Origin of the sequence: Actinoplanes sp. CA-030573, assembly GCF_050951115.1 — a bacterium.
Lineage (GTDB): Bacteria > Actinomycetota > Actinomycetes > Mycobacteriales > Micromonosporaceae > Actinoplanes.
In genome coordinates this window covers 7,489,589-7,601,915 of sequence record NZ_CP192038.1, presented here as the reverse complement: position 1 = coordinate 7,601,915, position 112,327 = coordinate 7,489,589, and the positions used below count along the sequence as shown (strand labels likewise).

Here is a 112,327-nt window from a genome sequence, read left to right as displayed (position 1 = left end):
TCTCGAAGTCCACCCCGGCGAAGGTCTCGCCGACGTCGAACGCCTCGCCGTGCCGGTTGTAGTTGCGGTGGTCGTTGGCCGGGAAGGTGGTGTGCTCGTCGTAGCGCCCGGAGAGCAGGCCACTGGCCAGCGGCACCCGCGCGATGATCCCCACGCCGGCGGCGGCCGCGGCCGGCAGCACCTGCTCGAGCGGCTTGAGCCGGAAGGCGTTGAGGATGATCTGGACGCTCGCGGTGCCCGGGCGGGCGATGGCGGCCAGCGCCTCGTCGACCTTCTCGACACTCACCCCGTACGCCTTGATGCGCTTCTCCTGCACCAGGGTGTCGAGCGCGTCGTAGACCTCGCCCGAGGAGAAGACCGGCGTCGGCGGGCAGTGCAGCTGCACCAGGTCGAGCGTCTCCACGCCGAGGTTGGCGCGGGAGCGGTCGGTCCACGCCCGGAAGTTGTCGAGCGTGTAGTTCTCCACCAGCTGCGGCACCCGGCGCCCCATCTTGGTAGCGACCGTGAGCTGCGGCTTGTCTTTTATGAACGAGCCGATGATCTGCTCGCTGCGACCGTCGCCGTAGACGTCGGCGGTGTCGATGAAGGTGCCCCCGGCGTCGACCGCCGCCTGCAGGGTCGCGTGCGCGTCGGCCTCACTCACGTCACCCCAGTCGGCGCCCAGCTGCCAGGCGCCCAGGCCGATCACGCCGACGGTGCGGCCCATCCTCGAGAAGCTGCGATTTTCCACGATTCGACCCTACCGGTTTCTCTGCTATCTTCTTGCAAGACGTACGTACGGTTTGGAGGCTGCGCATGTGGGATCCAGGTGTGTACCGGCGTTTCGGGGCCGAGCGCTCCCGGCCCTTCTTCGATCTGACCGGCCGCATCGGCGCCGTCCGCCCCCGGGCGGTGGCCGACCTCGGCTGCGGGCCCGGCGAGCTGACCCTGACCCTGGCCGAGCGCTGGCCGCAGGCGCGGGTGACCGGCGTCGACTCGTCGCCCGAGATGATCGACAAGGCGGTCGCGCACGGCGGGCCGGCCTGGTTCCAGCTCGGCGACGTCCGCGACTGGAAACCGGGGCCCGACGTCGACGTCCTGGTCACCAACGCCACGCTGCAGTGGGTGGACGGCCACCGCGAGCTGCTCGCGCGCTGGGCGGCCGAGCTTCCGGCCGGGGCCTGGCTGGCGATGCAGGTGCCCGGCAACTTCGACGCGCCCTCGCACCGGCTGCTGCGGTCGGTGGCCGGCGAGTACGGGGTGGCGCACGCGACCCGGGAGGCGCCGGTGGACGACCCGGCGGGGTACGCCGGCCTGCTGATGGGCGCCGGGGCGACGGTCGACGCCTGGGAGACGACCTATCTGCACCTGCTGCCGGCCGACGGCGACGTGCACCCGGTGCTCCGCTGGATGGAGGGCACGGCGTTGCGGCCCGTCAAGGCCGCCCTGGACCAGAATGCGTGGGAGTCGTTCCGCGCCGACCTGGGGCGGGAGCTGACCGCCGCCTATCCCGCGGCACACGGGCACGTCGCGTTCCCGTTCCGCCGCGTCTTCGTGGTGGCGCGGACCGCCGAGTAGAGGGGACTTCCGTGAGCGACCTGACCTCGTTCATCGCCGAGCTGCCGAAGGCCGAGCTGCACGTCCACCACGTGGGCTCGGCGTCGCCGCGGATCGTCGCCGAGCTCGCCGCCCGGCACGAGGGCCGGTCGCCGGTCCCGGCCGACCCGGCCGCGCTCGCCGACTACTTCGCGTTCCGCGACTTCGCGCATTTCATCGAGGTCTACCTGACCGTCGTCGACCTGATCCGCGACGACGAGGACGTCCGCACGCTCACCTACGAGGTGGCCCGCGAGCTGGCCCGCCAGCGGGTGCGTTACGCCGAGCTGACGATCACGCCGTACTCGAGCGTGAAGCGCGGCATCCCGGCCAAGGCGTTCTGCGAGGCGATCGAGGACGCTCGGCGCGGCGCCGCCGCCGATTTCGGCATCGAGCTGCGCTGGTGCTTCGACATCCCGGGCGAGGCCGGCCTGCCGGCGGCCGAGGAGACGCTGCGGGTGGCGCTCGGGGAGCAGCCCGACGGGCTGATCAGTTTCGGCCTCGGCGGACCCGAGATAGGCGTTCCCCGGCCGCAGTTCAAACCGTATTTCGACCAGGCGCGGGCGGCCGGGCTGCACAGTGTTCCGCACGCCGGCGAGACCACCGGGCCGGAGACCGTCTGGTCGGCCATTCGCGATCTCGGCGCCGAGCGCATCGGGCACGGCATCAGCGCGGCGCACGATCCGGAACTGATGGCCTATCTGGCCGGGAACGGCATTCCGCTGGAGATTTCGCCGACCTCCAATTTGCGTACGCGCGCGGTCGCCACCCTCGACGAGCATCCGCTACCGGCGCTGGTCGCCGCCGGCGTGCCGATCAGCATCAACTCCGACGACCCGCCGATGTTCGGCACGTCTCTCGTCCAGGAGTACGCGGTGGCCGCGCGACTGCTCGGCCTCGACGCGCACGGCGTGGCCGGCCTGGCCCGGGGCGCGGTGACGCAGAGCTTCCTGTCCCCGGCCGGGAAGGAAGCCCTGCTCGCCGAGATCGACGCCTACACCTCAGCACGGGCGTGAGCCGGCCGCGCCTGGGCGTCCGCGCGCGTCGGACGACCGCGCGGACGCGTTCGCGCGGTGCGCGCCGGCCGCGCGGGGCCGCTCAGAAGCGCGCGTAGAGCGGCTCCTGCCAGACCGCGAGCACCACGATGATGCCGATGGTCAGGATCGCGATCCAGCGGATCAGGCGCCGCTTGTTGAAGCGGGCCGGGCCCTCCTCGGGCTCGGCCAGGGGTTTTGCCAGCGTCTCGGGCATTGTGCCTCCCGCTCAGTCGGGTACCGCCGTCCAGCTCTGGTGGCGCTGACCGTTGCCGTTCTGGAGCACCAGCACGCGGTGTGCGCCGAAGCGTTGCTCGCCTACGCCGGCGACCAGGTCGCCGACCGTGGTGCGCAGGGTGAATCCGTAATCCGAGGCCTGCAACTGCCAGCGGGCCCCGTCGTCGGTGCCGCAGTCGCCCTGCACCAGGGGCGTGCCCGCGACCGGGTTGCCGCCGAGCGGCGCCACGCACTTGCCGGTGGCCCGCGAGACCAGCGAGTAGCTCTTGCCGTCCCCGGCCGGGACGAGCTGCCACTGCTGCTGGGCGTTGCCGTCGGTCTCGGCCAGGGTCAGCGGCGTGCCGTTCGCGGTCCGCGCCGCGTACAGGTCGGCGGCGCCGCCGGTCAGTGCGTTGGTCAGGGTGAACCAGGTGTTCTGCGCCGGCCGGGCGGCAGGCGCGGTCTCGGCGGTGGCCTTCGCCGCGTACGTCTTGCCGGACTTGATGGTCACGACGTACTTCCCGTCGGGACGCAGGCCGATCAGCCGGGCCCGGGTCGCCTTCGTGGTGGCGATCGGGGAGTTGCCGACCCACACCTCGTAGGTCGCCGTGGAGGAGGCGGCGCTCCAGCTGAGCCGGACCGAGCTGCTGGTGGCGTCGCGGATCTCGAGCACGGCCTGCACCGGCTGGGCCGCCACCGATTGGGTCACGATCGGCTGCACCTTGCCCTGCACCGGCTCCGCGGAGACCGGCGCCGAGGTCGGTGGCTGCGCGGGCGTGGCCGTGGCCTCGGGGCTCGGCGGAGCGTCGCCGCCACCGTCGGCGGCGCCGGGGTCGTACGACACGTCGGCGCTCGGCTCGCCGGCCGGGCCGGCCGGGCCGGTGGGACCGCCGGTCGTCGGCGCCGCGGTCGCCGGGGTGGCCGGCGGCGTGGCCGGGCCGGCCGGGGCCTCGGGCGCTGGTCCGGCGTCCGGTATGTCGTCGCCGCCGTCGCTGCGCAGCAGGAACTCGCTGGTCGCGATGTTCCAGTTGCGGGCGAGGTAGCTGCCCGGGCGGGGGTTGGTGCTGAAATAGTCGTCGTGGCCGCAGTCGAGACGGTTCTCGTGCTTCTTCGGGCAGACGTTGCGCAGCGGCTTGCCGGAGCGGTCCTCGCCACAGAGCAGGTCGTACTCGTCGAGACAGCCCCCGGCGCCGCTCGCGTTCGGCGAGCCGATCAGCACGGCGCCCAGCGTCTGGGTCAGCTCGCGGGCGGCCATCACCGAGCTCCAGCAGCCGGCGTCGACCCGGCCGTACGACGGGCCGCCGTTGTTGCGGTTGCCCAGCCCGGCCCGGCGGTCGGCGATGTAGGTCGCGATGCCGCAGTAGACGTTCGCGTCGGCGAACATCATGTACTTACGGTCGGTGCGGTTGTAGCCGAGCGCCTGCAGCGCCCGGACGCTCTTGGCGAACGAGCTCAGCGCCTCGGGCGGCAGCTGCACCTCGGCCACGTCGACCCGGCACTGGGGGGTGGTGACGAACCGGACGTGCCGCGAGCCGCCGGTCTCGCCGGCGCTCTGGTCGAAGATCTGGTCGGCCCCGGCCGTCCAGGTGCGGATCGAGCCGAGGAAGTCGGTGTAGCGCGACGGGCTGCCGAACTCGTGCAGGTAGAGCACCTGCACCCGCTTGCCGCTGCGTCCGTCGGACTCGCAGGCCACGCCCTGGTTGCCCATCACGAAGTCGGCCTCGCCCGGCGCCGCGTCGGGCACCAGCGCCGGCGCGTCCGCGGTCAGCGCGCTGCCGCCCTCGTCGCGGGCGATCTCGGCGTCGCCGGGCACGGTCGCCGACTCCTGGGTCGGCTGCACCGGCTCGGGCGCCTTGGAGGTGACCGGGGCGACGTCACGGCGCACCGAGAGGCCGGGCGGGGCCGGGTCGGGGCCGTGCGTGCAGGTCTGATCGTCCAACTGGTACGTACCGGCGCAGATCGCATCGGCCTTGGCCGCCGCGAGTCCCTCGTAGACCAGGCCCTGCCCCGGGTTGTCCTTGGGCAGCGCGGTCAGCTCGAGCCGCTGGGAGTCGCCGCCGGAGACCTCCTCGACCACGCTCGGGCCGACGACCCCGCCCACGCCGAGCACCGCGAGCCCGAGCCCGACCGGCAGCAGCCGATGGCTCCAGGGGCGACGTGTCCACGACCGATCGCCGCGCGGCATCTCCACCCGGCGATGCGCGCGCGGGGCGATCACCGGCCGGCGGTGGGTGGACAAATCCTCTCCTTGCCTGGCGGGGGCGCGGTGGGAGGTGACCGGGGGACGGCCATCTCGCGCGGGGGGAACAATTCCACTCCGGCCGAGCCGGGGAAACCTCTTTAATGCAGATCTAAGCAACTGCTGCACCGCCCGGCGTCCCGCTCACTCGGGCCGCCCCGGGCGGCTCGTGCGCTCCCGCGCGAGGCGGCCGACCAGCCCGAACCGGCTGGCCTGCTTGGGCGCGGCCTCGGCGTCGGCGAGCAGCATGACGACGCTGGCGCCGCCCATCGCGGCCCGGTCGAGGCTCACCGAGCCGCCCGCCGCCCGCGCCGCGCGACGGGCGATGTCGAGACCCAGGCCGGTCGAGCCCTGGTTGCTCTGGCCACGCTGCATCGCCTTCTCCGGATCGGGGATCCCGGGACCCGCGTCGTCGACACGGACGGCCACCCAGCCGTCACGCCGGGAGAGGCCGACCTCGAAGGCGGTGCCCTGGGGTGTGTAGCGGAAGACATTACCCAAAACGGCGTCGAGCGCGGCAGCCAGCTCGGCGCGGGCCACCGGAACGGGGATGCGGAGATGGGCGCCGATCACCCGGTACTGCCGGTTCTGGTCGCCGGCCAGCGCCGACCAGAACATCATCCGTTCGCGTACGACCTCGCTGGCGTCGCACAACCCGTCCTCCGGCGCCTCCGCGACCTGTGCCGCGACGGCCTGGCGAGTGGTGTTGATCAGCTGGTTGACCTCGCCCTCCAGCGTCACGATCGCCTGCCGGATGCGCCGGATGCCGCGCCGCCGGTCCAGCTCGGCCTGGTCGAACATGCCGACCTGGGTGTCGTCCGGATCGAGGGCCTCGGCGTCCAGCCGCAGCGCGGTCAGCGGGGTGCGCAGCCGGTGCGACAGGTCGGCGACCAGCTCGCGCTCGTCGGTGCGGGAGCTGACCAGGCGGTCGGCCATCCGGTTGAACGCGTAGCCGGCCTCGGCCAGCTCGCGCGGCCCGGACGGCTCGATGCGCACGTCGAGGTCGCCGCCGCCGACGGCCATCGCCGCGTCGACCAGGTTGCGGGCCGAGCTGACCGCGCCGCGGGCGAGCCGGTCGACCACGAAGACCGAGCCGCCGACCAGGCCGAGCGCGATGCCGAGCAGCAGCAGCCAGTCGCGGGTGGTGTCGCCGCCGAGATCGGCGGCCGGCACGAACACCTCGACCACCGATGTCTTGCCGCCGACGGTGACCGGCTCCAGGCGTACGAGACCGTCGGGAACCGAGACCTCGCGGATCTCGCCGCTCGACGCCGTTCTGCGCACCTCGGCCGCGTCCACATGCCCGGGCACCGTGCCGCCCGCCGGATGCACCACCGTCCGGCCGCCCGCCGCCGAGACCGCCGCGGCCAGGCCCTTCTTGTCGGCGCCGGCCGCGATCGCGCCCGCGATGGTGGCACTGCGCCGCTCGGCCACCGCGATGACCTGCTCCCGGTGGTCGGAGCGCAGCTTCCAGCCGAGCGGGACGAGGAACGCGAGGGCGGCGATGGCGGTCGTGGCGGCGGTGATGACGGCCAGCCGGGACCTCAGTCCGGCGCCACCAACCGGAATCCGACCCCCCGCACGGTGCGCAGGTAGCGAGGCTTCGCCGCGGACTCGCCCAGTTTCCGGCGGAGCCAGTACAGATGGACGTCGATCGTCTGGTCCTCGCCGACCGATGGCTGTCGCCATACCTCCTCCAACAGCTCACGACGGGAGACCACCCGGCCCGGGCGGGCGGCCAGGTACGCCAGCAGATCGAACTCTTTACGGGTGAGGGCCAGCGACTGGTCGCCCAGGCTGGCGCTGCGCTCGCCGACGTCGACCCGCAGCTCGCCGACCTCGTGCACGGCGGGCTGGGCGGTGCGGCTGGCGCGGCCCACCCGGCGCAGCACGGTGGCGATGCGCGCGTCGAGATGGGCGCCGGTGAACGGCTTGACCATGTAGTCGTCGGCGCCGGCCCGCAGCAGCCGGACGACCGTCTGCTCGTCGTCGCGCGCGGTGGCGATGATGATCGGGACGTCGGTGATGCCACGCAGCATGCGCAACGCGTCCGAACCGTCCAGATCGGGCAGTCCCAGGTCGAGAACCACGAGGTCGGGGGTCTCGGCCGCGACCCGGCGCAACGCGTCCAGGGCGGTGCCGACCGCGTGCACGGCGTGCCCCCGGTCGGTCAGCGATCGGAGCATGGCGCCACGCACGACGTGATCGTCCTCGACGAGCAACACCGTGGCCATGCAGAGACCGTACAGCCGTGGGCAAGCGGCGCCTAACCCGTGATTGAGGGACACTCTTCGATCACGCGCAGTGATGGAATACCATCCGATGTGCCGATGTCATTCACGCTTTTCCCCGGTACGCGACTGGCCCTGGCCCTGGAGAGCCTGGCCGGTCTGAGCGTCGGTGACGCCCTGGGCGCCCAGGGTCTCGCCGGCCCGGTCGAGTTCCATGAGCTGCCGCCCGGCCCCTGGGAGTGGACCGACGACACCGAGGAGGCGTGCTGTCTGGTCGCCGTCCTGGCCGAGGGCGACCTGGACCGGGACGCGTTCGCCGAGCTGCTCGGCCGGCATCACGATCCGTATCGGGGGTACGGCCCCGGCGCGGTCACCATGCTGCGGGCGATCCGCGAGGGCCTGCCGTGGCCGATCGCGGCGGCGTCGGCCTTCGACGGGCAGGGCTCGGCCGGCAACGGCGCGGCCATGCGGGCGGCCCCGCTCGGCGCCTGGCACGCCGACTCGCTCGCGCACGCGGCGATCCAGGGCGCCCGGGCGGCCGAGGTGACGCACGCGCACGCCGACGGCATCGCGGGCGGGGTCGCGGTCGCGGTGGCGGCGGCGCTGGCGGCGGCCGGCCGGCTCGACGGGCACCGGCCCGGCCTGCTGCGGGCGGTGGCCGCGCACACGCCGGACGGGGCCGTCCGCGACGGGTTGCTGTCGGCGGTGCGCCTCCGGCGGCCGGACGAGGCGGCGTACGCGCTGGGCCGGGGCGAGCGGGCGCTGGCGCGCGACACGGTGCCGTTCGCGGTCTGGGTCGCCGACCACTTCCTCGACGACTATCCGGCGGCGATCCAGGCGTGCGTGGCGGCCGGCGGCGACGTGGACACCACCTGCGCGATCGCGGGCGGCATCGTGGCCGCGCACACCGGGCTCGACGGCATCCCGCCCGCCTGGCTGTCGGCCCGCGAGGCGCTACCTCCCTGGCTCGCCGCCGCGTTGGCATAGGCTCGGGGCGTGGGTTTCGAGACGGGGGAGCCGGACGGGCTGGAGCGCATCTGGACGCCGTACCGGATGGCCTACATCTCCGGCGAGGACGCGCCGCCGGAGGGCTACGCCGAGCCGTCGGGCTGCCCGTTCTGCCGGCAGCCGGCCGCACCCGACGAAGAAAGCCTGGTCGTGGCGCGGGGCGAGCTGGTCTACGCGGTGCTCAACCTCTACCCGTACAACCCGGGTCATCTCTTGATCTGCCCTTATCGGCACGTCGCCGACTACACCGACCTGACCGCCGACGAGACGGTCGAGCTGGGCGAGCTCACCCGGCAGGCGATGCGCGTGGTGCGGTCGGTCTCCCGCCCGCACGGCTTCAACCTGGGCATGAACCAGGGCGCCATCGCCGGCGCCGGCATCGCCGCCCACCTGCATCAGCACGTGGTGCCGCGGTGGGGCGGCGACGCGAACTTCATCTCGGTGATCGGCCGCACCAAGGTGCTGCCGCAGGTGCTCACCGACACCCGGGTCATGCTGGCGAAGGCGTGGCCAGCGCCCGGATCCCGGTGACGATCTCCTCCGGGGTGGGCGCGGTGGCCGGGTCGGTCAGCCACTGGGTCAGCACCCCGGAGAGCAGCGCCATCTGCATCGAGCCGACGGTGCGGACCGTGCGCTCGTCGAGCTGACCCTCCGGCCGGCCGGTGACCAGGGCGGCCATGCCGCGGCGGCCCTGCTCGACGCCCCCCGCGAGCTGCTCGCGCAGCTGGGCGTTGTGCTCGGCCTGGATCAGCACCTCGACGCTGGCGAGCCAGAGCGGCCGGTGCTCGGTGATCGAGCCGATCACCCGCCGCCAGAAGCCGACCATCGGGTCCTCACCGTCGGCCGGCTCGCCCGTCAGGGCGGCGCCGACCGCGTCGCCCCACTCCTGGATGGCGCTGAGCATGGCCGCGGTCATCAGCGCCTCGGTCGAGCCGTAGTGGTAGCCGATCGAGCCGAGGTTGGTCCCGGAGAGGAACACGATGTCTCGTGCCGTGGTGCGCGCGTAGCCCTTGTCGAGAAGCGCCTTCTTGGCCCCGACCAGCAGATCTTCCTTGTGGCCCACAGACGCGATCCTAACCTCTATACAAACGTATAATACGTTTGTATAGTAGCCCCATGAGCTCCTCACGAGTACTGATCTCGGGCGCCGGCGTCGCCGGCCCCGCCCTGGCGCTGGGCCTGCGCCGCCGCGGCTTCGACGTCACCGTCGTGGAGAAGGCGCCGGCCCCGCGCGCCGGTGGCTACAAGGTCGATGTGCGCGGCGCCGGCACCGAGGCACTCAAGCGTCTCGGCGTCTACGACCGAGCCGCCGCGCTCGACGTCGGGATGAAGCGGATCACCTACGTGCGGCGCGACGGCCGGCCGCTGGCCCAGCTCCCGGCCGACCTGCTGATGGGCCGGCGGGGCGACGACATCGAGGTCATGCGGGGGGATCTCGGCGTCCTGCTCCACTCCGAGAGTGCGGCCGGCGTGGGGTACGTGTTCGGCGACTCGATCACCGGCCTGGCCTCCGACGACGACGGCGTCGACGTCACCTTCGAGCGCGGCGCACCCCGCCGGTTCGACTACGTGGTCGGCGCCGACGGCCTGCACTCGGTGACCCGGAAGCTGATCTTCGGCGACGTGGCCCCGCACCATCTGGGCGCCTACATCTCGATCTTCTCGGCGCCCAACCACCTGGGCATCGACCACGAGGAGCTGATGTACTTCCGTCCCGGCCGGCTGGTCTTCGCCTACGCGATGGGCCCGGGCGAGCCGGCCAAGGTCGGGCTCACCTTCGCCTCGCCGCCGGTCGGCTACGACCGCCGCGACCCGGCCGCGCAGAAGGCGCTGGTGAAGGAGGCGTTCGCGGGCCTGGGCTGGGAGACCGACCGGTTCCTGGCCGCGCTCGACGGCGCCGGCGACTTCTACTTCGACTCGCTGAGCCAGATCGAGCTGCCGCGCTGGTCGTCGGGCCGGGTGGTGCTGCTCGGCGACGCCGCCCACTGCCCGGCGCCGTCCTCGGGTCAGGGCACCAGCCTGGCGCTGGTGGGTGCGCACGTGCTGGCCGAGCAGCTGGGCCGGCCCGGTGGCCTCGAGGAGTACGAGCGGGTGCTCCGGCCGTACGTCGCGAAGAACATGGCCTTCGGCCGCAAGATGGCCAAGGACATGGTGCCGGGCGGCCGCCTCGCGATCGCCTTCCGCAGCTACGGCATGCGGACCCTCAAATACCACCCGCGCAAGGAGCAGGTGATCGAGAAGGTCCTCGCGCCGATGCACGAGGCGGCCAACGCCATCACTCTCTGAGCGCTACTTGGCGGCGTGCTCCTTGCGGACGGCCTCGGCGAGGTGCGCCGGCATCGGCTCGTGACGGATGTAGGTGCGGGTGAAGGTGCCCGCGCCGGAGGACAACGCGCGCAGTTCCACCGCGTACCGGATGAGCTCGGTCGCGGGCACCTCGGCCCGCACGACGCTGTGCACGCCGTCCGCCTCGGACTCGGACCCGAGCGGGCGGCCGCGGCGGCCGGAGAGATCGCTCATCACGGCGCCGACATACATCTCCGGCACCCGTACGGCGATCTCGTCGATCGGCTCGAGCAGGGTGAGCTGGCCGGCGGCCGCCGCCTCGCGCAGGGCCAGCGAGCCGGCGGTCTGGAAGGCGGCGTCGGAGGAGTCGACGCTGTGCGCCTTGCCGTCGTAGAGCGTCACCCGCAGGTCGACCACCGGGTAGCCGGCGACCAGGCCGCGCTCGAGCTGGGCGCGGACGCCCTTCTCGACCGAGGGGATGTAGTTGTGCGGGACCGCGCCGCCCACGACCTTGTCGACGAACTCGAAGCCGGAGCCGCGGGGGAGGGGCTCGACGGTGATGTCGCAGACCGCGTACTGCCCGTGACCGCCGGACTGCTTGACGTGCCGCCCGTGCCCCTTGGCCGCACACCCGAAGGTCTCCCGCAGCGGCACCTTGACCGGCTCGGTGTCGAGCTCGACCCCGCCCGAGCGGAGCCGGTCGAGCACCACGTCGGCGTGCGACTCGCCCATGGTCCAGAGCACCAGCTGGTGGGTCTCGACGTTGCGCTCCAGGCGCAGGGTCGGGTCGCCGGCGACCAGCCGGGCCAGGTTCTTGGCCAGCGCGTCCTCGTCCGAGCGGGTCTTGGCGACCACCGCGATCGGCAGCAGCGGCTCCGGCATGCTCCACGGCGTCATCAGCATCGGGTCGTCCTTGGCCGACAGCGTGTCGCCGGTCTCGGCGCTGCCCGACTTGGTGATCGCGCAGATGTCGCCGGCCACGCAGTAGGGCACCTCGCGCAGCTGGGCGCCGAGCGGGGAGTAGATGTGCGCGACCCGCTCGTCGGCGTCGTGGTCGGGGTGGCCCCGCTCGGCCAGGCCGTGGCCGGAGACGTGCAGCGTCTGCTCGGGGCGCAGGGTGCCGGAGAAGACCCGGACCAGCGAGACCCGGCCGACGTGCCGGTCGATCGTGGTCTTGACCACCTCGGCCACCAGCGGGCCGGCCGGGTCGCAGGTCAGCGGGGCCCGCGGCGAGCCGTCCACCCCGGTGACCACCGGCAGGTCGTGCTCGAGCGGCGACGGCGCGCCGCTGACCAGGCCGTCGAGCAGGGCGTCGAGCCCGACCCCGGTGGCCGAGCAGACCGGGATGACCGGGTAGAAGTTGCCCTTGGCGACCGCCTTCTCGAGGTCGGCCACGAGCGTGTCGCTGGTGACCTCCTCGCCGCCCAGGTAGCGGTCCATCAGGGTCTCGTCCTCGCTCTCCGCGATGATCCCCTCGATGAGCGTGTTGCGGTCGTCGGCGATCGGGTTGAGGTGCTCGGGCTCGGCCGCGCCCTCCTTGGGCGGGTAGCCCTCGGAGTAGTCGAGCACGCGCAGGGTGACCAGGCCGATCAGGCCGGCCACGGACTGGCCGTCGTCACCCAGCATCGGCTGGTAGATCGGCATGACGTTCTCGCCGAACGCCTCCTGGCAGGCCTCGAGGGTGCCGTCGTAGTCCGCGCGCGGGTGGTCGAGCCGGGTGATCACCACCGCCCGGGGCATGCCGACGGCGGCGCACTCCTCCCACAGGGCGGTGGTCGCGTCGTCCACGCCGTCGACCGCCGACACCACGAAGACGGCCGCGTCCGCGGCCCGCAGGCCGGCGCGGAGCTCGCCCACGAAGTCGGCGTAGCCGGGGGTGTCGAGCAAGTTGATCTTCACGTCCTGGTGGATGACCGGGGCGCAGGCCAGCGACACCGAACGCTGCTGGCGCACGGCCGCCGGATCGTGGTCGGAGACCGTGGTGCCGTCGGTCACCGTGCCCGCCCGCGGGATCGTGCCGGTCGCGGCGAGCAGGGCCTCGACCAGAGTGGTCTTGCCCGAACCGGAGTGGCCCACCAGCACCACGTTGCGTACTCTGCCGGGCTCGGTCACCACCGGCGCCGCCGCGCCGTTGAGCCCCTTCTCCGAGGTCTTCTGCGCCATGGCGGCCGCTCCTGTCTTTCGAGACTGTTACGACGCTGTTTATGAATCCCACACCCGCTGCTGTGGCGCTCGCAACCCTTGGTAGTCGGCAAACGTCGCAGAGATGACGATACGGCCACTGCGGGGCGGCCATGTGCTCAGTCTCGTGCCGCGCCGATAAGGTGAGACGGCCATGGCAAAGATCGTCCAAGTTTCCGCCCGTGCCGTCGTGTCGCACGGCGTCAACCCGACCGCGCGTTTCCTGCTGCGGCTCGGGGTCTCACCCAACGCCGTGACCATCGCCGGCACCGTCGGCGTGCTCGGCGGCGCCTACCTCGGCGCGATCGGCGAGCTCTTCTGGGGCACGTTGGTGGTCACCGCCTGCGCGCTCACCGACGTGCTCGACGGCACGATGGCCCGGATGCGCGGCGGGTCCGGCAAGTTCGGCGCGCTGCTGGACTCGTCGATGGACCGCATCGCCGACGGCGCGGTCTTCGGCGCGGTCGTCTACTACATGGCGACCGAGGGCAATCCGTACGGCGGGACGGTCGCCGCGCTGATCAGCCTGACCGCCGGGCAGGTCGTCTCGTACGTCAAGGCGCGCGCCCAGAGCCTCGGCCTGGACGCCGACGTCGGCATCGCCGAGCGCCTCGAGCGCCTGCTGATCCTCGGTGTGGGCGGCCTGCTGGGCGCGGCCGGCCTCGACTGGGGCCTGCCGGCGGCGCTGTGGGTGCTGGCCCTGCTCTCCATCGTCACGGTCTTCCAGCGCCTGATCCACGCGGGCCGCACCGAGCCGAAGCCCACCACCGAGCCGAAGCCCACCACCGAGTTGAAGCCCAGCACGGAGCCGGCCGCCCCGTCGGAGACTCCGTGAAGGACCGGCTGACCGAGATCGGGTTCGCCGCCGGGTGGCGGCTCGTCCGCACGTTGCCACTGCCCGCCGCGAGGGCGTTGTTCAACGCGGCGGCTGATCGCGCGTACCGGAAGAACGGTCCGGGAACCCAGCGCCTGCGGCGGAATCTCACCCAGGTCCTGGGCCGCGAGGCCCCCGATCAGCTCGTCCGCGACGGGCTGCGCTCCTATGCGCGCTACTGGCTCGAGGCGTTCCGGCTGCCCTCGGGGACGCGGCAGCAGTTTCTCGACGGCTTCGGGATCTCGCCCGAGCACTACGACTACCTGAAGACGGCCATGTCCGAGGGGACCGGCGTGGTGCTGGCGCTGCCGCACCTGGCCAACTGGGACGCGGCGGCGGCCTGGGTCGCCTCCAACGACTGGCCCATGGTCACGGTGGCCGAGCGGCTCAAGCCCGAGGGCGTCTACCGGCAGTTCCTGGCGTATCGCGAGAAGCTCGGCATGCAGGTCATCCCGCTGACCGGCGGCGAGCGTCCCCCGCTGGACCTGCTGGCCGAGCGGCTCCAGCAGGGGTGGATGGTGTGCCTGCTGGGCGACCGCGACCTCTCCCGCGGCGGCGTCGAGGTCGAGTTCTTCGGCGGCCGCACGCGGATGCCGGCCGGCCCGGCGATCCTGGCCATCCGCACCGGCGCGCCGCTCTACGCCGCGGACCTTTCGTTCACCCCGACGCAGACGTACGCGGTGCTGCGCCCGATCACGCCACCGGTGGACGGCCCGCTCGACGTACGGGTGAAGGCCACCACGCAGATGCTGGCCGACGCCTTTGCGGCCGGCATCGCCGAGCACCCCCAGGACTGGCACATGCTCCAGAAACTGTGGCTCTGAGGGGAGCATCGTGCGCATCGGGATCGTCTCGCCCTACTCGTTCGACGTGCCCGGTGGCGTGCAGAACCACATCATGGATCTCTCCGAGGCCCTGATCGGGCTCGGGCACGAGGTCAGCGTGCTGGCACCGGCCGACGAGGACGCGGATCTGCCGCCGTACGTGGTGCCGGCCGGCCGGGCGCTGCCGCTGCCCTACAACGGGTCGGTGGCGCGGATCGCGTTCGGGCCGGTGTCGACGGCGCGGGTGCGGCGCTGGCTGCATCGCGGGAACTTCGACGTGCTGCACGTCCACGAGCCGATGACGCTCTCGCTCTCGATGCTGGCCGTGCTGTCGGCGCGGGGCCCGGTGGTGGCGACCTTCCACACGGCCATGACCCGGTCGCGGGCGCTGGCGGCGGCGCAGGGCCTGCTCCAGCTCGTCTACGAGAAGATCACCGCGCGGATCGCGGTCAGCGAGCTGGCCCGGAAGGTGCAGGTCGAGCACCTGGGCGGCGGTGCGGTCGAGATCCCCAACGGGGTGGCGGTGGCCAAGTTCGCCTCCGCGTCGCCGTTGCCGGGGTGGCCGGGTTCCGGCGGGGCGCTGGGATTTCTCGGGCGGTTCACCGAGCCGCGGAAGGGCTTCGACATCCTCCGGACCGCTTTCGTGGCCCTCGCCCGGTCGCGGCCGGGGTTGCGGCTGCTGGTCGCCGGGCCCGGCTCGCCGGGCGATCTCGACATTCCGGATTTTCTGGCCGAGAGGGTGATTTTTCTCGGTTTGGTGTCCGAAGCGGACAAGGCTCGCATGCTGCGCAGCGTCGACATATATGTCGCGCCGAACACCGGCGGGGAGAGCTTCGGCATGATCCTCACCGAGGCGATGGCGGCCGGTACGGCGATCGCGGCCAGTGATCTGGACGCGTTCCGGCGGGTGCTCGACGGCGGCAAGGCCGGGGCGCTGTTCCCGACCGGGTCGGCCGCCGAGCTCGCGGTGCTGCTCGGGGCGCTGCTCGACGACCCGGCCCGGCGTGCGGCGCTGTCCGCGGCGGCCCGCAGCGCGGTCGCGGCCTTCGACTGGCCGAGCGTCGCGCAGCGTGTGCTCGAGGTCTACGCGGCGGCGATCGAGGCGACCGACGGCCGGGTCATCGACGAAGAGTGGTCAGAGCCACGGCCGGGGGCGTGACTCCGGAGCGCCGGAGGGCACTACGATGCCCGGCATGTGGTGGGTGCTGGGGGTGGTGGCGCTTGTCGCGTTGCTCTCCGCCTACCTCGGCTGGACGGCGCATCGCGTCGAGCGGGTGCACGTGCGCGCCCAGTCGGCCGAGCGAGCCCTCGACGCGCATCTGCTGCGCCGGGCCGCGGCCGCCGCGGTCGTGGCCGAGCAGCAGGAGAACACGGAGCTCTACGCGGCGGCGCGGCTCGCGCTGGACGCCGATCCCGACGAGCGCGAGTCGGCCGAGAACGACCTGACCCGGCAGCTGCGGGCCGCCCCGTTGCGCGGCGCCGACCCCGACGCGCGGCAGCTCATCGCCACGTCGCGGCGGGTGGTGCTGGCCCGGCAGGTGCACACCGACCAGGTGCGCGACGCCTTGATCGCACGGCACCGGCTCGTCGTACGGGCGCTGGGAATGGCTCGCCGTTATCCCCAGCCGCAGTATTTCGACATCGAGGACCCCGGTCTTCCCGATCCTTCGATCGGGGTGCCGCAGCCGGCATCGCCGCCCACGGCACCGCTCGAAGCCGTCTGACCCGTTCGGCCTTCCGCCCGTCCGCCCTACCAGCCGCGCTCGGCCAGGCGGTGCGGGACCGGGACGTCGTCGACGTTGATGCCGACCATCGCCTCGCCCAGGCCCCGGGAGACCTTCGCGATGACGTCCGGGTCGTCGTGGAAGGTGGTCGCCTTCACGATCGCGGCCGCGCGCTGGGCCGGGTTGCCGGACTTGAAGATGCCGGAGCCGACGAACACGCCCTCGGCGCCGAGCTGCATCATCATGGCGGCGTCGGCCGGGGTCGCGATGCCGCCCGCGGTGAACAGCACCACGGGGAGCTTGCCGGCCTCGGCGACCTCCTTGACCAGGTCGTACGGCGCCTGCAGCTCCTTGGCCGCGACGAACAGCTCGTCCTCGGGCAGGGTCTGGAGGCGGCGGATCTCCTGGCGGATCTTGCGCATGTGGGTCGTCGCGTTCGAGACGTCGCCGGTGCCGGCCTCGCCCTTCGACCGGATCATCGCGGCGCCCTCGGTGATGCGGCGCAGCGCCTCGCCCAGGTTGGTCGCGCCGCACACGAACGGCACGGTGAACTGCCACTTGTCGATGTGGTTGGCGTAGTCGGCCGGGGTCAGCACCTCGGACTCGTCGACGTAGTCGACGCCGAGCGACTGCAGCACCTGGGCCTCGACGAAGTGCCCGATGCGGGCCTTGGCCATCACCGGGATCGAGACCGCGTTGATGATGCCGTCGATCATGTCAGGGTCGGACATGCGCGAGACGCCACCCTGGGCGCGGATGTCGGCGGGCACCCGCTCCAGCGCCATCACGGCCACGGCGCCGGCGTCCTCGGCGATCTTCGCCTGCTCCGGCGTGACCACATCCATGATCACGCCGCCCTTGAGCATCTCCGCCATACCGCGCTTGACTCGCGCGGTCCCGACGGCGGGCTGGTTCTCAGACATGGTGAATCGGCTCCTCAAGCAGGGTTTTCGGTACGTGAATCGTACGCACGGAGACCCCCTCGGCCGATGGCCAATCGACCCCCCGGTGGCCTTCTCGCCGGTCTTTCTCTCGCACTTGAGGCTTTTCCGGTGGCGAACCGAATGGCAACCGGCCTGTACCCGATTCGCACTCTTGGGCGCGCGGGCCGGGCCGAACGGAGAGGCATGACCGACACGATGATTGTTGAGCTGGGCCTGCAGGCGATGACCATCGCCGCCAAGATGTCCGCCCCGGTGCTGCTCACCGCCCTGGTGGTGGGCTTCGCGATCTCCCTGTTCCAGTCGGTCACCCAGATCCAGGAGGCGACGCTGGCGTTCGTCCCGAAGGCAGCCGCCTGCGGCGCGGCGCTGCTCTTCTCGGGGAACTGGATGCTGCACGAGATGGTCACGTATACGACGCAGCTGTTCGAGCGGATTCCGCAGCTGATCGGCAGCTGAAGGGGAGTTGTCGCTCGACGAGGCCGGCCCGGGTTGGGCCGGCCTTTCGTGTTTGTGGCCGGTTGTCGCCTGTTATCGGGCAGTTGGCGCCTGTAGTCGCGGTTGTCGCCCGTTATCGCGCCTGTACCGGCTGTCCGCCTGTTACCGTCCCCACCCCTGTAGTGGGTGGGGCGAGATTACGGGCCGGGTGTGACATTTTTGCCCGCGCCGTCCACAGCGCCGTAGGTGCGCTGTCTGCTGCCTGCCCCGCGACTGGGGCCTCGACGGTGTCGGCGCGTGTCGTGAGTCGCTCCGTTGGTCCGGCCGCCGTCGGCCCGCGTCCGTCCCGCGGTCGGCCCGCGTCCGTCCCGCGGTCGGCCCGCGTCCGTCCCGCCGTCGGCCGGCGTTCCGCCCGCTGGCCGCTGCTGTTCGGCTCGCCGGCCGTTGCCGTTCGGGCCGACTGCTGTCGCTTCCTGCAGGCGCTGCGGCTTGTTGCGTCCTCTTCCCGATCTTGATGACTTCCGGCGCTGGGTGCGGCAACTGATCAGGCTCGCGCGGGCGCTAACTCACCAGGCTGGCGCGGGCCCTGTCTGACCGGAAGGGAGCGGCGCTGGATGGGCGAAATCCGGGCAGGCTGATGAGTTGCTGCCCAACGGGCGTTGGAAGTCATCAAGATCGCGTATCGAGCTGTGGGGTGATGGGCGGTGGCCGCTAGGCGCCGGCAGCTCACATGAGCCGGTGGGCGGCGGGCGGTGGCCGCCGGGCGGTGAGCGGTGGGCGGTGGGCGTGGCCAGTGCGCGGTGAGCCGATGGGCGTGGCCGCTGGGCGGTGGGCGGTGGCGTGGCCGGTGAGCGGTGAGCCGGTGGGCGGTGGGCGTGGCCGCTGGGCGGTGAGCCGGTGGCCGGTGGGTGGTGAGCCGGTGGGCGGTGAGCCGGTGGGTGGTGGCGTGGCCGGTGGGCGGTGAGCCGGTGGCCGGTGGGCGCTGGGTGGTGGGCGGTGAGCCGGCGCGTGATGGGAGCCGAGCGGGTCCGCCCAGAACCGGCCGAGCCGTCGGTGAGCTCGGCGGGATAGCCGGGCGCCGGCGGCGGGAGATGGCCGGCGCGGCAGGTCAGAAGGCTGCCAGATCCTGCTGCGTGAACGGCTTCGGCTCGACCAGGGTGAGCCAATTGCCGGTGTTGTCGCGGATCACCGCCTCGGTGCCGTACGGGCGGTCGGCCGGCTCCTGGATGACGGTGATGCCGGCGGCGGCCAAGGTGGCGGACGTCTTGCGGCAGTCGTCGACGCGCAGGCCCAGGCCGCCCATCTGGCCGGCCTCCAGCTGGCCGCGCACGAACGCGGCCGCCTCGGGGGCGAGCGGCGGCCCCGGGACCATCAGCGTCACCTCGAGTTCGGGCTGGTTCGGGTGGGCGATCGTCACCCAGCGGAACTCGCCCATGGTGGCGTCGACCCGGGGCTCGAAGCCGAGGTGGCGCACGTAGAAGTCGCGGGTGGCGGTCTGGTCCAGGCAGTAGACGGTGACCAGGGAGATGTTCTGAATCATGCCTCGACGCTAGGCCCGGCGGCGGGGCCCGCGCTTCTCCCGGATTGCCGGATCACCCCGTACATGAAGAGATGGCACCCGGGGATGTGCGGGGTGTCGTGGGCGTAACGGCGTTGATAGTCGCTCGGGGAGACGCCGACCAGGGCGCGGAACCGGGACGAGAACGACCCCAGGGACGAGAAGCCGACCAGGACGCAGACCTCGGTGACGGTCAGGTTCGCGTACCGGAGAAGGTCTTGTGCCTTGGCGATCCGCCGGTGGGAGAGGTAGTGGATCGGGGTCACGCCGTAGGCCGCGCGGAACTGGCGGATCAGGTGGAAGCGCGACATTCCGCTCAGCGTCGCCAGCGTCTGGAGGGTGAGCGGCTCGCCGTAACGAAGGTCGAGGTGGTCCCGCACCCGGCGGATCGCGAACACCCGGCCAGCCTAAGCTGGGAAACGTGAACATCGGAGTGCTGGCCCTGCAGGGTGACGTCCGGGAACATCTCGCCGCGCTGGCCGAGAGCGACGTGCTGGCGCGGCCGGTCCGGCGGCCCGAGGAGCTCGCCGAGGTCGAGGCGCTGGTGATCCCGGGCGGCGAGTCGACGGCGATCAGTAACCTGGCGGTGAGCTTCGGGCTGCTCGACCCGATCCGGAAGCGGATCGCGGACGGCATGCCGGTCTACGGGTCCTGCGCCGGCATGATCATGCTGGCCACCACCGTGCTCGACGGGCGGCCGGACCAGGAGTCGTTCCACGGCATCGAGATGACCGTGCGGCGCAACGCGTTCGGGCGGCAGGTCGACTCGTTCGAGGGCGACGTGGCGATCGAGGACATCGCGGGCGGGGATTTTCACGCCGTCTTCATCCGGGCGCCATGGGTGGAAGAGGTCGGCGACGACGTACGGGTGTTGGGCCGCGTCACCGACGGTCCGGCCGCCGGTAGGATTGTCGCCGTTCGGCAGGGGAACCTGCTCGCCACGGCTTTCCACCCGGAGCTGACCGGCGACCTTCGCGTCCACCGGTACTTCGTCGAGATGGTCCGCCAGGCCGCCTGAGACACGGAGGTTTTTGCATGTCCGGCCACTCCAAGTGGGCGACGACCAAGCACAAGAAGGCCGTCATCGACGCCAAGCGCGGCAAGATGTTCGCCAAGCTCATCAAGAACATCGAGGTCGCGGCCCGTACGGGCGGCGGGGATCCGGCCGGTAACCCGACGCTCTACGACGCCATTCAGAAGGCGAAGAAGAGCTCGGTCCCCAACGACAACATCGATCGCGCGGTCAAGCGCGGCTCCGGTCTCGAGGCCGGCGGCGCCGACTGGCAGACGATCATGTATGAGGGGTACGGCCCGAACGGTGTGGCGATCCTGATCGAGTGCCTCACCGACAACCGCAACCGGGCCGCCACCGAGGTCCGCACGGCGCTGACCCGCAACGGCGGCACGTTCGCCGACGCCGGCAGCGTCTCCTACCTGTTCAACCGCAAGGGCGTGGTCATCGTCCCGAAGGGCGGCCTCAGCGAGGACGACCTGATGCTGGCGGTGCTCGACGCCGGGGCCGAGGAGATCAACGACCTCGGCGACTCGTTCGAGGTGGTCTCGGAGCCGACCGATCTGATTCCGGTACGGACGGCGCTCGTCGACGCCGGGATCGAGTACGACTCGGCCGAGTCCTCGCTGGTCCCCACGATGACCGTGCCGGTCGACGAGGACGCGGCCCGCAAGGTGTTCAAGCTGATCGACGCGCTCGAGGACTGCGACGACGTGCAGAACATCTTCGCGAACTTCGACGTGAGCGACGAGGTCATGGCGGCCATCGACGCCTGATCGTGAGCCGGAGGGCGGGGCTGGTGCGGTTGTGCACCAGCCCCGTTCGCGTGTCTGGGGGCGATACTTGCCTCGGCGCCGCCAAGAAGATGTCAGCATGAGACCAGTTGACCAGTGACACCTGGTCTTACGACCAGTAGGGTGAGGGGGTGTTGATGATGTCAGGCTTCAATCTGCCGCCGGTCGGAGAGCTCGATGTGGAAGACCTGCTCGCCCTGCCCAAGGGTTACCGCTACGAACTGCACGAGGGAAACCTCGTCGTCATGACGCCGGCGACCTTCTGGCACCGAGAGATCGCGCGCCGGATCCACTACATGCTGCGCGCGGCGGGGCACAACGTCTTCCAGGACCCCGGAGTGCTGGGTGATCGGCCACGTGACTGCCGCCTGCCCGACGTGGGCGTCATGGCCGTGGAACTGCCGCCGCATAAGTGGTCGTATTCGAACCTGCCCGGATCGGCATACTCGCTCGTCGTCGAGGTGGTGTCGGAGAACTCGCTGAACGGCGAATACAACGACAAGATGGAGTGGTACGCCCGGCAGGGCATCCCGGAGTACTGGATCGCCGACCAGACGCCCGACCGCTCCGACGACGACGCGCTCGTGATCATCCACCGGCTGGAGTCGCTCGGCGACAAACCCGTCTACGGTTGCGAGCGCAGCCTGCTCCTGTCCGAGCTCGAGGCGGAGTACAAAGCGAAGAGCTGATTAACGCAATGGCGGCGATCGATCGGCTGGGGAACGCCGCTACTGGCTGCCGACCGAGAGCCAGGACATGTATTGGATCATTCCGCCGACCACGAGAATGCTGGTGGCCACCCAGCGGCCCAGGCGGTGCCACTCCTGTTTGCGGTAGGCCTGCACCCACGCGATGCCGGCGTCGGCCAGGGCGACGACCCCCGAGCGTACGGTGCCGGGAAGGACGTCGGCCTTGCGCAACGCCAGCGTCGGAGCCGGACCACGCAGCGGCACGTACGGGCTGGTCCGCATCACCCTGATGTCGACCTCGTAGATCTGGTCCTCGCGCCAGTCCTTGGTGCGGCTGGCCAGGCGGCGCTTCATGTACTCGGTGGCCGCGTCCTTGTGCGCGAGCCGGCCCCACCAGCGCAGGCGGCGCCAATGGCCGGCGACGTCGGCCAGCACGTCCATGTAGATGTGCCCGGCCTCGCGGTCGCCGCCCACCAGACGGTCCGTCTCGCGACGCAGGGCCGTCAGGTGGCCGGCGACGAAGGCGAGGAACTCCGGTGGCGGTTCGTCACTCATCGGCGGTACGAGGTACATAGCGCCCTCCCGCACCCATCGTCGAGGCGTGTCGGTGCCGGGCGCAAGACCGCCGCGTATTAGGGTGTCGAACACACGTACGTGAGGCAGGGGAGGTCCATGGTGCGCGTGCTGGGCGTCGACCCCGGGCTCACCCGGTGCGGTGTCGGCGTCGTGGAGGGCGTGCCGGGCCGGCCGTGCAAGCTGATCGGCTACTACGTGGTCTATACCGATCCCGACGACGACATCGCGCTGCGCCTGCTCCGGCTCGACACCGAGCTGGCCGGCCTGGTCGCCGAGCACAAGCCGCAGAGCGTGGCGGTCGAGCGGGTGTTCTCCCAGCACAACGTGCGTACGGTGATGGGCACCGCGCAGGCCAGCGGGGTCGCCGTGCTGGCCGGCGCGCGGGCCGGGCTGCCGGTGCAGACGTACACGCCGAGCGAGGTCAAGGCGGCCGTGACCGGCTCCGGCACCGCGGGCAAGACCCAGGTGACGAGCATGGTCACCCGGCTGCTCGGGCTGGACGCGCCGCCCCGGCCGGCCGACGCCGCCGACGCGCTCGCCCTCGCCATCTGCCACATCTGGCGCGGGGGCACGCGCGCCCGCATGGAGGCCGCCGCGCTGGCCGCGAAGAGACGCGGGAGCGGGCGCGCTCGCATGGAAGCTGCCGCGCAGGCGGCGAGGAGAGGAGCCGGCCGATGATCGCCAGCGTGCGGGGCGTGGTCGCCGCCGTCCACCCGGACAGCGCCGTCATCGAGGTCGGCGGCGTCGGCCTGCAGGTGCAGTGCGCGCCGGGCACGCTGGCCGGCCTCAAGGCCGGCGTCGAGGCGCGGCTGGCGACCAGCATGGTGGTCCGGGAGGACTCGCTGACCCTGTACGGCTTCGCGGACGACGACGAGAAGCAGCTGTTCGAGCTGCTGCAGACCGCCAGCGGGGTCGGCCCCCGGCTCGCGCAGGCGGTCCTCGCGGTGCACACGCCCGACACCGTGCGCCGGGCGATCGCCGGCGCCGATCTGGCGACGCTGACCCGGGTACCGGGCATCGGCAAGAAGGGCGCCGAGAAGATGGTCGTGGAGCTGCGCGACCGGATCGGCCCGATGCCGCTGAGCGACGGCGCGCCGGCCGGCATGCTGCGCGGCGACTGGCAGGAGCAGGTGCGACAGGGCGTGCTCGCGCTCGGCTGGACGGTCGCCCAGGCCGACCAGGCGGTGGCCGCCCTGGCCGAGTCGATCGACGGCGAGACGCCGCCCGTCCCGGTGCTGCTGCGGCAGGCGATCCGGCTGCTGGGCAAGACCCGATGACGGAGGAATTGGTGTCCGCCGAGGCGGGCGACGACGACCTCGACGCCGAGGCCAGCGTCCGTCCCCGCCGGCTGGCCGACTTCATCGCTCAGCACCGGGTGCGCGACCAGCTCGAGCTGCTGCTCAAGGGCGCGATGGGCCGGGGCACGCCGCCCGACCACATCCTGCTCTCCGGCCCGCCCGGCCTCGGCAAGACGACGCTGGCCAACATCGTGGCGGCCGAGCTCGGCACCGGCATCCGCACCACCAGCGGCCCGGTGATCGAGCGCTCCGGCGACCTGGCCGCGATCCTGACCAGCCTCGGGCCCGGCGACGTGCTGTTCATCGACGAGATCCACCGCATCGCGAAGCCGGCCGAGGAGCTGCTCTACAGCGCGATGGAGGACTTCCGGGTCGACGTGGTGGTGGGCAAGGGCCCGGGCGCGACCGCGATCCCGCTCGACGTCGAGCCGTTCACGCTGGTCGGCGCCACCACCCGGGCCGGGCTGCTCTCCGGCCCGATGCGTGACCGGTTCGGGTTCGTGGCGCACCTCGACTTCTACTCACCGGCCGATCTGGACGCGCTGCTGCACCGGTCGGCGCGCATCCTGGGGGTGCCGATCACCGACGAGGGCGCGGCCGAGATCGCCGGTCGCTCGCGCGGCACGCCACGCATCGCCAACCGCCTGCTGCGCCGGGTGCGCGACTATGCCGAGGTGCGGGCGGACGGTGTGGTCACCGAGGAGACCGCGCGCGAGGCCCTCAAGGTGTACGACGTGGACGCGCTCGGCCTCGACCGGCTGGACCGGGCGGTGCTGCGGGCGCTCATCGACTCCTTCCGCGGTGGCCCGGTCGGCCTCTCGACGCTGGCCGTCGCCGTGGGCGAGCAGTCCGACACGGTCGAGGAGGTCTGCGAGCCTTTTCTGGTACGCGCGGGGCTGCTCGCCCGCACACCGAGGGGCCGGGTGGCGACCGAGGCCGGATGGTTGCACCTGGGCAAGACACCGCCCTCGGGGGTGGTTCAGGGTGATCTGTTCGCCCGAGACGCGTGAAATCCGCTCGTAATGTGAACGTGATGTGTGCCGCATTCGGACTTCCCAGGTTGACCGATTAGACTCGCGCGCGGTTCAACCTGGATGTGTTTATCGCTCCGCCGCCCCGCGCATGCTCGCGGTGCCGGGGCCTACGGAAGGCTTTCTCGTGTATCTGTCAGCGGCCGCCTCGGGAGCAGGAAACAGCTTCACCACCATCCTGTTCTTGCTCCTGCTCTTCGGCGTCGTCTATTTCCTGATGATCCGGCCGCAGCAGAAGCGGCGCCGCGAGGCGCAGGAGTTGCAGAACCAGCTGGGCCCCGGCGACGAGATCGTCACGATCGGCGGCCTGCACGGCGTGATCGTCTCGATCGACGCCGACGTGGTTACCCTGGAAATCGCGCCGGGCGTCGTGGTGACGTTCGCGCGGCAGGCCATCGCGCGGGTCGCGCAGCGGGCGGAGTCCGAGCCGGTCGAGGAGCCGGTCGCGGAGACCGTCATCGAGGAGCCGGTCGCGGAGACCACCGTCGACGACCCCACGGTCGCCGACACCAAGAAGAAGGACTGACCTCATTCTTTCCGGACCGGCCCGCGGCGCAGTGTGCCGTCGGGCCGGTTCGTCCGGCCGGACTCCGGCCATCGACATCCGTACGGGTGCCGCCAGGGGGGCGGCCGTAGCAAACAGGGAGACCGAACGCCGTGGCACGACCACCACAGGGACAGATGCATCCCGGACGCCAACTCGGCGTGCTCGGCCTGGTCTTCGTCGTCCTGTATCTGCTGGTCTTCTTCGCCGGTGGGGCGAAGGGCAGCTTCACCGACCGTCTGCACCCCAAGCTGGGCCTCGACCTGGTCGGTGGCACGCAGGCCACCTACATCGCCTCGGTGCAGGGCGGCCAGGTGCCGACCAAGGAGAGCATGGAGCAGGCGCGGAGCATCATCGAGAACCGCGTCAACGCCCTCGGCGTCTCCGAGGCCGAGGTGGTCATCCAGGGCGACCGCAACATCGTGGTGTCGCTCGCCGGTAAGGCCGATGACCAGCTGAAGGACCTGTCCGAGGCGGCGCAGATGCGCTTCCGGCTGGTGATCGGCGCGACCGGCGACGTGGCCTCGACGGCCCTGAACCCGCCGACCGCCAAGCCGTCGGCGAGCGCCTCCGGGTCGGCCAAGCCCTCGGCCGCCGCCTCCGCCACGACCGGCGCGAGCGCGCCCGCCGCCAACCCGAGCGCCGCCACCGGTGGCCAGGGCGGCGGCGAGGTCATGAAGGCGCCGAGCCCGAGCGCCACCCCGACGCCGACCCCGACCACGACCGCCGCCGCGCCCGCACCGGGCCAGCAGCAGCAGGTCACGGTGGCCGAGGTGGAGAAGAAGATCGGCCCGGCCGCCTGGGCCGCGGCCCAGAAGCTGACCGCGCCGGTCGACCTGAGCTCCGACCCGAAGGCCGGCCTCGCGTACGCGACCTTCAGCAAGCTCACCCCGGCCGAGGTCAACGTGCTGACCCCGCAGATGCAGTTCAACGTGCCGACGATCAGCTGCGACCAGCTGAACGCCCGGCCGGCCGGCGCGATCGACGACGTGAACAAGCAGGCCACCGTCTGCTACCAGGGCGGCAAGATCCTGATGGACAAGGCCCCCGTCGTCGGTGACGACATCTCCAAGGCGAGCCCGCAGCTCGACCAGCAGAACGGCCAGTGGGTCGTCTCGCTGGACTTCAAGAGCGAGGGCTCGACGAAGTGGGCGAACCTGACCCGCCAGGCGTTCAACGCGACCTCGAGCGACCCCTGCTACACCGCGGCCACCGCGATGTACGGCAGCATCGAGCACTGTGCCGTCGCCGTGGTCCTCGACAAGAAGGTGATCTCGGCGCCGCAGATCCAGGGCGTGCTCACCGGCACCTCGCAGATCACCGGCCAGTTCACCGCGGTCACCGCCAAGGAGCTCGCCGATCAGCTGAACTTCGGCGCGCTGCCGGTGACCTTCGAGGCGGGGCCGGCCCAGACCGTCTCGGCGACGCTCGGCGTCCAGCAGCTGCGCGCCGGTCTGCTCGCGGCCGCGATCGGCATGTTCCTGGTGGCGGTGTACGCGTTCTTCTACTACCGGCTGCTCGGCTCGGTCATCTTCCTGAGCCTCATCCTCTCGGGTCTGCTCACCTTCGGCGCGCTGGTCTTCCTCGGCCGTACGGTCGGATTCACCCTGACCCTGGCCGGTATAGCCGGTTTCATCGTTTCTCTCGGTGTGGCCGCGGACTCGTTCGTCATCTACTTCGAACGTCTGAAGGACGAGATCCACGAGGGCCGGAGTCCACGAAGCGCGGTGCCACGCGCCTGGGCCCGGGCCCGCCGCACGATCATCTCGGCGAACACGATCACGATCATGGCCGCCGTGGTGCTCTACATCGTCTCGGTCGGCGCGGTTCAGGGCTTCGCGTTCGCGCTGGGTCTGTCCACCGTGCTCGACCTGGTCGTGGTGTTCCTCTTCCGGCATCCGATCATGACGATGTTCGCGAACACCAAGGCGTTCCTGTCGCCGCGGGTGAGTGGCCTCGGCCGCGTCCTGCGTCGCGCCCCGACCGACGTCAAGGAGGCCTGAGATGGCCCGTACCGGTCTCGCCACTCGCCTGTACCAGGGCGAGGCGAACATCAACATCGTCGGCCGGCGGAAGCAGTGGTTCATCGTCGCCGGCGTCCTGGTCCTGATCGCCATCGCCAGCTTCGCGATCCGCGGCTTCTCGCTCGGCATCGAGTTCGCCGGCGGCACGTCGTTCAGCGTGCCGGCGACGACCACCAGCGGGGCGTCGCTCACCCAGACCGAGGTGTCCGACGCGGTCCAGAAGGCGATCGAGGAGGCCCACCCGGGCGCCGAGGTCGTCTCCGCGCAGAAGCTCGGCGGCCGGGCCGGCCAGAAGGAGACCTTCACCGTCCGCGCCACCGCGATGAGCCCGGCCGAGTCGGGGCAGGCCAAGAACGCGCTCGTCGCCGACCTCGGGGTCAACCCGAACGACGTCAGCGACGACCAGGTCTCGGCGGCCTGGGGCGGGCAGGTGACCCGGCAGGCGATCATCGGTCTGGTCATCTTCCTGATCCTGGTGATGGCCTACCTGATCATCCGGTTCGAATGGCGGATGGCGGCGGCCGCGGTCTCCTCGCTGCTGCTCGACCTGATCCTGACCGCGGGCGTGTACTCGCTGGTCGGCTTCGAGGTCACGCCGTCGACGGTGATCGGCTTCCTGACGATCCTGGGTTATTCGCTGTACGACGTGGTGGTCGTCTTCGACAAGGTCCAGGAGAACACCCGCGGCATCACGGCGGGCAGCACCCGGACGTACGCCGAGGCGACGAACCTGGCCGTCAACCAGACCATCATGCGGTCGATCAACACCGGCCTCGTGGCGCTGCTGCCGGTCGGCGGCCTGCTCTTCATCGGCGCCGGCCTGCTCGGCGCGGGCACGCTGAAGGACCTCGGCCTGGTGCTCTTCGTCGGCATGGGCTTCGGCGTCATCTCCTCGATCATGTTCGCGGCGCCGGTGCTCACCGCGCTCAAGGACCGGGAGCCGAAGATCAAGGCGCACACCGCCCGGGTCCTCGCCCGCCGGGCCGCGGCCCGCTCCGGCGACGTCGCGCCGCGCGCCGAGCGGCAGCGCTCGGCCAACGCGACCGAGTCCGACGAGGCGCCGGCGATGGCCGCCAGCGCGCCGCGCCCGGGCAGCCGCCCGACGGCCAAGCGCAACACCAACCGTGGCGGCCGCCCCGGCGGCGCCGGCAACCGCCCGCAGGGTGGCGGCAAGCGGCGGAGCTAGCTGGCTCCGCTTCACTCCGCGGGCAATCGCCTCCTCGACGGGGCGATTGCGGGGGAGTTGGACTGACAACCAGTGCGTCTCCGAACTGCCAATGGCCCGTCTCCGTGCTCGGGGGCGGGCCATTAGGCTGTCGGCCGTGACTGATGAGACGACTCCCCGTGGTGACAGCGGTCCCGAGCTGGCCGCCGTGGTCGCCGGGGGCACGGTCGACGTGCCCGACTTTCCCCAGGAGGGGATCGTCTTCAAGGACCTGATGCCGCTGTTCGCCGACGGCGCGGCGTTCCGACGGGTGGTCGACGGCATCGTCGCGTACTACGGCGCCGACGGCTTCGATGTGGTGGCCGGGGTTGAGGCGCGCGGGTTCGTGGTGGCGGCCGCGGTCGCCTACGCGACCGGCGCCGGGGTGGTTCCGGTGCGCAAGGCGGGCAAGCTGCCGCGGCAGACGATCTCGGCGTCCTACCATCTGGAGTACGGCGAGGCCACCCTCGAGGTGCACGAGGACGCCTTCATCGCGGGCCAGCGCGTGCTCGTGGTCGACGACGTGCTCGCCACCGGCGGGACGGCCGGCGCCGCCCTCGATCTGGTCGAGCGGGCCGGTGGCACGGTCGCGGGGTTCACCGTGCTCATGGAGCTGGCCTTCCTCAAGGGGCGCGAGCGCCTGTCACCTCGTACGGTGCATGCGCTCTTGACCGTTTGATGGGTTTTCGCCGGGGTTACCCGCGCTCTTTCGGAGGTTCGGCCGGGGCAACCGGGAAGAGTGTGCGGGTAGGATGGCGTTCCTAACCAGGTGACCAACCAGGCGATGGGTGTGAGGAGGCCGGTGTCCAGCGACGTCGCCCCTTCGACGGAGGGCACGGTGCAGCCGACCGAGAACACACGGACCGGTGCGGAGGCTGTTGCGCCGCCGGTCGAGGAGGCACGCGTTCCGGACGGTGAGGCGGCCAAGCCGGCTCCCACGAAGCCGGCGCCCGCCACCCAGAAGTCCGCCATCCCGAATTCCGCCACCCAGGCTTCCGCAGCCCAGAACTCTGGGGCTCAGGCTCCCACGGCCCGGACCTCCGCGGCCCGGACCTCCGCGGCCCGGACCTCCGCGGCCCAGCCTGCGGCGACGCCGGCTACCGCGACGCCGGCCACTGCGACGCCGTCTACCGCGACGCCGGCCACCGCGACGCCGGCACCTGATCCCGAGGCGACCCAGCCGATGCCGCCGCCCGGCGACGAGCCGAGCACCGGCTTCGGCCTGGCCAGCGCGCCCACCGGCCGCCGGGTCCGGGCGCGGCTCGCCCGGTTCAACGCGCCGTGGCAGAGCACCCAGGTCAGCGAGGTTCTCGAGCCGCTGATCGCGACCCACCGGGCCAGCCACCCCAAGGCCGACGGCCGGCAGCTGCAGCGCGCCTTCGACGTGGCCGCCCGCTGGCACTCCGGTCAGTACCGCAAGTCCGGCGACCCCTACATCACGCATCCGCTGGCCGTGGCGACGATCCTGGCCAACCTCGGCATGGACACGACCACCCTGGTGGCGGCCCTGCTGCACGACACGATCGAGGACACCGACTACTCGCTCGAGCAGATGCGCAGCGACTTCGGCGGCGAGGTCGCGCTGCTGGTCGACGGCGTGACCAAGCTCGACCGGGTGAAGCTCGGCGACGCGGCCAAGGCCGAGACCATCCGCAAGATGGTGGTGGCCATGGCCAAGGACCCTCGAGTCCTGGTCATCAAGCTCGCCGACCGGCTGCACAACATGCGTACGCTCACCTTCCTGCCGCGGGCCAAGCAGGAGCAGAAGGCCAAGGAGACGCTCGAGATCCTCGCGCCGCTGGCGCACCGCCTCGGTATGAACACGATCAAGTGGGAGCTCGAGGACCTCGCGTTCGGCACGCTGTTCCCGAAGCGGTTCGAGGAGATCAACCGGCTGATCGGCGAGCACCAGCCGCAGCGGGAGGCGCTGCTGCGCCAGGTTACCAACCGGGTCTCACTCGACCTGAAGTCGGCGAAGATCAAGGCCGAGACCACCGGGCGGCCGAAGCACCTGTACTCGATCTACCAGAAGATGATCGTGCGGGGTCGCGACTTCAACGACATCTACGACCTGGTCGGCGTGCGCATCCTGGTCGACACGGTCCGCGACTGCTACGCCGCGCTGGGCGTCATCCACGCGAACTGGCAGCCGGTGCCGGGCCGGTTCAAGGACTACATCGCGATGCCGAAGTTCAACATGTACCAGTCGTTGCACACGACGGTCATCGGCCCGACCGGCAAGCCGGTCGAGATGCAGATCCGCACGTTCGCCATGCATCGTACGGCCGAGTTCGGCATCGCCGCGCACTGGAAGTACAAGGAGCAGAAGGGCGCGACGATTGTCGGCCCGCCGGCGCACATCGACGAGATGACCTGGCTGCGGCAGCTGCTCGACTGGCAGCGCGAGGCCAGCGACCCGTCGGAGTTCCTGGACGCGTTGCGCTTCGACCTGTCCAGCCAGGAGGTCTACGTCTTCACGCCCAAGGGCGACGTGATCCCGCTGCCCACCGGTTCGACCCCGGTCGATTTCGCGTACGCCGTGCACACCCAGGTGGGGCACAAGTGCATCGGCGCGCGGGTCAACGGCAAGCTCGTCCCGCTCGAGTCGACGCTCTCCAACGGCGACGTGATCGAGATCTTCACGTCGAAGTCGGCGTCCGCGGGCCCGACCCAGGATTGGCTCGGCTTCGTCAAGAGCCCCCGCGCGCGTACGAAGATCAGGCAGTTCTTCAATAAGGAGCGGCGCGAGGAAGCGATCGAGGTCGGCAAGGAGGCGATCGTCAAGGCGATGCGCAAGCAGGGCCTGCCCCTGCAGCGCATGCTGACCAGCGAGAACCTCACGACCATCGCCCGCGACCTGCACCTGGCCGACGTGGCCTCGCTCTACGCCGCGGTCGGGGAGAACACGGTCTCGGCCCAATCGGTCGTGCAGAAGCTGGTGGCCGGCTTCGGCGGCGAGGAGGGCGCGGTCGAGGACATCGCCGAGACCGCCGTCGCGACCCGCCCGCCGCGCAACCGGTCGACCGCGCAGGACCCGGGCGTGGTGGTCAAGGGGGTCAGCGACGTCTGGGTGAAGCTGGCCCGCTGCTGCACCCCGGTGCCGGGTGACGCGGTGTTCGGCTTCGTGACCCGCTCCGGTGGCGTGTCGGTGCACCGCGAGGACTGCGCGAACGCCGAGGACCTGCGCGACCAGAGCGAGCGCGTGGTCGAGGTGAGCTGGAAGCCGACGAGCGCGTCGACGTTCCTGGTGGCGATCCAGGTCGAGGCGCTCGACCGGCACAAGCTGCTGGCCGACGTCACGCGGGTGCTGTCCGAGGAGCGAGTCAACATCCTCTCGGCGACCGTGACCACGACCCGCGACCGGGTGGCGGTCAGCCGGTTCACGTTCGAGATGGCCGACCCGAAGCACCTCGGCCACCTGGTGGCCGCGGTCCGCAAGGTCGACGGTGTTTTTGACGCTTACCGGGTCACTTCGGGCGCCTGATCGCCCGCTCCGGGTCGCGCGCCGCTCGTCCCGTTACCGCTCGGCGCCGCATGCCCAATCTCCGCGCGGCGCAGCTCGCCCATCACCGCTCGGCGCGCATGCCTCATCACCGCTCCGAGCGATGATGATTTGTCGTGCGGGGAGCGGCCAACTTCATCAAGATCGCGGGGGAGCGGGGCGGCGGGCGGCGCGGCGGGCGGGCGGACACGAGCGCGGCGGGCGCGGCTGGCAGGCGGCGGACGCGGGCGCGGCGGGCAGGCGGGCGCCACGGGCAGGCGGTCGGTCCGGCGGCGGGGCGCGCCGGGTAAAGCGGAAGCGCCGCGGCCCGGGCAGGGTCGCGGCGCTTCGACGTGCGGAAACTCTACGAGGCTGCCATGGTCAAAGACTTGATGTCGAGCTCGGTCTTGGGGTGACCGTCGCCCTTCTGGTTGGCGTTGTCGGTGCCGCCCTTGGCCACCTTCTTGACGATGTCCAGGCCCGACGTGATCGTGCCGAGGATGGTGTACTCGGCGGGCAGCGCCGCCGCCGGGATGTCCTCGTACGGGATGAAGAACTGGCTGCTCGTGGTGCCCGGGTTCGAGGTCTTCGCCATCGCGATCGTGCCCGCCGGGTATGTCGGGTCCTTGCCGGCCGGCAGGTTCTCCTCGGCGTACATGAAGTTCGGGCCGCCGGTGCCGTCGGTCTGGCGATAGCCCTTGCCGGTGGCGGTCGGGTCGCCGCACTGCAGCACCTTGATGCCCTCGGTGGTGAGCCGGTGGCACTTGGTGTTGTTCCAGAAGTTCTTGCTCGCCAGGTATTCGAACGCCGAGGCGGTGCACGGCGCCTTCGACTTGTCGACGTCGGCGGTGATCTTGCCGAGGTTCGTGTCGATCGTCAGCGTGTCCTTGCCGGTGTTCTTCGCGTACTGCTCGGGGGTGCCGCCGGTGTCCTTCACGTTGGCGCCCGAGGACTTGTCCTGCGGCGTCCAGGTGCAGGCCACGGTGCCGGCCGGGGCGGCGCTCGCGGTCGAGGAGGACTTCTTGTCGTCCTTGTTCAGGGCGGTGACGATCCAGACGGCGGCGCCGGCGATGACCACGACCGCGATCGCCGACCCGATGATCGCCTGCCGCTGACGGCGCTTACGAGCGGCTGCCGCGCGCTCGGCCATCTCCTTCTCGAGCCGGGCTCGCGCCGCCGCGCGCTGCCGGTCCTTGATCGACGACACGGTGTTCCTCCTGCTGGTTCTCGGCCTGGGGGATTAAGACTGTGCGCTCGCGGAGGGCGCGGCCGCCTGCCCGACGGTGAGGGTCTTGATCGTGATCTTGGTCTTGGGCTTGACCTTGTCGCCGGCCGCGTCCGCCACGACCGGGATCTTGCCGATCTTCTCGACCGTGGCCAGGCCGCCGGTCACGGCGCCGACGATCGAGAACTCGGGGGTCACCGGCGCGTAGTCCTTGAAGAAGATCAGGAACTGGCTGCCGTTCGTGCCCGGCGGGTTGCCGATCAGGGCGACCGTGCCCTTGGGGTAGAGCGGCGTGGTGGCCTTCCCGGCGCCGGCGCTGGGCGACGGGTCGGGAGCGGCCGGCGTGTTCTCGCTGTAGACGCTGTACGTCGGGCCGCCGAGCCCGGTGCCGCTCGGGTCACCGCACCGGATCGCCCCGTACGTCGTGATCTCGTGGCACGTGGTGTTGTCGTAGAAGTTCTTGCTCGCCAGGTACCGCAGGTCTTCCGCACCGCAGGGCGAGCTCACCCGGTCGAGATCGACGACGATCGGGTCACCCTGGTCGGTGGTGACGGTCATCGTCGACGTGCCGTCGGTGGGAATGCCCTTGGTGGGCGGCGTGCCGACGTCCTTGAGGTTGGTGTTGGTCGTCGCGCTCTGCGGCGTCCACGCGCAGACGTCCTGGTCGGCCGCTTCGGTCTTGGGGTCGGAGTCGAACGCCCCGCCGATCCACGCGATGCCGGCGACGATCAGAAGAACCGCGACGCCCGCGCCGACACCGGCGTAGATCCGCCGCCTCCGCCGCTCCCTGGCCGCCCGCCGCGCCATCTGCCGATCGAGCTTCGCCCGCGCCAGCTTGCGCTGCCGGTCCCTGCTGGATGCCACCGAACGCTGCCCTTCCTCCATGTGTCGTGTCACACGCCCGCAAGAGTGTACGGGTACCCGCTGAGAAAGTGGTGTGCGCCCGCCCGGATAGGCTCGTTACGATTCGCACCTGATTGCTCTGAGAGAGGACCGCAGTGCTCGTCACCGGTTTCCCGGCCGAGGCCTTCGGCACCAATTGCTATGTGGTGGCCGCCGGCCCGGGTGAGCAATGCCTGATCATCGATCCCGGTGTCGGCATTCTCGACCGGCTCGACGAGGTGCTGGCCGAGCACCGGCTGCACCCGGCCGCGGTTCTTCTCACCCACGGGCACATCGACCACAGCTTCTCGGTGGCGCCGGTCTGCGGGGCCAAAGGCATCACCGCGTACGTGCACCCGGCCGACCGGGAGATGCTGGCCGACCCGGCCAAGGGCCTCGGCGCCGATCTGTCCGCCCTGTTCGGCGGCCGCTTGCCGTACTCGGAGCCGGAGGACGTCGCCGAGCTCACCGACGGCGCGACATTGACGCTCGCCGGTGTCGAGGTGACCGTCGACCACGCGCCCGGCCATACCGGCGGGTCGGTGCTGTTCCGCCTGCCGGGAGAAGAGTCGCCGGTCTGCCTTTCCGGCGACGTGCTCTTCGCGGGGTCCATCGGGCGCACCGACCTGCCGGGCGGCAGCACCGAGACGATGATGGCCAGCCTGCGGGAGAAGATCCTGCCGCTGGCCGACGAGACCGTCGTCCTGCCCGGCCACGGACCGGCCACCACCATCGGCCGCGAGCGCGCGACGAACCCGTACCTGCGGGAGTTGATCGCAGCGCCCGGCCGTGGGCTCTGACGATATTTATAGGAGACTTTGAGAATGCCGATTTCCGGCTTCCCCGAATGGCTGCCCGCGCAGCGCATGATCGAGCAGCGCGTCCTCGACCGGATCCGGTCCACCTTCGAGCTCTACGGGTTCGCCCCGCTCGAGACCCGGTCGGTCGAGCCGCTGGAGACCCTCCTGTCCAAGGGCGAGACCTCCAAGGAGGTCTACCTGCTGCACCGCCTCCAGGCTTCCGAGGACACCGCGTCCGACGACCAGCTCGGCCTGCACTTCGACCTGACCGTGCCGTTCGCGCGGTTCGTCGTGGAGAACGCCGGCAAGCTGGTCTTCCCGTTCCGGCGCTACCAGATCCAGAAGGTGTGGCGCGGCGAGCGCCCGCAGGAGGGTCGCTACCGCGAGTTCCTCCAGGCCGACATCGACGTGGTCAACCGGGACAACCTGCCGTTCCACCACGACACCGAGATGCCGCTGGTGATCGGCGACGCGCTGGGCGGCCTGCCGATCCCGGCCGCGCGCATCCAGGTCAACAACCGGAAGGTGTGCGAGGGCTTCTACCGGGGGCTCGGCCTCACCGATACCGACCAGGTACTCCGTACCGTCGACAAGTTGGACAAGATCGGCCCGGCGCGCGTCGCCGAGCTGTTGACGCAGACCGCCGGCGCCTCCGAGGCTCAGGCGGCGGCGTGCCTCGACCTCGCCGCCATCTCGGCCGAGGACGGCTCCTTCGTGGACGCGGTGCGCAAGCTCGGGGTGAGCGACCCGCTGCTCGACGAGGGCCTCGAGGAGCTGGTGCGGGTGGTGGAGACCGCCCGCGAGCACGCGCCCGGCCTGGTGGTGGCCGAGCTGAAGATCGCTCGCGGCCTCGACTACTACACCGGCACGGTCTACGAGACCCAGCTGCGCGGGTACGAGCGGTTCGGCTCGATCTGCTCCGGCGGCCGGTACGACAACCTGGCGTCCGCGGGCAAGGACCGGTTCCCGGGCGTGGGCATCTCGATCGGCGTCTCCCGGATGCTCGGCGTGCTCTTCGGCCAGCAGGCGCTGACCGTCTCCCGCTCGGTGCCGACCTGCGTGCTGGTGGCGCTGCCGAACGAGGAGCAGCGGGTGGCCTGCGACCGTACCGCCGCGGCCCTGCGCCGCCGGGGCATTCCCACCGAGGTGGCGCCGACGGCGGCGAAGTTCGGCAAGCAGATCCAGTACGCGGACCGGCGCGGCATCCCGTACGTCTGGTTCCCGGGAGAGCCCGACACGGTGAAGGACATCCGCTCCGGCGACCAGGTCGAGGCCGACGCCGCGTCGTGGTCGCCCCCGGCCGACGATCTGCACCCGGTCGTCTCCGGCACCTGACTCACCCGCCGCGGGCCGGGAATCGGCTGTGAATTCCCGGCCCGGGTGGCGGAAACCGGCGGGTAAGAGGTTACGGTTGCGTAGGTTACGCAACCGTAGGGAGTGATCGTGGACCAGACCGCGCTGCTGATCGAGCTGGAACCGGTGGTGGCCACCAACCTCGACCGGCACCTGTCGCTGGCCAAGGAGTGGTTCCCGCACGAGTACGTGCCGTGGAGCGAGGGGCGCACCTTCGACGGTCTGCTCAACGGCGAGGCGTGGCGGGAGGAGGACTCGGCGATCCCCGACGTCGCCCGTACGGCCCTGATCGTGAACCTGCTGACCGAGGACAACCTGCCCTCGTACCACCACGAGATCGCCACGCTGTTCGGCCGGGACGGCGCGTGGGGCACCTGGGTGCACCGCTGGACGGCCGAGGAGGGCCGGCACGGCATCGCGCTGCGCGACTACCTGACCGTCACCCGGGCCGTCGACCCGACCGCGCTCGAGCGGGCCCGGATGGCGCACATGCAATCCGGCTACTCGAACGCGCACCCGGAGGAGATGCTGCACTCGATCGCCTACGTGGCGTTCCAGGAGCTGGCCACCCGCATCTCGCACCGCAACACCGGCAAGGCGACCGGCGACCCGATCGCCGAGCAGCTGCTGGCCCGGGTCGCCGCCGACGAGAACCTGCACATGGTCTTCTACCGCAACCTGCTGGCCGCCGCGTTCGACCTGGACGCCGACAACGCGATGCGGGCGGTGGCCGATGTGGTCGCGGCGTTCGAGATGCCGGGCGCCAACATCGAGGGCTTCGGGCGCAAGGCGCTGTCGATCGCGCTGGCCGGCATCTACGACCTGCGGCAGCACCGCGACGAGGTCCTGCTGCCGGTGCTGCGTCAGTGGAACGTCTTCGGGCGTACGGGCCTGAGCCCCGAGGGGGAGAAGGCGCGCGACGAGCTCGCCGCCCACATGGCCGAGCTGGAGAACCAGGCGACCCGGTTCGAGGAGAAGCGCGAGGCGCGGCGGCTGCGGCTGGAAGCCCGCTCCTAAGCGGGGATCTCGAAGAGCAGGCAGCTGCTGGTGGCGTGCGCGAGCAGGCGGCCCTGCCCGTCGGTGAGGCTCGCCTCGGCCAGCGCGGTGCGGCGGCCGCGCTGCAGCACCCGGCCGGTGCACGCGATCCGGCCGGTCGCGGTGGTGACCGGGCGCAGGAACTTCACCGTCAGGTCGAGGCTGGTGTAGCCGACGCCGACCGGCAGCGTGCTGTGCACCGAGCAGGCCGCCGCCGTGTCCAGCAGCGTCGAGATGACGCCGCCGTGCATGGAGCCGAGCGGGTTGTAGTGGAACTCCTGCGGGTCGAGGCGGACGGTGACGCTGCCCTCCTCGACCTCGAACGAGGCCACGTCGATCAGGTGCATGATCGGCGGCGCCGGCAGCTCGCCCCGGGCCATCGCCTGCAGCACGTCGAGCCCGCTGCGGCGGCCGATCAGGCTCGCGTGCACCGCGGGATCGGTCCAGCCGAAGGTGCGGGTGCGCTCCTGCTGAGTCTGCGTCATGGACGCAGCGTCCCGCCGGCTTGCTGCGTCTGTCAAGCAGACCTAGCCTGGCTGTCATGAGTGCCACACCGGTCGCCGACGCGCTGAGCTGGTCGATCGACGGGTGCACGATCGGCCGGGCCATGGCGGTGCTGGGCGAGAAGTGGACCGTCGTGGTGCTGCGCGAGGTCTTCAACGGCATCCGCCGCTTCGACGACATGCGGGTGCGCACCGGCGTGCCGCGGCAGGTGCTGGCCAACCGGCTCGCGACCTTGGTGGAGCACGGCATCCTGCGGCGGGAGCCCTATCAGGAGCCCGGTTCCCGCGTACGCCACGAGTACCGCCTGACCAGCAAGGGGCTCGACGTCTACCCCGTCCTGATCACGCTGCTCGAGTGGGGGAACCGCTACCTGGCCGATCCCGGCGGGCCGCCCCTGGAGTTCGCCCACCGCGACTGCGGGGCCGAGGTGCACGCCGAGATCCACTGCGCCGCCGGTCACCGGCTCCGCGACCCGCGCGAGGTCGTGCCCCGCCCGGGCCCGGGCGCCCGCCGGCGGGAGCGTGGCGCGCCCGGGTGAGCAGAGCCGCAGCACCGGCCGCCGGGGGCGTGGCGCGCCCGGGTGAGCAGAGCCGGAGCACTCGCCGCCGTTAGATTGCGTGCCGTGACTACGGCCGAGACCTCGCCCTGGGCGCCGCTGCGCCGGCCCGTCTTCCGGATGCTCTGGGTGGCGGTGCTGGCCGGCAACGTCGGCACCTGGATGCAGACGGTCGGCGCGCAATGGCTGGTGGTCGGCGAGCCGCGGGCGGCCACCTGGGTGAGCCTGGTCCAGTTCGCCACCATGATCCCGGTGCTGCTGCTGGCGCTGCCGTCGGGTGCGCTCGCCGACACGTTCGACCGGCGCCGCCTGCTGCTGGCCGTGCAGCTCGCCCTCTTCGGGGTCGGGGCGGTGCTGACCGTCCTCACCGCGCTCGGCCTGATGCCGCCCCCGCTGCTGCTGGTCTTCACGTTCCTGCTCGGCGCCGGCCAGGCCCTCACGCTGCCGACCTGGCAGGCGGTGATCCCCGAGGTGGTCCCCCGCGAGGAGCTGCCGTCGGCGTCATCGCTGGGCGCGGTCAACACCAACCTGGCCCGCTCGGCCGGCCCGGCGGTGGCCGGCCTGCTGGTCGCGCACATCGGGTCGGCCGCCGTCTTCGGCCTGAACGCGCTGTCGTACGCCGTCTTCGCCGTTGCTCTTCTTCTCTGGCGGCGCAAGCCGCAGACCCCGGCCTCGCATCCCGAGCATCTGGGTTCGGCGCTGCGGGCCGGTGGGCGGTACGTCCGCTACTCGCCGACCGTGCGCCGGCTGCTCGGCCGGGTGATCCTCTTCGTCCTGCCCGGCTCGGTGATCTGGGGCCTGCTGCCGGTGGTCGCGCATCAGGAGCTCGGGATGGGCGCGAGCGGCTACGGCATCCTGCTGGCCGCGCTCGGCGTCGGGGCGATCGCGGGCGCGTTGATCATGCCGCGGATCCGGGAGACGGTCGGGCCCAACCGGCTCATCGTCGCGGCCGGCGCGCTCTACGGTCTCGCTCTGATCGTGGTCGCGCTCGTCCCGGACGTGTACGCGGTGACGGCCGTCCTCCTCGTCGCCGGGCTCGCGTGGATGACGCTCGTCTCGCGGATGAACGCGAGCCTCCAGCTGTTCCTGCCCAACTGGGTGCGCGCCCGCGGCTTCGCGATCTACCAGGTCGTGTTCGCGGGCGGTCAGGCGTTCGGTGCCCTGCTCTGGGGCCAGGTGGCCGGCCTCGCCGGTCTCCGGGTCGCCTACCTGGCCGCGGCCGGGCTGATGCTGGCCGGCACGGTGACCGTGCTCTGGTGGCCGGTACGCGAGCAGGACGGCACCGGCCGCGGCCCGGCGGTCTACTGGGCCGAGCCGCATCTGATGCTCGAGCCGCACCTGGACGAAGGCCCGGTGCTGGTGACCGCGGTGTACCGGGTGGACGACGCGAATGTGGACGCGTTCCGGGAGGCGATGGAACGGCTGCGCGGCTCGCGGCTGCGGACCGGCGCGACCCGGTGGGGCCTGTTCCGCGACGGCGAGGACCCGGCCCGCTTCGTGGAGGTCTATCAGGTGCCGACCTGGGCCGAGCACCTGCGCCAGCACGAGGGCCGGCTGACCGAGCAGGACCAGCGCGCCGAGCAGAAGGCCACGGCGCTGGCCCGGGGGCCGGCCGAGGTGACCCACCTGCTGCCCGCGGACTACGCCCATTAGCCGGATGTTTCGGATTTGTTCCGATTAACCTGAGACGGTGTCGAGTCGCCGGCTTTTGATCATCGGCGGCGCGGCCGGACCGGGCCTGCTCGGCCGCTTCGTCTCGCTGGCCGGCGGCGCGGCAGCCCGCATCGTCGTGATCGCCACCGCAAGCTCCGCGCCCGCCGAGGCCGAGGCCGCCCACCGTGAGGCGTTCCTGTCGCTGGGCGCCGGCGAGGTGCGCGCGCTGCGGCTGTCGACCCGGGCCGAGGCCAACCGGCCGCAGCCGCTGCTGGACGAGGCGACCGGCGTGTTCTTCACCGGCGGCGACCAGGAGCGGATCTCCTCGATCATCGGCGGGACCGTCACCGACACGGCGATACAGCGACACCACCTGATCGCCGGCACCAGCGCGGGGGCGGCCGCCATGTCGGGCACGATGATCGTCGAGGGCGACGCGCCCGGCGTGACCCGGGCCAGCGTGCGCACCGGCCCCGGCCTCGAGCTGCTGCCCGGGGTGCTGATCGACCAGCACTTCGCCGAGCGTGGCCGGCTCAACCGCCTGCTGAGCGCCGTCGCCATGGCCCCGCACGAGCTCGGCCTCGGCATCGACGAGGACACCGCGATCCTCACCGACGGCGACCGCTTCGAGGTGCTCGGCGCGGGCGCGGTCACCGTGGTCGACGCCGGGAGCGCCACCGACATCCGGGTTCCGGCCCGGGGCCCGATCACGCTGGCCGGCGCGTGCATCCACGTGCTGCCGGCCGGCCACATCTTCCATCTCACGGGACGCCGGCCGGTCGTCGACGCACCCACGGTCGAACGGGGAGTCGCATGAAGATCGAGAGTCTGCGCCGTCTGCGCGGTCCCAACGTTTACCTGTCCCGGCCCGCGATCGTCGCGGTGATCCGGCTCGAGGACCTGGCCGGCCGCGAGACGTCGGACGTCACCGGCTTCGCCGAGCGGCTGCTGCGGGCGCTGCCCGGCCTGACCGAGCACCACTGCGCGGCCGGCGCGCCCGGCGGCTTCGTGAGCCGGCTGCGCGGCGGCACCTACTTCGGCCACGTCACCGAGCACGTCTGCATCGAGCTGTCCCAGCTCATCGGCCGCGACGTCAGCTTCGGCCGCACCGTCTCCACCCACGAGCCCGGCCGCTACCAGCTGATCGTCGAGTGCCCGGTCGACGAGCCGGCCGAGTCGCGGGTGCCGGGCGACCTGCTGGCCGCGGCTGTCGAGCTGGTCACCGAGATCGTTGCCGGGCGGTCGTACTCGAGCGTCGCGCTCGCCGCCGCCGGCGCCGGCGTGGCCGAGATGCAGCACGGATTGGCCGGCCGGCTCGCCGATCTGGCCGCGCTGGCCGAGCGGGAGGCGACCGGGCCCAGCACCCGGGCGATCGTCGCCGCCGCCCGCCGCCGCGGCATCCCGATCGAGCGGTGCGCCGACCTCAGCCTGGTCCGCCTCGGCTGGGGCAACCGGCGCCGGCTGGCCTGGGCGGCGATGAGCGACCGGACCAGCGGCGTCGGCATCGACATCGCCGGGGACAAGGAGATCTGCCGGCGGCTGCTCGGCGAGGCCGGCATTCCGGTCCCGGCCGGCGGCGTCGCGCGTACGGCGCCGGAAGCCGCACGCCTCTTCGCCCACCTCGGCGGACCGCTGGTCGTCAAGCCCCGGCAGGGCCGGCAGGGTGACCGGGTCACGCTCGGCGTGACCACCGGAACCGCGATGGCGTACGCGTTCACGGCCGCCGGCGAGGACGTCGTGATCGAGCGGCAACTGGCCGGCCGGGACTACCGCGTCCTGGTGGTGGCGGGTGAGGTGGTGGCGGCGGCCGAGCGGATCGCGGCCCACGTCGTCGGCGACGGCCGCAGCACGGTCGCCGAGCTGGTCGACCGGGAGAACACCGACCCGCGCCGCGGCGCCGGCCACTCCCGCGTGCTGACCCGGATCACCGTGGACGACGCCTCGATGCGGGTCCTCGAGCGGCAGGGTGCCGGGCTCGGCACGGTCCCGCCGCCCGGGCGCGAGGTCTGGCTGCGCGAGACGACCAACCTCTCCACCGGCGGCACCAGCCACGACGTCACCGACCGGGTGCATCCCGACGTCGCCCGGCTCTGCCTGCGGGTGGCCGCGCTGGTCGGCCTGGACATCGCCGGGATCGACCTGCGCCTGCCCGACATCGCCGACCCGCTGACGCCGGTGGTCTCCGGCCGCGAGGTGACCGGCGGCGTGATCGAGGTGAACGCGGTGCCGGGCCTGCGCATGCACCTCGCGCCGGTGCGTGGCCGCGCGCACGACGTGGGCGACGCGATCGTGCGGGCGATGTTCCCGGCCGGCTCCGACGGGCGGATCCCGACGGCGGCGGTGACCGGCACCAACGGCAAGACGACGGTGGCCCGGCTGACCGCGCACCTGCTGGCCGACACCGGCATGCGGATCGGCCTGACCACCACCGACGGCGTGAGCGTCGACGGCCGCATGGTCTACCGGGCGGACGCGACCGGGCCGCTGTCGGCGCAGATGGTGCTGGGCGATCCGACCGTGCAGGCGGCCGTGCTCGAGACGGCGCGGGGCGGCCTGCTGCGGCGGGGTCTCGGCTACGACTGGTCGGACGTCGGGGTGATCACCAACATCACGGCCGATCATCTCGGCCAGGACGGCCTCGACACCATCGAGGACCTTGCGCATGTGAAGGCGCTGGTGGCCGAGCGCGTACGGGATGGTGGCACGCTCGTGCTGAACGCCGACGACCCCTGGGTCCGATCGCTGGCCGACCGGCCTCGGGTGCGCGCCGACCGTAAACGGCTGGTGTGGTTCGGGCTCGACCCGGAGCAGCCGGTGGTGGTCGAGCACCTGGCCCGGGGCGCCACCGCCTACCTGCTGCAGGACGGCTGGCTGGTGCAGGCCACCGGTGCTCGCCGGACGCCGCTGCTGCGGGTGGCCGACCTGCCCGGGGCGTACGGGGGAGCGGCCACCCACGCGGCGGCCAACGCGCTGGCGGCGGTGGCGGCCGCCCGTGCGCTCGGGGCCGGCCAGGAGTCGGTCGCGCGCCGGCTCGCCGACTTCGACCCGGCGGTGGCGAACCCGGGCCGGGCGACGCTGCTGCGGGTGGGCGACGTCGCGGTCTTCGTCGACTACGCGCACAACCCGGCCGCGCTGGCCGCCACCCTGCGGACGCTGCAGCGGATCTGGGGGACCGAGCGCTGCGTGGCCGCCGTGACGCTGCCCGGGGACCGGCGGGACGACCTGCTGACGGCCTGTGCCCAGGTGGTGGCGGACGGGGTGGCCCGGGCCGTGCTCTACGACGACGAGGACTCGCGGGGCCGGCCGTCCGGGGAGGTGTCGGCACTCGTCGAGCGGGAGATGCGGGCCCGGCGGCCGAAGCTGCTGGCGCTGCGGGCCGACGGCTACCGGGAGGCGATCACCGAGGCGCTCGGGCTGGCCCGGCCCGGCGACGTGGTGCTGGTGATCTACGAGCAGCTGGCGCCGGTGCTCGCCCTGCTGGCCGAGCTGGGTGCGGTGCGCGGCGGGGACCTGCCGGTGCCGGCCTCGACCGGCCTGCCCACCCGGCCCGCGCCGGGGGCGGCGGCGTCACCCGGGCGCGACCTCGTCCGGGGTGTTCTGCTGGGATGATGCTCGTTCGTCCGACTTTTCGCGGTGCGACACGCCGCGTACCCGGGCCCGTACGCGGAATTGGCTGATCAGTGGAGGGGATCACCCGATCAGATGGGTTTGCACAGCTCAACCCTTCAACTTTTGCCATGGGGTGAGTAATTAAAGATCATCAGTGAGTGACGGGTTTCGTCTCGTTCCGTGACGGCTTGGCGACAATCGGTGCAGCGGTCTTGAGCAGAGACGCAGCACGCACCGCTACCGACCATTCCAACCTGTACGAAAAATCGGTATTTAGTCGGGCGAAGCGGTGCGGGCAAGTGTCCATGATCCGACTTTCGGCTCGTTGCCGAGATCCCCGACGGCTGGCATATGCCGGGAAACGGTCCGTAACGACGCGCAGGTAGAGCCCGGTGTCGACCGCTCGTGATATGGGCCCTGCTGGGCTAACATCCTCGCCGTCGATGGGGAAAGTTCGGCCCGAAGCTGGGCCGGTCCGACCCCAAAGCGTCGAGTGGCATGGCGGTGCGACTCGGCGTTACTTCGGAGCGCGCATGTGGGGGCACATGAGCACGACGGACCTGCCCGGATCGAGCCTGCTGGCCGGTAGATACCGGCTGGTGGAACGGCTCGGCGCCGGCGGGATGTCAGTGGTGTGGCGAGGATTCGACGAAGTCCTCGGGCGTCAGGTCGCGGTGAAAGTGCTGCCGCCGTCGACCAGCGCCGATCCGGCCTTCCGGCGCCGGCTGCGGGCTGAGGCCCAGGCCGCCGCCCGGCTCAGCCACCCGCACATCACGAATGTGTACGACTACGGCGAGGCGACCACCGTCGACGGTGAGCCGGTGCCGTACGTCGTGATGGAGCTGATCGACGGCGAGTCGCTCGCCGCCGTACTCGCCCGGACCCGCCGGCTGCCCTGGCAGCACGCGGTACGGATCACCGCCGAGGTCGCCGCGGCGCTCGCGGCCGCGCACTCGCGCGGCATCGTGCACCGCGATGTCACCCCGGCCAACGTCATGCTGACCCCGACCGGGGCCAAGGTCGTCGACTTCGGCATCTCGGCTTTGATCGGGGAGAACGACATAGACCCGGACGGCAGCCTGCTCGGCACGCCGGCCTATCTCGCGCCGGAGCGGCTCGAGGGCGGCCAGGTGAGCCCGGCGACCGACGTCTATGCGGTGGGCCTGCTGGTCTACCGCACGCTGATCGGTCAGCTGCCGTGGGACGTGGGCACCACGACCGCGTTGCTGCGCGCGCATCAGTACACCGAGCCCGATCCGCTGCCGCCGGTCGACGGCCTTCCGCCGGCGGTCGCCGCGCTGGTCGGCCGCTGCCTGGAGAAGCGGCCGTCCGACCGGCCGTCCAGCGCCGAGCTCGCGCACGTGCTGGCCGCGATCGCGGCCGGGGCGCCCGCGGTGGCGCGGGGTTACGTGCCGGAGTGGGCCGACAGCGGCGAGGACACGACGATCCTGCCCGCCCAGAGGTCGTATCCGGACGTGATCCGGCACGACCCTTATCCGCCGTCCGGCGGCCCGGGTTTGGCGGCCGCAGCGGGTCTGGGGGCGGCCGGCGCAATGGCGGCCGGCGCGATGGGTGCCGGCGCGATGGGTGCCGCGGGCGCGGGTGCGATGGGTGCCGGTCCGGCGGGCGCGGGCTTCATGGGTGCCGGCGCCGCCGGTGCCCCGGGTCCCGGTGGGATGGCGGCCGGCGCGGGCGCGATGGGTGCCGGCGCGGGTGCGATGGGCGCTGCGGCTGCCGGTGCAGCGGGCGCGATGGGCGCCGGTGCTGCGGGCGCGATGGGTGCCGGTGCGGGTGCGATGGGCGCCGGGGCTCCCGGCGCGCCGGGCGCCGGGGACGCGCCGGAGCGCAACAGCCGGTTCGCGGCCCTGCGCTCGGGGCCGGTCGACGCGGCCGCCGGTGGTCCGGCGCTGCGCCGGGCCTACGACGGTGAGCAGCCGGCGGAGTCGGCGGCGAAGCCGGACGAGACGACCTCCGCGGCCGCCAAGGGCCGCAACAACGCGAGCCACAACCACACTCGGCGCGTGATGATCGTGGCCGGCGCCGTGGTGCTGCTCGGCCTCGGCACCTACGGCTGGAGCCTGACCCAGGGCGCGGCCGGCAGCCCGCGGGCGACGCCGCAGCCCAGCGTGATCCCGGCGACCGGCAAGTGCGTGGTCAGCTACGCCGTCTGGTCGGACGCGAACGGGCAGTTCAAGGCCCAGGTCACGCTGGCCAACCGGGCCGATGCGCCGGTCACCGACTGGAAGCTGTGGTTCCTCATGCCCGGCGACCAGGTCATCTCGGGCAAGGGCAAGGTCGACCTCGCGCAGGACGGCCAGCAGGTGACCGTGCGCTCGAGCGAGCCGCTCAACCCGCAGAAGACGCTGACCCTGCCGATCAGCGGGCGCTACCAGGCCAACAACAGCGCGCCGCTGGCCTTCATGCTCAACAACCGCACCTGCGAGACCTTCGTGTCGTCGAAGCCGGGCGAGCCGTCCAAGCAGGTGGTGAACCTGTCGAACGGCGAGCGGCGCCTGGTGACGCCCGGATCGTCGTCGACGACCCCGGTGCCGGGCATCTCGATCGACCCGGGCGGCATCGTGCACATCACGCCGACCACCGCGCCGACGGCGCCCGGGGCCGGCGGCTCGACGATCGGCGGTGGCGGCCGGACCACCACTCCCACCGGCGTCGTGACGACCACGACCAGCCCCGGCCCGACCTCGACCGGCTCGGACGGCGTCGTGGTGCCGGTGCCGAGCGACCAGACGAGCACCACGTCGAGTCCGCCGACCACGCCCCCGACCACCGCGCCGACCGAGGTCACCACCCCGCCGAGCCCGTCGCTCGAGGGCTGTGACGTGGCCGACCCGACCTGCACCACCGACCCCGGCACCGGCACCGGCAGCGGGGACACCGGCGGCGGCGGCGCGCCTCCGCCGCCAGTCTGATCATTTACGCCCTCGATCGGCCGTCCGGCGGGAAACCCCGCTCCGGGCGGCCGATCGCCGCGTTAGGGTGAAAGCGATGTGAGCAGGCACTTTCTGGAGCTATCCGTCGATGAGACCACGGCACACGGCGTGGCTGCCACCGCCCGCTCCCGACGCGGGAAAGAATCGCTCCAGGGGGGCCGTCGAGTCGTACATCGGGGAGTTTCGACAATGATCAGCATCGTGAAGGACCTGGCGGCGGAGGCACTGTTCGTCTCGAGCCTGCAGCCGTCCGAGTGCCCGACCCGGCGAGCGGTCGAGCAGGCCGTCACCGCCATGATCCTGCTGCACGGCAGTGAGGGCTGTGCGGCCGAAGTGGCCACCGAGTTCGGCGACCACCCGGAAAGCGCCGTCCGGCGCATGAACTGGGTGCACGACGAGCTCACCGGCGTGGTGCCGGCCACGGCCGTCGCCAGCGCGCGTACCTGAGCTTTTCTCGCAAAAAGCACCTCAAAAGCAACCGAGTTCGGCCGCCGCTGCACCTGACGGCGGCAAAAGTTCTCCTCGTCAGCCGGTTTTCACCAACCGGTCGTATGAGCGAGGAGGACCACGTGACGACCACGACCGAACTCCCCGCCACCATCGGCACGACCCACGACGCGCCGTCCGCGCGTGACATCGAGGACCTGGTCCGCGAGCACATGCCGATGGTTGGCCATCTGGTCCGGGAACTTCTCAACCGGGTTCCGGGTCATGTCCATGCGGATGACCTGTCGTCGGCCGGATTCGCCGCGCTGCTGGGTGCGGCCCGATCCTTCGACGTGACCAGGGGGATACCGTTCCACCGCTTCGCCGCGGTGCGGATCCGGGGCGCGCTGCTGGACGAGCTGCGGGGCCAGGACTGGGCCAGCCGCTCGGTGCGGGCCCGGGCCCGGCGTACCGCCGCGGCCCGCCAGGAGCTCACCGCGGCGCTGGGTCGCACCCCGACCGACGCCGAGGTGGCGGAGATGCTGGGCATCGGCGTGGCGGAGCTCGCCACGGTGGAGGACGACGTGCAGAAGGCGGCGCTTCTGAGCCTGCAGGGCTTTCCGACCGGCGCCGCCGAGGAGATGGTGCCGGAGACCTCCGAGGGGCCCGAGGACCTGCTGCTCAAACGCGAGCGGCTCGGCTACCTGCACCAGGCCATCCAGGCGCTGCCCGAGCGCCTGCGCCTGGTCGTCACCGAGTCGTTCCTGCAGGAGCAGCCGCTGAGCGACGTGGCGGCCCGGCTCGGCGTCACCGAGTCGCGCATCTCCCAGCTGCGCACCGAGGCGCTGCAGCTGCTGCGCGAGGGGCTGAACAGCTCGCTGGCGCCGGAGCTGCTGACGGTCGCGGCCGGCGGGCCGCGCACCCGGAAGGGCTGCCTGCAACGCCGCCGCTCGGAGTACTTCGCCCGGGTCGCGCAGCAGGGCAACCTGCACACCCGGCTCGCGCTGACCGACAGCCACGGGGTACCGATCGCCGTGGCGGCGTAGGGCCCGGACGGGGGCGGCCCGGCCGCCCTCGTCCTATCGGGCGAGCTTGTCGAGCACGGCCCGGACGTCGCGGATGTCCGGGCCGACGGCAGTGGCCAGCGCGGCCGGCCCGGCCAGCGGCATGATCGCGGCGGTCGGCGTGCCCATCGGCGGATCGTCGAGGCCGGGCACCGCGACCAGCGTGCCGAGCGCCCGTCCCGGGCCCAGGACCGCGGCGGAGTCCCAGCCCGGCGCGTGCGGCCCGACGGCCAGGTCGTGCCGGTAGACGGTGCCGCCGGCGTAGCGGATGGTGGTGCTCAGGCGTACGTCACCGGCGGGCTCGTCGTGGCGGCCGCAGACCAGCTCCTCGCGCCAGAGCAGGTGGCCGGTCTCGGCCACCTCCACGTGGGTGACGGCGTCGTGGTCGCAGCCGGCGGCGGCGATCAGCGGCTCGGGCAGCCATCGCAGCCGGGCGCGCGGGCCGACCTCGGCCCGGATGTCCAGCCGCGAGGCGGGCAGGTCCGGGCGCCCCGGCAGCGCCAGTTGCGCGGCCACGCCGCGTACGGTCAAGTGGGCATCGGCACCCACCGTGACGTGCAGGCGCAGATCGTCGCCGCGTAGCGGGCCGGCCGCGCCGCCCACCAGATGGACCGTCACGCCCGCGTCGTCGTCCCACCCGCCCGTGCGGCGGGGCAGCAGCGGCGACTCGCCGTGCAGAACGGTCAGCCGCGTGCCGCCGCGGCCGTCCGCCTCGGCGACGATGCGCGCCGCCGCCCGCATCAGACCGCCGCCTCGTCCGCTCTCCGGGCGCGGATCCAGTCGGCGACGGCGCCGGCCTCGCGGTCCTCGACCAGCGAGAGGAAGACGGTGGGCAGATCGCCGCGGCGGGCCTTCGCGTCCCGCTCCATCACCGCCAGGTCGGCGCCCACCATCGGCGCCAGGTCCGTCTTGTTGATCACCAGCAGGTCGGCGGTGGTGACGCCCGGGCCGCCCTTGCGCGGCACCTTGTCGCCGCCGGCCACGTCGATCACGAAGATCTGCCGGTCGATCAGGCCCTTGCTGAACGTCGCGGTCAGGTTGTCGCCGCCGCTCTCGACCAGCACGAGGTCGAGCGGGCCGAGGGCATCCTCGAGGTCCTCGACCGCGTCCAGGTTGGCCGAGATGTCGTCGCGGATCGCCGTGTGCGGGCAGCAGCCGGTCTCGACCGCGCGGATCCGGTCGGCCGGCAGCACGCCGTTGCGCAGCAGGAAGTCGGCGTCCTCGGTGGTGTAGATGTCGTTGGTGACGACGGCCAGCCGCAGTTCGGCGCCGAGCGCCCGGCAGAGGGCCGCCACCAGCGCCGTCTTGCCCGAGCCGACCGGGCCGCCGATGCCGATGCGCAGTGCCCGGGGCCCGGCCGCCAGGGGCGCGTGCGGGTCGGCGTCCGGATGCGGATGCGTGTGCGGCGGTTCCGGCACGTAGTTGTCGGACGGGTGGGGCAGGGCCCCACCGGTCCCCACCGTGTTCCCGGCCGCTTGCGGCGGGGCTCCGCCCGGCAGCGAGTGATCAAGATGCAAAGAGACGCACCTCCCAGGTGGCGTGATGCTCGGCGCCGATGTCGAGCAGTGGGGTGCCGGCGGCCGGCAGGTCGTCCACCGGGTCGTTCGCCCGGCGCGCGGCCTCGGCCGCGATCCGGTCGCAGGCGGGGGCGAGCCGGGCGAGCAGCGCATGGACCGCATAGGGGTCGAGCCCGAGAAGCCGGACCGCCGCGCTCGCCGCCCCGGTCGTCATGCCGTGGGCCGCGGCGACGGCGGCTTCGGCGGGACCCAGTCCGCTCGCGTGGGCCAGGACGCCGAGGGCCACGGGCTGATGCGGGTCGCGGGCGGTCGGCGGAAGGGGCCACATCGCGCGACCGGCCCGCAGGAGGGCCCGCCCCTGGGCGCGCGAGGCCTTCCGCAGCGCGGGCGACGGCGTGCGGGCGTCGAGGCCGTCGTCCAACGGGCCGGATTCGTGCGGGCGGGCGCAGGCGGCCGCGGCGAAGGCGGCCGCGACCAGGCCCGAGGTGGCGAGCTTCCCGCGCAGGAAGCCGCCCAGACCGGAGATGTCGCCCAAGCGGCCGGCGGCGACCTGGGCCTCGAGGCCGCCGGAGTGCGCGTGACCGCCCGACGGCAGCCGCCCGTCGGCGAGCACGAGGAGGGTCGCGAGGCTCATGGGCGTGGTCAGAAGAGGAAGTAGCGCTGGGCCATGGGCAGCTCGGTCACCGGATCGGGGTCGATGGTCTCACCGTCGACGCGGACCACGAACGTGTCGGCGTCCACCTCGATGGTGGGTGTGGCGTCGTTGCGGGGCAGGTCGGCCTTGCCCACCCGGCGGGTGTCGGCGACCGGCGCCAGCGCGCGCTTCACGCCGATCCGGTCGCCGAGCAGGGCGTCGATCGCGGCGGGCGCCACGAACGCCAGCGACGTCTGTGCCGGCACCGCGCCGTAGGCGCCGAACATCGGGCGGGGGAGCATCGGCTGAGGGGTGGGAATGGAGGCGTTGGCGTCACCCATCTGCGCGTACGCGATCATGCCGCCCTTGATGACCAGGGCGGGCCGGACGCCGAAGAACGCCGGATCCCACAGCACCAGGTCGGCCAGCTTCCCGGGCTCGACCGAACCGACCTCGGCCGCCATCCCGTGCGCCACGGCGGGGCAGATCGTGTACTTCGCGACGTAGCGTTTCGCCCGCTCGTTGTCGGCCGGCCCGTCGCCGGGGAGCGAGCCGCGGCGAGCCTTCATCACGTGCGCGGTCTGCCAGGTGCGCATGACGACCTCGCCGACCCGGCCCATCGCCTGGGAGTCGGAGCCGATCATCGAGATCGCGCCGAGGTCGTGCAGCAGGTCCTCGGCCGCCATCGTCGACGGGCGGATGCGGCTCTCGGCGAAGGCCAGGTCCTCCGGCACGGCCGCGTTCAGGTGGTGGCAGACCATCAGCATGTCGAGGTGCTCGCTGAGCGTGTTGCGGGTGTACGGCCGGGTCGGGTTCGTCGACGACGGCAGCACGTTCGGGTGCCCGGCGACGGTGATGATGTCCGGCGCGTGGCCGCCCCCGGCGCCCTCGGTGTGGTACGCGTGGATCGACCGGCCCGCGATCGCGCGCAGCGTCTCCTCGACGAAGCCGGCCTCGTTCAGCGTGTCGGTGTGGATGGCGACCTGCACTCCCGAGGCGTCGGCCACGCGCAGGCACGTGTCGATGACGGCCGGCGTCGTACCCCAGTCCTCATGCAGCTTGAATCCGCCCGCGCCGCCGCGCAGCTGCTCCCACATCGACTCCTCGGACATCGTGTTGCCCTTGCCCAGCAGCAGCACGTTGACCGGGAAGGTGTCGATCGCCTCCAGCATCCGGGCGAGGTACCACGCGTTCGGCGTGACCGTGGTCGCCTTGGTGCCCTCGGCCGGGCCGGTGCCGCCGCCGACGATCGTGGTGATGCCGGTGGCCAGCGCGGTGTCCAGGATGGTGGGACTGATCAGGTGGACGTGGCTGTCGATCGCCCCGGCCGTGAGGATCTTGCCGTTGCCGGCGATGATCTCGGTGCCGGGTCCGATCACCAGGTCGGGGTGCACGCCGTCCATCGTGTCGGGATTGCCGGCCTTGCCGATCGCCACGATGCGGCCGTCCCGGATGCCGATGTCGGCCTTGACGATTCCCCAGTGGTCGAGCACCACCGCGCCGGTGATCACCGTGTCCGGCGTGCCCTCGGCCCGGCTCGCCCGGGACTGCCCCATCGACTCGCGGATCACCTTGCCGCCGCCGAAGACCACCTCGTCGCCCGGCCGCGGCCCGGCGCTGCGGTCCTCCTCGACCTCGATCAGCAGGTTGGTGTCGGCGAGCCGGATGCGGTCGCCGGCCGTCGGTCCGTAGAGGGCGGCATAGCGGCCGCGGTCGAGGATCATCGCGGGCTCCCGTTCTCCGGCAGGAACGCGGGCGCGGCGGGCGGCTCCCCGGCGGACGAGGGCGCGGCCGGCGACGGCGCGGCCGGCGAGGGTGCGGAAGAGGAGGGCGCGGTGGCCTCCTCGTCCAACGGGCCGCCGGCCAGGCCGCGCAGCCCGGGCACGATCCGCCGCCCGGCCAGCGCCACCAGCTCGACGTCGCGCGGCATGCCCGGCTCGAAGCGCACCGACGTGCCGGCCGGCACCGCGAGCCGATGACCCCAGGCCGCCTCCCGGTCGAAGTCGAGCGCCGCGTTGCTCTCCGCGAAGTGGAAGTGTGACCCGACCTGCACCGGCCGGTCCCCGGTGTTACGCACGGTCAGCGCGACCACGGGCCGCCCGGCGTTGATCTCGATCGGGCCGTCGCCGGCGATGACCTCGCCGGGAACCATGCGATCGGCCGGGGTCATGCGATCGGCCCGTGCACGGTGACGAGCTTGGTCCCGTCCGGGAAGGTCGCCTCGACCTGCACCTCGCCCAGCATCTCGGGCACCCCCTCGAGCACGTCGTCGCGCGTGAGCACACGCCGCCCGGCGTCCATGAGCTCCGCGACCGTACGCCCGTCCCGAGCCCCCTCGAGCAGGAACGCCGTGATGATGGCCGTGGCCTCGGGGTGGTTGAGCTTCAATCCCCGCTCCTGCCGCCGCCGGGCCACATCGGCCGCGACGTGAATGAGCAGGCGCTCCTGTTCGTGCTGGCTCAGGAACAACCGAACCTCCCTGGATCCCCGCGATGCTCGCAGGCCGACGTTTCACAGGCGTTTCCGGTGGTCGTGCTGATCAAACCACGGCGACTGATGTTCTCCGTCCTCTTCGGTGATTCAGGCTTCTTGCCAACAAGTGTTTGCCAACGAGCGTTGGCATCGAGTACCGTCATGCCAACAAGCGTTGGCAAACGGGAGGATGTCATGGACACCGAGGTACTGATCGTCGGCGCGGGGCCGGTCGGGCTCGCCCTGGGCGCGTCCCTGGCGGCGCGCGGCAAGCAGGCGCTCGTCGTCGACCGGCAGGCGGCGGGGACCAACACGTCGCGGGCGGCGGTCATCCACGCCCGTACGCTCGAGGCGCTCGACCAGATCGGCGTGAGCAAGGAGCTGGTCGACGGCGGGCTCAAGGTGCCCCGGTTCGTCGTGCGGGACGGCGACCGGCCCCTGCTCACGGTCGACTTCGGCGGGCTGCCGACGCCGTATCCGTACACGCTGATGTTGCCGCAGAGCGACACCGAGCGGATCCTCGCCGATCGCCTGCACCAGCTCGGAGGCCCGATCCGCCGCGAGGCGGAGGTCGTCGGTATTGCTCCGGACGACGACGGGGTGACCGCGACGCTGGCCGGCGGCGAGACGATCCGGGCGCGGTACCTGGTCGGGGCGGACGGCATGCACAGCCTCGTCCGCGAGCGCAGCGGCATCGGGTTCACCGGCGACGCGTACGCCCAGTCCTTCGTGCTCGCCGACGTGCGGATGGATTGGCAGCTCCCGGACGACGAGGTGATGCTCTACTTCGCGCCGGCCGGCCTCGCCGTCATCGCGCCGCTGCCCGGCGGCCGCCACCGGATCGTCGCCACCCTCGACGACGCGCCCGAGCGGCCGGGCCTCGGCGACGTGCAGGCGCTGCTCGACGAGCGCGGTCCCCGCCGGCAGCCGGCGCGCGTTCGCGAGATCGTCTGGAGCTCCCGCTTCCGCGTGCACCACCGGCTCGCCGACCACTACCGGGCCGGGCGGATCTTCCTGGCCGGCGACGCGGCGCACGTGCACAGCCCGGCCGGCGGCCAGGGCATGAACACCGGCATCCAGGACGCCATCGACCTCGCCGCGACCCTGGCCGCCGGCACCGACCTCGACGGGTACGAGCGTCGCCGCCGCCCGGTCGCGGCCGGTGTGGTCGCGCTCACCGACCGGATGACCCGCATCGCCACCGTGCGGCACCGGACGGCGATCGCCGCCCGCAACACGGTGCTGCCGCTGGCCGGGCGCATTCCGGCGGTCCGGCGTGCGCTCGCGATGAACCTCTCCGAGCTGTCTACGATCAAGCGCGGGAAGGGAGCGTGACCATGGCCGAACGCCGCTCGGACGCGACCCGCGCCGCGATCCTGGTGGCGGCGCGGGAGCGGTTCGCCCGCGACGGCTACGAGCGGGCGACGATCCGGGCGATCGCCGCCGACGCCGACATCGACCCGTCGATGGTGATGCGCTACTACGGCAACAAGGAGAAGCTGTTCGCGGCGGCCGCCGAGTTCGACCTGCGGCTGCCGGACGTGTCGGCGATCCCGCCCGGCGAGCTCGGCGTCACGCTGACCGGCCACTTCCTGCGCCGGTGGGAGGGCGACGAGACGCTGACCGCGCTGCTGCGGGCGGCCGCCACCAACCAGGCCGCCGCCGACCGGATGCGCGAGATCTTCGGCGCCCAGCTGCTGCCGGTCGTCGCGGCCGCCTGCACCGATCCGCGGGAGGCGCCGCGCCGCGCCGCGCTGATCGCCAGCCAGATGCTCGGGCTGGCGCTGTGCCGGTTCGTGCTGCGGCTGCCGCCGCTGGTGGCGATGCCGGCGGCGGAGGCCGCGGCCTGGATCGGGCCGACCGTCCAGCGCTACTTGACGTCGCCGTCCTGAGGCGGCGGCCAGTTCCGGATCGCGGCGCGCACCCAGTCCGGGAAGTCGGAGGCCGGGTCCAGCCGCTCGATCGCGTCGGCGTCGCGGCGGGTGGCCGGCTCGTCGCCCGCGTCGGCGGCCAGCGCGGCCCGCACCGCGACGCGCGCGCACGTGCCGGGCAGCGGGCCGTCCTCGCGCAGCCGCCACCACAGCTCGGAGCGGTCGAGCAGCGGCAGCCACTCCGGGAGAGCCCGGGCCAGCATCGCCGACACCTCGGCGGCGCACGCGGCGATCTCGTCCGGGCCGCATTCCATGGTGGACAGCACGGCCTTGACGGCGCCCTCCCGGGGCAGCGGGTTGCGGATGTCGGGGGACTGCCGCAGCCAGGCCAGCCAGGGCGTCGTCACGACGGCGATCTCCACGGTGAAGCGGGCGTGGAAGCTCTGCGAGTCCAGCGCCGGGCGGAGGGCGGCCACGATCGCGTCGCCGTCGGGCGCGACCAGGCGGAAGACCCGGCCCTTGCGGCTCAGCGGCGCGACCGTCACCAGGCGGGCCACCTCGTCGAGAACGGCGGGCATGCCTCAGAACTCCCGCCACTCGGGCGCGATGTCGCTGAGGTCCAGCCGGATGCCGGTGGCGTGGTAACGCTCCTCGATGGCCGCCGCCGCCCGGCGGTACAGCCCCACGCAGACGAGCCAGCGCAGGGCCGGCAGGTGTGGCAGGGTGCGGCCGTCCACCCCGTACCCGCCGATGAGCTTGAGGTCGGCCAGGAGTGACAGGCCCGCCATGGCGGTGGTGTCGACCAGCTCGCCCGGCGCCGACCGCCAGGTCAGCGTGAGCCGCCGCAGATCGCGCAGATCGCTCAGCTCGGCCGCCGAGATCGTCCCGTCACCGGTGAGGGCGAGCTCGCGCAGGCCGCCCACCCCGCCCGGCACGTGCGCCGCGTCCGCCGTCAGGGCCAGCCAGCGCCCGTCGTCGGCGGCGATCACCGAGCGCACCCGCACGTCCTCGTCGAGCTTGAGCGTCGCCAGGCCGTCGGGCAGGCCGAGCAGGTCGACCTCGGCCGTCGACAGGCGGAGCCGGGTCAGCCGGGTCGCGCCCAGGTCGATCAGCGGCGGCGCGTCCACCCAGGTCAGATCGCTGATCATCGGATGGTCGGCGAGCGCCGCGATCAGGCCGCGCTCGGGACCCGACCACACCACCGCCGTGCAGCGGGGCATCTCGTCGAGCTCGGCCCAGTTCCCGTACGCGGCGCCGGTCAGGTCGAGCACGCCGGTCTGCACGCCGCGCGCCGCCCGGTAGGCCCGCCGCGCCTCCTTCGGCATCTCCAGGTCCCACCGCCGCTGGGCCGCGATCTGGGTGGCCAGCCACGGCCAGGGCGCACGGCCGTCGATGTGCACCGGGCCACCCTCCGGCGGGTCCAGCCGGCCCAGCCAGATCCACCAGGGCGGGGGCGGCTCGTCCCCGATGATGTTGACTTCCGTGGACTGCCCGCGCAGCGCGTGGTGGTCGAGGATCAGCGGCCCGGCCGTGGCCAGCTGCGCGAGGGTGGGCGGCTCGACCGAGAACCAGTCCAGCGCGCACGCGGTCGGCCCGTCGCCGGTGACCTGGCAGGCGCCGTAACCACCCCGCAGGGGGATCGCCGCCACGTCCCCCACGCCGGGCATACGATCCGTCACTACGGCAGGCTACCGCGAACTTTCATCGACGCAGAGCCACGCTAGCGTCGGGTTATGATCTCGGCTCTCTCCGGCTTCGCGTTGATCGGCGTGATCGTCGCCGCCGGGTGGATCACCCGCCGGTGGGCCGGCCTGGAGGAGAACGCCGAGGCCGTGATCGGCCGGCTCGGGTACGCGGTGCTGAACCCCTGCCTGCTGTTCAGCGGCGTGTCCGGCGCCGACCTGCGCACGCTGTTCAGCGAGCCGCTGCTGGTCTCGGCCGCGGCCTGCCTGCTGACCTTCGGCCTGCACCTGCTCGTCACCCGCAAGCGGGACGCCGGCACCCGGGTGATGGGCGCGCTCGCCGCCGGCTACGTCAACGCCAACTACATCGGCATCCCGATCGCCACCTACGTCCTCGGCGACGCCGCCCTGGTGGTGCCGATCATCATGCTCCAGCTGCTGATCATCACGCCGGTCGCGCTCACCATGCTCGAGATCGCCGAGACCGGCCATGCCTCCTGGCGAGCCACCCTGATCGCCCCGTTCCGGAACCCGATGATCGTCGCGGTGCTGATCGGAGTTGTCTTCTCCGTGACCGGTCTGCGGCTACCGGCCGTCATCGCCGCGCCGATCACCACGATCGGTCACGCCGCCGTGCCGGTGGTGCTGATCGCGTTCGGCATGTCGCTCTCCGGCCGGCGCGTGCTGGCACCCGGCCCCGACCGCAGGGCTACCGTCGCCGCGGTCATCCTCAAGACCGCCGGCATGCCGGCCGTCGCCTACCTCCTGGCCGTCGTGCTCGGCCTCGGTTCCCGGCCGGCGTACGCGGTGACCGTCCTCGCCGCGCTCCCGACGGCCCAGAACGTGTTCCTCTACGGGCAGCGCTTCGGAAGCGGGCTCGTGCTGGCCCGCGACGCGATATTCCTGTCGACGGTGCTTTGTGCGCCCGCGATGCTGCTGATCACGTTTCTGCACACCGGGGGGTTGGTTTGACATCTCGTCGTGCCTGGGCCGCCCTGGTCGTGCTTTCCCTGTCCGCGTTCGCCTTCGTCGCCACCGAGTTGCTGCCGATCGGGCTGCTCACGCTGATCGCCGACGACCTCGACCGCACCCGCTCCCAGATCGGCCTGCTGGTCGGCGGGTACGCGATCGTGGTGGTGCTGGCCAGCGTGCCGCTGACGATGCTGACCCGGCACATCCCGCGCCGCCACCTGCTGGGCGCGACCCTCGGCCTGTTCACGGCGGCCAACGTCGCCGGGGCGCTGGCTCCGACGTACGAGATCCTGGCCGTCGCCCGCCTGGTCACCGCGCTCACCCAGGCCCTCTTCTGGTCGATCGCGCCGCCGGTGGTCTCCGGCCTGTTCCCGCTCGCGATGCGCGGCCGCGTCGTCGGCCTGTTCGGCGCCGGCGCCACGCTCGCGCCGGTGATCGGCGTCCCCCTCTGCACCTGGCTGGGCCAGCAGAGCGGCTGGCGCGCGGCGTTCGCGGTGATGGCCGCCTTCGGCCTGCTGGCCACGATCGCGGTGGTCGCCCTGATACCCACCTACCGCCCCGAGGCCGGCAGCGCGGCGGTCGGCACCGGCCCGAGCCGCCGCGCGTTCACGGTTCTGCTGGTGGTCACCGCCGTCGGCATCACCGGCTTGCTGGTCTTCAACACGTACGTGACGCCGTTCCTGCTCGACGTGGCCGGCTTCCCGGCATCGGCCCTGGCCGTGCTCCTGTTCGTCTCGGGCGCCGCCGGCACTGCCGGCACGATCGCGGTGTCGCGCACGCTCGACTCCCACCCGATCGGTTCGCTGCTGGTCCCGCTGGCCATCGCGGCGGTCGCGCTCCTCGGCCTGTACGCGCTGGGGACGCTGCAGGTGCTGACAATGATCTTGCTCGGGTGCGTCGGCCTCAGCTACGCGGCGTTCGCCACCGCCGTCCAGAACCGGATGCTGCAGGTGGCGCCGGGCTCGACCGACATCGCATCGGCCGGGGTCAGCACCGCCTTCAACGCCGGCATCGCCGCCGGCTCGCTCCTGGGCGGCGTGATGCTCCCCGCTCTGGGCGCCCGCTCGCTCGCCCTCACCGGCGCGATCCTGGTCGCGTTCGCCTTCGCGACGATGGCCGCGACTACCCGAACAGGCCCTCCGGATCGAAGCGGGCCCGGATCCGCTCGCGGCGGGCGGTATTCCCGAGGTAGTAGGCCTCCGGCGGCAGACCCGGCTCGGGGAAGTTGGGATAGGCTCCGCCGGTTCCGTACGGATGGGTGATCGCGTACGACTCGTCCAGCCACGTGCCCGGTTCTCTCCCCGGTTCGACGGTCGCCGTCTGCTTCAGCAGAAACTTCGCGTCCCGATGCGGAAAGGCCGTCGCGTCCGGCGCCACCCGGTTGTAGGCCCCGCCCCACGGTGTGAAGTCCAGTTCCCGCAGCTCGTCGCCCGGCTCGTCGACGAGCCGCTCGATCAGCTCTTCGGCCGGTACGTTCTCGCGGAAGAACTCCGAGTGGAGATAGGCGAACCGTCCGTCCTCGGCGGTGTCCTGCCCGAGCCACCGCTTGGTCTCCCGGTGCGTCCCGTGCTGCCGGTCGTCTTCGCTCGGCTTCGTGCCGAGCACCCGGATGAGCCGGTCGACGCCGGCGCGGTCGGGCCCCGCGCCGAACACGCTGACCTGTCCGCCGGACGTGATCACCAGGCTCGGCGCCATCGCCTCGTCGAGCTCGCCCACCGCGTGCTGCCATGCCTCCAGCACGTCGACCGCCGATTCCGCCGGGAACCCGAGCCGGAACGCCGTCGAGCCGGGCGCCGGGACGGTCCGGAACCGCAGGGAGGTCACCACCCCCGGCGCACCGCCTCCCCGCAGCATCCACAACAGATCTTCGTCGGCCTCGGTCTCCGTCCCGTCAGCCAGAATCAAGGTCGCCCCGATCAGGCTGTCGGCGGTCAATCCGTACCGGCGCCCGAGAATGCCGAGTCCGCCGCCCAGCGTCAGCCCCGCGATCCCGACGGTTGCCCCGCAGCCGGCCGGAATGGTGCGCCCCTGTTCCGCCAGAGATTCGTAGACCTCGGCGAGGCGAGTTCCGCTGCCGATCTCCGCGATGTCCCCATCGATGCGTACGCCGCGGTGAGCCCCGGTATCGAGCACGATTCCCGTGGTGCTCGACCGCCCCGCGAAGCAGTGCCCACCCCCGCGAACGGCGACGGGCAGATTCCCGCGCCGGGCTTGCCGCAGCCCGGCGCGGATGTCGGTCGTCACGGCGGTTGCCCGTATCCCGGCAAACCTGGCAAGGACCATTCCGTCAGCCGACGTACAGGATGGCGTCGATCTCGATGTCGAAGCCCTCGAGCGGCACCGGCAGCGTCGTGCGTACGGGCAGGTTGTCGCCCTTGATGTACTGCTTGTAGATCTCGTTGAGCTCGGCGAAGTCGGCGAAGTCGCGCAGGTAGACGCCGACCCGGACGGCGTCGTCGAGGGACGCGCCGGCGGCCTCGGCCACCGCCTGCAGGTTGCGGAAGGCGGCGTGCGCCTGGTCGGCGAAGCTGCCGGTCACCCGGGTGCCGTCGGGCCGGGCGGGCACGGCGCCGGCCAGGTAGATCGTGTCGCCGGCCACGACGGCGTGCGAGTAGGGACCACCGGCGGGGGCGGCCTTGTCGGTGACGATGGCGCGCTTGGGCATGTCAGGAACTCCGGTCATCTCGTGGGAACTGGTCGGCCAGGCCGTCCGCGCCCACCAGCGGGGTGCTGAGCAGGGCGCGAAGGTCACGGTCGCGGCGATCGAGTGCCGCGCGTTGCGCGTCGGTGAGCGGGATCCACGGTGGTACGGGCGGGGAGAGCCGCGGCGGCAGCAGGCGGCCGTGCACGTACGTCGCCCGGTTGACCAGCCGCCGGGGCGAGCGGCGGGCCTGGAGATGGGCGTCGGTCACCTCGAGCTCCTCGTCGCGGACCTCGAACACGGCGAGGTCGGCGGGCGCGCCCACCTCGAGCGTGCCGCCGGGTAGGCCGAGGGCGCGCGCGGGCCGGATCGTGGCCGCCTCGATGACCTCGTCCAGCGGCAGGCCGGCCGCGAGCATCTTGGCCATGGTCGTGGGCAGGTCGAAGGCGGGACCGTGCAGCGACCGGGCGTGCAGGTCGGTCGAGATCGTGGTCGGGCGCAGGCCGAGGTCGAGCTGCCGGTCGAGCACGTCGAAGGCGAAGCCGCCGGAGCCGTGCCCGATGTCGAGCAGCACCCCGCGCCCGGCCGCCGCCACGATCGCCGGGCCGAGCGGCGAGGCGATGCCGCTGGCGCAGTGGGTGACGATGTCGCCGGGCCGCAGCAGGTCCAGCACCTCGTCGACCGCCGGGGGAGCGGCTCCGATGTGGACCATCACCGGTACGCCGGTCCGCTCGCCCACGGTCAGCGCCCGCCGCAGCGGCTCGACGCCGTTGGCTCCCACCGTCTCGCGGTCGATGCGCACCTTGACGCCGCGGATCAGGTCACGGTGCTCCTGCACGGTGTCGACGGCGAGCTCGACATCGCAGTTGACGAGGTCGCGGCTCTCCCCGGTGCGCCCGGCCAGCCCGACGGCCGAGATGTTCAGGAGCGCACTGATCCGTACCTCCGCGGATCTTGCGGTTTTTCGCAGACCGGAGAGCGTGTAGGCGCCCGCCGAACCGGCGTCGACCCAGGTCGTCACTCCGGTACGCCAGGCGATCGGGTCGGGCTCGATTCCCCAGTAGCCCGGGCCGACGTGGGTGTGCAGATCGATGAGCCCCGGCGTCACGACGAGTCCCGAGATGTCGGTGTTCGTCGCGGCGGTACGCGGCAGGCCCGGGCCGGTCGCGGCGATCAGGCCCCCGGAGACGGCGACGTCGAACGGCGAACCGCCGAAGAGCAGCAGGTCCCACGTCATCGGGCGGCCTCCAGACGGCATCGGACGGCGCCGGTCTCTCGTTGACATCCCGTCCGGATCAACGAACTATATCCAGACCCGCTCCGCCTCCTGGGGGTTGCTCGTGATCCCGCGGCCGTCGTCCGCCCACTTCAGCGGGGGCCACGTCCCTGTCACCACGCCCCGGGTGGCGATCGATGAGCGAAAACCTCCGGAGTCGTACGCGTTGAGCATCGCCCCCGACGGCATCGAGATCGTCGGGGGATCGGCCGCCGGCGTCTTCTACGGCGCCCAGACGCTGCGGCAGCTGGCCGGCGACCGGGGCGTGCCGCTCGGCCGGGTGGAGGACGAGCCCCGCTTCCCCTGGCGCGGCGTGATGCTCGACGTCGCCCGCCACTTCATGCCGGTCGAGGACGTGCTGCGGTTCATCGACCTCGTCTCCTTCCACAAGCTCAACTTCCTGCACCTGCATCTGACCGACGACCAGGGGTGGCGCTTCGAGGTCCCGGGCCGGCCCCGCCTGACGTCGGTCGGCGCCTGGCGCTCGACCACGATGCGGGGCGCCCGGGTCCACGGCCGCTACGACGGCGAGCCGCACGGCGGCTTCTACACCGACGACGACCTGCGCCGGATCGTGGCCCATGCGGCCTCGCGCTTCGTGACGGTCGTGCCCGAGGTCGACATGCCCGGTCACATGCAGGCGGCGATAGCCGCGTACCCGTCGCTGGGAAACGGCTACGCCGGGCCGGTGCGTTCCGCGTGGGGCATCTCCACCCACGTCCTCAACATGTCGCCGGAGTCCGACGCCTTCTGCCGGGACGTGCTGGCCCACCTGTGCTCGATCTTCCCGTCCCCGGTGATCGGCATCGGCGGGGACGAGTGCCCGATCGACGAGTGGTCGGACCGGCCGGACGCCGCCGAGCTGCAGGGCCGTTTCACCGCTTCGATGGCGTCGTTCCTGTCGTCGCTGGGCCGGCGTGTCTACGGGTGGGACGAGCTGCTGGCCCGGGGCGCGCCCGCGGACGCGGTGATCGCCGCATGGCGCGGCCCCGACGCCACCGTCGCCGCCGTCAACGCCGGGCTGGACGTGGTGGCCTGCCCCGACATCTCCTGCTACCTGGACTACCGCCAGTCGGACGACCCCGGCGAGCCGACCCCGGTGGGCACCCTGCTGACGCTCGCCGACGTCTACGCGTTCGACCCCGTCCCGCCGGGTCTGTCGCCGAGCCGCATCCTCGGCGGCCAGGCCAACATCTGGACCGAGCACATGGAGTCCGCGGCCCGGGTCGACTACATGGCCTTTCCCCGGCTGTGCGCGTTCGCCGAGAAGGTCTGGTCGGCGCCGTCCACCGATTACGACGGCTTCCTCGACCGGCTGACCGGGCACCTGCCCCGGCTCGATGCCCTCGGCGTCAACTACCGGCCGCTGTCGGGCCCGAGACCGGGTGACGCCCGGCCCGGCGCTCCGGGCCATCCGCGCTCGCTGCCGGACCGGTTGGCCGAGCTGCACGAGATGACCGCCGACCTGCGCGAGGCCGGCCTGCTCGCCGGCGGCTGGTCGTGCCACCCTGATCGGAACAGCCGAAAGGAGGCCGCACGTGGAGGTGCCGGAGGCGCGGATCGACTGGCGCAGCAAGGGATTCTTCCTGCCCGACCGCTCGATGACGGCGGGTGACTTCGCGGACACGGCGCCCGGCCTGTTCGACGGCGGGTTCACCTGGCCGTTGCTGACGCTGCGTCGCGAGGCGGCCCGGGCCAACATCGACGTCATGGCCGCCTACTGCCGGCGGCACGACCTCGACTTCGCGCCGCACGCCAAGACCACGATGGCGCCGGGGCTGATCGCGGACCAGTTCGCGGCCGGCGCCTGGGGCATGACCGTGGCCACCCCGAACCAGGCGCTCGTGCTGCGCCGGCTCGGCGTCGAGCGGATCCTGATCGCCAACGAGGTGCTCGACCCGGTCGCGTTGCGCTGGCTGGCCGGTCAGGACGGCATCTACTTCCAGGTCGACTCGCTCGCCGGCGTCGCCGCGGCCGCCGCCGTGCCCGAGGGCCGCCTGCGCGTCTTCGTCGAGCTGGGGCACGCCGGCGGCCGCACCGGGGTGCGCACGCTCGACGGGCTGGAGGCGGTCGCCCGGGCCGTGCACGACGCCGATCGCCTCGAGCTGGCCGGCGTCACCGCGTACGAGGGTCAGCTGCCGGCCCAGCCGGAGGTGGACGACTTCCTGGACCAGGTCGTGGCCGGGGTGCGCCGGCTGAAGGGCGCGGGAATCCCGTTCTCGCTGGTCTCGGCGGGCGGGAGCGCGTGGTTCGACCGGGTGGTGGCCCGGCTCGCCGCGCTGCCGCGCGACGTGCGCGTGATCCTGCGCAGCGGCGCCTCGGTCACCCACGACGACGGCTTCTATCTCGAACGTACGCCGTTCCGGCGGGTCCCGGCCGAGGGGCCGCTGACGGCGGCGCTGGAGATGTGGGCGCAGGTGCTCTCGGCGCCGGAGCCGGGCCTCGCGATCGCCGGGATGGGCAAGCGGGACGCGCCGTTCGACGAGGGCCTGCCGGTGCCGCTGGAGGTGCGGCGGGACGGGAAGCCGGTCGATGCCGCGGGCATGTCGGTGACCAAGCTGAACGACCACCACACGTACCTGGCCGCCGACGGGCTCGCGCCGGGCGACCTGATCCGGTTCGGCATCTCGCACCCGTGCACGGCCTTCGACAAGTGGCGGCACATCCCGGTCGTCGATCGTGACCACCGGGTCGTGGACGTGTTCGAGACGTACTTCTGAAAAAGTGTCGTACCCCGGGTGAAGCATGTCGGCCATGACGAACTTCTGGCTGGAGCCCTGGGACGAGCGGGGCCCGGCGCTCGAGCGCCGGGCCAACACACCCGAGATGCAGGCCCACCTCGGCGGCGTCGAGTCCGAGGAGTCGATCATGGCGCGGCATCGGCGGATCGCCGGCAACGCGCGCGACGGCACCGGCAGCATGCTGCTGATCATGGTCAAGGGCGAGCCCGGGCCGGTCGGCTCGGTCGGCTTCTGGGACCGGGAGTGGCGGGGGCAGACCGTCTACGAGATGGGGTGGAAGGTGCTGCCTGGCTTCCAGGGCCGCGGGCTGGCGGCGGGCGCCACGGTGGCGGCGCTCGGGCTGGCGGCGGCGCAGCGGCGGCATCGGTGGGCGCACGCCTACCCCAAGGTCGGTAACGAGGCGTCCAACGCGATCTGCCGCAAGGCCGGGTTCGAGCTGCTCGGTGCGACCGACTTCGAGTATCCGAAAGGCAATCCGATCCGCTGCAACGACTGGCGCTTCGACCTCGAGGAGGCCGGCGGCACCGGGTGAGAGATTCATTCGCGGCGATGCGTGCGTGCTGGCAGACTGCGAGCCATGAGCCTCGCTGACGGGCAGGGCGGCTATCGGGTCCGCTTCGACTGGGGTCCGGCCGGCGCCGATGCGGTGTCGCCCGACGCGGCCTACGTGGCGGTGGTCGACGTGCTGTCGTTCACCACGACGCTGACCGTGGCGATCGAGCAGGGCCTGCACGTGCTGCCGTACCGGTGGCGCGACGACTCGGCGGTCGACGTGGCCCGGCGCAACGGCGCGATGCTGGCGGTGCTGCGCAAGGAGGCCGGGCCGGGCCAGGTGACGCTGTCGCCGGAGAGCATCCTGCACGCCAACCTGCGGGCCGAGGGCATCGACCGGCTGGTGCTGCCGTCGCCGAACGGGTCGGCCATCGCGGTGCGGCTCGCCGACGCCGGAGTGACCGTGATCGGGGTGTCGCTGCGCAACGCGGCGGCCGCGGCGGCCTGGGTGCGGCAGCGGGCCGGCGACCGGCCGGTCGGGGTGGTGGCGTCGGGGGAGCGGTGGCCGGACGGGTCGCTGCGCCCGGCGATCGAGGACCTGCTGGGCGCGGGCGCCTTCCTGGACGGCCTCGCGGAGGGGCGCGGGTGGGGCGCGGGGGTGCCGGACGGGTTCTCGCCCGAGGCGATGACGGCGCTGTGGGCGTACCGGGGCGTCTCGGACGGCCTCGCCGACGCGTTGCGCGAGTCGGTCAGCGGCCGTGAGCTGCGCGGTTTCGGCTTCGCCGGCGATGTCGAGGTGGCCTCGGCGGCGGGCGCGAGCAAGGTCGTGCCGGTGTTGCTGGACGGATGGTTCATCGATGGCGGATCGTGAGACTCTGACGGGCTGAGAAGGCGGATTCCACTGCCTGAGCAGCGATGACGACGGATTGCGGCCGATCTGACGCCGTGGCTGGGGTCCTGACCGGGACCGGGCCGACAGTGGTGGCGGAAATCGACCCGCGTCCGAAGGAAGTATCTGCCATGCGTAAGTGGTGGCCGCTGGTGACCGTCTGTCTCGGCACCTTCATGCTGCTCATCGACGTGACCATCGTGAACGTGGCGCTGCCGGAGATGGCCACCGACCTGGGCACCTCGTTCAGCTCGCTGCAGTGGGTGGTCGACGGGTACGCCCTGTCGCTCGGCGTGCTGCTGCTCGGCGCCGGGGCGCTCAGCGACCTGTACGGGCATCGCCGTTTCTACGTCGGCGGCCTGATCGTCTTCGCCCTCGCGTCGCTGGCGTGCGGACTCGCCGCCGACCCGGCGCTGCTCGTCGAGGCCCGGATCGTGCAGGGCGCCGGCGCCGCGGCCATGTTCACCACGACGTTCGCCCTGCTCAACAGCTCCTACCAGGGGCGCGACCGGGGGGTCGCGTACGGGATCTGGGGTGGCGTCTCGGGCGCCGCCTCGGCGGTCGGCCCGATCCTGGGCGGCCTGCTCACCGAGGGCCTGAGCTGGCGCTGGATCTTCCTGGTCAACCTGCCGATCTGCGTGGCCGCCGTGATCATGTGTTTCCGCACGCTGCGCCACGACGGGCCGGCCAAGCGGGGCCGCTTCGACCTCGCCGGCACGTTGGCGTTCACGGTCGCGGCCGGCGCGCTGACCTTCGCCGTGATCCGGGCCAACGACGTGGGCTGGTCGTCGATCAAGACCTGGGGGCTGCTCGTGGTGTCGGCCGTCGCCCTGGCCGCCTTCGCCCTCATCGAGCTGCGCACCCCGTACGCCATGTTCGATCTGAGGCTTCTGCGGAACCGCTCGTTCGCCGGAATCCTGCTGGCCGGCCTGCTGGTGAACTTCGCGGCGTTCGCGGCCTTCACCTACACCTCGATCTGGCTGCAGTCGGTGGTCGGGCTGTCCCCGCTGCAGGCCGGGCTCACCGGCCTGCCGATGTCGATCTGCTCGGTGCTGGCCTCCGGCATCGCCGGCGCCCGCCTGCACGGCCGTTCCCCGCGCCTGGTCATCGGCGGCGGCATGCTGCTGATCGGGCTCGGCAGCCTGCTCTCCGGCGTCCTGGTGCACGCCGGCTCGAGCTGGCCGGCGCTGATCGCCGGGTATGCGGTCGTCGGCCTCGGCGTCGGCCTGGTCATGCCGTCGCTGGCGTCCTCGGCGATGGGCGCCGTGCCGCACCGGCGCGGCGGGATGGCGGCCGGCTCGCTGACCACCGCGCGCCAGCTCGGGTACGCGATCGGCATCGCCGTGCTCGGCACCGTCTTCGCCGCCCGGGCCGCCGACCGCCTCGGCTCGACCGAGGCCGCGCACGCGGTGGCCGGCGGCCAGGCCGGGCGGCTGGCCGGCCAGATCCCGTCGTCGGTGATCCACTCCGCGGCGGCGGCGGGCCTCGACGCCGGCTTCTTCATCAGCGGCGCGGTCGGCTTGCTGTGCGCCCTGGCGGTCTTCGTCCTGGTGCGTCCGGCGCCGCCGGCTCCGGCGAAGAAGCCGGAGCTGGTCGAGGTCGGCTGACCGATCCGGCCCGGGTCCGCGGGACCCGGGCCGCTCGCGTCAGCCGGTCACCAGAACCACGACTGGTTCTTGCCGCCGTTGCAGGTGAACTGCAGCAGCGTCGAACCGTTGGCGGTGCCGTTGTTCTTCACCGTCAGGCACTTGCCGCTCTTGTGGTTCTTGATCTCGTAGTAGTAGGCCGTCTGGCCGGAGCGGTGGTTGACGTACCACTCCTCGTTGTCGCCGCTGTTGCAGTCGAACTGGAGGATCGCGGCGTTGTCGGCGGTGGAGGCGTTCTGCACCGCGAGGCACTTCTCGACCGCCCCGTAGAGGGTGAAGATGTGGAAGTAGCCCGGCTCGCTCTCCCGTTCCCACCACTGCTGGTTCGACACCTGCGGGTACTGGCAGGTGTAGATGGTCACGACGACGTTGTTGGCCGGGTTGGCGTGCGGCACGTCGATGCACTTGTGCGACTGTTCGCCCTCGTACATGTAGGGGCCGAAGGTGACGGTGGCCGAGGCCGGCGACTGCCCGGCGACAACCCCGGCGGTCACCGTGACCAGGGCGATGACGGCGTGCAGGAGACGTTTGCGGAGCAAGGCGGAATCCTTTCGAAGATCGTCTATGCAGGCTAGCCTTGCAGACGGCGTCCACAAAGGAGCGCGTACCGTTCGGCCGGTGAGTGAACGACGGGTGATCCTCAGCGGTTCGACCTTCGAGGAGCAGATCGGGTACGCGCGGGCGGTGGTCGACGGCGACCACGTGCACGTGTCCGGGACGACCGGCTTCGACTACGCGACGATGACCATCTCCGGTGACGTGGTCGAGCAGGCGCGTCAGTGCCTGCGCACCATCGGGGCGGCGCTGGCCGAGGCCGGCTGCGGCCTGGAGGACGTCGTCCGGGTGCGCTATCTGCTGCCCGACCGCGCGGACTTCGAGCCCTGCTGGCCGGTGCTGCGGGCGGCGTTCGGCGATGTCCGCCCGGCGGCCACGATGATGGTGTGCGGCCTCGCCGACCCGCGGATGAAGATCGAGATCGAGGCGTACGCCCGGAGGCCGCGCCCCTGACTCACCGCGGCGGCTCCCCGACCCGGCCGTCGCGCATCAGCGAGTTGGACTGCTTGAGGCGGGTCAGCTGGGGCACGATCTCGACGTCCTGGATGCCCTCGATCGCCGCCACCTTCGTGGTGAGGTAGCGGTACATCCCCTCGGCGTCGGCGAAGAGGGCGGACGCCATCACGTTCGTGCGGCCCGTCATCGCGGCCACGAAGGCGACCTCCGGGTGGTCGGCCAGCCGGGCCCCGGCCGCGGCCAGGTGGGCGGGCGCGACGGTGAACCACAGGTTCGCGACCGTGTGCAGGCCGGCCGCCGCGTTGGCCACGTCCAGGTGGAAGTAGATCGCGCCGGCCGCGGTGAGCTCGTTGACCCGGTGCGCGACCTGCCGCTGGCTCCAGCCGGTCGCCGTGGCCAGCGTCGCCCAGCTCGCCCGGCCGTCACGGCCCAGCTCGTCGAGCAGCGGCATGTCCCCGGCGGTCAGGGACGCCTCCGACGTCGGGTGCGTCACCGGGCGGATGGTCGCCGGCACCGACGCGCCCTCGACCAGGTAGTCGCGCTGGCCGGGAGACAGGTCGTGCTCGGGAGCGACCCAGTCGACCTCGCCCCGCCCGGGGAAGCGGTGCATCATCTGGTGCGCCCGGAAGGTCAGCACGCTCGACGCCCGCTGCAGGTGGTGCAGCAGGCCGGTGGGCTGCCCGGAGACCACCTCGGCCTGGCAGGTGATCTCGGCGCCGCCGGCCCCGATGCTGATCCAGGACGTGTCCTCGCGGCGGGCCAGGGCGTCGGCCAGCGGTCCGGCGGCGCCGGGGCGGCAGCCGATGCGCAGGGTCCAGTACGAGGCGCCGGCGCGCTGGATCGGCTCGGGGCGGGCCAGGACCCGGACCACCCCGGCGCCCCGCATCCGCTGGAACCGGCGGGCGACCGTCTGCTCCGACACGTCGAGCACGGTGGCGATGCGGGCGAAGGGCGCACGCGGGGCGACCTGGAGCGCGTGGAGGATGTGGCGGTCCAGGACGTCGAGCGTGCGGGATTCGGACGCCATCGACCGATTCTACGGCGGTGTCGCCCACGGAGGTGAGTCGCCTCGGCGGGGGATGGGATCGAATGATTCCACTGTCTACCGTCCGCATATGTCCGTTTTCCGAGCCGCCAGCAACGTCAACTCCCGGAACAATCCCGCGAAGGCCGGCCCGGGCAACGTGGGGCCCCGCCATCCGTACCCGCTGAACCGCCCCCGCGAGGATCCCGCCGACGGTCCCACCGAGCCGCTCGAGGACCGCCGTTCCCGGGTACGCGACCGGCTCGCCGGCCTGGCCCTGATGGTGGCCGTCTTCGCGCTGCTCACCTCGTCGGTGGCCGTGCTGGCGGCGTGGCGCGCCCTGACCGTGGCCAAGCTCGTCGCCGTGAACGGGCCGGCGGGCACGACCGGTGCGCCCGCCTCGCGAACCGGCTTCGATGTGACGTACGCCCAGGAGCCCTTGCGCGTGCAGGTGGGGTGCGCCGCCGTTCTCTTCCTCGACCTCGACGAGCCTCGCGCCAACGCTGACGAGAGGGTGAGTGACCTGCGCTACGACAGCCGCTGCGGGCAGGAGGTGCCCCGGCTGACGCTCGGTCCCGGAGCGGCGGCCGGCGCCCAGGTGAAGGACGCCGACCTCGACGCGGACGGCTGCCAGCGGGCCATCCGGACCAGCCCGATCGGGCCCGGCGGCAGCGTCGAGGTGCGCAAGGGCGCGGTGTTGTGCGTGCTGACCGCGGCGGTCCCGGCGTCGATCTCGCTGGTGGAGATCACCGACGTCGGCACCACCGGCACCGCCGGCATGCGCGCCACCTCGTGGAAGGTGACCGGGTGACTCCTGACAGAATGGCCTCGTCCTGAGAGCCATCGGTGAGGAGTCGAGTTCCCGTGATCCGTACCCATGACGCCGGCAGCCTCCGCGCGAGCGACGCCGGCACGACGGTGACGCTCGCCGGGTGGGTGGCCCGCCGGCGCGACCACGGCGGGGTCATCTTCGTCGATCTCCGGGACGCGTCCGGGGTGGTGCAGGTGGTCTTCCGCGAAGAGGACGCGCACGCCCTGCGCAACGAGTTCTGCGTCAAGGTCGTGGGTCAGGTCAGCCCCCGTCCCGAGGGCAACGAGAACCCCGACCTCGCCACCGGCGCGATCGAGGTCGTGGCGAGCGAGCTGACCGTGCTCTCCGAGGCCGCGCCGCTGCCGCTGCCGGTCGACGACGCGGTCTCCGCCGCCGACGACCTGCGCCTCAAGTACCGCTACCTCGACCTGCGCCGCTCGGGTCCGGCCGCGGCCCTGCGCCTGCGCAGCCGGGCCAACCAGATCGCCCGCGAGGTGCTGCACGCCCGCGACTTCAACGAGATCGAGACGCCGACGCTGACCCGGTCGACCCCCGAGGGCGCGCGCGACTTCCTGGTGCCGGTGCGGCTGCAGCCCGGCACCTGGTACGCGCTGCCGCAGTCGCCGCAGCTGTTCAAGCAGCTGCTGATGGTGGCCGGCATGGAGCGGTACTACCAGATCGCCCGCTGCTACCGGGACGAGGACTTCCGGGCCGACCGTCAGCCCGAGTTCACCCAGCTCGACATCGAGATGTCGTTCGTGACCCAGGACGACATCATCGAGCTCGGCGAGGAGATCGTCGCCCGGCTGTGGAGCGAGCTGGCCGACTACCAGGTGCCGCTGCCGATTCCGCGGATCACCTGGACCGACGCGATGAACCGGTACGGGTCGGACAAGCCGGATCTGCGGTACGGCGTCGAGCTCGTCGAGCTGACCTCCTACCTCGAGGGCACCGAGTTCCGCGTTTTCGCGGGCGCGATCGCGGCCGGTGGCTACGTCGGCGCGGTCGTGATGCCCGGCGGCGCTTCGCAGACGCGCAAGGAGCTGGACGGCTGGCAGGACTGGGCCAAGGCTCGCGGCGCCCGCGGCCTCGCCTATGTCGTGCTCGACGCCGAAACCGGCGAAGCTCGCGGACCTGTGGCGAAAAATCTGTCCGAAGCGCATTTGTCGGGGTTGGCCGACGCGGTCGGCGCCAAGCCCGGCGACGCGATCTTCTTCGCCGCCGCCAACGAGCGTCGCGAGGCGCAGGAGCTGCTCGGCGCGGCCCGCATCGAGATCGCCAAGCGGGCCAAGCTGGTCGACGAGTCGGCCTGGGCGTTCTGCTGGGTCGTCGACGCGCCGATGTTCGAGAAGACCGACGAGGGCGGCTGGACCGCGGTCCACCACCCGTTCACCTCGCCCAACGACGAGTGGATCGACCGCTTCGAGGAGGCGCCCGACCAGGCGCTGGCGTACGCGTACGACATCGTGGTGAACGGCAACGAGATCGGCGGAGGCAGCGTCCGTATCCACCGCGCCGACGTGCAGAGCCGGGTCTTCGACCTGCTCGGCATCACGCCGGAGGAGGCCCAGGACAAGTTCGGCTTCCTGCTCGAAGCGTTCAAGTACGGCCCGCCGCCGCACGCCGGCATCGCGCTCGGCTGGGACCGCACCTGCATGCTGCTCTCCGGCAACGACTCGATCCGCGAGGTCATCGCGTTCCCCAAGACCCGGGGCGGCTACGACCCGCTGACCACCGCGCCGACGCCGATCACGGCCCAGCAGCGGCTCGAGGCGGGCATCGACGCCAAGCCGAAGGCGACCACCACCAAGCCCGGCACCGACGGCCAGGCCGTTCCCGTCGAGCACTCGAACTGACGGCTTGACCGAGCCCGAACCGCTACCGGCCTGGCGGCGCCACACCGAGGGTGAGCGCCGCTGGCCGGTCGGCATCGCCATGATCGCGATCATCGCGCTGCAGTGGTTCCTGCCGGACCGGCTCACCCTCGGCCCGCGCTGGCTGTTCCCGCTGGTCGAGGGGGTGCTTGCGGTCGTGCTGCACGCCGCCGACCCGGGCAAGCTGAGGCGGGACACCTCGACGCTGCGCATGATCGCGCTCGGCCTGATCACGGTGGCCAGCCTCGGCACCGCCTGGTCGGTGGCGATGCTGATCCGGGACATCGTGACCGGGTACGACACCGGCAGCGCCGCCCAGCTGCTCGGCACCGGGGCCGCGATCTACCTGATGAACGTGCTCACCTTCGCGGTCTGGTTCTGGGAGCTGGACCGCGGTGGCCCGGTCGCGCGGGCGCATGGCATCGACCCGTACCCGGACTTCCTGTTCCCGCCGATGACCTCGCCGGACATGGCGCGCAAGGAGTGGGAGCCGCGGTTCCTCGATTATCTGTACGTGGCGTTCACCAACGCCACCGCGTTCAGCCCGACCGACACCCTGCCGATGACCCGCGGGGCCAAGAGCGGCATGGCGCTCGAGTCGGCGATCGCGCTCGCCACCGCGGCCCTGGTCATCGCGAAGGCGGTGAATGCGCTCGGGTAGCTCCACGGTGGAGTTTGACGGCGACCCCCACCTGGGTATCTGCACGTCAGAAGGCTCTCAACCCCCGGAGGCTATCCATGCTCGCCATTGCCGCGGCCGTCGTTTTCGGCATCGCCCTGCTCCTCGACCTCTTCAACACCGACCTGGGCGCGCACGACCTGCTCAACTTCCAGACCCTGACGCTGATCGGCCTGCTGCTGCTCGCGCTGTACCTGGCCGGCGTCGGCAGCGGCCCGCGGGCCGGCTCGGGCTCCGGCCGCCGCTTCTACGGCCGCCGTCCGGGACGTGGCTGATCCCACTCCGTAGCCGGCCCGTCCCGCGTTGTGACATTTCGGGCAACGCGGGCCGGGCCGGTACTGTCGGTGGCGATGGAGACGGACGGGCTTTTCTCGTTGAGCCAGCCGAACGGGACGCAGGTGGCATCGCCGGCCACCGGCTTCGCGGCACCCTCCGCCGACTCGCCGCTGCCCGTCCGCATGCGGCCCGCCGGCCTCGACGAGCTGGTCGGCCAGGAGCACCTGCTCGCGCCGGGCAGCCCGCTGCGCCAGCTGGTGACCGGGTCGAGCCCGATGTCGGTGATCCTGTGGGGCCCGCCCGGCACCGGCAAAACCACCATCGCGCACCTCGTCGCGGCCGCCACCAACCGCAAGTTCGTCGCCATGTCGGCGCTCACGGCCGGCGTCAAGGACGTGCGCGCGGTCATCGACACGGCCCGGCGCGAGCGGCAGCGCGGCGGACCGCCGACCGTCCTGTTCATCGACGAGGTCCACCGCTTCAGCAAGACCCAGCAGGACTCGTTGCTCGCGGCGGTCGAGGACCGGACCGTCACGCTGCTGGCGGCGACGACGGAGAACCCGTACTTCTCGATCATCTCGCCCCTGCTGTCGCGCTGCGTGCTGCTCACCCTCCAGGCGCTCGGCGACGAGGACGTGCGCCGGCTGGTGCGCCGCGCGGTCACCGACGAGCGCGGGCTGGGCGGTCAGGTCACGCTCTCCGCCGAGGCCGAGGACCATCTCGTACGCCTGGCGTCCGGCGACGTGCGCAAGGCGCTGACCGCTCTCGAGGCCGCCGCGTCGTCCGCCGCCGCACAGGGTGCATCCGAGATCGACCTCGCCACGGCGGAGAAGGCCGTCGACGTGGCGGCCGTGCGCTACGACCGGGACGGCGACGCGCACTACGACGTGACCAGCGCGTTCATCAAGAGCATGCGCGGCAGCGACCCCGACGCGGCGCTGCACTGGCTGGCCCGGATGCTGGTGGCCGGGGAGGACCCGCGGTTCATCGCCCGGCGCATCGTGATCTTCGCGAGCGAGGACGTGGGGATGGCCGACCCGCAGGCGCTGGTCGTGGCGACGGCGGCGGCCCAGGCCGTACAGCTGATCGGCCTGCCCGAGTGCCAGCTCAACCTGGCCCAAGCGGTGGTGCACATGGCGACGGCACCCAAGTCCAACAGCGTCACCACGGCGTTGGGTTCCGCGATGGCAGACGTACGGGCGGGACGGGGCGGGGCAGTGCCGGCGCACCTGCGAGACGCGCATTATCCCGGGGCACGTGGCCTAGGTCACGGTCGCGGTTACCGGTATCCCCACGACGACCCCCGCGGCGTCGTGACGCAGCAGTACATCCCCGACGATCTGACCGCCGCGGAGTACTACCGGCCGACCGACCACGGGTCCGAACGCGCAGTCAGCGAGCGTGTTCCGCGCCTGCGCCGGATCGTCCGCGGGTTGCCCGCTCCGGCCCGCCCCGCCGCCGCGTCCACCGTCCCGCCCGCCGAGGCCGCTCCCGCTTCCGCCGCGGCCGCTCCGCCTCCTTCCGCGGCTGCTCCGGCTCCTTCCGCGGCCGCTTCGGCGGAGACGGCCGACCGCGCGGCGGGTGGTGGATCTGGCCCCGATGCGTCACGCTCTTCGGTTAGCACCGAGCCCTCGGCCGGGAGCGCCGAGCCCCCGGCCGGGACCGCTGAGATCCTGGCCCGGACGACCGACGACAGCGGCGAAGCCGCCGGAAAGGAACAGCCGTGAAATCGCGCGGTGCCGAACGGCCCGACGACGAGGCCGACCTGCGCAACGATACCGCCGCCCGCAAGGGCCGGCGGTTCGGTCGTGGCCGTCCGGAGCCGGCGGAGCCCGTGGAGGTCCCGCGCGAGGAGACCGGCTGGCTCGACGACCTGCGCACGGCCAAGCAGGAGCGCGGCGCGATCGGTCCCGGCACCCTGGCCGGCGAGACTCGTCCGAGCAAGTCCGGCCGCCTGGCGCCCGGCCCCGACGACCACCCCGAGGAGGACGACCGCCCCTTCGGCAGCGGCGCTCCCGGCTGGCAGTCCTCCAGCGGTTCCTTCCCCGCGACCGGCGCCCCCGCCCCTGTCTCTCCGGTCTCTCCGATCTCTCCCGCACGTGGCGCCGGTCCCGGCCGCCCGTCGGCCCCCGCCGGTTCACCTCCGCCCGGCCGCCCGCCGGCCCCCGCTGGCTCACCTCCGCCCGGCCGCCCGCCGGCTCCCGCCGGCTCACCCGCGCCCGGCCGCCCGCAGGCGCCCGGCGCGTCACCCGCGCCCGGCGCCTCACCCACGCCCGGCGGCGCACCGGTGCCCGGCGGCTCGCCCGCGCCCGGTAGGCCGGTGGCACCTCGTGGGAGCACTCCTGGCCGCCCCGAGGCCCCCCGCGGTGCCGATCCGTCTCGCGGCGCGGCTCCTGGTTGGCAGGAGCCCAGCGGCGCACATCCCGCGGCCGCCTGGGTCGACCAGGCCAACTCCGGACCGGTGAGCTCACCGGCCGCCCGCGCCGGTCGCGCCGCCCCCGCACCCCGTCAAGCGCCGTCCGGGCAGCAGGGCCGGGGCCCGATCGGTCCCGCACCGGTCTCCGCGCCCGAGGGCGCCCGTCGCGCCGCTCCCACCGGGCCGCCGCAGGTTCCGGGCCAGGTCCGAGGCCGCAACGACCAGGCCGCCTACGCCGCGCCGCCCGCACCCGCCCGCTACGGCGACGCCGGCCAGCTCGATCCGTCGACGTCCGGACCGATCCCGGCCGTGCCGCTCTCGGGCAACGCACCCGAGGTGCCGACGCCGCGCCCGGTCTCGCCCGCTTCGCGCCCGGTGTCCCCGGCGTCCCGGCCCACGTCGTCGGCCGGCCCCCGCGACCGCTTCCGCACCGACGGCCCGTCCAGCGGCGGCGCCGCCCGGCCCGCGTCTCCGGCCGGCGGACCGCCCCCGACCGGTCGCCACGGCAGCGCACCCATGCCCGGCTCACCGGCCGGCGGGCCGCCTCCGGCCGGTAGGCACGGCAGCGGGCCCATGCCCGGCTCGCCGGCCGCGGGCCCGGCTCCAACCGGTCGCCACGGCAGTGCGGCGCAACCTTCGTCACCTGCCGGTGGCCCGCCCGCGACCGGCCGCCACGGCGCGAGTGGGCCAGTATCGCCGGCTGGTGGGCCGCCCGCGGGCGGGCGCTACGGCGGTGGCTCGGTTTCCCCGGCTAGTGGGCCGCCCGCGGGCGGGCGCTACGGCGGTGGCTCGGTCTCTCCGGCCAGTGGCCCACCTTCGGGCGGGCGCTACGGCGGTGGGCCGGTGTCGCCGGCCGGTGGGCCGCCTGCTGGGGGTCGGTTTGGTGGTGGCGGCTCGGGACCGAGCTTCCCGGGCGGCGGGCCGGGCTATCCGGGTGACGAGCCGACGGGACGGCATGGTGGCGAGCCCACCGGCCGCCACGGTGCGCCGGCCGATGAGGAGAGCACCGGACGCCACGGCGCGATCGAGTCCGGCGGGCGTCGTCGTTCGCAGGATCTTTCGGGGACGCCCGCCACCGGGCCGCGCGGTCGTGGTGGCCGCGGCGTGCCGGCGCAAGGCGCGCCCGGCGTCGGCGGCGCGGCTGGCATTGGCGGCGCGGCCGGCATTGGCGGCGCGGCTGGCGTAAGCGGCGCGGCCGGCGTTGGCGGCCCAGCAGGCGTAGGCGGGCCCGGTGGTCCGGGTGGGACTGGGCCTGTCGGTCCTGCCGGTGGTCCGGGTGTTACCGGTGCTCGCCGGCCGGCGGGCGGCGGGACCGCGCGGGCGGCGGCGAAGGTCGTGCCTCCGGTAGTGCCGGGGCGGCAAGGCGCTCGGCCGCCGGCCGTGCCGGGACGGGCCGGTGCCATGGCCGGTGGGGCGGCGCAACGGCCTGGGGAGACTTCGGGGCCGATCAACCGTGGGCGTGGGCCTCGCAACGGTCCTGGCGTGCCGCCGGGCGTTGACGAGATGCCCTCGGGGCCGATCGGCGTGGACGGCATGCGCTCGGGCCCGATAGGTCCGAACGGTGTGCGCTCGGGGGCCGTGGGACCGGATGGCATGCGCTCGGGGCCTGTCGGGCCGGATGGCGTGCGCTCGGGGGCCGTGGGGCCGGATGGCCGGCGACCCGGGCCTGGTGGGCGAGGGTCCGGCGCGGTGCGGCCCGGTCCCGACTCGGTGCAGGACAGCCAGGCGCTGCCGGGGCGGCCGGTCTCTGGTGGGCAGCGTGGGATGCGTGACCCGCAGGACAGCCAGGCGCTTCCGGGGCGGCCGGTCTCGGGTGGGCATCATGGCCAGCCTCTTCCGGGGCGGGTCGGTGCGGCTCAGGCCGGGCCTCCGCCGATCGGGCCGGGGACTGACGGGCGTCGGCCCGGCGGGCGCAACGGTGGGCCGGGCGGCTCCGGGCCGGTGGGCTCGGCCTCGGTGGGCTCGGCGACGACCGGTGCGGCGCCGGTTGGCTCGGCGTCGGTCGGCTCGGCGCCGATGGGTGGTCCGGTGGCGGGGGCGGCCTCGGTCGGTGCGGCTTCGGTGGGTGCGGCTTCGGTGGGCGCGGCCTCGGTCGGTTCGGCTTCGGTGGGTGCCGCCTCGGTTGGGGCCGCGTCCGTGGGCTCGGCGGCGGCCTCGGTCGGCCCGGCTTCGGTGGGTGGGGCCTCGGTGGGCGCGGCCTCGGTCGGCGCGGCCTCGGTTGGCGCGGCTTCGGTTGGCGCGGCTTCGGTGGGTGCGGGCTCGGTCGGTGCGGCCTCGGTCGGTGCGGCCTCGGTGGGGGCGGCGCGCGGGGGAGCGGCCGCCAAGGCGTCTGCTCCCGGTGGGCTTCGGGGCGGTGCTCCGGGCGTACGGCCGCCGGGGGAAGAGCGACCCGGCAGCTCGCCCGCCGAAGCCGGCGGTGTGGTCGAGAGCAGTGGGGGAATTCGGGGCGCCTCGGAGGAACTGCGCAACAAGATGCGCAACCGGCGGCAGCTTCGGGTGGTGACGCTGCTCTCGCTGGCGGTGGTGGTGCTGGTGGTGCTGCCGGCGCTGTTCGGGCTGCGGTCGGCCAGCAAGGATCCGGTGTTCAGCTCGCTCGACTCGCTCGACGTGCCCTCGTGGGCGTCGCAGCAGGTGGAGGACAACGGCAGCGGGAGCCGGTGGTGCTTCCTGGACTGCCGGTTCCGGGAGCGCGAGGCCCAGTCGGCCAAGTCGTTCAAGGAGACCACCGCGGCGTACACGAGCGCTCTGCAGAGTGCGGGGTGGACCAGCTGGAAGGTGGGTGAGTGCCCGGAGGTGCCGGTCGCGGCCGATCAGGGCACCTACAGCTGCTGGAAGCGCGACGAGTTCACTCTGGATCTGTGGGTACGCCTGCCGGAGTGCGCGGTCGACCAGGTGGCCGCGCAGGACCCGGCCGCGCTGCCGTCCACGGCGGCTACACCCTCCACCAAGAAGTGCGTGGGGTCGACCGTCAGCATCAAGGTGCAGAACGCGATCACCGACACCCGGGGCAAGCCGGAGCGGCAGGACAAGCCGCAGCTCGGCGAGACGCCGGACCCCGGATTGTCGAACGATCCCCTCTTGGAGCCGACACCCGCGGCGTCGTGAGGCGGCCGGATGTCACGGACGGTAGGGTCTGCACGTTGACCTGCCACCCGTAGAGGAGAAGCGCCTGATGGACGCCGGAGAAATCGCAGGACTGATCGCGGCGGGCGCCTTCCTGATGCTCGTCATCGTGCTCGCCGTGCCGATCCTGAAGCTCGGCCGCACGGTCGACGCCGCCACCCGCGCGATCGACGACCTGACCGTGCGGACCGGGCCGCTGCTGAGCAATGTGAACACGACCGTGGAGAACGTGAACGCCACTCTCGGTCAGGTCCAGGTCTCTTTGGACGGTGTGAACATCCAGCTGGCCAAGGTCGACACGATCACCGAGCACGCCGCCCACGTCTCCGCCAACGTGGCCAACCTGTCCACCGTCGTGGCGGCCGCCGCGGCCAACCCGCTGGTCAAGGTGGCCTCGTTCGGGTACGGCCTGCGCAAGGCCGTGAACAACCGGCGTAACGCCGACGAGGACCGCGAGGTCCGGGCCACCATCAAGCAGCGCCGCAAGGCCCGTCGCTGAATCAGCTGATAAAGGGGAAATCATGAAGCGCCTGCTTTGGCTGGGCGTCGGCCTGGCCGTCGGCGCCCTTGTCGTTCGCAAGATGACGCAGAAGGCGAACGAGTTCACCCCGTCCGGCATCGCCACCTCGCTGTCCCGATCCGCTGGCGGCCTGGTCGAGTCGATGCGTAGCTTCGTGGATGACGTCCGCGACGGCATGACCGAGCGGGAGCAGCAGATCCAGCAGGCGTTCGCCGAGGGTGAGCTGTATGACGACGGCCAGGACGGCCAGGAGGGGAACCGATGAAGACGGCGGAGATCAAGCGGCGCTACCTGGCGCATTTCGAGGCTAACGGGCACACCGTCGTGCCGAGCGCCCCGCTGCCGGCCATCGACGACCCGAACCTGCTGTTCATCAACGCCGGCATGGTGCAGTTCGTCCCGTACTTCCTGGGGCAGCGCACCCCGCCGTTCCCGCGCGCGGTCAGCGTGCAGAAGTGCATCCGGACGCCCGACATCGACGAGGTCGGCAAGACGTCCCGGCACGGCACGTTCTTCCAGATGAACGGAAACTTCTCGTTCGGCGACTACTTCAAGGAAGGCGCGATCAAGCTCGCCTGGGACCTGGTCACCAAGCCGGTGGACCAGGGCGGCTACGGCCTCGACCCGGAGCGGATCTGGCCGACCGTCTACCTCGACGACGACGAGGCCTTCGGGTTCTGGAAGGCGATCGGCGTGCCCGAGGCGCGGATCGTGCGCCGCGACAAGAAGGACAACTACTGGTCGATGGGCATCCCGGGCCCGGCCGGCCCGTGCTCCGAGATCTTCTACGACCGCGGCCCCGAGTACGGGCGTGAGGGCGGTCCCGCGGTCGACGAGGACCGCTACATGGAGGTCTGGAACCTGGTCTTCATGCAGTACGAGATCACGGACGTGAAGTCGAAGTCCGAGTTCACGATCGTGCAGGAGCTGCCGAACAAGAACATCGACACCGGCATGGGCCTCGAGCGCATCGCCTCGATCCTGCAGGGCGTCGACAACCTGTACGAGATCGACGAGGTCCGCCCGATCCTGACCCGCGCCGCCGAGATGACCGGCAAGAAGTACGGCGCGCACTCGGGTCACGTCGCCGGCGAGTCACACCCCGACGACGTACGCCTGCGGGTGATCGCCGACCACGTCCGGACCGCGCTGATGCTGATCGGCGACGGCGTCACCCCGAGCAACGAGGGCCGTGGCTACGTGCTCCGGCGGATCATGCGCCGCGCGATCCGGGCGATCCGCCTGCTCGGCTGGCAGGCGCCGGCCCTGCCCGAGCTGCTGCCGGTGGCCCGGGACTGCATGGCCCCGTCGTACCCGGAGCTGGCCGAGGAGTTCGGCCGCATCTCCGAGTACGCGTACGCGGAGGAGGACTCGTTCCTCTCCACGCTGCGGGCGGGCACGACGATCCTGGACACCGCGATCGCCGATGCCAAGAAATCCGGAAAGTCGGATTTGTCCGGCGCGCAGGCCTTCCAGCTCCACGACACGTACGGCTTCCCGATCGACCTGACCCTGGAGATCGCGCAGGAACAGGGCCTGGAGGTCGACCAGGAGGGCTTCCGGCGGCTGATGGCCGACCAGCGGGCCCGCGCGAAGGCGGACGCCGCCGCGCGCAAGACCGGCCACGCCGACCTCTCGGCCTACCGGGCGGCGCTCGACGCCGGCGGCCCGGTCGAGTTCACCGGCTACCAGGAGGTCACCCGCGAGTCGCGGGTGCGCGCCCTGATCGGCGACGGCGGCGCCAAAACGGTCGCGGGCGAGGGCGACTTCGTCGAGCTGGTGCTCGACGCGACCCCGTTCTACGCCGAGGGCGGCGGCCAGCAGGCCGACAGCGGCGTGATCAACGTCGGCGGCGGCCAGCTCGAGGTCGTCGACGTCCAGCAGCCGATCCCCGGCCTGATCGTGCACAAGGCCCGGGTCATCCGGGGCGAGGTGCGCACCGGCGAGACCGGCTACGCCGAGATCGACGTGACCCGGCGGAAGGCGATCTCGCGCTCGCACACCGCGACCCACCTGATCCACCAGACCATGCGGCACTTCCTCGGCGAGTCGGCGACCCAGGCGGGCTCGCTCAACGCGCCGGGCCGCCTGCGGTTCGACTTCAACACCCCCGGGGCCGTCTCGCCCGTGGTGCTCAACGACGTCGAGCAGCAGGTGAACGAGGTCCTGCTCCGTGACCTCGAGGTGCACGCGTTCATCACCTCCCAGGAGGAAGCGCGCCGGCTCGGCGCGATGGCGCTCTTCGGGGAGAAGTACGGGGACGAGGTCCGTGTGGTTGAAGTCGGCGACTACGCGCGTGAGCTCTGCGGCGGCACGCACGTCACCCGCTCCGGCCAGCTGGGCCTCGTGAAGATCCTCAACGAGTCCTCGATCGGCTCCGGCGTGCGCCGGGTCGAGGCGCTGGTCGGCATCGACGCCTTCGGCTTCCTGGCCAAGGAGCACCTGCTGGTCAGCCGCCTGGCCGAGCTGTTCCGGGTGCCGGGCGACCAGGTCGCCGACCGGGTCGAGCAGACCGTCACGGCGCTGCGCGACGCCGAGAAGGAGCTGGAGAAGCTGCGGGCGCAGATGGTGCTCGGCGGTGCGGCCGCGCTCGCCGGCCAGGCCCGTGACCTGCGCGGTGTGGCGTACGTCGGCACCGAGGCACCCGAGGGTGCGGCCGGCAACGACGTGCGTACGCTGGCCCAGGAGATCCGCGGCAAGATCGATTCCGCCCGGCCCGCGGTCGTCGCGGTCGCCGCCCGGTCGAACGGCAAGGCCTCGCTGATCGTGGCGATCAACGCCGCGGCCAAGTCGCGCGGGCTGTCGGCGGCCGATCTGGTCAAGGGTGCGCTCTCCGGCCGGGGTGGCGGCAACGCCGACCTCGCGCAGGGTGGCGGACTCCCGGCGGAGCAGGTGCCGGCGTTGCTCGCGGCGGTGGAGAAGGCGGTCTTGGCTCTGCCTTAAGTTCCGATTAAGGGCAGGAGCGAGGGGGAGGGTGGCCGCATGAGCGCGCTGTCGCGGGGTAGGCGGCTGGGCGTCGATGTCGGTAAGGTGCGCGTCGGGGTCGCCGTCAGCGACCCTGACGGGATCCTGGCCACCCCCCTGGTCACGGTGCCCCGTGACATGGGTGCGGCACCCGATGCCGTGCCTGGCGACATAGCCGAGCTCGTTCGTCTCGTGGGGGAACACGAGGCGGTCGGGATCGTGGTGGGGCTTCCCGTGCGCCTCAACGGCGCCGAGGGCCCTGCCGCCATCGACATTCGTGCGTACGCTGGGCGACTGGCGGAGGCGGTCGGCACGGTACCGGTCGACCTGGCGGACGAGAGGATGTCAACCGTGGTCGCAACTCGACGGCTCGCCGAGCGTGGCGTCCGGGGCAAGCGGCAGCGGGCGGTCGTCGACCAGGCGGCCGCGGTGGAGATCCTGCAGAGCTGGCTGGACGCGCAGCGGAGGCAGAGATGATCGACGAGCTGGACCTGGCGTTCGACGAGCACGCCGAACGCGGAAGGCCACGCCACCGGCGGGGCACCCGCGGCGGCAAGAAGGGCTCGGGTAAGTCTGGGATCGCCTTCTTGATGGCGTTTATCCTATTGGCGGTCCTGGGCGGCGGCGTGTTCTTCGGCTACAACAAGGTGAAAGGATTCTTCGTCGCCGCCGACTACGACGGGCCCGGCACGACACCCGTTCAGGTGACGATCGAGAAAAACTCCACGCTTACCGAGATCGGCAACACCCTGGTCGATTCGGACGTAGTGAAGAGCACCAAGGCGTTCGTGAACGCGGCCGACGCCAACCCCAAGGGCAAGAACATCCAGTCCGGCACGTACAATCTGCGCAAGCAGATGTCGGCGAAGAACGCCGTGACGGCGCTGCTCGACCCCAAGGCCCGCATCACCTCCGGCGTCACGATCAAGGAGGGCCAGACCGCGCTGCAGATCTATGCGACGCTGTCCAAGGCGACGAAGATACCGATCGCGGACTTCCAGGAAGCCGCGAAGGAGCCGAAGGCGCTCGGCATTCAGGATTTCTGGTACAACCGCCGCGACAAGAAGCCGGCGGCTACCAAGAGCATCGAGGGCTTCCTCTTCCCGGACACGTACGAGTTCGACCCGAAGCTGACTGCGCAGCAGATCCTCGAGACGATGGTGCAGCGGTTCATGTCGGTGACCACTGACATGGGCTTCGTCGACAATGTGCAGAAAAACCTGTCCGTGTCGCCGTACGAGGCGCTGATCACGGCCTCACTGGCGCAAGCGGAGGCGGGCGTTCCCGAGGACCTGCCGAAGGTCGCTCGGGTGGCGTACAACCGAGCCTACAAGGCGAACATGCCGCTCGAGTTCGACGTGACGGCCAACTACTGGCTCGAGCTTAACGGCAAGGCCGCCAAGCACTCCGGCAAGCTGACCGCCGCCGAGATCGACGATCCGAAGAACCCTTACAACACCAAGAGCAAGCGCGGGTTGCCGCTCGGCCCAATCGACAGCCCCGGCAAGGCCGCGCTCGAGGGCGCCATGACACCGCCCGCCGCGGGCTGGCTCTACTTCGTGGCCATCGACAAGCAAGGTCACTCGGTATTCACAGAGGACTACGCCCAGCATCAGCGGAACATCACCAAGGCATGCCAGAACGGAGTTCCGCTCTGCGGCTGAGCCCGGTGCGGCGTAGCTGACCCCATTCTGTCGACACGCCACGTCGCACCGCTTTACTCGGCAAGCCGGTCGCGCATCCTTGTCGCTGATCTTTGACCATCGGGTTCGCGGGCAGCGCCCGAACCGTTGCGCGGAATGGCTCAGTGACCCGCCATGGAGACCGATGCGCCTGAAGAGGTTTATTCCAGAAGATTTACGCCACAGGGTATCGAGCTTAGTGACCATCAGTGTAGGCTTCGGTGACTTGCGGCTCGATCGGGGCTGCGACACCCCACGGAGGCCCTTTTGATGCTGTTGAAGCGGCTTGGCCGAGTCGCTACCGTACTCGCCGCATTTAGCGCGTCCTTATTTGTTTTCTCGCCGGCGGCAAATGCTGCCGAACTTCACGACTTCATCGTCAATTTCAATTCCCAAAAGTGCATCACTGTACCTGGCGGGCTCTCCGGCAATGTCGGAATGATCCAGTACGAGTGCGTATTCCCGGTGCAGGATAATCAGTTTTGGAACTTCCGGGACGTCGGCAGCGGGTATTACGAGATTTGGAACGAGCAGACCAAGAAGTGTCTGAATGTGGCGGGTGCATCGACAGCACAGAACGCGGCGATCATCCAATACCCCTGTAACAGGGATGCCAATGCTGAGTGGAAGACAATCTTTTATGTCCGGGCAGAGGATGACGCTGGGATTGTGCGTGATTGGTATCAACTGAAGAATCGAAATAGCGGTCGTTGCCTGACCGTCAAGGGCGCGAGTACTGCGAACGGTACGCCGCTTATTCAATATGACTGCAATGCCAGCGCCAACAGCAAATGGACTTGGTACTAGCACAAGAAGCCAGCTGAAGCAGGTTTCCGCGTATCGTGCGATGACCGGTTACGGTGTGTCGGTGTTGCGTCCTGAAGGCTAGTCCAGGCTTGCGGGTGGAAGTCCCGTCCGGTATGTAACGGAGCGTTGGGTAGCGAACCGGTCATCTCACGGCGGAGGCCTTGGCTGCCGGCCCTTTCAGGGGTCAGCGTGGTGGGTCTCTCCGGGGTGTGGAGGGTGGCACCTGCGCATGGTCTGGGCTGAAACAGGAGAGACCCGTCCGCGCGGTCTGCGTCGGGCAGAGGCCAGGTGTATAAGCCGATGGCGAAGTCGTCCGCAGCGTGGCGGGATCCGAGGAGGTCGTAGTGCCTTTCAATCGGCGTGCAACAGAACGCACCGAGAGGCACGATCTCGATCGGTGCCGGGAGTTGCCGCCGGTTGGAAGGTGCAAGAACTTCAACGCAAGCCATTGGCCGTGGCCAAGTAACCGAAGAAGCGGCGCTTCAACGCTCTGTATGTCCGTGTTCACAGGAGTGAGGTCCCGTGCGAAGCGCGGCGGCGGGTGCTTCGTGACCGGCTGGCTCAGTAGGCGACCAAGTTGGTGTTGGAACCGATCTCCAAGGCCGACTCTCTGTCGGTATCGTACGGGCCCAGCCGGCACGCAGGCGATGGAACGACTACGCGTGGGGTTCATCGAGGGCTGGGGGGTTCGTGGTCGAGTCCGATTTTCGAGAGTTATTCACCGAGATTGACCATGACGGGTTGATCGAGCGGTCCGGGCTCTGTGGGAGCAGAAGCGCCTCTTGCGTTACCTCCCTGGAGCAGTGGCCGTCGCACCGGGCGATGAAGCGGCTCCGGGGGAAAGTCAGGGCCCGCACCGGGCGCGACCACGTGGGGGTGGGAGATATCCGCGCCGCGAGCGACCATCTCAATCCGATCCTGCGTGGTTGCTACAACTACTTCCGGACCGGGAACGCCGCCGAGAAGTTCCGCCCGGCCGACGATTACGTAGTGTGGCATCTGTGTCGCTTAATGATCAAGAAGCGTGGTCCCAACCTGCGAGCCGGGCGGGCCAGGCAGTGGACAGAGTCTGGTTCAATGAATGGGGTTTCTACCGTTTAGGTGGCACCTCCGGTATCCAAGGACGGCGTAACCCCACGGCAAGAAGATCATCGGTAAGCCGTATGTGGGAAACCGCGCCTACGGATTGAAAGGGGGAAGGGAACACGGGCTCATTGAGCACCGCGCTCCGGACTATCAATGAACTCTGCCGGCAGACCTTCACGCCGGGCCGCCGTGCTCGGCAAGCCGATCGCGCATTCGCTCTCCCCGGTGATCCACAACGCGGGTTTCGCGGCGGCCGGGCTGACCGGCTGGAGCTACGTCGCGATCGAGTGCGCCGAGGCCGAGCTGGCGGCGCTGATCGACGGCCTCGACGCCTCCTGGGCGGGACTCTCGCTGACGATGCCGCTCAAGGAGGAGGCGCTTCGTCTCGCGGCGACGGCGACCTCGGTCGCGCGGGCGACGGGTGCGGCCAACACGCTCGTACGGGGTGAAGGCGGCGCCTGGCACGCGGACAACACCGACGTCGCGGGCATGGTCCGCGTCCTGCGCGACGCCGGTCTCGGCGCGTCCCCGTCGGTGACCGTCCTCGGCGGCGGCGGCACCGGCCGGGCGGCCCTCGGCGCGGCGGCCGAGCTCGGCGCCACCGAGGTGACCGTGGTGACCCGCCGCCCGGAGGCGTACGAAGAGTTGCTCCCGGCCGCCTCGGTGCTCGGCCTGTCGTTGGTCGGCGCCTCCTGGACTGCCGCTCCGTCCCGGTTCGCCGCCGACGCCGTGATCTCCACCGTCCCCAAGGGCGCCGCCGACCACCTGGCCGCCGCCGTGTCCTGGCGGCCTGGGACCGTGCTGTTCGACGCGATCTACGACCCGTGGCCGACGCCGCTCGCGGCCTCGGCGGCGGCCGCCGGGGTGCCCGTCGTCTCCGGGCTCGACCTGCTTCTCGGCCAGGCATTGAGCCAGTTCGAGCAGTTCACCGGAGTACGGCCGGCGCCCGAGGCGGCGATGCGGGCGGCCCTGTTCGAGGCGGCGAGCCGCCGCTAACGTTCCGCCGGCGTTCCGGTTGTCGGGACGCCGCCAGGCGCGCGGCGTCCGGCCCGGCGCGCGTGCAACACTTTCTCCGTGTTGCGCTGGCTGACCGCAGGTGAATCCCACGGCCCGGCGCTCGTCGCGATGCTCGAGGGCGTTCCCGCCGGGGTGGCAGTGACGAGCGAGGAGATCGGGCGCGACCTCGCGCGCCGCCGTCTCGGCTACGGCCGCGGCGCCCGCATGTCCTTCGAGCAGGACGTGGTCGAGATCATCGGCGGCCTCCGGCACGGCGTGACGCTGGGCAGCCCGGTCGCGATCCGGGTCGGCAACTCCGAGTGGCCCAAGTGGCAGACGGTGATGGCCGCCGACCCGGTCGACCCGGCCGAGCTGGCGTCGCAGGCCCGCAACGCGCCGCTGACCCGGCCCCGGCCCGGCCACGCCGACCTGGCCGGCATGCAGAAGTACGGGCACACCGACGCCCGCCCGATCCTCGAGCGCGCCAGCGCTCGGGAGACCGCGGCCCGGGTCGCCGTCGGCGTGGTGGCGAAGGCGCTGGTCAAGCAGGCTCTCGGCATCGAGATCGTCTCGCACGTGATCGAGCTCGGCTCGGTGGCGGCCAAGTCCGGCCTCATCCCGACCCCCGAGGACGCCGACCGCATCGACGCCGACCCGCTGCGCTGCCTCGACCCCGAGGCGAGCGCCCGCATGGTCGCCGAGGTCGACGCGGCGAAGAAGGACGCCGACACGCTGGGTGGCATCGTCGAGGTGCTGGCTTACGGCGTACCCCCTGGTCTGGGGTCTCATGTGCAGTGGGACCGCAAGCTCGACGGTCGCCTGGCCGCCGCCCTGATGTCGATCCAGTCGGTGAAGGGCGTCGAGATCGGGGACGGCTTCACGCAGGCCCGCTCCCGCGGCTCGGTCGCCCACGACGAGATCATCCCGACCGAGGCCGGCGTGCGCCGGGTGACCGACCGGGCCGGCGGGCTCGAGGGCGGCATCACCAACGGCGAGCCGCTGCGGGTGCGGGCCGCGCTCAAGCCGATCTCGTCGCTCAACCGGGCGCTGCAGACCATCGACGTGACCACCGGCGAGCCGGCCACCGCGATCAACCAGCGCTCCGACGTGTGCGCGGTCCCGGCCGGCGCGGTCGTCGCCGAGGCCATGGTCGCGCTGGTGCTGGCCGAGGCCGCGACCGAGAAGTTCGGCGGCGACTCGGTCGCCGAGATCCGCCGCAACCTGGCCGGCTACCTCGACTCGCTGGTGATCCGCTGATGGCGCCGGTCGCCGTGTTCGTGGGCGCTCCGGGTGCCGGCAAGACCACGATCGGCTCCCGGGTCGCTTCACTGCTGGACGTGCCGTTCGCCGATTCGGACGCGTTGATCGAGGCGCAGGCCGGTAAGCCGATTCCCGAGATCTTCTTCGATGACGGGGAGGATGCGTTCCGCGCGCTGGAGGTCGACGCGATCGCGCGCGCCTTGTCCGGATTTAGTGGGATATTGGCGCTCGGCGGCGGCGCGATCTTGAATGACCGCACCCGCTCCTCGTTGCTCGACCAGACGGTGGTCTATCTGTCCGTCGAGCTGTCCGACGCGGTGAAGCGGGTCGGGCTCGGCGGGGGTCGCCCGCTGCTGGCGATCAACCCGCGGGCGACCCTCAAGTACCTGCTCGACCAGCGCCGCCCGCTGTACGCCTCGGTGGCCACCCACACGATCACGACCGACGGGCGCGAGCCGGAGGAGATCGCGGCCGAGGTGGCCGGGCTGCTCAAGGTGTGACGGAGGAGATGCCGCCCCGGCGCGGGCCGGCGGGTACACCTGATCACATGACACGAGCGGTTCGTTTCGATCAGTACGGTGACGTCGACGTCCTGCGCATCGAGGACGTCCCTCAGCCCGAGCCGGCGGCCGATCAGGTCCTCGTCGAGGTGGTCGCGGCCGGCATCAACCCCGGCGAGATCGCGATCCGGACGGGCGCCCTGCACGAGCGATGGCCGGCGACGTTCCCGTCCGGCGAGGGCACCGACTTCGCGGGCCGGGTCATCGAGGTCGGCGCGTCGGTGACCGGGTTCGCGGTCGGCGACGAGGTGCTCGGCTGGTCCGACTGGCGGTCGTCACATGCCGAGCACGTTGTGGTCCCGGCCGACCACCTGACCCGCAAGCCCCTGGCGCTGGACTGGATCCGAGCCGGGGGCCTTTTCGTCGCCGGGGTCACCGCGTACGCGTCGGTCCGTGCCGTGCGGCCGGCGGCGGGCGAGACCGTGGTGGTCAGCGGGGCGGCGGGCGGGGTCGGCTCGCTCACCGTGCAGCTCGCCCGCAACGCCGGCGCCACGGTGATCGGCATCGCGAGCGAGGGCAACGCGGCGTGGCTGCGCTCGGTCGGCGTCATCCCGGTCGCCTACGGCGACGATCTCGAGGAGCGGTTGCGCAAGGTGGTTCCGTCCGGCATCGACGCGTTCATCGACACGTACGGGAACGGGTACGTCGACCTGGCCGCGTCCCTGGGCGTGGACCCGTCCCGCATCAACACCGTGATCGACTACGCCGCCGCCGCGCGCGTCGGCGCGAAGACCGAGGCCAGCCTCGCGGCCAGCGACGCGGAGGTGCTCGGGTTCCTGGCCGAGGAGCTCGCCTGGGGCCGGGTAGTGATGCCGGTCGCGGCCGTGTATCCGCTCGAGGGCGTGCGCGAGGCGTACACCGAGCTGGGCGAGCGGCACACCCGAGGCAAGATCGTGCTGGCGCTGGAGCTGCCCGCCGACGCCGGCCGGACGCCTGCCGTTTGAGATCTCAGCCGGGGCACGTCGGTGAGTCTCTTGACGTTCTCGACGCTTTGAGCGCCGTGACGCTTTGAGGGCGGTGACGCTTTGAGCGCGGTGACGCCACCCCACCCGTTCACTGGGTGGGGTGAGATTACGGGCCGGCTATGACAATTCTCGGCGGCCGTCCACAAGGCGGCTCTCGAGGCGTTCGATGCGCTGGATCAGCGGGGCGATCTCCGCCCGTACGGCCGAAAGAATGCCGGTCGGCACCGCCGCCGTGTTGGCGCGCAGGTGGGTGTAGCCGGCGATCGCCGCCGCGACCGCACGCCTGGTCGCCCGGCCATCGGCGCCGCGTGCCCGCAGCAGGTCGCCGGCCACACCGTCCGGCTCCGACGCGAGCGCGATCAGCAAGTGCTCGCATCCGACGTAGTTGTGGCCCAGGCCGATCGCCTCGCCCACCGCCAGCTCGAGCGTGACCGCGGCCGGGTTGCTGAAGCGCAGGCCGGGCTCGCCGGAACCGGGCTCGGTGCCGGCGGGGACGTCGAGCGTGGCCGGGTCGACCTCGATCGCCGAGAGGATCTGCAGTGCCAGGTTTCCGCCCTCGGCGACCATGCCGGCCAGCAGGTCGCCGGTGGTGACGCCGGCGGACCCGGCGGCCTTCGCGCGGCCGGCGGCCAGGGTCACGGCGTGGACCAGGCGGGCGGTGAAGCTGGGCAGGCGGGCGGCGAGCTGCTCGGGCTCGATGTCGTCGAGCAGGGCCTGCCGGATCGCGGTGGTACGGCGGACGGCCTGCTCCAGGGCACGCTGGCAGATCGCGGAGACGGGCAGTCCGGCGTCCCGGACCGCGTCGGCAAGGTCGTCGGGCAGGTACACGTTGACTTTCGGCATGAGCCAGTTGTAACCCGTTTGGGGGTAGAAAGATATAACCCCATCGCGGCCGTTGGTGTCCGAGGGATGGAACCCCGCTCGGGCGGGACGCTTTTCGTCGTACCGGCCCACTAAGGTTTCCGCCGTGGTGACACGCATACACGTGGGCGGTGACCGGGAGTATGACGTCCTGGTCGGCCGCGATCTGGGCGGCGAGCTGCCGGGGCTGGTCGGCGATGCGGCGCGGGTCGCGGTGCTGTTCTCCGAGCCACTTCGGGCGTACGCGGAGGGCATCGCGAGCGGGCTCGGCGCGCGCACCACGATGATCGAAGTCCCCGACGCCGAGCGGGGCAAGACGGTCGAGGTGGCGGCCCGCTGCTGGGACTCGCTGGGCGAGGCCGGCTTCACCCGCAGCGACGTGGTCGTGGGTGTCGGCGGGGGAGCGGTCACCGACCTGGCCGGCTATGTCGCGGCCTGCTGGCTGCGCGGGGTGCGCTGGGTCCCGGTGTCGACGTCGCTGCTCGGCATGGTCGACGCTTCGGTGGGTGGCAAGACCGGGGTCAACATCGCGGCCGGTAAGAACCTGGTCGGCGCGTTCCATCCGCCGGCGGGCGTGCTGTGCGATCTCGATGCGCTCGGGTCGCTGCCGGCCGACGATCTCACGGCCGGGCTGGCCGAGGTGATCAAGTGCGGGTTCATCGCCGATCCGCGGATTCTCGAGCTGGTCGAGGGCGATCCGGCGGCGGCGGCCGACCCGGGCAGCGACGTGCTGCGGGAGCTGGTCGAGCGGGCGGTCCGGGTCAAGGCCGAGGTGGTGAGCGTCGACCTCAAGGAGTCGGGGCTGCGCGAGATCCTCAACTACGGGCACACGCTCGGCCACGCGATCGAGAAACGCGAGAAGTACACCTGGAAGCACGGCCATGCGGTGTCGGTGGGGTTGATCTTCGCGGCGGCGCTGTCCCGGCTCTCGGGCCGGCTCGACGACGAGACTGCGGCCCGGCACCGAGCCGTCCTGGCTAGCGTGGGGCTGCCCACGGCGTACGGGCAAGGGGCCTGGACCGATCTCCTGAGCGCGATGCGCGTCGACAAGAAGGCGCGGGCCGACACCTTGCGTTTCGTTGTTCTCGATGGCCTGGCGAAACCGGGCATCCTCACCGGGCCCGACGAGGGTCTGCTGCGCGAGGCCTACGCGGAGGTGGCGCGATGATCTACGTGCTCAACGGGCCCAACATCGGGCGGCTCGGCACGCGGGAGCCTTCGATCTACGGAGCGACGACGTACGGCGATCTGGTCCAGCTCTGCCACGATGCGGGCAAGCGCCTGGGTCTCGAGGTCGAGGTGCGGCAGACCGACGCCGAGTTCGAGATGATCCGCTGGCTGCACGAGGCCGCCGACGCGGGCGCCGACGTGGTGATCAATCCGGGCGGCTGGACGCACTACAGCGTCGCGGTGCGGGACGCGTGCGCGATGCTCGGCGGGCGCCTGGTCGAGGTGCACATCTCGAACATTCACAAGCGCGAGGAATTCAGGCACAAATCGGTCATCACGGCCGTTGCGACCGGCGTGATCGCGGGGCTCGGCGTGGACGGGTACCGGCTGGCGCTCGAGCACCTGGCCCAGGTGGGCGATGCCCGGTAGCCGCCGGTAAACTCGGTCGGTCACCGATACGTTTCGCATACAAGGCAGACAGGGTTCTAAGAAAACATGGCTAGCACGAACGACCTGAAGAACGGCCTGGTGCTCAACCTCGACGGCGATCTGTGGTCCGTCGTGGAGTTCCAGCACGTGAAGCCGGGTAAGGGTGGCGCGTTCGTGCGCACCACGCTCAAGAACGTGCTGTCCGGCAAGGTCGTCGACAAGACGTTCAACGCCGGCACCAAGGTCGACACCGCGACGGTCGACAAGCGCACGATGCAGTACCTCTACCAGGACGGCGAAGACTTCGTCTTCATGGATCTGGACACCTACGACCAGATCACCGTCCCCGGCGGCACCGTCGGCGAGAACGCGAACTACCTGCTTCCCGAGGCCGAGGCCACGGTCGCCACGCACGAGGGCGTCCCGCTCTACATCGAGCTGCCGACGAGCGTCTTCCTCGAGGTCACCTACACCGAGCCGGGCCTGCAGGGCGACCGCTCCACCGGCGGCACCAAGCCGGCCACGGTCGAGACCGGCGCGACGGTGCAGGTCCCGCTCTTCATCACCACCGGCGAGAAGATCAAGGTCGACACCCGCGACGGCCGCTACCTCGGTCGTTCCTAGGCCCGTCCAACCGCCCCGCCACCACCCACAATCGGAATAGAGGCCATGTCTGAGGCCCCCAAGACCCAGATGCCCGCGCGCCGGAAGGCGCGGAAGCGGGCGCTGGACGTGCTCTACGAGGCCGACCTGCGCGATCTGCCGCCCAGCGAGGTGCTGCGCACCTACCTCGAGCGGATCGAGAAGCCGCGCCCCGACCACATGGACTACGCGGTGAGCCTGGTCGAGGGCGTGGCGAAGAACCTCGACCGGATCGACGAGCTGATCGCGAGCTACGCCGAGGGGTGGACGCTCGACCGCATGCCCGTGGTCGACCGGAACCTGGCGCGCATCGCCGTGTACGAGTTGCTGTACGTCCCGGAGATCGACGACCCGGTCGCGATCACGGAGGCGGTCGAGCTGGCGCGGCAGATGTCCACCGATGACAGCCCGCGCTTCCTGAACGGGATCCTCGGGCGGATCGCGGAGTTCGCCACGCGGTGATGGTTGGTTGATCGCCGATTTGGCCGCCCGGAGGTTTCCGGGCGGCCTTTTCGCGTTGCGGGGTGGTTCGGCTCGCTGGCGTTGGCTTGCGCTCGGCGTGGACGGCTGGCGATTGGCTCGTGCTCGGATTGGTCTTCGGCTGGAGCAGCCCTCCCGCTTGGGTAGCGGCCTGCTTCGTGAGTGCCGCGCTCGGCGGCGCCGAGTGAGTGCCGCGCTCGGCGGCGCCGATCTTGATGAAGTGGCGCCAGCTGTGCGCGGGAACTCATCAGCGCTTGCGTAAGCGCTAGCTGGCATTCGCCGGGGGTGATGAGTTGCGGTTCGCCCACTGCGCAGAATCTTCAAGATCGGCTGACGGCTGACGGCTGACGGCTGACGGCTGACGGCTGATGGCTGATGGCTGATGGTTGATGGTTGATGGCTGACGGCTGACGGCTGACGGCTACGGGCTCGGGCCGGCGGCTGCGGGCAGGCGGGTGGCGCAGCGGAAAGCGGCCGGGCGGTGCGAGAGCGCGGCGAGGAGCGGGGCGGCGAGGGGCGGCGCGGCGAGGGCCGGCGGGGCTCGGGCCGGCGGCTGCGGGCAGGCGGGAGGCAGCGCGGGCAGCGGAAAGCGGCCGGGCGGTGCGAGAGCGCGGCGAGGGGCGGCGCGGCGAGGGGCGGCGCGGCGAGGGGCGGCGCGGCGAGGGGCGGCGCGGCGAGGGGCGGCGGCGCGGCGAGGGGCGGCGCGGCGTAACGGGAACGGATGCGGCGGGCAGCGGCGTCCGGAGAGCGGCGAGAAAAGGAACTTCGCAAAGCTGCAGGCGGGTCGCTGCCACGGAACGTGAGGACGACCGCCTGAAGGTTCGCGTTCGCTTGATGTGCGAAAACGGGCGGTGCTGTGAAGCCGCACACTCGCGGCGGGCACTAACGGTGATATCGAGGATCTTGCGGCCGCCGAGGGCCGTGACGGGGTGTGGCCGGATAAGGCAAACGAAAGGCCCGCGGGATTGCCGCGGGCCGTTCGAGGTGCCTGAGGGGATCAGCTGGCGAAGAAGGCGCGCGGGTCGGCGACCAGGACACCCTGCTCGGTCAGGCGCTCGATGAGGCCCGACGGCGAGATGTCGTAGACGATGGCGAGCGCGCGCAGGTCGTCGGCTCGGATGGAGAGGACGCGGCCGTTGTAGTCGCCGCGCTGCTGCTGGATGGCCCGGGCGTACCGTGCGACGTAGGCGAGGTCCTCGCCCGTGGTGTCGTACAGCTTTTCCAGGTCGAGCACGATCTTGTTGGTGGCCTCGAGGCGGACACCGCTGCCGTCGGGCAGCAGCTCCGAGACGGGCACGCGGTAGAAGTCGGCCAGCTCGGCGAGGCGCGACACGGTGACTGCGCGGTCGCCGCGCTCGTACGAGCCCACCACGACGGCCTTCCAGCGGCCGTTCGACTTCTCTTCCACACCCTGCAGGGACAGGCCCTGCTGCTGGCGAATGGAGCGCAGGCGGGCGCCCAACGACTTGGCGTACTCAGACGGCATTCGGAACACTCCCAGTACTGTGCTGGCCCGGAGGGTTCTTCCTCCGCGATCGCTACGCAGCGTGACGGTACGCAGTGTCAGGCGGCCGGTCAAGTGTTGGTTACCGATGAGTCGTGCGACGCACGGGGGATGTGCCGGATTCGTCCGTCTGGTACCAGCGTAGGGCAGGTCACCATGGTCAACGCCGCGTCCACTGGTAACGTAGCGTCAGCCATCGGGACGCACCCGTCCCGTCTCCTTTAACGACCCGTCCCGTGAGGCGGGGAAGGAGGTCCGCCGTGGCTTCGCCGCGCGCCGACACGACCAGCAAGATCATTTTGAGCGGGTCCGACCTGCACCGGGTCGTCGACCGGATCGCTCATCAGATTCTCGAGAAGACCTCGGGCGCCACCGGCACCGTCCTTCTCGGCATTCCCACCCGGGGCGTCCCGCTCGCCCACCGGCTGGCCTCGCGCATCCACGCCTTCGAAGGCATCGACGTGCCGGTCGGGTCCCTGGACATCACCCTCTATCGCGACGACCTCCGGCTGCACGCCACCCGCGCGCTCGGCAAGACCGAGCTTCCCGGCGGCGGCATCGACGGGCGGCGGGTCATTCTGGTCGATGACGTGCTCTTTTCCGGCCGTACGGTGCGGGCAGCCCTCGATGCGCTGAACGACGTCGGACGACCCAGCTCGGTGCAGCTCGCCGTCCTGGTCGACCGCGGTCACCGCCAGCTGCCGATCCGCGCCGACTACGTGGGCAAGAACATCCCGACCGCGCTGTCCGAGAGCGTGCGGGTCTCGCTCACCGAGACCGACGGCTTGGACGAGGTCAACCTGACCGGGAGCGAGCAATGATCAAGCACCTGCGCTCGGCCGCCGACCTCGACGCGGCCACCGCCACCCTGATCCTGGACACCGCGGCCGAAATGGCCGCCCTGGCCGGCCGCGAGGTCAAGAAGCTGCCGACGCTGCGCGGGCGGACCGTGGTGAACCTCTTCTACGAGGACTCGACCCGCACCCGGATCTCGTTCGAGGCGGCGGCCAAGCGGCTGTCGGCCGACGTCATCAATTTTTCCGCAAAAGGCTCCAGCGTCTCGAAGGGTGAGAGTCTGAAGGACACGGCTCTCACATTGCAGGCGATGGGCGCCGACGCCGTCGTGATCCGGCACTCGGCGAGCGGGGCGCCGCACCGGCTGGCCAGCTGGGTCGACGGTTCGGTGATCAACGCCGGCGACGGGACGCACGAGCATCCGACGCAGGCGCTGCTCGACGCGTACACGATGCGCTCGCGGTTGGGAAAGATCGAGGGGCTGAAGGTCGCGATCGTCGGGGACGTGCTGCACAGCCGCGTCGCCCGGTCCAATGTGCTGCTGCTCTCGACGCTCGGCGCCGAGGTCACGCTGGTCGGTCCGCCCACGCTGATCCCGGTCGACATCGCCGCCGCGCTCGGTGCGAAGACAAAAGTGTCGTACGACCTCGATAGCGTCCTGCCCGACATGGACGTGGTGATGATGTTGCGAGTGCAGACCGAGCGCATGCAGGACTCGTATTTCCCCTCCGCGCGGGAATACAGCCGGCGCTACGGTCTCGACCTCGCGCGGATGCGCAGGCTGCCGGGGCACGCGATCGTCATGCACCCGGGCCCGATGAACCGCGGCATGGAGATCACGCCCGAGGTGGCCGACTCGTCCCGGTCCACGATCGTCGAACAGGTCGCCAACGGCGTCAGCGCCCGCATGGCGGTTCTCTATCTGCTCTTGGGGGGCAAGGCATGACCGCGTACGTGCTGAAGGGCGTCTCGGTTCTCGGCGGCGCGCCGGCCGACCTCGTCATCCGCGACGGCCTGATCTCGGCCGGCGCGCCGGACAAGACGGCCGAGGTCATCGACGCCGGCGGGCTGGTGGCGCTGCCGGGCCTGGTCGACCTGCACACGCACCTGCGGGAGCCGGGGCGGGAGGACGCCGAGACGGTCGAGACCGGCTCCCGGGCCGCGGCGCTCGGCGGCTACACGGCGGTCTGCGCGATGGCGAACACGTCGCCGGTGGCCGACACCGCCGGCGTGGTCGAGCAGGTCTGGCGCCTCGGTCGCGAGGCCGGCCTGGTCGACGTGCAGCCGATCGGCGCGGTCACGGTCGGGCTGGCCGGCAAGCAGCTGGCCGAGCTCGGCGCGATGGCGACCAGCGCGGCGAACGTGCGGATCTTCTCCGACGACGGCTTCTGCGTGGCCGACCCGCGCCTGATGCGCCGCGCCCTGGAGTACGTGAAGGCGTTCGACGGCATCATCGCCCAGCACGCCGAGGAGCCGCGCCTCACCGAGGGCGCGCAGATGCACGAGGGCGAGGTCAGCACCCGGCTCGGGCTCACCGGCTGGCCGGCCGTCGCCGAGGAGGCGATCATCGCGCGGGACGTGCTGCTGGCCGAGCACGTGGGCAGCCGCCTGCACGTCTGCCACGTCTCCACGGCCGGTTCGGTCGAGGTCCTGCGCCAGGCCAAGGCCAGGGGCGTCCGGGTCACGGCCGAGGTCACGCCGCACCACCTGCTGCTCACCGACGAGCTGGCGGCGTCCTACGACCCGGTCTTCAAGGTCAACCCCCCGTTGCGTACGGCGTCGGACGTCGCCGCCCTGCGCGCCGCCCTGGTCGAGGGCGTCATCGACGTGGTCGCCACCGATCACGCGCCGCATGCGGTGGAGGACAAGGAATGCGAGTGGGCGTACGCCCGGCCCGGCATGCTGGGGCTGGAGACCGCGCTCCCGATCGTGCTCAGCGTCCTCGGCGAGCGGTGGGATCTGATCGCCGACCGGATGTCCCGCACGCCGGCCCGCATCGCCGGGCTCGACGGGCACGGCACCGATCTGACGGCCGGCTCGCCGGCCAACCTCACGCTGGTGGACCCGTCCGCCCGCCGGGTCGTCGACCCGAGCGAGCTGGCGAGCCGCAGCCGCAACACGCCGTACACGGGCACCACCCTGCCGGGTCGCATCGTCGCGACCTTCCTCCGGGGAGAGCCGACGGTCCTGGACGGGAAGGCTGTGAAGTAAATGAGCAAAGCGATATTGGTACTCGAGGACGGACGTACGTTCCTCGGTGAGGCCTATGGCGCCGTGGGGGAGACCTTCGGCGAGGCGGTCTTCACCACCGGCATGACCGGTTACCAGGAGACGCTCACCGACCCCTCCTATCACCGGCAGGTCGTCGTGCAGACGGCCCCGATGATCGGCAACACCGGCGTCAACGGTGAGGACGACGAGTCCGGCAAGATCTGGGTCGCCGGCTACGTCGTGCGCGACCCCGCTCGCCGGCCGTCGAACTGGCGCTCGACCGGCGACCTCGGTGATCGGCTGGCGGCCGAGGGGGTCGTCGGCATCAGCGGGATCGACACCCGGGCGCTGACCCGCCACCTGCGTTCGCGCGGCGCCATGCGGGTGGGCATCTCGAGCGTGGATCTCGACCCGCAGTCGCTCCTGGCTCGCGTCCAGGCCGCGCCGCAGATGGTCGGCGCCGACCTGTCGGCCGAGGTCACCACCTCGGCGAAATACACGGTCGAGGCGATCGGGGAGCACCGGTACACGGTCGCCGCCCTCGATCTGGGCATCAAGCGCAACGTCTCGCGCCGTCTCGCCGAGCGCGGGGTGACCACGCACATCTTCCCGGCCACCTCGACGATCGAGGAGCTGCTCGCGGTCAGCCCGGACGCGGTGTTCTTCTCGCCCGGCCCCGGCGACCCGGCCACCGCCGACGGGCCGGTCGCGCTGGCCCGGGAGGTCATGCGCGTACGGAAGCCGCTGTTCGGAATCTGTTTCGGCAGCCAGATCCTGGGCCGTGCGCTCGGCTTCGGCACCTACAAGCTCGGCTACGGCCACCGCGGCATCAACCAGCCGGTGCTCGACAAGACCACCGGCAAGGTCGAGGTCACCTCGCACAACCACGGCTTCGCGGTCGACGCCCCGCTCAACACGGTGATCGACACCGAGTTCGGCGGCGTCGAGGTGTCGCACGTCTGCCTCAACGACAACGTGGTCGAAGGCCTGCGGGGGCTGGACGTCCCCGCGTTCACCGTCCAGTACCACCCCGAGGCCGCCGCCGGGCCGCACGACGCCGACTACCTCTTCGACCGGTTCGTCGAGCTCGTGGAAAAGAAGGGCTGACGCATGCCGAAGCGTGAAGATCTCAAGCACGTCATGGTGATCGGCTCGGGGCCGATCGTCATCGGGCAGGCCTGCGAGTTCGACTACTCCGGCACCCAGGCCTGCCGGGTGCTGCGGGCCGAGGGGCTGCGCGTCTCGCTGGTCAACTCGAACCCGGCCACGATCATGACCGACCCCGAGTTCGCCGACGCCACCTACGTCGAGCCGATCACGCCCGAGTTCGTCGAGCTGGTCATCGCCAAGGAGCGGCCGGATGCGATCCTGCCGACGCTGGGCGGGCAGACCGCGCTGAACACGGCGGTCGCGCTGCACGAGAACGGCGTCCTCGAGAAGTACGGCGTCGAGCTGATCGGTGCCAACATCGACGCCATCCGCCGCGGCGAGGACCGGCAGCTCTTCAAGGACATCGTCGCGAAGGCCGGCGGCGAGACGCCCCGGTCGCGGGTCTGCCACTCGATGGACGAGGTCGTCGCGACCGTCGAGGATCTCGGCCTGCCCGTCGTGATCCGGCCCTCCTTCACGATGGGTGGCCTCGGCTCGGGCATGGCGCACACCCGGGAAGATCTCGAGCGAATCGCCGGCGCGGGGCTCGCGGCCTCCCCGGTGCACGAGGTGCTGATCGAGGAGAGCGTGCTCGGCTGGAAGGAGTACGAGCTCGAGCTGATGCGCGACAAGCACGACAACGTCGTGGTCGTCTGCTCGATCGAGAACCTCGACCCGATGGGCGTGCACACCGGCGACTCGGTGACCGTGGCCCCGGCCATGACGCTCACCGACCGGGAGTACCAGGACCTGCGCGACCTCGGCATCGCCGTGCTGCGCGAGGTCGGCGTCGACACCGGCGGCTGCAACATCCAGTTCGCGGTCAACCCGCGCGACGGCCGCCTGGTCGTCATCGAGATGAACCCGCGCGTGTCACGGAGCAGCGCCCTGGCGTCCAAGGCGACCGGCTTCCCGATCGCGAAGATCGCCGCCAAGCTGGCCATCGGCTACACGCTCGACGAGATCCCGAACGACATCACGCTGAAGACCCCGGCCGCCTTCGAGCCGGCCCTCGACTACGTGGTCGTGAAGATCCCGCGGTTCGCGTTCGAGAAGTTCCCGGGCGCCGACCCCGAGCTGACCACCACGATGAAGTCGGTCGGCGAGGCGATGTCGCTGGGCCGCAACTTCGCCGAGGCGCTGAACAAGGCGATGCGCTCGCTCGAGTCCACGGCCGCCGGGTTCTGGACCGGCCGGGAGGACGCTTCCTCCTTGGAAGACGTTCTGTCCGCTTTGCGCACGCCGCACGACGGCCGCCTCTACACGGTCGAGCGGGCGCTGCGGCTCGGCGCCTCGATCGAGCAGGTGCACGAGGCCAGCGGCGGGATCGACCCCTGGTTCCTAGAGGAGATCCAGGCGCTGGTCGAACTGCGACGCGACATCTCGGACGCGGCCGTGCTCGACGAGGAGCTGCTGCGCCGGGCCAAGCGGTCGGGGCTCTCCGACCGGCAGCTCGCGGCGCTGCGACCGGAGCTGGCCGGCGAGGACGGCGTCCGCACGCTGCGCCACCGGCTCGGCATCCGGCCCGTCTACAAGACCGTCGACACCTGCGCCGCCGAGTTCGAGGCGAACACCCCGTACCACTACTCCTCGTACGACGAGGAGACCGAGGTCGCGCCCTCCGACCGGCCCAAGGTGATCATCCTGGGCTCGGGACCGAACCGCATCGGCCAGGGCATCGAGTTCGACTACTCCTGCGTGCACGCGGTCATGGCGCTGCGCGGCGTCGACTACGAGACCGTCATGGTCAACTGCAACCCGGAGACGGTGTCGACCGACTACGACACCGCCGACCGGCTCTACTTCGAGCCGCTGACCTTCGAGGACGTCCTCGAGGTGTTCCACTCGGAGGACTCCAGCGGCAAGGCGGCCGGCGGCCCGGGCGTGGTCGGCGTGATCGTCCAGCTCGGCGGCCAGACCCCGCTCGGCCTGGCCAAGCGGCTCAAGAAGGCCGGCGTCCCGATCGTCGGCACCTCGCCCGAGTCGATCGACCTGGCCGAGGACCGCGGGCTGTTCGGCGCCGTGCTCGGCAAGGCCGGCCTGCGCTCGCCCGACCACGGCACGGCCACCAGCTTCGAGGAGGCCAAGGGGATCGCCGACGCGATCGGCTACCCGGTGCTGGTCCGCCCGTCGTACGTGCTCGGCGGTCGCGGCATGGAGATCGTCTACGACGAGCCGACCCTCCAGGGCTACATCGAGCGGGCCACCCAGATCTCGCCGGACCACCCGGTGCTGGTCGACCGGTTCCTCGACGACGCCATCGAGATCGACGTGGACGCGCTCTGCGACGCCACCGGCGAGGTCTACCTGGGCGGCGTGATGGAGCACATCGAGGAGGCCGGCATCCACTCCGGCGACTCGTCCTGCTCGCTGCCGCCGGTCACGCTGGCCGGCTCGCACCTGGCCGAGGTGCGCCGCTACACCGAGGCGATCGCCCGCGGGGTCGGGGTGCGCGGCCTGCTCAACGTGCAGTACGCGCTCAAGGACGACGTCCTCTACGTGCTCGAGGCCAACCCGCGCGCGTCCCGGACCGTCCCGTTCGTCTCGAAGGCGACCGCGGTCCCGCTGGCCAAGGCGGCGGCCCGCATCATGCTCGGCGCCACCATCGCCGACCTGCGGGCGGAGGGCCTGCTGCTTCCCTCGGGGGACGGCGGCACGGTCCCGGAGAACGCGCCGATCGCGATCAAGGAGGCGGTGCTGCCGTTCAAGCGGTTCCGCACCCCGGCCGGGAAGGGCGTGGACAGCCTGCTCGGGCCCGAGATGAAGTCGACCGGCGAGGTGATGGGCATCGACGCCGGCTTCGGGCAGGCGTTCGCCAAGTCGCAGGCCGCCGCGTACGGCTCGCTCCCGACCGGCGGCAAGATCTTCGTCTCGGTCGCCAACCGCGACAAGCGCTCGATGATCTTCCCGATCAAGCGGCTGGCCGACCTCGGCTTCACGATCGTCACGACGGCCGGCACCGGCGAGGTGCTGCGCCGCCACGGCATCGCGTGCGAGGTCGTCCCGAAGCACTACGAGGGCCCCGGCCAGAACGCGGTGGCGCTGATCCTGGCCGGCGAGATCGCCATGATCATCAACACGCCGCAGGGCTCGGGCGCGAGCGCGCGCGAGGACGGCTACGAGATCCGCAGCGCCGCGGTCACCGCCGACATCCCGAGCATCACCACGACCCAGGGCGCGGCGGCGGCGGTGATGGGCATCGAGGCCCTGATGCGCGGCGACATGAGCGTCCGACCGCTGCAGGAGCTGCACGCCGCCCTCCGGGGCACGAAGTGAGTTTGTTCGAATCCACGCTGCGGCCGGTGCTGTTCCGGGTCGGCGGGGGCGACGCGGAGAAGGCGCACGAGTTCACACTCGGGCGCCTCTCCCGGCTGGGCGAGCGGGCCCGGGGGCTGGCGCGCGGGCGTTATGCGGTCGACGCGCCGGTCGAGGCGTTCGGGGTGCGGTTCCCGAACGCGGTCGGGCTCGCGGCCGGGATGGACAAGAACGGGGTGGCGCTGCCCGCGTGGCCCGCGCTCGGGTTCGGCTTCGTCGAGGTCGGCACGGTCACCGCGCACGCGCAGCCGGGCAACGACAAGCCGCGGCTGTTCCGGCTGCGGGACAGCGAGGCGATCATCAACCGGATGGGCTTCAACAACGCCGGGGCGGCCGCTCTGGCGGCCCGTCTGGACGCGTTGGGCCCGCTCGGGGTGCCGCTGGGCGTGTCGCTCGGCAAGTCCAAGGTGACGCCGCTGGAGGAGGCGGTCGAGGACTACCTGACGTCCTATCGGCTGCTGCACCCGTACGCGGACTACATCGCGGTCAACGTCTCCTCGCCGAACACGCCGGGCCTGCGCACGTTGCAGGACAAATCGGCGATCGCGACCCTGCTGGCCGCGCTGACCGGCACGACGCCGGTGCTGGTGAAGATCGCTCCCGACCTGACCGAGCCGGCCATCGCCGAGCTGCTGGAGGTTTGCCTGAGCCACGGCGCGGCCGGGGTGATCGCCACCAACACGACGCTGGCCCGGGACGGGCTGGCCCCGGCCGACCAGCCACGGGCGGCCGAGGCGGGCGGGCTGTCGGGGCGGCCGCTGACCGAGAAGGCGCGCAAGGTCGTCCACTTCGTGCACACCGAGACCGGCGGCCGGCTGCCGATCATCGGCGTCGGCGGCATCATGACCCCCGACGACGCGACCCGGATGCTCGACGCGGGGGCCGCGCTGGTCCAGCTCTACAGCGGCTTCATCTATCACGGTCCGGGACTGGTGCGGGGCGTCGCCAAGGCGGCGGCCGCGTATCGGGAGCGTGCGGAGATCCGATGACCGACCTCCTGGCACTGGACCGGGCGCACGTCTGGCACCCGTATGGGCCGATGCCGGGAAAGAGCGATCCCTACCTGGTGGAGAGCGCCGAGGGGGTCCGGCTGCGGCTGGCCGACGGCCGCGAGCTGGTCGACGGGATGTCGTCGTGGTGGGCGGCGATCCACGGCTACCGGCATCCCGTCCTCGACGCGGCGCTCGCCGAGCAGGCGGGAAGGATGAGCCACGTCATGTTCGGCGGGCTCACCCACGAGCCGGCCATCGCGCTCGCCACCTCGCTGGTGGAGATGGCGCCGGACGGGCTCGAGCACGTCTTCCTCTGCGACTCCGGATCGGTCGGGGTCGAGGTGGCGATCAAGATGGCGCTGCAGGCCCAGCTCGCTCTCGGGCGGCCCGGCCGGCGGCGGCTGCTCACCTGGCGCGGCGGCTACCACGGCGACACGTTCCACCCGATGACCGTCTGCGATCCGGTCGGTGGGATGCACTCGCTCTGGACCGGCGTGCTGCCGGTGCAGGTCTTCGCGGACGTGCCGCCGGCCGGCTTCGACCCGGCGTACGCCTCCTCGCTCGTGTCGCTCATCGACGAGCATGCGGACGAGGTGGCGGCGGTGATCGTCGAACCGGTCGTGCAGGGCGCCGGCGGCATGCGGTTCCACCATCCGGCGTACCTGAAGGTGCTGCGGGAGGCGACGGCCGCGCGTGGCATCTTCCTGATCTTCGACGAGATCGCGACCGGCTTCGGGCGCACCGGCGAGCTCTTCGCGGCCGGGCATGCCGGGGTGAGCCCCGACATCATGTGCGTCGGCAAGGCGCTGACCGGTGGCTATCTCACGCTCGCGGCGACGCTCTGCACCCGGCCGGTGGCGGAGGCGATCTCGGCGGGGGAGGGCGGCGGCCTCGCGCACGGACCGACGTTCATGGGCAACCCGCTGGCCTGCGCGGTCGCCAACGCCTCGCTCGGCCTGCTCGCCGACGGGTCGTGGCGGTCCCGGGTCCGGCTGATCGAAAGCGGTCTCCGCGACGGTCTCGAGCCGCTGCGGAAGGCGCCCGGCGTGGCCGACGTGCGGGTCCTCGGAGCGATCGGCGTGGTGCAGCTGGACCATCCGGTGGACATGGCCAAGGCGACCGCGGCGGCCGTCGACGCCGGGGTCTGGCTGCGTCCGTTCCGGGACCTGATCTACACGATGCCGCCGTATGTGGCCGAGGTCGCGGACGTCTCCCGCATCGTCGCGGGGATCGCCGCCGCGGTCGCGGCCACCTGACGAGCGCTGCCGTCGCGCATAGGTGAGCACAGCGATGAAAGCCGCGCGCATAGGTGAGCAGAGCGACGCGCGGCCCACAGAACCGTGGCGGCGGCGGGCGCATGACAACGGAATCCGATCCTCCGGCCGCACTACACCGCGGATCGCCGCGGCGGTGGCGGCTACCTGACACGGAAGGGGTACGCACAGCCATGGAGACCTTCGGGCAACGCCTCACCGACGCCGTCGCGAAGCGGGGGCCGCTGTGTGTCGGCATCGATCCGCATGCCGCTCTGCTCGGCCGCTGGGGGCTCACCGATGACGTCGCCGGCCTGGAACGCTTCGCCCGTACGGTGGTCGACGCCCTGGCCGATCGGGTGGCCGTGGTGAAGCCGCAGTCGGCGTTTTTTGAGAGATTTGGGTCACGTGGCATCGGCATTCTTGAGTCAACTATCCGACAGTTGCGCGAGGCCGGAGCCCTGGTCCTGCTCGACGTGAAACGGGGCGACATCGGCTCCACGATGGCGGCCTATGCCTCCGCATACCTTGATCCGTCAAGTTCCCTGCGTGCCGACGCGATTACTGTGAGTCCCTACCTCGGAGTGGGGTCGTTGCAGCCGGCATTCGACCTCGCGGCCGCGAACGGGGCCGGTGTGTTCGCGCTCGCGCTGACCTCCAACCCGGAGGGAGCGAGCGTCCAGCATGCGGTGGCTTCCGACGGCCGCACCGTCGCGCAGACCGTGATCGATGAGATTTCCCAGCTCAACAAGGGTGCCCAGCCGCTCGGCTACCTCGGTCTCGTGGTCGGCGCGACGATCGGGCGGACCGGTCACGACCTGTCCCGGGTGAACGGTCCGCTGCTCGCTCCGGGGCTCGGCGCGCAGGGTGCGACCCCCTCCGACCTGCGCTCCGTCTTCGGCGAAAGCCTGCGCAACGTGCTGCCGTCGTACTCACGGGAAGTTCTCAACGCGGGACCTTCCGTGGCCGCGCTGCGGGCCGCCGCGGACCGCGCCGTCGACGAGTGCCGCACCGCTCTCGGGTGAAACGGGCCTGCTTACCAGGCCGCCGGACAGCCGGGCCGGGGGTACCCCCACGTTGCCGAAAGCGCCGTTGACCGCTAGTTTTCCCCGCGCCGGGAACCACATGCCCCTTTGGTTCCCTGGCACACCACGTTTCACAGAAGCGCCGGTATTCGACTACGGCGCGATAGGGACCTGAGGAGAACTGGTGCCGCTCCCGTCACTGAGCCCCGAGCAGCGCGCTGCAGCGCTGGAGAAGGCCGCGGAAGTTCGCAAGGCTCGGGCTGAGCTGAAGGAACAGCTCAAGTCCGGCAAGACCACCCTCGCCGCCGTGCTCGACCGCGCGGAGGAGGACGAGGTCGTCGGCAAGCTGAAGGTCTCGGCCGTGCTTCAGGCGCTGCCGGGCATCGGCAAGATCCGTGCGACCCAGATCATGGAGAAGCTGAAGATCGCTGACAGCCGCCGGCTGCGCGGTCTCGGCGACCAGCAGCGCAAGGCCCTCCTGGGGGAGTTCGCTGCGAACTGACTCATGGGCTCGTGTTGAATGAGCCTGTGAGCATGGATGACGACGCGCGCCCGGCAGCCCGCCTCACCGTCCTCTCCGGCCCGTCGGGGGTGGGGAAGGACAGTGTGATCGAGCTGATCCGGGCGCGCTCGCCTTGGATCAAGCTGTCGGTGTCGGTCACGACCCGGAAGAAACGCGACTACGAGACCGACGGCGAGCACTACCACTTCGTGACTCGCCCGGAGTTCCAGCGGCTGATCGACGGCGGACAGCTGCTCGAGTGGGCGGAGTTCGCCGGCAACCTCTACGGCACGCCGCGGGCCCAGGTCGAGGGCTGGCTGAGCCAGGGCCGGCCGGTCCTGCTCAAGATCGACCTTCAGGGCGCGCGCCAGGTCCGGGCGGCCATGCCCGAGGCGCAGCTGGTGTTCCTGGCGCCGCCGAGCGTAGAGGAGCTCAAGCGCCGGCTGATCGGGCGGGGCACCGACGACGAGGAGACGATCCGTCGCCGGCTCGCCCACGCCGACGAGGAGCTGGCCGCCGAGAAGGAGTTCGACCGGACGGTGGTCAACGACTTCGTCGAGCGTGCGGCGGACGAACTGGTAGGATTGCTCGGTTCATCGTTTCTGACACCCGCACAAGCTCCCGAGCATTAAGGATCTGCGAACAGTGGGAACCATCGCGAACCCCGAAGGCATCACCAACCCGCCGATCGACGAGCTGCTCGACAAGACCTCGTCGAAGTACTCGCTGGTGATCTTCGCGGCCAAGCGCGCCCGCCAGGTCAACGCCTACTACAGCCAGCTCGGTGAGGGCCTCCTGGAGTACGTCGGCCCCCTGGTCGAGACCACCCCGCAGGAGAAGCCGCTCTCCATCGCCATGCGTGAGATCAACGCCGGCCTGCTCACCGCCGAGGCCACGGACAACCCGTAAGCCTCGGTCACACAACTCGTGGGTGATCCCGCGTCCCGGTTCGGGGCGCGGGATCATTGCGTTCATGACTGAGGTCGTCCTGGGGGTCGGCGGCGGGATCGCCGCCTACAAAGCGTGCGAGTTGCTGCGGTTGTTCACCGAGTCGGGGTACAGCGTGCGGGTGGTGCCGACCGCCTCGGCGCTGAAGTTCGTGGGAGCGCCGACGTGGGCGGCGCTGTCGGGCAAGCCGGTGGCGACCGAGGTGTGGGACGACGTGCACGAGGTGCCGCACGTGCGGATCGGGCGGCACGCCGACCTCGTGGTGGTGGCGCCGGCGACCGCCGACCTGCTGGCCAAGGCCGCGCACGGGATCGCCGACGACCTGCTCACGAACACGCTGCTGACGGCGACCTGCCCGATCGTCTACGCGCCGGCGATGCACACCGAGATGTGGGAAAACGCGGCCACCCGTGCCAACGTGGCGACTCTGCGTGAGCGGGGCGCCGTGGTCATCGAGCCGGCCGTGGGGCGGTTGACCGGCGCCGACACGGGCAAGGGCCGGCTCCCGGATCCCGAGGCGATCTTCGAGCTGGCTTCGCGCGTACGGGAACGGGGTCTTGACCTTGATTTTGCCGGCCGGCACGTCGTCGTGACCGCCGGTGGCACCCGGGAACCGCTTGATCCCGTGCGATTCATCGGAAACCGATCATCCGGCAAGCAGGGGTACGCGCTCGCGAAGTCGGCGGCCGCCCGGGGCGCGCGCGTGACCCTGATCGCCGCCAATGTCACGTTGCCGGATCCGGCCGGCGTGGACATCGCCCGGGTCGGCACCACCGAGGAGTTGCGGCTGGCCACAGTGAAGGCCGCGGCCGACGCCGACGTGGTGGTGATGGCCGCGGCGCCGGCCGATTTCCGGCCCGCCACGACCGCCGCGCAGAAGATCAAGAAGACCGAGGGCGGTACCCCCGAACCCATCGCACTCGCGACAAACCCGGACATCGCCGCGGAGATCGGCGCGAACAAGCGTCCCGGGCAGGTCCTGGTCGCCTTCGCGGCCGAGACGAACGACGCGTTGGAGCACGCCAGGGCTAAGTTGACCAGGAAGCGTGCCGACCTGATCGTCGTGAACGAGGTCGGCGTGGACCGGGTCTTCGGGGCCGACCACAACGAGGTGACCATCCTCGGCGCGGACGGGAGCACGGCCACTCTCGGTGAACTCCGCAAAGAAGATGTGGCCGATAGGATTTTGGATCACGTCGTGACACTGCTGTAACACCAGGTGGCAGCGGTGGACGGGAGAGCACCCAGGCGACGGTTGTCGTTCGCGGTGACTACACTCTCGCGGTACGTTCGAACTTTCGACAGCTGAGGAGCACCGTGGCACGCCGCCTGTTCACCTCCGAGTCGGTCACGGAAGGCCACCCGGACAAGATCGCTGACCAGATCAGCGACGGCATTCTCGACGCCCTGCTGGCCCAGGACCCGCGCAGCCGGGTGGCGGTGGAGACCCTCATCACCACGGGTCAGGTCCACGTGGCCGGTGAGGTCACCACTCAGGCCTACGCCGACATCCCGAGCATCGTGCGCGACACCATCCTGCGCATCGGCTACGACTCGTCCAAGAAGGGCTTCGACGGGGCGTCCTGCGGCGTCAGCGTCTCGATCGGCGCGCAGTCGCCCGACATCGCCCAGGGCGTCGACAGCGCGATCGAGCTGCGCGAGGGCGACTCCGAGCACGTTCTCGACGCGCAGGGCGCCGGCGACCAGGGCATGATGTTCGGCTTCGCCTGCTCCGAGACGCCCGAGCTGATGCCGCTGCCGATCGCCCTTGCGCACCGGCTCGCCCGCCGCCTCTCCGCCGCCCGCAAGGACGGCACGATCCCCTACCTGCGGCCGGACGGCAAGACCCAGGTCACCATCGAGTACGACGGGCTCAAGCCGGTCCGCCTCGACACGGTTGTGGTCTCGTCCCAGCACGCGGCCGACATCTCGCTGGAGTCGCTGCTCACGCCCGACATCCGCGAGCACGTGATCGCGCCCGAGCTGGAGGGCCTCGGCATCGACACCGAGGGCTACCGGCTGCTGGTCAACCCGACCGGCCGCTTCGAGATCGGTGGCCCGATGGGCGACGCCGGCCTCACCGGTCGCAAGATCATCGTCGACACCTACGGCGGTTACGCCCGGCACGGCGGCGGCGCGTTCTCCGGCAAGGACCCGTCCAAGGTGGACCGGTCGGCGGCGTACGCGATGCGCTGGGTGGCCAAGAACGTCGTGGCCGCCGGCTTGGCCGAGCGGTGTGAGGCCCAGGTCGCGTACGCGATCGGCAAGGCCCACCCGGTCTCGCTGTTCGTCGAGACCTTCGGCACCGAGAACGTGCCGGTCGAGCGGATCGAGAAGGCGATCGGCGAGGTCTTCGACCTGCGGCCGGCCGCGATCATCCGCGACCTCGACCTGCTCCGCCCGATCTACCAGCAGACGGCGGCGTACGGCCACTTCGGCCGTGACCTGCCCGACCTGGTGTGGGAGAGCACCGACCGGGCGCAGGACCTCAAGAACGCCGCTGCCTGATCCGTCGCGAAGGGCGTCCTCCCGCGGGAGGACGCCCTTTGTCATGCCCGTTCGTCCACCTCGAAGACGTTCCACATCAGAGCGACTTGCCCGGATTCACGGAGAAGTCTCGCCGCTTGGGCGGCGCCGGCCATCGGGTCGACCCAGTGCCAGGTCGCGGCGGCCACGACGGTGTCGAACGTCCGCTCGGGCCGCGACGATCCGCTCGATCGCCGCCTCCGGATAGGGCGGACGGGCCCGGTCGTACTGCTCGGCGCCGGCGCCGAAGGACTCCGCGACCCGGCGGTGCTGGTGGATGTCGCTCATGGCGGGGTGCTCCGCATCTATAGTGGGCGTGTGCCCACCTTAAGTGGGCGCGCGCCCACTAACAACAACGGAGGGCTTGTTGCCGACCGGGGTGGCACTTCGGGACGTACGGGAGCAGTTGTTCGCGGCCGCCGAGCGGGTGCTGCTGCGGGCCGGGCCGCACGCGCTGACCAGCCGGGCGGTGACCGCCGAGGCCGGGGTGGCCAAGGGGGTGCTGCACAAGCACTTCGCGGACTTCGACGACTTCCTGGCGTCGCTGGTGATGGACCGGATCGCGCGCATCTCCGCGGCCGAGGCGGGCCTGATCGCGGCGGCCGGCACCCGGACCGTGGCGGCGAACCTGCGCGTGGTGCTCGAGGAGCTGTTCGGATCGGTGGCGGTGGCGATCATCAGCCTGATCACGTTCCGGGACGATCTGCGGGCCCGGTTGCGAGCGGCCCGGGGCGCTCCGGGGGTGCCGCTGCTGGGCGAGGCGGCCGCCATGATCGCCGCGTATCTGCGAGCCGAGCAGGAGCTCGGGCGGGTGGCCGCGGACGCCGACGTGGTGACGGTGGCCGGGATGCTGATCGGCACCGGGCACCTGATGTTCGCCGACCGGGACGGGACGGCGCCGTCGTCGTCCGAGGTCGACCGGATGTTGACGGCGGCGCTGGCCGGCGTCCTCGGCTAGCCGCCATGTCCGCGAATCGCGACCGGGCGGTGACGTCGCCGATTCTTGTCGGGGGTGCCGGGCAGAATGTTCGGCGATGACCAGCAAGGGTGTGCGAGGCGAGCGGGTGCCGGCGGAGAGGCTGCCGGTGGCCCGGGTGTGCGTCGACGTGCCCCTGCCGCATCTCGACCGGCCGTTCGACTACCTGGTGGCCGCGGCGGAGGACGAGGCGGCCCGGCCCGGGGTGCGAGTCAAGGTGCGGTTCGCCGGGCAGCTGGTGGGCGGGTTCCTGCTCGAGCGGGCCGAGTCGTCGCCGCACGGGGGAAAGCTGGCGTTCCTCGACAGGGTGGTGTCGGCCGAGCAGGTGCTCGACCCGGAGGTGGCGCGGCTGGCACGGGCCGTCGCCGATCGTTACGCCGGAAACCTGTGTGACGTGCTGCGGTTGGCGGTGCCGCCCCGGCATGCGCGGGTGGAGGGCCAGGCTCCCGCCGGCGACGAAGATCGGGCCGGGGCCGAGGGCGTGGCGGAGATCGCGCCGCCGGTGGCCGGTGGGTGGGACTCCTATCCGGCCGGTCCCGCGTTCCTGCGGGCGCTCGAGGACGGGCGGGCCCCGCGGGCCGTCTGGGGAGCGCTGCCGGGGGAGGAGTGGGCGACCCGGATCGCCGAGGCGGCGGCCGCCACGACGAAGGCGGGGCGGGGCACGGTCATCGTCGTGGCCGATGCGCGGGATCTCGAGCGGGTCGACCGGGCGCTCGATGCGGTGCTGGGCCCGGGGCGGCACGTCGCGCTGAACGCCGCGCTCGGGCCGGCCGAGCGGTACCGGCGGTTCCTGCGGGCCAGCCGGCATCAGGTGCCGGTGGTGGTGGGGACCCGGGCGGCGATGTGGGCGCCGGTGGCGAAGCTCGGGCTCGTGGTCATCTGGGACGACGGGGACGACCTGCACGCCGAGCCGCGGTCGCCGTACCCGCACGCCCGCGAGGTGCTGCTGACCCGGGCCAGCCTGGCCGGCTGCGCGGCGCTGGTGGCGGGGCACGCGCGCACCGGGGAGGCGCAGCTGCTGCTGGAGACGGGCTGGGCCAAGGAGATCACCGCGGCGCGGGACGTGCTGCGCAAGCGGGCGCCGGCCGTGGCGCCGACCGGGGATGACCCGGAGCTGGCCCGCGACCCCGGCGCGGCGACCGCGCGGCTGCCCAGCCTGGCCTGGCAGGCGGCCCGGCAGGCGCTCAAGGACGACGCGCCGGTGCTGGTGCAGGTGCCGCGGCGGGGCTATCTGCCGTCGGTCGCCTGCGCCGAGTGCCGGACGCCGGCGCGCTGCCCGCACTGTTCGGGGCCGCTGGCCCTGCAGGGGGCGCGCGACGTGCCGGCCTGCCGGTGGTGCGGCCGGGTGTCGCCCGCCTACACCTGCCCGGCCTGCGGCGAGCGCCGGCTGCGGGCGTCGGTCACCGGAGCACGGCGTACGGCCGAGGAGTTGGGCCGGGCGTTCCCGGGCGTGCCGGTGCGCACGTCCGGCCGCGACGAGATCCTCGGCACGGTCCCGCAGGAGGCGGCCGTCGTGGTGGCCACGCCGGGGGCCGAGCCGCACGCCGACGGCGGTTTCGGGGCGGTGCTCCTGCTCGATACGTGGGCCCTGCTGACCCGCTCCGATCTGCGCGCGGCCGAGGAGACGATGCGGCGGTGGTTCGGCGCGGCGGCGCTGGCGAGACCGCAGTCCCGGGGCGGACGGGTCGTGGTGGTGGCGGACGGGTCGCTGGCCACCGTGCAGGCGCTGATCCGGTGGGAGCCGGGCTGGTTCGCGGCGCGCGAGCTGGCCGAGCGCCGCGAGCTGGGTTTCCCGCCGGCGGCGCGGATGGCGAGCCTCACCGGCAAGCCGGAGGCGGTGGCCGACCTGCTCGCGGCGGCGCGGCTGCCGGAGGGCGCCGAGCTGCTCGGCCCGGTGCCGGCCGAGGACGACGAGGAGCGCATGCTGGTCCGCACGACGCGCTCGCAGGCGGCGGCGATGGCGCACGCGCTGCACGAGGCGGCGGCCGTCCGCAGCGCCCGCAAGGCGGCACTCACCGTCCGCATCGAGGTCGACCCGGCGACGATCTTCTAGCGGAAGCGGGACGGCGGTCACGCTGACGAGGAGACCGGGCCGGGCACTCCGTAGACTTACCGGGTCCCAGCCGGAAAGTCAGGAGTATCGCCGCGTGACCGTTCAGCCCATCCGTCTCTTCGGTGATCCGGTGCTGCGGACGCCGGCCGATCCCGTCGTCGACTTCGATAAGGAGTTGCGCAAGCTCGTGCGCGACCTGGTCGAGACCATGCAGGACGAGGGCGGCGCCGGCCTGGCCGCGCCGCAGCTCGGCGTCGGGCTGCGCGTCTTCACCTTCGACGTGGACGACGTGGTGGGCCACATCGTCAACCCGTCGCTGTCGTTCCCCGACGAACAGGAGCAGGACGGACCCGAGGGCTGCCTGTCGATCCCGGGCATCTACGTCGACACCAAGCGCCGGCAGAACGTGGTGGCGGCCGGCTTCAACGAGCACGGCGACCCGATCCAGCTGGTCGGCACCGGGCTGATGGCGCGCTGCGTGCAGCACGAGACCGACCACCTCGACGGGGTGCTCTTCCTCGACCGGCTGGACGCCGCGGTCCGCAAGGACGCGATGAAGCAGATCCGGGCGGCCGAGTGGTACGACGCGGGCAAGCCCCCGACGATCAAGGAGAGCCCGCACGGCCGGGGCATCTTCGGGCTGGGGCGGTGAGCGGGTTGCGTCTCGTCTTCGCCGGCACCCCGGCCGTCACCCTGCCCGCCCTCGACGCCATCGCCGCGTCCGGCCACGAGCTGGCCGCCGTCGTGACCCGGCCCGACGCGCCCGCCG

110 protein-coding genes and 2 pseudogenes (2 of these 112 cut by a window edge) are annotated in these 112,327 nt (G+C 71.8%); 80 read left to right on the top strand and 32 right to left on the bottom strand.

From position 1 onward, the window contains the following. Nucleotides 1–730: the 5' portion of an aldo/keto reductase gene (locus ACQP2F_RS34960; RefSeq protein ID WP_433295126.1), read on the bottom strand. It extends 248 nt beyond the left edge of the window; only the first 730 of its 978 coding nucleotides appear in the window; the start codon lies at nt 728–730; its stop codon lies off the left edge, out of view. A 65-nt stretch (nt 731–795) separates the two neighbouring features. On the opposite strand from ACQP2F_RS34960, the gene ACQP2F_RS34955 reads away from it, so the two are divergent. Further along, a complete protein-coding gene (locus ACQP2F_RS34955) occupies nt 796–1,557 on the top strand; it encodes a trans-aconitate 2-methyltransferase (protein ID WP_433295124.1) in 762 nt (253 codons plus the stop codon). 11 nt (nt 1,558–1,568) lie between these two features. Then, complete coding sequence (locus tag ACQP2F_RS34950) at nt 1,569–2,591, top strand: adenosine deaminase (RefSeq protein ID WP_433295122.1); 1,023 nt, start codon at nt 1,569–1,571, stop codon at nt 2,589–2,591. Between the two features lie 82 nt (nt 2,592–2,673). Here ACQP2F_RS34950 and ACQP2F_RS34945 read toward each other — a convergent pair whose 3' ends face one another. The 4 genes from ACQP2F_RS34945 to ACQP2F_RS34930 form a co-directional block, all read right to left on the bottom strand. After that, the gene (locus tag ACQP2F_RS34945) at nt 2,674–2,826 is read right to left on the bottom strand and encodes a hypothetical protein (RefSeq protein ID WP_433295120.1); all 153 of its coding nucleotides are present in this window, start codon (nt 2,824–2,826) and stop codon (nt 2,674–2,676) included. Nucleotides 2,827–2,838: 12 nt separating this feature from the next. Beyond that, nucleotides 2,839–5,064: an RICIN domain-containing protein gene (locus ACQP2F_RS34940; RefSeq protein ID WP_433295118.1), complete on the bottom strand. Its 2,226-nt coding sequence runs from the start codon at nt 5,062–5,064 to the stop codon at nt 2,839–2,841. Between the two features lie 144 nt (nt 5,065–5,208). Then, nucleotides 5,209–6,591, bottom strand: coding sequence for a HAMP domain-containing sensor histidine kinase (locus ACQP2F_RS34935; RefSeq protein WP_433307716.1), 1,383 nt, complete (start codon nt 6,589–6,591; stop codon nt 5,209–5,211). A 17-nt stretch (nt 6,592–6,608) separates the two neighbouring features. Further along, on the bottom strand, nt 6,609–7,298 hold the full coding sequence (locus ACQP2F_RS34930) for a response regulator transcription factor (RefSeq protein ID WP_433295116.1): 690 nt from the start codon (nt 7,296–7,298) through the stop codon (nt 6,609–6,611). Between the two features lie 96 nt (nt 7,299–7,394). Here ACQP2F_RS34930 and ACQP2F_RS34925 point away from each other — a divergent pair, with 96 nt between their 5' ends. Both ACQP2F_RS34925 and ACQP2F_RS34920 read left to right on the top strand, forming a co-directional pair. Further along, nucleotides 7,395–8,282: an ADP-ribosylglycohydrolase family protein gene (locus ACQP2F_RS34925; RefSeq protein ID WP_433295114.1), complete on the top strand. Its 888-nt coding sequence runs from the start codon at nt 7,395–7,397 to the stop codon at nt 8,280–8,282. A 66-nt stretch (nt 8,283–8,348) separates the two neighbouring features. Then, nucleotides 8,349–8,834, top strand: coding sequence for an HIT family protein (locus ACQP2F_RS34920; protein WP_433307715.1), 486 nt, complete (start codon nt 8,349–8,351; stop codon nt 8,832–8,834). On the opposite strand, the gene ACQP2F_RS34915 is transcribed toward ACQP2F_RS34920, so the two are convergent. Next, nucleotides 8,794–9,366, bottom strand: a complete 573-nt coding sequence (locus ACQP2F_RS34915; RefSeq protein ID WP_433295112.1) for a TetR/AcrR family transcriptional regulator — start codon at nt 9,364–9,366, stop codon at nt 8,794–8,796. The two genes, ACQP2F_RS34920 and ACQP2F_RS34915, sit on opposite strands and share 41 nt — an antisense overlap. A gap of 53 nt (nt 9,367–9,419) precedes the next feature. Here ACQP2F_RS34915 and ACQP2F_RS34910 point away from each other — a divergent pair, with 53 nt between their 5' ends. Continuing rightward, nucleotides 9,420–10,589 carry an FAD-dependent monooxygenase gene (locus ACQP2F_RS34910; RefSeq protein ID WP_433295110.1) on the top strand — a complete coding sequence of 390 codons (1,170 nt, stop codon included), beginning with the start codon at nt 9,420–9,422 and terminating at the stop codon, nt 10,587–10,589. 3 nt (nt 10,590–10,592) lie between these two features. Here the strand turns inward: ACQP2F_RS34910 and ACQP2F_RS34905 are convergent, their stop codons facing one another. Further along, nucleotides 10,593–12,752, bottom strand: coding sequence for an elongation factor G-like protein EF-G2 (locus tag ACQP2F_RS34905; RefSeq protein ID WP_433295108.1), 2,160 nt, complete (start codon nt 12,750–12,752; stop codon nt 10,593–10,595). 172 nt (nt 12,753–12,924) lie between these two features. On the opposite strand from ACQP2F_RS34905, the gene pgsA reads away from it, so the two are divergent. Genes pgsA through ACQP2F_RS34885 form a run of 4 tightly spaced genes read left to right on the top strand, consistent with a single transcriptional unit; the run spans nt 12,925 to nt 16,192 of the window. Next, nucleotides 12,925–13,605 (top strand): phosphatidylinositol phosphate synthase, encoded by a 681-nt coding sequence (gene pgsA / locus ACQP2F_RS34900; RefSeq protein ID WP_433295106.1) that lies wholly within the window; start codon nt 12,925–12,927, stop codon nt 13,603–13,605. Further along, nucleotides 13,602–14,468, top strand: coding sequence for a phosphatidylinositol mannoside acyltransferase (locus ACQP2F_RS34895; protein ID WP_433295104.1), 867 nt, complete (start codon nt 13,602–13,604; stop codon nt 14,466–14,468). Before pgsA ends, ACQP2F_RS34895 begins: the two co-directional genes overlap by 4 nt. 10 nt (nt 14,469–14,478) lie before the next feature. Next, nucleotides 14,479–15,627 (top strand): glycosyltransferase family 4 protein, encoded by a 1,149-nt coding sequence (locus tag ACQP2F_RS34890; protein ID WP_433295102.1) that lies wholly within the window; start codon nt 14,479–14,481, stop codon nt 15,625–15,627. Between the two features lie 25 nt (nt 15,628–15,652). Next, nucleotides 15,653–16,192, top strand: a complete 540-nt coding sequence (locus tag ACQP2F_RS34885) for a hypothetical protein (protein ID WP_433295100.1) — start codon at nt 15,653–15,655, stop codon at nt 16,190–16,192. Nucleotides 16,193–16,218: 26 nt separating this feature from the next. On the opposite strand, the gene pdxS is transcribed toward ACQP2F_RS34885, so the two are convergent. Beyond that, nucleotides 16,219–17,115, bottom strand: coding sequence for a pyridoxal 5'-phosphate synthase lyase subunit PdxS (pdxS, locus tag ACQP2F_RS34880; protein WP_433295098.1), 897 nt, complete (start codon nt 17,113–17,115; stop codon nt 16,219–16,221). Nucleotides 17,116–17,319: 204 nt separating this feature from the next. On the opposite strand from pdxS, the gene fliQ reads away from it, so the two are divergent. Further along, nucleotides 17,320–17,592, top strand: a complete 273-nt coding sequence (fliQ, locus tag ACQP2F_RS34875; protein WP_433295096.1) for a flagellar biosynthesis protein FliQ — start codon at nt 17,320–17,322, stop codon at nt 17,590–17,592. Between the two features lie 1,087 nt (nt 17,593–18,679). Here the strand turns inward: fliQ and ACQP2F_RS34870 are convergent. Then, a complete protein-coding gene (locus tag ACQP2F_RS34870; RefSeq protein WP_433295094.1) occupies nt 18,680–19,111 on the bottom strand; it encodes a VOC family protein in 432 nt (143 codons plus the stop codon). Continuing rightward, nucleotides 19,108–19,527, bottom strand: a complete 420-nt coding sequence (locus ACQP2F_RS34865; RefSeq protein WP_433295092.1) for a helix-turn-helix domain-containing protein — start codon at nt 19,525–19,527, stop codon at nt 19,108–19,110. Before ACQP2F_RS34865 ends, ACQP2F_RS34870 begins: the two co-directional genes overlap by 4 nt. 23 nt (nt 19,528–19,550) lie before the next feature. Between ACQP2F_RS34865 and pdxT the strand changes: the two genes are divergently transcribed. The 3 genes from pdxT to ACQP2F_RS34850 all read left to right on the top strand — a co-directional run bounded on the left by pdxT (nt 19,551) and on the right by ACQP2F_RS34850 (nt 21,624). After that, nucleotides 19,551–20,147 (top strand): pyridoxal 5'-phosphate synthase glutaminase subunit PdxT, encoded by a 597-nt coding sequence (gene pdxT / locus ACQP2F_RS34860; RefSeq protein ID WP_433295090.1) that lies wholly within the window; start codon nt 19,551–19,553, stop codon nt 20,145–20,147. Nucleotides 20,148–20,164: 17 nt separating this feature from the next. Continuing rightward, nucleotides 20,165–20,917, top strand: coding sequence for a YebC/PmpR family DNA-binding transcriptional regulator (locus ACQP2F_RS34855; protein ID WP_433295088.1), 753 nt, complete (start codon nt 20,165–20,167; stop codon nt 20,915–20,917). 158 nt (nt 20,918–21,075) lie between these two features. Continuing rightward, entirely contained in the window at nt 21,076–21,624 is a 549-nt protein-coding gene (locus ACQP2F_RS34850; protein ID WP_433295086.1) for a Uma2 family endonuclease, read from the top strand. Between the two features lie 39 nt (nt 21,625–21,663). Here ACQP2F_RS34850 and ACQP2F_RS34845 read toward each other — a convergent pair whose 3' ends face one another. Beyond that, complete coding sequence (locus tag ACQP2F_RS34845) at nt 21,664–22,179, bottom strand: hypothetical protein (RefSeq protein ID WP_433295084.1); 516 nt, start codon at nt 22,177–22,179, stop codon at nt 21,664–21,666. A 120-nt stretch (nt 22,180–22,299) separates the two neighbouring features. Between ACQP2F_RS34845 and ruvC the strand changes: the two genes are divergently transcribed. The 8 genes from ruvC (at nt 22,300) to ACQP2F_RS34805 (ending at nt 31,785) form a co-directional block, all read left to right on the top strand. Further along, complete coding sequence (gene ruvC, locus ACQP2F_RS34840) at nt 22,300–22,878, top strand: crossover junction endodeoxyribonuclease RuvC (protein WP_433307713.1); 579 nt, start codon at nt 22,300–22,302, stop codon at nt 22,876–22,878. Next, entirely contained in the window at nt 22,875–23,477 is a 603-nt protein-coding gene (gene ruvA / locus ACQP2F_RS34835) for a Holliday junction branch migration protein RuvA (protein WP_433295082.1), read from the top strand. The genes ruvC and ruvA overlap by 4 nt, the downstream gene beginning before the upstream one ends. Then, nucleotides 23,474–24,508 (top strand): Holliday junction branch migration DNA helicase RuvB, encoded by a 1,035-nt coding sequence (ruvB, locus tag ACQP2F_RS34830; protein ID WP_433295080.1) that lies wholly within the window; start codon nt 23,474–23,476, stop codon nt 24,506–24,508. Before ruvA ends, ruvB begins: the two co-directional genes overlap by 4 nt. Before the next feature lie 112 nt (nt 24,509–24,620). Further along, the gene (yajC, locus tag ACQP2F_RS34825) at nt 24,621–25,055 is read left to right on the top strand and encodes a preprotein translocase subunit YajC (RefSeq protein WP_433295078.1); all 435 of its coding nucleotides are present in this window, start codon (nt 24,621–24,623) and stop codon (nt 25,053–25,055) included. Between the two features lie 155 nt (nt 25,056–25,210). Then, nucleotides 25,211–27,076: a protein translocase subunit SecD gene (secD, locus tag ACQP2F_RS34820; protein WP_433307711.1), complete on the top strand. Its 1,866-nt coding sequence runs from the start codon at nt 25,211–25,213 to the stop codon at nt 27,074–27,076. Between the two features lies 1 nt (nt 27,077). Continuing rightward, the gene (gene secF, locus ACQP2F_RS34815) at nt 27,078–28,283 is read left to right on the top strand and encodes a protein translocase subunit SecF (RefSeq protein ID WP_433295076.1); all 1,206 of its coding nucleotides are present in this window, start codon (nt 27,078–27,080) and stop codon (nt 28,281–28,283) included. 136 nt (nt 28,284–28,419) lie between these two features. Beyond that, nucleotides 28,420–28,980: an adenine phosphoribosyltransferase gene (locus ACQP2F_RS34810; protein WP_433295074.1), complete on the top strand. Its 561-nt coding sequence runs from the start codon at nt 28,420–28,422 to the stop codon at nt 28,978–28,980. 123 nt (nt 28,981–29,103) lie between these two features. Then, nucleotides 29,104–31,785: a RelA/SpoT family protein gene (locus ACQP2F_RS34805; protein ID WP_433295072.1), complete on the top strand. Its 2,682-nt coding sequence runs from the start codon at nt 29,104–29,106 to the stop codon at nt 31,783–31,785. 361 nt (nt 31,786–32,146) lie between these two features. On the opposite strand, the gene ACQP2F_RS34800 is transcribed toward ACQP2F_RS34805, so the two are convergent. Both ACQP2F_RS34800 and ACQP2F_RS34795 read right to left on the bottom strand, forming a co-directional pair. After that, nucleotides 32,147–32,989 carry a peptidylprolyl isomerase gene (locus ACQP2F_RS34800; RefSeq protein ID WP_433295070.1) on the bottom strand — a complete coding sequence of 281 codons (843 nt, stop codon included), beginning with the start codon at nt 32,987–32,989 and terminating at the stop codon, nt 32,147–32,149. Between the two features lie 33 nt (nt 32,990–33,022). Then, on the bottom strand, nt 33,023–33,871 hold the full coding sequence (locus ACQP2F_RS34795) for a peptidylprolyl isomerase (protein ID WP_433295068.1): 849 nt from the start codon (nt 33,869–33,871) through the stop codon (nt 33,023–33,025). A gap of 134 nt (nt 33,872–34,005) precedes the next feature. On the opposite strand from ACQP2F_RS34795, the gene ACQP2F_RS34790 reads away from it, so the two are divergent. The 3 genes from ACQP2F_RS34790 (at nt 34,006) to ACQP2F_RS34780 (ending at nt 37,059) form a co-directional block, all read left to right on the top strand. Continuing rightward, the gene (locus ACQP2F_RS34790; RefSeq protein ID WP_433295066.1) at nt 34,006–34,689 is read left to right on the top strand and encodes an MBL fold metallo-hydrolase; all 684 of its coding nucleotides are present in this window, start codon (nt 34,006–34,008) and stop codon (nt 34,687–34,689) included. A 24-nt stretch (nt 34,690–34,713) separates the two neighbouring features. Further along, the gene (gene hisS, locus ACQP2F_RS34785) at nt 34,714–36,024 is read left to right on the top strand and encodes a histidine--tRNA ligase (RefSeq protein WP_433295064.1); all 1,311 of its coding nucleotides are present in this window, start codon (nt 34,714–34,716) and stop codon (nt 36,022–36,024) included. Nucleotides 36,025–36,126: 102 nt separating this feature from the next. After that, on the top strand, nt 36,127–37,059 hold the full coding sequence (locus ACQP2F_RS34780) for an acyl-ACP desaturase (RefSeq protein ID WP_433295063.1): 933 nt from the start codon (nt 36,127–36,129) through the stop codon (nt 37,057–37,059). On the opposite strand, the gene ACQP2F_RS34775 is transcribed toward ACQP2F_RS34780, so the two are convergent. Continuing rightward, the gene (locus ACQP2F_RS34775; protein ID WP_433295061.1) at nt 37,056–37,562 is read right to left on the bottom strand and encodes a PaaI family thioesterase; all 507 of its coding nucleotides are present in this window, start codon (nt 37,560–37,562) and stop codon (nt 37,056–37,058) included. The two genes, ACQP2F_RS34780 and ACQP2F_RS34775, sit on opposite strands and share 4 nt — an antisense overlap. A gap of 56 nt (nt 37,563–37,618) precedes the next feature. On the opposite strand from ACQP2F_RS34775, the gene ACQP2F_RS34770 reads away from it, so the two are divergent. The 8 genes and pseudogenes from ACQP2F_RS34770 to ACQP2F_RS34735 all read left to right on the top strand — a co-directional run bounded on the left by ACQP2F_RS34770 (nt 37,619) and on the right by ACQP2F_RS34735 (nt 47,822). Continuing rightward, nucleotides 37,619–38,119: a winged helix-turn-helix transcriptional regulator gene (locus ACQP2F_RS34770; RefSeq protein ID WP_433295059.1), complete on the top strand. Its 501-nt coding sequence runs from the start codon at nt 37,619–37,621 to the stop codon at nt 38,117–38,119. A gap of 84 nt (nt 38,120–38,203) precedes the next feature. Further along, nucleotides 38,204–39,790: an MFS transporter gene (locus ACQP2F_RS34765; protein WP_433295057.1), complete on the top strand. Its 1,587-nt coding sequence runs from the start codon at nt 38,204–38,206 to the stop codon at nt 39,788–39,790. A 37-nt stretch (nt 39,791–39,827) separates the two neighbouring features. Continuing rightward, entirely contained in the window at nt 39,828–40,607 is a 780-nt protein-coding gene (locus tag ACQP2F_RS34760; RefSeq protein WP_433295055.1) for a cyanophycinase, read from the top strand. Further along, nucleotides 40,604–43,399 carry a cyanophycin synthetase gene (gene cphA, locus ACQP2F_RS34755; protein ID WP_433295053.1) on the top strand — a complete coding sequence of 932 codons (2,796 nt, stop codon included), beginning with the start codon at nt 40,604–40,606 and terminating at the stop codon, nt 43,397–43,399. Before ACQP2F_RS34760 ends, cphA begins: the two co-directional genes overlap by 4 nt. A gap of 545 nt (nt 43,400–43,944) precedes the next feature. Then, nucleotides 43,945–44,853, top strand: a pseudogene (locus ACQP2F_RS34750) (serine/threonine-protein kinase); the annotation flags it as partial. A 99-nt stretch (nt 44,854–44,952) separates the two neighbouring features. Then, a complete protein-coding gene (locus ACQP2F_RS34745) occupies nt 44,953–46,329 on the top strand; it encodes a cellulose binding domain-containing protein (protein ID WP_433307709.1) in 1,377 nt (458 codons plus the stop codon). A 210-nt stretch (nt 46,330–46,539) separates the two neighbouring features. Next, nucleotides 46,540–46,797, top strand: coding sequence for a hypothetical protein (locus tag ACQP2F_RS34740; protein ID WP_433295051.1), 258 nt, complete (start codon nt 46,540–46,542; stop codon nt 46,795–46,797). Nucleotides 46,798–46,919: 122 nt separating this feature from the next. Further along, nucleotides 46,920–47,822: a sigma-70 family RNA polymerase sigma factor gene (locus ACQP2F_RS34735; RefSeq protein ID WP_433295049.1), complete on the top strand. Its 903-nt coding sequence runs from the start codon at nt 46,920–46,922 to the stop codon at nt 47,820–47,822. A 33-nt stretch (nt 47,823–47,855) separates the two neighbouring features. On the opposite strand, the gene ACQP2F_RS34730 is transcribed toward ACQP2F_RS34735, so the two are convergent. From ACQP2F_RS34730 to ACQP2F_RS34705, 6 genes are all read right to left on the bottom strand, one after another. Then, the gene (locus ACQP2F_RS34730) at nt 47,856–48,581 is read right to left on the bottom strand and encodes an urease accessory protein UreD (RefSeq protein WP_433295047.1); all 726 of its coding nucleotides are present in this window, start codon (nt 48,579–48,581) and stop codon (nt 47,856–47,858) included. Further along, on the bottom strand, nt 48,581–49,258 hold the full coding sequence (gene ureG / locus ACQP2F_RS34725; RefSeq protein ID WP_433307707.1) for an urease accessory protein UreG: 678 nt from the start codon (nt 49,256–49,258) through the stop codon (nt 48,581–48,583). Before ureG ends, ACQP2F_RS34730 begins: the two co-directional genes overlap by 1 nt. An 88-nt stretch (nt 49,259–49,346) precedes the next feature. Beyond that, nucleotides 49,347–49,991 carry an urease accessory protein UreF gene (locus ACQP2F_RS34720; RefSeq protein WP_433295045.1) on the bottom strand — a complete coding sequence of 215 codons (645 nt, stop codon included), beginning with the start codon at nt 49,989–49,991 and terminating at the stop codon, nt 49,347–49,349. 8 nt (nt 49,992–49,999) lie between these two features. Further along, complete coding sequence (locus ACQP2F_RS34715) at nt 50,000–51,715, bottom strand: urease subunit alpha (protein ID WP_433295043.1); 1,716 nt, start codon at nt 51,713–51,715, stop codon at nt 50,000–50,002. Further along, the gene (locus ACQP2F_RS34710) at nt 51,712–52,161 is read right to left on the bottom strand and encodes an urease subunit beta (protein WP_433295041.1); all 450 of its coding nucleotides are present in this window, start codon (nt 52,159–52,161) and stop codon (nt 51,712–51,714) included. The genes ACQP2F_RS34715 and ACQP2F_RS34710 overlap by 4 nt, the downstream gene beginning before the upstream one ends. Continuing rightward, complete coding sequence (locus tag ACQP2F_RS34705) at nt 52,158–52,460, bottom strand: urease subunit gamma (RefSeq protein ID WP_433295039.1); 303 nt, start codon at nt 52,458–52,460, stop codon at nt 52,158–52,160. Before ACQP2F_RS34705 ends, ACQP2F_RS34710 begins: the two co-directional genes overlap by 4 nt. Nucleotides 52,461–52,658: 198 nt before the next feature. Between ACQP2F_RS34705 and ACQP2F_RS34700 the strand changes: the two genes are divergently transcribed. Continuing rightward, nucleotides 52,659–53,798 carry an FAD-dependent monooxygenase gene (locus ACQP2F_RS34700; protein ID WP_433295037.1) on the top strand — a complete coding sequence of 380 codons (1,140 nt, stop codon included), beginning with the start codon at nt 52,659–52,661 and terminating at the stop codon, nt 53,796–53,798. A 2-nt stretch (nt 53,799–53,800) separates the two neighbouring features. Further along, entirely contained in the window at nt 53,801–54,355 is a 555-nt protein-coding gene (locus tag ACQP2F_RS34695) for a TetR family transcriptional regulator (RefSeq protein WP_433295035.1), read from the top strand. On the opposite strand, the gene ACQP2F_RS34690 is transcribed toward ACQP2F_RS34695, so the two are convergent. Both ACQP2F_RS34690 and ACQP2F_RS34685 read right to left on the bottom strand, forming a co-directional pair. After that, nucleotides 54,334–54,912 carry a hypothetical protein gene (locus tag ACQP2F_RS34690; protein WP_433295033.1) on the bottom strand — a complete coding sequence of 193 codons (579 nt, stop codon included), beginning with the start codon at nt 54,910–54,912 and terminating at the stop codon, nt 54,334–54,336. The two genes, ACQP2F_RS34695 and ACQP2F_RS34690, sit on opposite strands and share 22 nt — an antisense overlap. Before the next feature lie 3 nt (nt 54,913–54,915). Next, nucleotides 54,916–56,013 (bottom strand): hypothetical protein, encoded by a 1,098-nt coding sequence (locus ACQP2F_RS34685; RefSeq protein WP_433295031.1) that lies wholly within the window; start codon nt 56,011–56,013, stop codon nt 54,916–54,918. A gap of 54 nt (nt 56,014–56,067) precedes the next feature. On the opposite strand from ACQP2F_RS34685, the gene ACQP2F_RS34680 reads away from it, so the two are divergent. Together ACQP2F_RS34680 and ACQP2F_RS34675 are read left to right on the top strand one after the other, a co-directional pair. Then, a complete protein-coding gene (locus ACQP2F_RS34680; RefSeq protein WP_433295029.1) occupies nt 56,068–56,988 on the top strand; it encodes an AEC family transporter in 921 nt (306 codons plus the stop codon). Then, the gene (locus ACQP2F_RS34675; RefSeq protein ID WP_433295027.1) at nt 56,985–58,250 is read left to right on the top strand and encodes an MFS transporter; all 1,266 of its coding nucleotides are present in this window, start codon (nt 56,985–56,987) and stop codon (nt 58,248–58,250) included. The genes ACQP2F_RS34680 and ACQP2F_RS34675 overlap by 4 nt, the downstream gene beginning before the upstream one ends. Here ACQP2F_RS34675 and ACQP2F_RS34670 read toward each other — a convergent pair. The 3 genes and pseudogenes from ACQP2F_RS34670 to ACQP2F_RS34660 form a co-directional block, all read right to left on the bottom strand. Continuing rightward, nucleotides 58,168–59,271: pseudogene (locus ACQP2F_RS34670) on the bottom strand (FAD-binding oxidoreductase); the annotation flags it as partial. The gene ACQP2F_RS34675 and the pseudogene ACQP2F_RS34670 sit on opposite strands and share 83 nt — an antisense overlap. 4 nt (nt 59,272–59,275) lie before the next feature. Beyond that, nucleotides 59,276–59,653 carry a RidA family protein gene (locus ACQP2F_RS34665; RefSeq protein ID WP_433295025.1) on the bottom strand — a complete coding sequence of 126 codons (378 nt, stop codon included), beginning with the start codon at nt 59,651–59,653 and terminating at the stop codon, nt 59,276–59,278. Between the two features lies 1 nt (nt 59,654). Then, nucleotides 59,655–60,866, bottom strand: coding sequence for an amidohydrolase family protein (locus tag ACQP2F_RS34660; protein ID WP_433295023.1), 1,212 nt, complete (start codon nt 60,864–60,866; stop codon nt 59,655–59,657). Nucleotides 60,867–61,032: 166 nt separating this feature from the next. On the opposite strand from ACQP2F_RS34660, the gene ACQP2F_RS34655 reads away from it, so the two are divergent. The 5 genes from ACQP2F_RS34655 to ACQP2F_RS34635 all read left to right on the top strand — a co-directional run bounded on the left by ACQP2F_RS34655 (nt 61,033) and on the right by ACQP2F_RS34635 (nt 66,634). Beyond that, entirely contained in the window at nt 61,033–62,520 is a 1,488-nt protein-coding gene (locus tag ACQP2F_RS34655; protein ID WP_433295020.1) for a beta-N-acetylhexosaminidase, read from the top strand. Next, nucleotides 62,444–63,625 carry an alanine racemase gene (locus ACQP2F_RS34650; RefSeq protein ID WP_433295018.1) on the top strand — a complete coding sequence of 394 codons (1,182 nt, stop codon included), beginning with the start codon at nt 62,444–62,446 and terminating at the stop codon, nt 63,623–63,625. The genes ACQP2F_RS34655 and ACQP2F_RS34650 overlap by 77 nt, the downstream gene beginning before the upstream one ends. 34 nt (nt 63,626–63,659) lie before the next feature. Further along, on the top strand, nt 63,660–64,178 hold the full coding sequence (locus tag ACQP2F_RS34645) for a GNAT family N-acetyltransferase (RefSeq protein WP_433295016.1): 519 nt from the start codon (nt 63,660–63,662) through the stop codon (nt 64,176–64,178). 45 nt (nt 64,179–64,223) lie between these two features. Further along, complete coding sequence (locus ACQP2F_RS34640; RefSeq protein ID WP_433295014.1) at nt 64,224–65,009, top strand: 2-phosphosulfolactate phosphatase; 786 nt, start codon at nt 64,224–64,226, stop codon at nt 65,007–65,009. Between the two features lie 149 nt (nt 65,010–65,158). After that, a complete protein-coding gene (locus tag ACQP2F_RS34635) occupies nt 65,159–66,634 on the top strand; it encodes a DHA2 family efflux MFS transporter permease subunit (RefSeq protein WP_433295012.1) in 1,476 nt (491 codons plus the stop codon). Between the two features lie 47 nt (nt 66,635–66,681). Here ACQP2F_RS34635 and ACQP2F_RS34630 read toward each other — a convergent pair whose 3' ends face one another. Beyond that, nucleotides 66,682–67,212, bottom strand: coding sequence for an RICIN domain-containing protein (locus ACQP2F_RS34630; RefSeq protein ID WP_433295010.1), 531 nt, complete (start codon nt 67,210–67,212; stop codon nt 66,682–66,684). Between the two features lie 79 nt (nt 67,213–67,291). Between ACQP2F_RS34630 and ACQP2F_RS34625 the strand changes: the two genes are divergently transcribed. Next, nucleotides 67,292–67,681, top strand: coding sequence for a RidA family protein (locus ACQP2F_RS34625; RefSeq protein WP_433295008.1), 390 nt, complete (start codon nt 67,292–67,294; stop codon nt 67,679–67,681). 1 nt (nt 67,682) lies between these two features. Here ACQP2F_RS34625 and ACQP2F_RS34620 read toward each other — a convergent pair whose 3' ends face one another. Next, nucleotides 67,683–68,711, bottom strand: coding sequence for an Lrp/AsnC family transcriptional regulator (locus ACQP2F_RS34620; RefSeq protein WP_433295006.1), 1,029 nt, complete (start codon nt 68,709–68,711; stop codon nt 67,683–67,685). An 88-nt stretch (nt 68,712–68,799) separates the two neighbouring features. On the opposite strand from ACQP2F_RS34620, the gene ACQP2F_RS34615 reads away from it, so the two are divergent. The 5 genes from ACQP2F_RS34615 to ACQP2F_RS34595 all read left to right on the top strand — a co-directional run bounded on the left by ACQP2F_RS34615 (nt 68,800) and on the right by ACQP2F_RS34595 (nt 74,075). Further along, complete coding sequence (locus tag ACQP2F_RS34615; RefSeq protein WP_433295004.1) at nt 68,800–69,519, top strand: hypothetical protein; 720 nt, start codon at nt 68,800–68,802, stop codon at nt 69,517–69,519. Between the two features lie 53 nt (nt 69,520–69,572). Then, nucleotides 69,573–71,375 carry an aspartate--tRNA ligase gene (aspS, locus tag ACQP2F_RS34610; RefSeq protein ID WP_433295002.1) on the top strand — a complete coding sequence of 601 codons (1,803 nt, stop codon included), beginning with the start codon at nt 69,573–69,575 and terminating at the stop codon, nt 71,373–71,375. A gap of 4 nt (nt 71,376–71,379) precedes the next feature. Continuing rightward, the gene (locus tag ACQP2F_RS34605; RefSeq protein WP_433295000.1) at nt 71,380–72,054 is read left to right on the top strand and encodes a hypothetical protein; all 675 of its coding nucleotides are present in this window, start codon (nt 71,380–71,382) and stop codon (nt 72,052–72,054) included. A gap of 77 nt (nt 72,055–72,131) precedes the next feature. Then, nucleotides 72,132–72,347 (top strand): hypothetical protein, encoded by a 216-nt coding sequence (locus tag ACQP2F_RS34600; RefSeq protein ID WP_433294998.1) that lies wholly within the window; start codon nt 72,132–72,134, stop codon nt 72,345–72,347. Nucleotides 72,348–72,422: 75 nt separating this feature from the next. Continuing rightward, nucleotides 72,423–74,075 (top strand): replication-associated recombination protein A, encoded by a 1,653-nt coding sequence (locus ACQP2F_RS34595; protein ID WP_433294996.1) that lies wholly within the window; start codon nt 72,423–72,425, stop codon nt 74,073–74,075. A gap of 946 nt (nt 74,076–75,021) precedes the next feature. On the opposite strand, the gene ACQP2F_RS34590 is transcribed toward ACQP2F_RS34595, so the two are convergent. After that, a complete protein-coding gene (locus ACQP2F_RS34590) occupies nt 75,022–75,339 on the bottom strand; it encodes a hypothetical protein (RefSeq protein ID WP_433294994.1) in 318 nt (105 codons plus the stop codon). Nucleotides 75,340–76,620: 1,281 nt separating this feature from the next. After that, nucleotides 76,621–77,088: a hypothetical protein gene (locus ACQP2F_RS34585; RefSeq protein WP_433294992.1), complete on the bottom strand. Its 468-nt coding sequence runs from the start codon at nt 77,086–77,088 to the stop codon at nt 76,621–76,623. Nucleotides 77,089–77,182: 94 nt separating this feature from the next. On the opposite strand from ACQP2F_RS34585, the gene ACQP2F_RS34580 reads away from it, so the two are divergent. From ACQP2F_RS34580 to ACQP2F_RS34525, 12 genes are all read left to right on the top strand, one after another. After that, nucleotides 77,183–77,869 carry a hypothetical protein gene (locus ACQP2F_RS34580; RefSeq protein WP_433294990.1) on the top strand — a complete coding sequence of 229 codons (687 nt, stop codon included), beginning with the start codon at nt 77,183–77,185 and terminating at the stop codon, nt 77,867–77,869. A gap of 67 nt (nt 77,870–77,936) precedes the next feature. After that, nucleotides 77,937–78,386 carry a DUF948 domain-containing protein gene (locus ACQP2F_RS34575; protein WP_433294988.1) on the top strand — a complete coding sequence of 150 codons (450 nt, stop codon included), beginning with the start codon at nt 77,937–77,939 and terminating at the stop codon, nt 78,384–78,386. Between the two features lie 22 nt (nt 78,387–78,408). Continuing rightward, nucleotides 78,409–78,672 (top strand): hypothetical protein, encoded by a 264-nt coding sequence (locus ACQP2F_RS34570; protein ID WP_433294986.1) that lies wholly within the window; start codon nt 78,409–78,411, stop codon nt 78,670–78,672. Beyond that, nucleotides 78,669–81,350: an alanine--tRNA ligase gene (alaS, locus tag ACQP2F_RS34565; RefSeq protein ID WP_433294984.1), complete on the top strand. Its 2,682-nt coding sequence runs from the start codon at nt 78,669–78,671 to the stop codon at nt 81,348–81,350. Before ACQP2F_RS34570 ends, alaS begins: the two co-directional genes overlap by 4 nt. A 39-nt stretch (nt 81,351–81,389) precedes the next feature. Then, nucleotides 81,390–81,848 carry a Holliday junction resolvase RuvX gene (gene ruvX / locus ACQP2F_RS34560; protein WP_433294982.1) on the top strand — a complete coding sequence of 153 codons (459 nt, stop codon included), beginning with the start codon at nt 81,390–81,392 and terminating at the stop codon, nt 81,846–81,848. Continuing rightward, entirely contained in the window at nt 81,845–83,035 is a 1,191-nt protein-coding gene (gene mltG, locus ACQP2F_RS34555) for an endolytic transglycosylase MltG (protein ID WP_433294980.1), read from the top strand. The genes ruvX and mltG overlap by 4 nt, the downstream gene beginning before the upstream one ends. Before the next feature lie 288 nt (nt 83,036–83,323). Further along, nucleotides 83,324–83,860, top strand: a complete 537-nt coding sequence (locus ACQP2F_RS34550; protein WP_433294978.1) for an RICIN domain-containing protein — start codon at nt 83,324–83,326, stop codon at nt 83,858–83,860. Nucleotides 83,861–84,682: 822 nt separating this feature from the next. Then, complete coding sequence (locus tag ACQP2F_RS34545) at nt 84,683–84,961, top strand: group II intron maturase-specific domain-containing protein (protein WP_433307705.1); 279 nt, start codon at nt 84,683–84,685, stop codon at nt 84,959–84,961. Nucleotides 84,962–85,099: 138 nt separating this feature from the next. Next, nucleotides 85,100–85,942 (top strand): shikimate dehydrogenase, encoded by an 843-nt coding sequence (locus ACQP2F_RS34540; RefSeq protein ID WP_433294976.1) that lies wholly within the window; start codon nt 85,100–85,102, stop codon nt 85,940–85,942. Nucleotides 85,943–86,020: 78 nt separating this feature from the next. Beyond that, nucleotides 86,021–87,199, top strand: coding sequence for a chorismate synthase (gene aroC, locus ACQP2F_RS34535; RefSeq protein WP_433294974.1), 1,179 nt, complete (start codon nt 86,021–86,023; stop codon nt 87,197–87,199). After that, nucleotides 87,199–87,702: a shikimate kinase gene (locus tag ACQP2F_RS34530; protein ID WP_433294972.1), complete on the top strand. Its 504-nt coding sequence runs from the start codon at nt 87,199–87,201 to the stop codon at nt 87,700–87,702. The genes aroC and ACQP2F_RS34530 overlap by 1 nt, the downstream gene beginning before the upstream one ends. Nucleotides 87,703–87,749: 47 nt before the next feature. Further along, nucleotides 87,750–88,706, top strand: a complete 957-nt coding sequence (locus ACQP2F_RS34525) for an NADP-dependent oxidoreductase (protein ID WP_433294970.1) — start codon at nt 87,750–87,752, stop codon at nt 88,704–88,706. A 138-nt stretch (nt 88,707–88,844) separates the two neighbouring features. Here ACQP2F_RS34525 and ACQP2F_RS34520 read toward each other — a convergent pair whose 3' ends face one another. After that, nucleotides 88,845–89,570: a Clp protease N-terminal domain-containing protein gene (locus ACQP2F_RS34520; protein WP_433294968.1), complete on the bottom strand. Its 726-nt coding sequence runs from the start codon at nt 89,568–89,570 to the stop codon at nt 88,845–88,847. A 124-nt stretch (nt 89,571–89,694) separates the two neighbouring features. Between ACQP2F_RS34520 and aroB the strand changes: the two genes are divergently transcribed. From aroB to nusB, 4 genes are all read left to right on the top strand, one after another. Then, on the top strand, nt 89,695–90,756 hold the full coding sequence (gene aroB, locus ACQP2F_RS34515; protein WP_433294966.1) for a 3-dehydroquinate synthase: 1,062 nt from the start codon (nt 89,695–89,697) through the stop codon (nt 90,754–90,756). Further along, a complete protein-coding gene (gene aroQ / locus ACQP2F_RS34510) occupies nt 90,753–91,187 on the top strand; it encodes a type II 3-dehydroquinate dehydratase (RefSeq protein ID WP_433294964.1) in 435 nt (144 codons plus the stop codon). Before aroB ends, aroQ begins: the two co-directional genes overlap by 4 nt. A 66-nt stretch (nt 91,188–91,253) precedes the next feature. Further along, nucleotides 91,254–91,811 (top strand): elongation factor P, encoded by a 558-nt coding sequence (gene efp / locus ACQP2F_RS34505; protein WP_433294962.1) that lies wholly within the window; start codon nt 91,254–91,256, stop codon nt 91,809–91,811. A gap of 69 nt (nt 91,812–91,880) precedes the next feature. Next, nucleotides 91,881–92,291: a transcription antitermination factor NusB gene (gene nusB, locus ACQP2F_RS34500; protein ID WP_433307704.1), complete on the top strand. Its 411-nt coding sequence runs from the start codon at nt 91,881–91,883 to the stop codon at nt 92,289–92,291. A 1,015-nt stretch (nt 92,292–93,306) separates the two neighbouring features. On the opposite strand, the gene bldD is transcribed toward nusB, so the two are convergent. Then, nucleotides 93,307–93,795 (bottom strand): transcriptional regulator BldD, encoded by a 489-nt coding sequence (gene bldD / locus ACQP2F_RS34495; protein ID WP_020517563.1) that lies wholly within the window; start codon nt 93,793–93,795, stop codon nt 93,307–93,309. A gap of 278 nt (nt 93,796–94,073) precedes the next feature. Here bldD and pyrR point away from each other — a divergent pair, with 278 nt between their 5' ends. From pyrR to metK, 13 genes are all read left to right on the top strand, one after another. Further along, entirely contained in the window at nt 94,074–94,634 is a 561-nt protein-coding gene (gene pyrR, locus ACQP2F_RS34490; protein WP_433294959.1) for a bifunctional pyr operon transcriptional regulator/uracil phosphoribosyltransferase PyrR, read from the top strand. Continuing rightward, nucleotides 94,631–95,554 carry an aspartate carbamoyltransferase catalytic subunit gene (locus ACQP2F_RS34485; RefSeq protein WP_433294957.1) on the top strand — a complete coding sequence of 308 codons (924 nt, stop codon included), beginning with the start codon at nt 94,631–94,633 and terminating at the stop codon, nt 95,552–95,554. Before pyrR ends, ACQP2F_RS34485 begins: the two co-directional genes overlap by 4 nt. Continuing rightward, a complete protein-coding gene (locus ACQP2F_RS34480; RefSeq protein ID WP_433294955.1) occupies nt 95,551–96,819 on the top strand; it encodes a dihydroorotase in 1,269 nt (422 codons plus the stop codon). Before ACQP2F_RS34485 ends, ACQP2F_RS34480 begins: the two co-directional genes overlap by 4 nt. Next, nucleotides 96,820–97,926, top strand: a complete 1,107-nt coding sequence (gene carA, locus ACQP2F_RS34475) for a glutamine-hydrolyzing carbamoyl-phosphate synthase small subunit (RefSeq protein WP_433294953.1) — start codon at nt 96,820–96,822, stop codon at nt 97,924–97,926. A gap of 3 nt (nt 97,927–97,929) precedes the next feature. Further along, nucleotides 97,930–101,244: a carbamoyl-phosphate synthase large subunit gene (gene carB, locus ACQP2F_RS34470; protein WP_433294951.1), complete on the top strand. Its 3,315-nt coding sequence runs from the start codon at nt 97,930–97,932 to the stop codon at nt 101,242–101,244. Continuing rightward, nucleotides 101,241–102,272, top strand: a complete 1,032-nt coding sequence (locus ACQP2F_RS34465; protein WP_433294949.1) for a quinone-dependent dihydroorotate dehydrogenase — start codon at nt 101,241–101,243, stop codon at nt 102,270–102,272. The genes carB and ACQP2F_RS34465 overlap by 4 nt, the downstream gene beginning before the upstream one ends. Further along, entirely contained in the window at nt 102,269–103,531 is a 1,263-nt protein-coding gene (locus ACQP2F_RS34460) for an adenosylmethionine--8-amino-7-oxononanoate transaminase (RefSeq protein ID WP_433294947.1), read from the top strand. Before ACQP2F_RS34465 ends, ACQP2F_RS34460 begins: the two co-directional genes overlap by 4 nt. Nucleotides 103,532–103,722: 191 nt before the next feature. Further along, entirely contained in the window at nt 103,723–104,553 is an 831-nt protein-coding gene (pyrF, locus tag ACQP2F_RS34455; protein ID WP_433294945.1) for an orotidine-5'-phosphate decarboxylase, read from the top strand. 184 nt (nt 104,554–104,737) lie between these two features. Then, nucleotides 104,738–105,055 carry an integration host factor, actinobacterial type gene (mihF, locus tag ACQP2F_RS34450; RefSeq protein WP_020517554.1) on the top strand — a complete coding sequence of 106 codons (318 nt, stop codon included), beginning with the start codon at nt 104,738–104,740 and terminating at the stop codon, nt 105,053–105,055. 32 nt (nt 105,056–105,087) lie between these two features. Continuing rightward, entirely contained in the window at nt 105,088–105,687 is a 600-nt protein-coding gene (gmk, locus tag ACQP2F_RS34445) for a guanylate kinase (protein WP_433294942.1), read from the top strand. 13 nt (nt 105,688–105,700) lie between these two features. After that, the gene (gene rpoZ, locus ACQP2F_RS34440) at nt 105,701–105,964 is read left to right on the top strand and encodes a DNA-directed RNA polymerase subunit omega (RefSeq protein WP_015623990.1); all 264 of its coding nucleotides are present in this window, start codon (nt 105,701–105,703) and stop codon (nt 105,962–105,964) included. Between the two features lie 64 nt (nt 105,965–106,028). Further along, on the top strand, nt 106,029–107,216 hold the full coding sequence (gene coaBC, locus ACQP2F_RS34435) for a bifunctional phosphopantothenoylcysteine decarboxylase/phosphopantothenate--cysteine ligase CoaBC (protein WP_433294939.1): 1,188 nt from the start codon (nt 106,029–106,031) through the stop codon (nt 107,214–107,216). A gap of 104 nt (nt 107,217–107,320) precedes the next feature. Beyond that, on the top strand, nt 107,321–108,511 hold the full coding sequence (metK, locus tag ACQP2F_RS34430; RefSeq protein WP_433294937.1) for a methionine adenosyltransferase: 1,191 nt from the start codon (nt 107,321–107,323) through the stop codon (nt 108,509–108,511). Between the two features lie 96 nt (nt 108,512–108,607). Here metK and ACQP2F_RS34425 read toward each other — a convergent pair whose 3' ends face one another. Then, nucleotides 108,608–108,817 carry a hypothetical protein gene (locus tag ACQP2F_RS34425; protein ID WP_433294935.1) on the bottom strand — a complete coding sequence of 70 codons (210 nt, stop codon included), beginning with the start codon at nt 108,815–108,817 and terminating at the stop codon, nt 108,608–108,610. Between the two features lie 79 nt (nt 108,818–108,896). Here ACQP2F_RS34425 and ACQP2F_RS34420 point away from each other — a divergent pair, with 79 nt between their 5' ends. The 4 genes from ACQP2F_RS34420 to fmt all read left to right on the top strand — a co-directional run. Beyond that, nucleotides 108,897–109,487, top strand: coding sequence for a TetR/AcrR family transcriptional regulator (locus ACQP2F_RS34420; protein ID WP_433294933.1), 591 nt, complete (start codon nt 108,897–108,899; stop codon nt 109,485–109,487). 76 nt (nt 109,488–109,563) lie between these two features. Next, a complete protein-coding gene (locus ACQP2F_RS34415) occupies nt 109,564–111,558 on the top strand; it encodes a primosomal protein N' (protein ID WP_433294931.1) in 1,995 nt (664 codons plus the stop codon). Nucleotides 111,559–111,652: 94 nt separating this feature from the next. Continuing rightward, nucleotides 111,653–112,210 carry a peptide deformylase gene (def, locus tag ACQP2F_RS34410; protein ID WP_433294929.1) on the top strand — a complete coding sequence of 186 codons (558 nt, stop codon included), beginning with the start codon at nt 111,653–111,655 and terminating at the stop codon, nt 112,208–112,210. Between the two features lie 5 nt (nt 112,211–112,215). Continuing rightward, nucleotides 112,216–112,327, top strand: the 5' portion of a protein-coding gene (gene fmt, locus ACQP2F_RS34405) for a methionyl-tRNA formyltransferase (protein ID WP_433307702.1). The gene runs 815 nt beyond the window's last position; only the first 112 of its 927 coding nucleotides appear in the window; it begins with the start codon at nt 112,216–112,218; the stop codon falls past the right edge of the window.

Coding starts and splice junctions, on each gene's coding strand:
- ACQP2F_RS34955 (WP_433295124.1), top strand. CDS start 796: ATGTGGGATCCAGGTGTGTACCGGCGTTTCGGGGCCGAGCGCTCCCGG.
- ACQP2F_RS34945 (WP_433295120.1), bottom strand. CDS start 2,826: ATGCCCGAGACGCTGGCAAAACCCCTGGCCGAGCCCGAGGAGGGCCCG.
- ACQP2F_RS34930 (WP_433295116.1), bottom strand. CDS start 7,298: ATGGCCACGGTGTTGCTCGTCGAGGACGATCACGTCGTGCGTGGCGCC.
- ACQP2F_RS34925 (WP_433295114.1), top strand. CDS start 7,395: ATGTCATTCACGCTTTTCCCCGGTACGCGACTGGCCCTGGCCCTGGAG.
- ACQP2F_RS34920 (WP_433307715.1), top strand. CDS start 8,349: ATGGCCTACATCTCCGGCGAGGACGCGCCGCCGGAGGGCTACGCCGAG.
- ACQP2F_RS34910 (WP_433295110.1), top strand. CDS start 9,420: ATGAGCTCCTCACGAGTACTGATCTCGGGCGCCGGCGTCGCCGGCCCC.
- ACQP2F_RS34905 (WP_433295108.1), bottom strand. CDS start 12,752: ATGGCGCAGAAGACCTCGGAGAAGGGGCTCAACGGCGCGGCGGCGCCG.
- pgsA (WP_433295106.1), top strand. CDS start 12,925: ATGGCAAAGATCGTCCAAGTTTCCGCCCGTGCCGTCGTGTCGCACGGC.
- ACQP2F_RS34885 (WP_433295100.1), top strand. CDS start 15,653: ATGCCCGGCATGTGGTGGGTGCTGGGGGTGGTGGCGCTTGTCGCGTTG.
- pdxS (WP_433295098.1), bottom strand. CDS start 17,115: ATGTCTGAGAACCAGCCCGCCGTCGGGACCGCGCGAGTCAAGCGCGGT.
- fliQ (WP_433295096.1), top strand. CDS start 17,320: ATGACCGACACGATGATTGTTGAGCTGGGCCTGCAGGCGATGACCATC.
- ACQP2F_RS34870 (WP_433295094.1), bottom strand. CDS start 19,111: ATGATTCAGAACATCTCCCTGGTCACCGTCTACTGCCTGGACCAGACC.
- ACQP2F_RS34855 (WP_433295088.1), top strand. CDS start 20,165: ATGTCCGGCCACTCCAAGTGGGCGACGACCAAGCACAAGAAGGCCGTC.
- ACQP2F_RS34850 (WP_433295086.1), top strand. CDS start 21,076: ATGTCAGGCTTCAATCTGCCGCCGGTCGGAGAGCTCGATGTGGAAGAC.
- ACQP2F_RS34845 (WP_433295084.1), bottom strand. CDS start 22,179: ATGAGTGACGAACCGCCACCGGAGTTCCTCGCCTTCGTCGCCGGCCAC.
- ruvA (WP_433295082.1), top strand. CDS start 22,875: ATGATCGCCAGCGTGCGGGGCGTGGTCGCCGCCGTCCACCCGGACAGC.
- ruvB (WP_433295080.1), top strand. CDS start 23,474: ATGACGGAGGAATTGGTGTCCGCCGAGGCGGGCGACGACGACCTCGAC.
- yajC (WP_433295078.1), top strand. CDS start 24,621: ATGCTCGCGGTGCCGGGGCCTACGGAAGGCTTTCTCGTGTATCTGTCA.
- secD (WP_433307711.1), top strand. CDS start 25,211: ATGCATCCCGGACGCCAACTCGGCGTGCTCGGCCTGGTCTTCGTCGTC.
- secF (WP_433295076.1), top strand. CDS start 27,078: ATGGCCCGTACCGGTCTCGCCACTCGCCTGTACCAGGGCGAGGCGAAC.
- hisS (WP_433295064.1), top strand. CDS start 34,714: ATGCCGATTTCCGGCTTCCCCGAATGGCTGCCCGCGCAGCGCATGATC.
- ACQP2F_RS34775 (WP_433295061.1), bottom strand. CDS start 37,562: ATGACGCAGACTCAGCAGGAGCGCACCCGCACCTTCGGCTGGACCGAT.
- ACQP2F_RS34770 (WP_433295059.1), top strand. CDS start 37,619: ATGAGTGCCACACCGGTCGCCGACGCGCTGAGCTGGTCGATCGACGGG.
- cphA (WP_433295053.1), top strand. CDS start 40,604: ATGAAGATCGAGAGTCTGCGCCGTCTGCGCGGTCCCAACGTTTACCTG.
- ACQP2F_RS34745 (WP_433307709.1), top strand. CDS start 44,953: ATGGCGGCCGGCGCGATGGGTGCCGGCGCGATGGGTGCCGCGGGCGCG.
- ACQP2F_RS34740 (WP_433295051.1), top strand. CDS start 46,540: ATGATCAGCATCGTGAAGGACCTGGCGGCGGAGGCACTGTTCGTCTCG.
- ACQP2F_RS34730 (WP_433295047.1), bottom strand. CDS start 48,581: ATGCGGGCGGCGGCGCGCATCGTCGCCGAGGCGGACGGCCGCGGCGGC.
- ACQP2F_RS34720 (WP_433295045.1), bottom strand. CDS start 49,991: ATGAGCCTCGCGACCCTCCTCGTGCTCGCCGACGGGCGGCTGCCGTCG.
- ACQP2F_RS34715 (WP_433295043.1), bottom strand. CDS start 51,715: ATGATCCTCGACCGCGGCCGCTATGCCGCCCTCTACGGACCGACGGCC.
- ACQP2F_RS34710 (WP_433295041.1), bottom strand. CDS start 52,161: ATGACCCCGGCCGATCGCATGGTTCCCGGCGAGGTCATCGCCGGCGAC.
- ACQP2F_RS34700 (WP_433295037.1), top strand. CDS start 52,659: ATGGACACCGAGGTACTGATCGTCGGCGCGGGGCCGGTCGGGCTCGCC.
- ACQP2F_RS34695 (WP_433295035.1), top strand. CDS start 53,801: ATGGCCGAACGCCGCTCGGACGCGACCCGCGCCGCGATCCTGGTGGCG.
- ACQP2F_RS34690 (WP_433295033.1), bottom strand. CDS start 54,912: ATGCCCGCCGTTCTCGACGAGGTGGCCCGCCTGGTGACGGTCGCGCCG.
- ACQP2F_RS34680 (WP_433295029.1), top strand. CDS start 56,068: ATGATCTCGGCTCTCTCCGGCTTCGCGTTGATCGGCGTGATCGTCGCC.
- ACQP2F_RS34665 (WP_433295025.1), bottom strand. CDS start 59,653: ATGCCCAAGCGCGCCATCGTCACCGACAAGGCCGCCCCCGCCGGTGGT.
- ACQP2F_RS34660 (WP_433295023.1), bottom strand. CDS start 60,866: ATGACGTGGGACCTGCTGCTCTTCGGCGGTTCGCCGTTCGACGTCGCC.
- ACQP2F_RS34645 (WP_433295016.1), top strand. CDS start 63,660: ATGACGAACTTCTGGCTGGAGCCCTGGGACGAGCGGGGCCCGGCGCTC.
- ACQP2F_RS34640 (WP_433295014.1), top strand. CDS start 64,224: ATGAGCCTCGCTGACGGGCAGGGCGGCTATCGGGTCCGCTTCGACTGG.
- ACQP2F_RS34635 (WP_433295012.1), top strand. CDS start 65,159: ATGCGTAAGTGGTGGCCGCTGGTGACCGTCTGTCTCGGCACCTTCATG.
- ACQP2F_RS34620 (WP_433295006.1), bottom strand. CDS start 68,711: ATGGCGTCCGAATCCCGCACGCTCGACGTCCTGGACCGCCACATCCTC.
- ACQP2F_RS34615 (WP_433295004.1), top strand. CDS start 68,800: ATGTCCGTTTTCCGAGCCGCCAGCAACGTCAACTCCCGGAACAATCCC.
- ACQP2F_RS34600 (WP_433294998.1), top strand. CDS start 72,132: ATGCTCGCCATTGCCGCGGCCGTCGTTTTCGGCATCGCCCTGCTCCTC.
- ACQP2F_RS34595 (WP_433294996.1), top strand. CDS start 72,423: ATGGAGACGGACGGGCTTTTCTCGTTGAGCCAGCCGAACGGGACGCAG.
- ACQP2F_RS34590 (WP_433294994.1), bottom strand. CDS start 75,339: ATGGGCCCGCTGCCGTGCCTACCGGCCGGAGGCGGCCCGCCGGCCGGT.
- ACQP2F_RS34575 (WP_433294988.1), top strand. CDS start 77,937: ATGGACGCCGGAGAAATCGCAGGACTGATCGCGGCGGGCGCCTTCCTG.
- ACQP2F_RS34570 (WP_433294986.1), top strand. CDS start 78,409: ATGAAGCGCCTGCTTTGGCTGGGCGTCGGCCTGGCCGTCGGCGCCCTT.
- alaS (WP_433294984.1), top strand. CDS start 78,669: ATGAAGACGGCGGAGATCAAGCGGCGCTACCTGGCGCATTTCGAGGCT.
- ruvX (WP_433294982.1), top strand. CDS start 81,390: ATGAGCGCGCTGTCGCGGGGTAGGCGGCTGGGCGTCGATGTCGGTAAG.
- mltG (WP_433294980.1), top strand. CDS start 81,845: ATGATCGACGAGCTGGACCTGGCGTTCGACGAGCACGCCGAACGCGGA.
- ACQP2F_RS34550 (WP_433294978.1), top strand. CDS start 83,324: ATGCTGTTGAAGCGGCTTGGCCGAGTCGCTACCGTACTCGCCGCATTT.
- ACQP2F_RS34545 (WP_433307705.1), top strand. CDS start 84,683: ATGAAGCGGCTCCGGGGGAAAGTCAGGGCCCGCACCGGGCGCGACCAC.
- ACQP2F_RS34540 (WP_433294976.1), top strand. CDS start 85,100: ATGAACTCTGCCGGCAGACCTTCACGCCGGGCCGCCGTGCTCGGCAAG.
- ACQP2F_RS34530 (WP_433294972.1), top strand. CDS start 87,199: ATGGCGCCGGTCGCCGTGTTCGTGGGCGCTCCGGGTGCCGGCAAGACC.
- ACQP2F_RS34525 (WP_433294970.1), top strand. CDS start 87,750: ATGACACGAGCGGTTCGTTTCGATCAGTACGGTGACGTCGACGTCCTG.
- ACQP2F_RS34520 (WP_433294968.1), bottom strand. CDS start 89,570: ATGCCGAAAGTCAACGTGTACCTGCCCGACGACCTTGCCGACGCGGTC.
- aroQ (WP_433294964.1), top strand. CDS start 90,753: ATGATCTACGTGCTCAACGGGCCCAACATCGGGCGGCTCGGCACGCGG.
- efp (WP_433294962.1), top strand. CDS start 91,254: ATGGCTAGCACGAACGACCTGAAGAACGGCCTGGTGCTCAACCTCGAC.
- nusB (WP_433307704.1), top strand. CDS start 91,881: ATGCCCGCGCGCCGGAAGGCGCGGAAGCGGGCGCTGGACGTGCTCTAC.
- bldD (WP_020517563.1), bottom strand. CDS start 93,795: ATGCCGTCTGAGTACGCCAAGTCGTTGGGCGCCCGCCTGCGCTCCATT.
- ACQP2F_RS34485 (WP_433294957.1), top strand. CDS start 94,631: ATGATCAAGCACCTGCGCTCGGCCGCCGACCTCGACGCGGCCACCGCC.
- ACQP2F_RS34480 (WP_433294955.1), top strand. CDS start 95,551: ATGACCGCGTACGTGCTGAAGGGCGTCTCGGTTCTCGGCGGCGCGCCG.
- carA (WP_433294953.1), top strand. CDS start 96,820: ATGAGCAAAGCGATATTGGTACTCGAGGACGGACGTACGTTCCTCGGT.
- carB (WP_433294951.1), top strand. CDS start 97,930: ATGCCGAAGCGTGAAGATCTCAAGCACGTCATGGTGATCGGCTCGGGG.
- ACQP2F_RS34460 (WP_433294947.1), top strand. CDS start 102,269: ATGACCGACCTCCTGGCACTGGACCGGGCGCACGTCTGGCACCCGTAT.
- pyrF (WP_433294945.1), top strand. CDS start 103,723: ATGGAGACCTTCGGGCAACGCCTCACCGACGCCGTCGCGAAGCGGGGG.
- gmk (WP_433294942.1), top strand. CDS start 105,088: ATGGATGACGACGCGCGCCCGGCAGCCCGCCTCACCGTCCTCTCCGGC.
- coaBC (WP_433294939.1), top strand. CDS start 106,029: ATGACTGAGGTCGTCCTGGGGGTCGGCGGCGGGATCGCCGCCTACAAA.
- ACQP2F_RS34425 (WP_433294935.1), bottom strand. CDS start 108,817: ATGAGCGACATCCACCAGCACCGCCGGGTCGCGGAGTCCTTCGGCGCC.
- ACQP2F_RS34415 (WP_433294931.1), top strand. CDS start 109,564: ATGACCAGCAAGGGTGTGCGAGGCGAGCGGGTGCCGGCGGAGAGGCTG.